The organism is Streptomyces sp. NBC_00377 (genome assembly GCF_036075115.1).
GTDB lineage: Bacteria > Actinomycetota > Actinomycetes > Streptomycetales > Streptomycetaceae > Streptomyces.
Window position 1 is genome coordinate 457,316 of record NZ_CP107958.1, and the last position, 115,343, is coordinate 572,658.

General features: G+C 71.6%; 91 protein-coding genes and 3 pseudogenes (1 of these 94 cut by a window edge). 48 read left to right on the top strand and 46 right to left on the bottom strand.

From position 1 onward, the window contains the following. The 3 genes in view from OHS71_RS02285 to pdhA are tightly spaced (at most 5 nt apart) and all read right to left on the bottom strand, a layout consistent with a single transcriptional unit that may run on beyond the window. Positions 1–1,214, bottom strand: the 5' portion of a protein-coding gene (locus tag OHS71_RS02285; protein WP_328476218.1) for a dihydrolipoamide acetyltransferase family protein. 298 nt of this gene lie to the left of the window's left edge; the window shows 1,214 of its 1,512 coding nt (coding positions 1–1,214); its start codon is at positions 1,212–1,214; its stop codon lies beyond the left edge, outside the window. Further along, positions 1,211–2,230: an alpha-ketoacid dehydrogenase subunit beta gene (locus OHS71_RS02290; RefSeq protein WP_328476220.1), complete on the bottom strand. Its 1,020-nt coding sequence runs from the start codon at positions 2,228–2,230 to the stop codon at positions 1,211–1,213. The genes OHS71_RS02285 and OHS71_RS02290 overlap by 4 nt, the downstream gene beginning before the upstream one ends. A 5-nt stretch (positions 2,231–2,235) precedes the next feature. Beyond that, the gene (gene pdhA, locus OHS71_RS02295; RefSeq protein ID WP_328476222.1) at positions 2,236–3,405 is read right to left on the bottom strand and encodes a pyruvate dehydrogenase (acetyl-transferring) E1 component subunit alpha; all 1,170 of its coding nucleotides are present in this window, start codon (positions 3,403–3,405) and stop codon (positions 2,236–2,238) included. Between the two features lie 120 nt (positions 3,406–3,525). Between pdhA and OHS71_RS02300 the strand changes: the two genes are divergently transcribed. Continuing rightward, positions 3,526–4,026 (top strand): Lrp/AsnC family transcriptional regulator, encoded by a 501-nt coding sequence (locus tag OHS71_RS02300; RefSeq protein WP_328476224.1) that lies wholly within the window; start codon positions 3,526–3,528, stop codon positions 4,024–4,026. A 138-nt stretch (positions 4,027–4,164) separates the two neighbouring features. Here OHS71_RS02300 and OHS71_RS02305 read toward each other — a convergent pair whose 3' ends face one another. Next, positions 4,165–5,865, bottom strand: a complete 1,701-nt coding sequence (locus OHS71_RS02305; RefSeq protein ID WP_328476226.1) for an aldehyde dehydrogenase family protein — start codon at positions 5,863–5,865, stop codon at positions 4,165–4,167. A gap of 4 nt (positions 5,866–5,869) precedes the next feature. Then, entirely contained in the window at positions 5,870–6,916 is a 1,047-nt protein-coding gene (gene hisC / locus OHS71_RS02310; protein WP_328476228.1) for a histidinol-phosphate transaminase, read from the bottom strand. Positions 6,917–7,840: 924 nt separating this feature from the next. On the opposite strand from hisC, the gene paaN reads away from it, so the two are divergent. From paaN to OHS71_RS02365, 11 genes are all read left to right on the top strand, one after another. After that, a complete protein-coding gene (gene paaN, locus OHS71_RS02315) occupies positions 7,841–9,553 on the top strand; it encodes a phenylacetic acid degradation protein PaaN (protein ID WP_328476230.1) in 1,713 nt (570 codons plus the stop codon). After that, a complete protein-coding gene (locus tag OHS71_RS02320) occupies positions 9,546–10,769 on the top strand; it encodes a thiolase family protein (RefSeq protein WP_328476232.1) in 1,224 nt (407 codons plus the stop codon). The genes paaN and OHS71_RS02320 overlap by 8 nt, the downstream gene beginning before the upstream one ends. Further along, positions 10,766–11,521: an enoyl-CoA hydratase/isomerase family protein gene (locus OHS71_RS02325; RefSeq protein ID WP_328476234.1), complete on the top strand. Its 756-nt coding sequence runs from the start codon at positions 10,766–10,768 to the stop codon at positions 11,519–11,521. The genes OHS71_RS02320 and OHS71_RS02325 overlap by 4 nt, the downstream gene beginning before the upstream one ends. Further along, a complete protein-coding gene (locus OHS71_RS02330) occupies positions 11,518–12,372 on the top strand; it encodes a 3-hydroxyacyl-CoA dehydrogenase family protein (protein ID WP_328476236.1) in 855 nt (284 codons plus the stop codon). Before OHS71_RS02325 ends, OHS71_RS02330 begins: the two co-directional genes overlap by 4 nt. 226 nt (positions 12,373–12,598) lie before the next feature. Then, positions 12,599–13,597 (top strand): 1,2-phenylacetyl-CoA epoxidase subunit PaaA, encoded by a 999-nt coding sequence (gene paaA, locus OHS71_RS02335; protein WP_328476238.1) that lies wholly within the window; start codon positions 12,599–12,601, stop codon positions 13,595–13,597. After that, entirely contained in the window at positions 13,594–13,896 is a 303-nt protein-coding gene (gene paaB, locus OHS71_RS02340) for a 1,2-phenylacetyl-CoA epoxidase subunit PaaB (protein WP_328476240.1), read from the top strand. The genes paaA and paaB overlap by 4 nt, the downstream gene beginning before the upstream one ends. A gap of 10 nt (positions 13,897–13,906) precedes the next feature. Continuing rightward, positions 13,907–14,743, top strand: a complete 837-nt coding sequence (gene paaC / locus OHS71_RS02345; protein ID WP_328476242.1) for a 1,2-phenylacetyl-CoA epoxidase subunit PaaC — start codon at positions 13,907–13,909, stop codon at positions 14,741–14,743. Then, positions 14,737–15,252 carry a 1,2-phenylacetyl-CoA epoxidase subunit PaaD gene (gene paaD / locus OHS71_RS02350; RefSeq protein WP_328476243.1) on the top strand — a complete coding sequence of 172 codons (516 nt, stop codon included), beginning with the start codon at positions 14,737–14,739 and terminating at the stop codon, positions 15,250–15,252. The genes paaC and paaD overlap by 7 nt, the downstream gene beginning before the upstream one ends. An 11-nt stretch (positions 15,253–15,263) precedes the next feature. Continuing rightward, positions 15,264–16,370: a 1,2-phenylacetyl-CoA epoxidase subunit PaaE gene (gene paaE, locus OHS71_RS02355; protein WP_328484371.1), complete on the top strand. Its 1,107-nt coding sequence runs from the start codon at positions 15,264–15,266 to the stop codon at positions 16,368–16,370. Between the two features lie 276 nt (positions 16,371–16,646). Then, positions 16,647–17,741: a hypothetical protein gene (locus OHS71_RS02360; RefSeq protein ID WP_328476245.1), complete on the top strand. Its 1,095-nt coding sequence runs from the start codon at positions 16,647–16,649 to the stop codon at positions 17,739–17,741. A gap of 67 nt (positions 17,742–17,808) precedes the next feature. Beyond that, complete coding sequence (locus OHS71_RS02365; protein WP_328476247.1) at positions 17,809–18,516, top strand: hypothetical protein; 708 nt, start codon at positions 17,809–17,811, stop codon at positions 18,514–18,516. A 130-nt stretch (positions 18,517–18,646) separates the two neighbouring features. Here OHS71_RS02365 and OHS71_RS02370 read toward each other — a convergent pair whose 3' ends face one another. The 4 genes from OHS71_RS02370 to gdhA form a co-directional block, all read right to left on the bottom strand. Beyond that, the gene (locus OHS71_RS02370; RefSeq protein ID WP_328476249.1) at positions 18,647–18,841 is read right to left on the bottom strand and encodes a hypothetical protein; all 195 of its coding nucleotides are present in this window, start codon (positions 18,839–18,841) and stop codon (positions 18,647–18,649) included. Between the two features lie 215 nt (positions 18,842–19,056). Next, a complete protein-coding gene (locus OHS71_RS02375; protein ID WP_328476251.1) occupies positions 19,057–22,482 on the bottom strand; it encodes an RHS repeat-associated core domain-containing protein in 3,426 nt (1,141 codons plus the stop codon). 518 nt (positions 22,483–23,000) lie between these two features. Further along, positions 23,001–23,372: a hypothetical protein gene (locus OHS71_RS02380; protein ID WP_328476253.1), complete on the bottom strand. Its 372-nt coding sequence runs from the start codon at positions 23,370–23,372 to the stop codon at positions 23,001–23,003. Between the two features lie 353 nt (positions 23,373–23,725). Further along, positions 23,726–25,072: an NADP-specific glutamate dehydrogenase gene (gdhA, locus tag OHS71_RS02385; RefSeq protein WP_328476255.1), complete on the bottom strand. Its 1,347-nt coding sequence runs from the start codon at positions 25,070–25,072 to the stop codon at positions 23,726–23,728. Positions 25,073–25,851: 779 nt separating this feature from the next. On the opposite strand from gdhA, the gene OHS71_RS02390 reads away from it, so the two are divergent. Next, a complete protein-coding gene (locus tag OHS71_RS02390; RefSeq protein ID WP_328476257.1) occupies positions 25,852–26,241 on the top strand; it encodes a signal peptidase I in 390 nt (129 codons plus the stop codon). Between the two features lie 588 nt (positions 26,242–26,829). Here the strand turns inward: OHS71_RS02390 and OHS71_RS02395 are convergent. From OHS71_RS02395 to OHS71_RS02410, 4 genes are all read right to left on the bottom strand, one after another. Then, on the bottom strand, positions 26,830–27,030 hold the full coding sequence (locus OHS71_RS02395; protein ID WP_328476259.1) for a hypothetical protein: 201 nt from the start codon (positions 27,028–27,030) through the stop codon (positions 26,830–26,832). Positions 27,031–27,329: 299 nt separating this feature from the next. Further along, positions 27,330–29,129: a serine/threonine-protein kinase gene (locus tag OHS71_RS02400; RefSeq protein ID WP_328476261.1), complete on the bottom strand. Its 1,800-nt coding sequence runs from the start codon at positions 29,127–29,129 to the stop codon at positions 27,330–27,332. Positions 29,130–29,427: 298 nt separating this feature from the next. Beyond that, positions 29,428–30,249 (bottom strand): MHYT domain-containing protein, encoded by an 822-nt coding sequence (locus OHS71_RS02405; RefSeq protein ID WP_328476263.1) that lies wholly within the window; start codon positions 30,247–30,249, stop codon positions 29,428–29,430. 376 nt (positions 30,250–30,625) lie between these two features. Further along, entirely contained in the window at positions 30,626–31,288 is a 663-nt protein-coding gene (locus OHS71_RS02410; protein ID WP_328476265.1) for a hypothetical protein, read from the bottom strand. A gap of 330 nt (positions 31,289–31,618) precedes the next feature. Here OHS71_RS02410 and OHS71_RS02415 point away from each other — a divergent pair. The 3 genes and pseudogenes from OHS71_RS02415 to OHS71_RS02425 all read left to right on the top strand — a co-directional run. Continuing rightward, positions 31,619–31,795, top strand: a pseudogene (locus OHS71_RS02415) (peptidase S12); the annotation flags it as partial. A 1,211-nt stretch (positions 31,796–33,006) separates the two neighbouring features. After that, on the top strand, positions 33,007–34,647 hold the full coding sequence (locus OHS71_RS02420) for a hypothetical protein (RefSeq protein ID WP_328476267.1): 1,641 nt from the start codon (positions 33,007–33,009) through the stop codon (positions 34,645–34,647). Between the two features lie 246 nt (positions 34,648–34,893). Continuing rightward, positions 34,894–35,457: a dihydrofolate reductase family protein gene (locus OHS71_RS02425; protein ID WP_328476269.1), complete on the top strand. Its 564-nt coding sequence runs from the start codon at positions 34,894–34,896 to the stop codon at positions 35,455–35,457. Between the two features lie 160 nt (positions 35,458–35,617). On the opposite strand, the gene OHS71_RS02430 is transcribed toward OHS71_RS02425, so the two are convergent. Further along, entirely contained in the window at positions 35,618–36,397 is a 780-nt protein-coding gene (locus OHS71_RS02430; protein WP_328476271.1) for a DUF429 domain-containing protein, read from the bottom strand. Positions 36,398–36,757: 360 nt separating this feature from the next. Between OHS71_RS02430 and OHS71_RS02435 the strand changes: the two genes are divergently transcribed. Together OHS71_RS02435 and OHS71_RS02440 are read left to right on the top strand one after the other, a co-directional pair. After that, positions 36,758–38,176: a lamin tail domain-containing protein gene (locus OHS71_RS02435; RefSeq protein ID WP_328476273.1), complete on the top strand. Its 1,419-nt coding sequence runs from the start codon at positions 36,758–36,760 to the stop codon at positions 38,174–38,176. A 759-nt stretch (positions 38,177–38,935) separates the two neighbouring features. After that, on the top strand, positions 38,936–40,429 hold the full coding sequence (locus OHS71_RS02440; protein ID WP_328476275.1) for an arabinofuranosidase catalytic domain-containing protein: 1,494 nt from the start codon (positions 38,936–38,938) through the stop codon (positions 40,427–40,429). Positions 40,430–40,605: 176 nt separating this feature from the next. On the opposite strand, the gene OHS71_RS02445 is transcribed toward OHS71_RS02440, so the two are convergent. Continuing rightward, entirely contained in the window at positions 40,606–41,058 is a 453-nt protein-coding gene (locus tag OHS71_RS02445; RefSeq protein ID WP_328476277.1) for a substrate-binding domain-containing protein, read from the bottom strand. Here OHS71_RS02445 and OHS71_RS02450 point away from each other — a divergent pair. Both OHS71_RS02450 and OHS71_RS02455 read left to right on the top strand, forming a co-directional pair. Next, positions 40,973–41,185, top strand: a pseudogene (locus tag OHS71_RS02450) (ATP-binding cassette domain-containing protein); the annotation flags it as partial. The gene OHS71_RS02445 and the pseudogene OHS71_RS02450 sit on opposite strands and share 86 nt — an antisense overlap. A gap of 293 nt (positions 41,186–41,478) precedes the next feature. After that, positions 41,479–41,907 carry a VOC family protein gene (locus OHS71_RS02455; protein WP_328476279.1) on the top strand — a complete coding sequence of 143 codons (429 nt, stop codon included), beginning with the start codon at positions 41,479–41,481 and terminating at the stop codon, positions 41,905–41,907. Between the two features lie 200 nt (positions 41,908–42,107). Here the strand turns inward: OHS71_RS02455 and OHS71_RS02460 are convergent, their stop codons facing one another. After that, positions 42,108–42,443 carry a hypothetical protein gene (locus OHS71_RS02460; RefSeq protein WP_328476281.1) on the bottom strand — a complete coding sequence of 112 codons (336 nt, stop codon included), beginning with the start codon at positions 42,441–42,443 and terminating at the stop codon, positions 42,108–42,110. Positions 42,444–42,729: 286 nt separating this feature from the next. On the opposite strand from OHS71_RS02460, the gene OHS71_RS02465 reads away from it, so the two are divergent. The 5 genes from OHS71_RS02465 to OHS71_RS02485 all read left to right on the top strand — a co-directional run bounded on the left by OHS71_RS02465 (position 42,730) and on the right by OHS71_RS02485 (position 46,735). Next, on the top strand, positions 42,730–43,164 hold the full coding sequence (locus tag OHS71_RS02465) for a hypothetical protein (protein WP_328476283.1): 435 nt from the start codon (positions 42,730–42,732) through the stop codon (positions 43,162–43,164). Then, on the top strand, positions 43,161–43,313 hold the full coding sequence (locus OHS71_RS02470) for a hypothetical protein (protein WP_328476285.1): 153 nt from the start codon (positions 43,161–43,163) through the stop codon (positions 43,311–43,313). The genes OHS71_RS02465 and OHS71_RS02470 overlap by 4 nt, the downstream gene beginning before the upstream one ends. Positions 43,314–43,501: 188 nt before the next feature. Further along, positions 43,502–44,626, top strand: coding sequence for a PP2C family protein-serine/threonine phosphatase (locus tag OHS71_RS02475; protein ID WP_328476287.1), 1,125 nt, complete (start codon positions 43,502–43,504; stop codon positions 44,624–44,626). Between the two features lie 294 nt (positions 44,627–44,920). Then, positions 44,921–45,064 carry a hypothetical protein gene (locus OHS71_RS02480; protein ID WP_328476289.1) on the top strand — a complete coding sequence of 48 codons (144 nt, stop codon included), beginning with the start codon at positions 44,921–44,923 and terminating at the stop codon, positions 45,062–45,064. A gap of 300 nt (positions 45,065–45,364) precedes the next feature. Further along, positions 45,365–46,735 carry a M1 family metallopeptidase gene (locus OHS71_RS02485; RefSeq protein ID WP_443046837.1) on the top strand — a complete coding sequence of 457 codons (1,371 nt, stop codon included), beginning with the start codon at positions 45,365–45,367 and terminating at the stop codon, positions 46,733–46,735. Between the two features lie 86 nt (positions 46,736–46,821). Here OHS71_RS02485 and OHS71_RS02490 read toward each other — a convergent pair whose 3' ends face one another. Continuing rightward, the gene (locus OHS71_RS02490; RefSeq protein WP_328476293.1) at positions 46,822–47,265 is read right to left on the bottom strand and encodes a ribosomal maturation YjgA family protein; all 444 of its coding nucleotides are present in this window, start codon (positions 47,263–47,265) and stop codon (positions 46,822–46,824) included. Between the two features lie 598 nt (positions 47,266–47,863). Between OHS71_RS02490 and OHS71_RS02495 the strand changes: the two genes are divergently transcribed. Together OHS71_RS02495 and OHS71_RS02500 are read left to right on the top strand one after the other, a co-directional pair. Then, positions 47,864–48,718: a metalloregulator ArsR/SmtB family transcription factor gene (locus tag OHS71_RS02495; protein WP_328476295.1), complete on the top strand. Its 855-nt coding sequence runs from the start codon at positions 47,864–47,866 to the stop codon at positions 48,716–48,718. Next, a complete protein-coding gene (locus OHS71_RS02500) occupies positions 48,715–49,314 on the top strand; it encodes a dihydrofolate reductase family protein (RefSeq protein WP_328476297.1) in 600 nt (199 codons plus the stop codon). Before OHS71_RS02495 ends, OHS71_RS02500 begins: the two co-directional genes overlap by 4 nt. 55 nt (positions 49,315–49,369) lie before the next feature. On the opposite strand, the gene OHS71_RS02505 is transcribed toward OHS71_RS02500, so the two are convergent. Then, entirely contained in the window at positions 49,370–49,612 is a 243-nt protein-coding gene (locus tag OHS71_RS02505) for a hypothetical protein (RefSeq protein ID WP_328476299.1), read from the bottom strand. A gap of 171 nt (positions 49,613–49,783) precedes the next feature. Continuing rightward, positions 49,784–50,152, bottom strand: coding sequence for a PPOX class F420-dependent oxidoreductase (locus OHS71_RS02510; protein ID WP_328476301.1), 369 nt, complete (start codon positions 50,150–50,152; stop codon positions 49,784–49,786). A gap of 204 nt (positions 50,153–50,356) precedes the next feature. On the opposite strand from OHS71_RS02510, the gene OHS71_RS02515 reads away from it, so the two are divergent. Then, positions 50,357–51,004: a tetratricopeptide repeat protein gene (locus tag OHS71_RS02515; RefSeq protein WP_328476303.1), complete on the top strand. Its 648-nt coding sequence runs from the start codon at positions 50,357–50,359 to the stop codon at positions 51,002–51,004. 240 nt (positions 51,005–51,244) lie between these two features. Further along, a complete protein-coding gene (locus OHS71_RS02520) occupies positions 51,245–52,150 on the top strand; it encodes an NAD-dependent protein deacetylase (RefSeq protein ID WP_328476305.1) in 906 nt (301 codons plus the stop codon). 104 nt (positions 52,151–52,254) lie between these two features. On the opposite strand, the gene OHS71_RS02525 is transcribed toward OHS71_RS02520, so the two are convergent. Continuing rightward, positions 52,255–53,241 carry a hypothetical protein gene (locus tag OHS71_RS02525; RefSeq protein WP_328476307.1) on the bottom strand — a complete coding sequence of 329 codons (987 nt, stop codon included), beginning with the start codon at positions 53,239–53,241 and terminating at the stop codon, positions 52,255–52,257. 173 nt (positions 53,242–53,414) lie between these two features. Further along, positions 53,415–53,906, bottom strand: a complete 492-nt coding sequence (locus OHS71_RS02530; RefSeq protein WP_328476309.1) for a hemerythrin domain-containing protein — start codon at positions 53,904–53,906, stop codon at positions 53,415–53,417. A 208-nt stretch (positions 53,907–54,114) separates the two neighbouring features. Between OHS71_RS02530 and OHS71_RS02535 the strand changes: the two genes are divergently transcribed. Beyond that, on the top strand, positions 54,115–54,564 hold the full coding sequence (locus OHS71_RS02535; RefSeq protein ID WP_328476311.1) for an ATP-binding protein: 450 nt from the start codon (positions 54,115–54,117) through the stop codon (positions 54,562–54,564). 155 nt (positions 54,565–54,719) lie between these two features. Here the strand turns inward: OHS71_RS02535 and OHS71_RS02540 are convergent, their stop codons facing one another. From OHS71_RS02540 to OHS71_RS02555, 4 genes are all read right to left on the bottom strand, one after another. Continuing rightward, on the bottom strand, positions 54,720–55,565 hold the full coding sequence (locus OHS71_RS02540) for an RNA polymerase sigma factor SigF (protein WP_328476313.1): 846 nt from the start codon (positions 55,563–55,565) through the stop codon (positions 54,720–54,722). Positions 55,566–55,772: 207 nt separating this feature from the next. After that, positions 55,773–56,657 carry an alpha/beta fold hydrolase gene (locus OHS71_RS02545; RefSeq protein ID WP_328476315.1) on the bottom strand — a complete coding sequence of 295 codons (885 nt, stop codon included), beginning with the start codon at positions 56,655–56,657 and terminating at the stop codon, positions 55,773–55,775. Between the two features lie 190 nt (positions 56,658–56,847). Beyond that, complete coding sequence (locus tag OHS71_RS02550) at positions 56,848–58,041, bottom strand: PP2C family protein-serine/threonine phosphatase (protein ID WP_328476317.1); 1,194 nt, start codon at positions 58,039–58,041, stop codon at positions 56,848–56,850. A 151-nt stretch (positions 58,042–58,192) separates the two neighbouring features. Beyond that, positions 58,193–58,564, bottom strand: a complete 372-nt coding sequence (locus OHS71_RS02555; protein ID WP_328476319.1) for a hypothetical protein — start codon at positions 58,562–58,564, stop codon at positions 58,193–58,195. Positions 58,565–58,783: 219 nt separating this feature from the next. Here OHS71_RS02555 and OHS71_RS02560 point away from each other — a divergent pair, with 219 nt between their 5' ends. Further along, positions 58,784–60,301 carry a hypothetical protein gene (locus OHS71_RS02560; RefSeq protein WP_328476321.1) on the top strand — a complete coding sequence of 506 codons (1,518 nt, stop codon included), beginning with the start codon at positions 58,784–58,786 and terminating at the stop codon, positions 60,299–60,301. A gap of 37 nt (positions 60,302–60,338) precedes the next feature. On the opposite strand, the gene OHS71_RS02565 is transcribed toward OHS71_RS02560, so the two are convergent. Next, positions 60,339–60,479 (bottom strand): hypothetical protein, encoded by a 141-nt coding sequence (locus tag OHS71_RS02565; protein WP_328476323.1) that lies wholly within the window; start codon positions 60,477–60,479, stop codon positions 60,339–60,341. A 33-nt stretch (positions 60,480–60,512) separates the two neighbouring features. Continuing rightward, a complete protein-coding gene (gene metF / locus OHS71_RS02570) occupies positions 60,513–61,421 on the bottom strand; it encodes a methylenetetrahydrofolate reductase [NAD(P)H] (RefSeq protein ID WP_328476325.1) in 909 nt (302 codons plus the stop codon). Positions 61,422–62,034: 613 nt separating this feature from the next. Between metF and OHS71_RS02575 the strand changes: the two genes are divergently transcribed. Continuing rightward, on the top strand, positions 62,035–63,273 hold the full coding sequence (locus OHS71_RS02575; RefSeq protein ID WP_328476327.1) for a GNAT family N-acetyltransferase: 1,239 nt from the start codon (positions 62,035–62,037) through the stop codon (positions 63,271–63,273). 167 nt (positions 63,274–63,440) lie between these two features. Beyond that, positions 63,441–64,424, top strand: coding sequence for a ScbA/BarX family gamma-butyrolactone biosynthesis protein (locus OHS71_RS02580; RefSeq protein WP_328476329.1), 984 nt, complete (start codon positions 63,441–63,443; stop codon positions 64,422–64,424). Positions 64,425–64,477: 53 nt separating this feature from the next. Here the strand turns inward: OHS71_RS02580 and OHS71_RS02585 are convergent, their stop codons facing one another. Further along, complete coding sequence (locus tag OHS71_RS02585; protein ID WP_328484372.1) at positions 64,478–65,419, bottom strand: NAD(P)H-binding protein; 942 nt, start codon at positions 65,417–65,419, stop codon at positions 64,478–64,480. 241 nt (positions 65,420–65,660) lie between these two features. Here OHS71_RS02585 and OHS71_RS02590 point away from each other — a divergent pair, with 241 nt between their 5' ends. Beyond that, complete coding sequence (locus OHS71_RS02590) at positions 65,661–66,314, top strand: ScbR family autoregulator-binding transcription factor (RefSeq protein WP_328476331.1); 654 nt, start codon at positions 65,661–65,663, stop codon at positions 66,312–66,314. A 254-nt stretch (positions 66,315–66,568) separates the two neighbouring features. On the opposite strand, the gene OHS71_RS02595 is transcribed toward OHS71_RS02590, so the two are convergent. The 3 genes from OHS71_RS02595 to OHS71_RS02605 form a co-directional block, all read right to left on the bottom strand. Then, the gene (locus OHS71_RS02595) at positions 66,569–68,281 is read right to left on the bottom strand and encodes an FAD-dependent monooxygenase (protein ID WP_328476333.1); all 1,713 of its coding nucleotides are present in this window, start codon (positions 68,279–68,281) and stop codon (positions 66,569–66,571) included. A 221-nt stretch (positions 68,282–68,502) separates the two neighbouring features. Continuing rightward, positions 68,503–69,333: an ammonia-dependent NAD(+) synthetase gene (gene nadE / locus OHS71_RS02600; protein ID WP_328476335.1), complete on the bottom strand. Its 831-nt coding sequence runs from the start codon at positions 69,331–69,333 to the stop codon at positions 68,503–68,505. A 252-nt stretch (positions 69,334–69,585) separates the two neighbouring features. Continuing rightward, the gene (locus OHS71_RS02605) at positions 69,586–69,858 is read right to left on the bottom strand and encodes a DUF3253 domain-containing protein (RefSeq protein WP_328476337.1); all 273 of its coding nucleotides are present in this window, start codon (positions 69,856–69,858) and stop codon (positions 69,586–69,588) included. 397 nt (positions 69,859–70,255) lie between these two features. Here OHS71_RS02605 and OHS71_RS02610 point away from each other — a divergent pair, with 397 nt between their 5' ends. The 3 genes from OHS71_RS02610 (at position 70,256) to OHS71_RS02620 (ending at position 71,818) form a co-directional block, all read left to right on the top strand. Further along, positions 70,256–70,705 (top strand): spore-associated protein, encoded by a 450-nt coding sequence (locus OHS71_RS02610; protein ID WP_328476339.1) that lies wholly within the window; start codon positions 70,256–70,258, stop codon positions 70,703–70,705. Positions 70,706–71,006: 301 nt separating this feature from the next. Then, the gene (locus tag OHS71_RS02615) at positions 71,007–71,453 is read left to right on the top strand and encodes an SRPBCC domain-containing protein (protein ID WP_328476341.1); all 447 of its coding nucleotides are present in this window, start codon (positions 71,007–71,009) and stop codon (positions 71,451–71,453) included. Next, positions 71,450–71,818 (top strand): ArsR/SmtB family transcription factor, encoded by a 369-nt coding sequence (locus OHS71_RS02620; protein ID WP_328476343.1) that lies wholly within the window; start codon positions 71,450–71,452, stop codon positions 71,816–71,818. Before OHS71_RS02615 ends, OHS71_RS02620 begins: the two co-directional genes overlap by 4 nt. 82 nt (positions 71,819–71,900) lie before the next feature. Here the strand turns inward: OHS71_RS02620 and OHS71_RS02625 are convergent, their stop codons facing one another. From OHS71_RS02625 to OHS71_RS02640, 4 genes are all read right to left on the bottom strand, one after another. Further along, positions 71,901–75,836: an nSTAND1 domain-containing NTPase gene (locus tag OHS71_RS02625; protein ID WP_328476345.1), complete on the bottom strand. Its 3,936-nt coding sequence runs from the start codon at positions 75,834–75,836 to the stop codon at positions 71,901–71,903. Between the two features lie 165 nt (positions 75,837–76,001). Further along, positions 76,002–76,367, bottom strand: coding sequence for a hypothetical protein (locus tag OHS71_RS02630; protein WP_328476347.1), 366 nt, complete (start codon positions 76,365–76,367; stop codon positions 76,002–76,004). 762 nt (positions 76,368–77,129) lie between these two features. Beyond that, positions 77,130–77,774 (bottom strand): dihydrofolate reductase family protein, encoded by a 645-nt coding sequence (locus tag OHS71_RS02635; RefSeq protein WP_328476349.1) that lies wholly within the window; start codon positions 77,772–77,774, stop codon positions 77,130–77,132. Between the two features lie 207 nt (positions 77,775–77,981). Beyond that, positions 77,982–78,677 (bottom strand): hypothetical protein, encoded by a 696-nt coding sequence (locus OHS71_RS02640; protein WP_328476351.1) that lies wholly within the window; start codon positions 78,675–78,677, stop codon positions 77,982–77,984. A gap of 453 nt (positions 78,678–79,130) precedes the next feature. Between OHS71_RS02640 and OHS71_RS02645 the strand changes: the two genes are divergently transcribed. Next, entirely contained in the window at positions 79,131–92,291 is a 13,161-nt protein-coding gene (locus OHS71_RS02645) for a non-ribosomal peptide synthetase/type I polyketide synthase (RefSeq protein WP_328476353.1), read from the top strand. A gap of 1,020 nt (positions 92,292–93,311) precedes the next feature. Here the strand turns inward: OHS71_RS02645 and OHS71_RS02655 are convergent. Further along, positions 93,312–93,755, bottom strand: coding sequence for a DUF3592 domain-containing protein (locus tag OHS71_RS02655; protein WP_328476355.1), 444 nt, complete (start codon positions 93,753–93,755; stop codon positions 93,312–93,314). 225 nt (positions 93,756–93,980) lie between these two features. Here OHS71_RS02655 and OHS71_RS02660 point away from each other — a divergent pair, with 225 nt between their 5' ends. Then, complete coding sequence (locus OHS71_RS02660; protein WP_328476357.1) at positions 93,981–94,538, top strand: hypothetical protein; 558 nt, start codon at positions 93,981–93,983, stop codon at positions 94,536–94,538. A 74-nt stretch (positions 94,539–94,612) separates the two neighbouring features. Here the strand turns inward: OHS71_RS02660 and OHS71_RS02665 are convergent, their stop codons facing one another. Further along, positions 94,613–95,992 (bottom strand): hypothetical protein, encoded by a 1,380-nt coding sequence (locus OHS71_RS02665; RefSeq protein ID WP_328476359.1) that lies wholly within the window; start codon positions 95,990–95,992, stop codon positions 94,613–94,615. Positions 95,993–96,146: 154 nt separating this feature from the next. On the opposite strand from OHS71_RS02665, the pseudogene OHS71_RS02670 reads away from it, so the two are divergent. Next, positions 96,147–96,659 (top strand): annotated as a pseudogene (locus tag OHS71_RS02670) (ATP-binding protein); the annotation flags it as partial. A 145-nt stretch (positions 96,660–96,804) separates the two neighbouring features. Here the strand turns inward: OHS71_RS02670 and OHS71_RS02675 are convergent. Then, complete coding sequence (locus OHS71_RS02675; protein WP_328476361.1) at positions 96,805–97,542, bottom strand: SDR family oxidoreductase; 738 nt, start codon at positions 97,540–97,542, stop codon at positions 96,805–96,807. Positions 97,543–97,636: 94 nt separating this feature from the next. Between OHS71_RS02675 and OHS71_RS02680 the strand changes: the two genes are divergently transcribed. Together OHS71_RS02680 and OHS71_RS02685 are read left to right on the top strand one after the other, a co-directional pair. Then, positions 97,637–98,500, top strand: coding sequence for a LysR family transcriptional regulator (locus tag OHS71_RS02680; RefSeq protein WP_328476363.1), 864 nt, complete (start codon positions 97,637–97,639; stop codon positions 98,498–98,500). A gap of 50 nt (positions 98,501–98,550) precedes the next feature. Then, a complete protein-coding gene (locus OHS71_RS02685; protein ID WP_328476365.1) occupies positions 98,551–99,633 on the top strand; it encodes a protein kinase family protein in 1,083 nt (360 codons plus the stop codon). 365 nt (positions 99,634–99,998) lie between these two features. Here OHS71_RS02685 and OHS71_RS02690 read toward each other — a convergent pair whose 3' ends face one another. Together OHS71_RS02690 and OHS71_RS02695 are read right to left on the bottom strand one after the other, a co-directional pair. Beyond that, positions 99,999–100,730: an SOS response-associated peptidase gene (locus OHS71_RS02690; RefSeq protein WP_328476367.1), complete on the bottom strand. Its 732-nt coding sequence runs from the start codon at positions 100,728–100,730 to the stop codon at positions 99,999–100,001. Between the two features lie 71 nt (positions 100,731–100,801). Continuing rightward, positions 100,802–101,092 carry a hypothetical protein gene (locus OHS71_RS02695; RefSeq protein WP_328476369.1) on the bottom strand — a complete coding sequence of 97 codons (291 nt, stop codon included), beginning with the start codon at positions 101,090–101,092 and terminating at the stop codon, positions 100,802–100,804. 338 nt (positions 101,093–101,430) lie between these two features. On the opposite strand from OHS71_RS02695, the gene OHS71_RS02700 reads away from it, so the two are divergent. Then, the gene (locus tag OHS71_RS02700; RefSeq protein ID WP_328476371.1) at positions 101,431–101,748 is read left to right on the top strand and encodes a hypothetical protein; all 318 of its coding nucleotides are present in this window, start codon (positions 101,431–101,433) and stop codon (positions 101,746–101,748) included. Positions 101,749–101,904: 156 nt separating this feature from the next. Here the strand turns inward: OHS71_RS02700 and OHS71_RS02705 are convergent, their stop codons facing one another. From OHS71_RS02705 to OHS71_RS02715, 3 genes are read right to left on the bottom strand one after another with little or no spacing between them, the layout of a single operon-like run. Beyond that, positions 101,905–102,579, bottom strand: a complete 675-nt coding sequence (locus OHS71_RS02705; protein WP_328476373.1) for a CoA-transferase — start codon at positions 102,577–102,579, stop codon at positions 101,905–101,907. After that, positions 102,576–103,271 carry a 3-oxoacid CoA-transferase subunit A gene (locus tag OHS71_RS02710; RefSeq protein WP_328476375.1) on the bottom strand — a complete coding sequence of 232 codons (696 nt, stop codon included), beginning with the start codon at positions 103,269–103,271 and terminating at the stop codon, positions 102,576–102,578. The genes OHS71_RS02705 and OHS71_RS02710 overlap by 4 nt, the downstream gene beginning before the upstream one ends. Beyond that, entirely contained in the window at positions 103,268–104,473 is a 1,206-nt protein-coding gene (locus OHS71_RS02715; RefSeq protein WP_328476377.1) for a thiolase family protein, read from the bottom strand. The genes OHS71_RS02710 and OHS71_RS02715 overlap by 4 nt, the downstream gene beginning before the upstream one ends. A 71-nt stretch (positions 104,474–104,544) precedes the next feature. Here OHS71_RS02715 and OHS71_RS02720 point away from each other — a divergent pair, with 71 nt between their 5' ends. From OHS71_RS02720 to OHS71_RS02735, 4 genes are all read left to right on the top strand, one after another. Beyond that, positions 104,545–105,426 carry a LysR substrate-binding domain-containing protein gene (locus OHS71_RS02720; protein WP_328476379.1) on the top strand — a complete coding sequence of 294 codons (882 nt, stop codon included), beginning with the start codon at positions 104,545–104,547 and terminating at the stop codon, positions 105,424–105,426. Between the two features lie 584 nt (positions 105,427–106,010). Next, on the top strand, positions 106,011–106,958 hold the full coding sequence (locus OHS71_RS02725) for an ABC transporter ATP-binding protein (protein ID WP_328476381.1): 948 nt from the start codon (positions 106,011–106,013) through the stop codon (positions 106,956–106,958). Further along, the gene (locus OHS71_RS02730; RefSeq protein WP_328476383.1) at positions 106,955–108,313 is read left to right on the top strand and encodes an ABC transporter permease; all 1,359 of its coding nucleotides are present in this window, start codon (positions 106,955–106,957) and stop codon (positions 108,311–108,313) included. Before OHS71_RS02725 ends, OHS71_RS02730 begins: the two co-directional genes overlap by 4 nt. A 4-nt stretch (positions 108,314–108,317) precedes the next feature. Continuing rightward, on the top strand, positions 108,318–111,071 hold the full coding sequence (locus tag OHS71_RS02735; protein WP_328476385.1) for an alkaline phosphatase family protein: 2,754 nt from the start codon (positions 108,318–108,320) through the stop codon (positions 111,069–111,071). A gap of 655 nt (positions 111,072–111,726) precedes the next feature. Here OHS71_RS02735 and OHS71_RS02740 read toward each other — a convergent pair. After that, a complete protein-coding gene (locus OHS71_RS02740) occupies positions 111,727–112,563 on the bottom strand; it encodes a helix-turn-helix domain-containing protein (protein ID WP_328476387.1) in 837 nt (278 codons plus the stop codon). Between the two features lie 112 nt (positions 112,564–112,675). Between OHS71_RS02740 and OHS71_RS02745 the strand changes: the two genes are divergently transcribed. After that, the gene (locus OHS71_RS02745) at positions 112,676–113,272 is read left to right on the top strand and encodes an NADPH-dependent FMN reductase (RefSeq protein WP_328476389.1); all 597 of its coding nucleotides are present in this window, start codon (positions 112,676–112,678) and stop codon (positions 113,270–113,272) included. Positions 113,273–113,489: 217 nt separating this feature from the next. On the opposite strand, the gene OHS71_RS02750 is transcribed toward OHS71_RS02745, so the two are convergent. After that, the gene (locus OHS71_RS02750; RefSeq protein WP_328484373.1) at positions 113,490–114,095 is read right to left on the bottom strand and encodes a sigma-70 family RNA polymerase sigma factor; all 606 of its coding nucleotides are present in this window, start codon (positions 114,093–114,095) and stop codon (positions 113,490–113,492) included. 266 nt (positions 114,096–114,361) lie between these two features. Next, positions 114,362–115,069 (bottom strand): hypothetical protein, encoded by a 708-nt coding sequence (locus OHS71_RS02755; protein ID WP_328476391.1) that lies wholly within the window; start codon positions 115,067–115,069, stop codon positions 114,362–114,364. Positions 115,070–115,343: the final 274 nt, after the last annotated feature.

The window sequence follows — 115,343 nt, forward strand, 5'->3', positions numbered from 1 at the left end:
CGGGCGAGTTCGGTCAGCCGAGCCAGTTCTGCGCCCAGTTGCGCGGTCGTCATACGGTGGGCGTCGCGGACGACGGGGACGACCAGTCCGCGCTCGGTCTGCGCGGCGAACCCCAGATGGATCTCACCGAAGCGGACGATCTCCCGCCGCTCGCTGTCGACCGTGGAGTTCAGCTCCGGGTAGCGGGTCAGGCCGGCCACACAGATCCGTGCCAGCAGCGCCAACACTCCGATCCGGCGTCCCGGTCGGGCGGCCTCCAACGCCTTCATGGTCTGGAGCAGCCCGGTGGCGTCCACATCGACCCACGTGGTGGCGTCGGGTATCTCGGTACGGCTGCGCGAGAGCTTGTCCGCGACCGCGCGGCGGACTCCGCGCAGAGCGATGCGCTGGACGCCGTCCAGCGCGGGCCGCCCGCTCGCGGCGGAAGCCAGGTCTGCCGACGGCTGCTCCACCGACGGCTGTCGGGCCCGCTCGACGGCCCGCTCCACGTCCCCCCGCAGTACGACTCCGGCCGGACCGGACGGCGACAGGCCGGCCAAGTCGATCCCGTGGTCCCGCGCCATCCTGCGGACGAGGGGCGAGATCACCCGGGGGGCGTGCGGGAAGGCGGTCGGCGGTGCCCCCTCGTCGTAGGCCGGCGGTCCCTCGTCGGCGGCCGGTGGTGCTGCCATGGCGGGGCCACCGCCCCCGGGGGCCGCCGGGATCTCACGGGCGGGCGTCGCCGGGGAGCGCCGCCGCCGGCGACGGCTCGGGGCCGGGCCGTGGCCCGTCCCGTACCCGATCAGCACGTTGCCCGAACCGGCCTGTTCCTCCTCCCGGTGACGCTCCGCTGCCGGGTCGGCCGTCGCCGCTCCGGCCGTGGCACTGCCGGTCGGCGCGGTCCCGAGGTCTGCGGCGTCGTGGCCTCGGCCGGCGTCGTGCCCCGTGTCGCCGGCCTCGCCGGCCGTCTCGCCGGAGACCGCCGTGCCCACCGTGATCAGCGGCTCCCCCACGCCCAGCGCCGTACCCGCCTCCGCGTGCAGTCGCAGCACCGTGCCGGCGTACGGGACCGGTACCTCGACCGCGGCCTTGGCGGTCTCGACCTCGATGACGATCTGGTCGATCGCCACCGTGTCGCCGACCGTGACCTTCCACTCGACGATCTCGGCTTCGGTGAGCCCTTCTCCGAGGTCGGGCAGCCGGAACAGCTGCTCCTGAAGCGTCGCGGTGGTCATGCGACCATCCCCTTCAGCAGGTGCCGGGTGTCGGGCGTGTCGTCGAGCTGGAGGCGGTCGACGGCGTCGAGGATCCGGTCGACCCCGGGCAGATGGACGTGTTCGAGCTTGGGCGGCGGATACGGGATGTCGAACCCCGAAACCCTGAGCACGGGTGCGGCCAGCGAGTGGAAGCAGCGTTCCTGCACGCGTGCGGCGATCTCCGCGCCGACCCCGGCGAAGCCCTGGGCCTCCTGAACGACCAGGCAGCGCCCCGTCCGGCGAACCGACGCGCTCACCGTCTCGTCGTCGAAGGGCACCACGGTCCGCAGGTCGACCACCTCGAGTTCGACACCCTCGGCCGCCGCGGCTTCGGCGGCCGCCATGGCCACCGGCAGCGACGGTCCGTAGGCGACGACCGTGGCGTCGCGGCCCTGCCGCCGGATGACCGCCCGGCCGAAAGGCGCCGCACCGCGCCGCTCCAGGTCGGCGTCCTCCTTCGACCAGTACAGCTTCTTCGGTTCCAGGAATACCACCGGGTCGGGGTCGGCCACGGCGTCCCGCAGCAGCCAGTACGCGTCCTCGGCGGTCGCCGGGGTGACGACCTTCAGTCCCGGCGTGTGCGCGTAGTACGCCTCGCTGGAGTCGCAGTGGTGCTCGACTCCGCCGATCCCGCCCGCGTACGGGATGCGGATCACCATGGGCAGCGTGAGCCGCCCCCGCGTCCGGTTGCGCAGCTTGGCGACGTGCGAGGCGATCTGCTCGAACGCCGGGTAGGCGAAGGCGTCGAACTGCATCTCCACCACGGGCCGGAAACCGCCCATCGCCATGCCGACGGCCAGACCCACGATGCCGGCCTCCGCCAGCGGGGTGTCGAAGCACCGCTCCTCACCGAAGTCGCGGGTCAGCCCGTCGGTGATCCGGAAGACGCCGCCCAGCGGACCGACGTCCTCACCGAAGACGAGCACGCGCTCGTCCTCGCGCAACGCGTCACGCAGTGCGGTGTTCAGCGCCTGCGCCATCGTGACCTTCGCCATGGCCGTCAGTTCTCCTGATTCTGAAGCTGGGTCTGATTGCGGGGCTGCGACTGTGGCTGTGATGCGGGGGACGCGTCGGTCTCCGCCAGCTCGGCCGCCAACATCGCGCGCTGTTCCCGCAGTTGCGGGGTCGGCTCGGCGTAGACGTGGTCGAAGAGCTCCAGCGGATCGGGCACGGACTCCGCGTTCATGCCCGCGCGCAGCTCCGCGGCCAGCGTCTCCGCCTGTTCGCGCACGGCCGTGACGTCCTCGTCGGTGAGCGCGCCGCGGGCGCGCAGGTACCGCTCCAGGCGGCTGAGCGGATCGGCGGCGCTCCATCGCTGGACTTCCTCGGCGTCGCGGTAGCGGGTCGCGTCGTCGGCGTTGGTGTGCGCGTCCATGCGGTAGGTGTGCGCCTCCACCAGGAAGGGACCATGCCCGGCGCGGGCGTGTTCGACCGCGGCGGTCAGCACGGCCAGTACGGCGACCAGGTCGTTGCCGTCGACCTGTTCGCACCGCATCCCGTGGCCGATGCCCTTGTAGGCGAGGGCGGGTGCCGCGCTCTGCCGGGCCAGCGGGACGGAGATCGCGTACTTGTTGTTCTGGACGAAGAAGACGACCGGCGCACGGAGGACGGCCGCGAAGTTCAGCGCCTCGTGGAAGTCGCCCTCGCTGGTGGCGCCGTCACCGACCAGGGCCATCGCCACGCCGTCCTCGCCCTTGCGGCGTATCGACTCCGCCATGCCGGTGGCGTGCAGCACCTGGGTGGCCAGCGGGGTGCACTGGGGTGCGGTGCGGGTGGCGGCCGGATCGTATCCGCAGTGCCAGTCGCCGCGCAGCAGCGTCAGCACCTCGAGGGGGTCGATACCGCGGGTGACCAGGGCGACGGAGTCGCGGTAGGTCGGGAAGAGCCAGTCGTCCGGGCGCAGCGCGAGCACCGCGCCGACCTGGCACGCCTCCTGTCCCCGGCTGGACGGATAGACGGCGAGCCGCCCCTGCTTCGTCAGCGCGGTCGCCTGCGTGTCGAACCGGCGCCCCACAACCATCCGCCGGTACGCCTCGCGCAGCACCTCGGCCGGGGGCTCGGTGTATCCGGCCGGCGGCTTGGCCGCAGCGCCGTCCTCGGCCACGAACCGCACCGGCGTCAGTGACGGCAGGAGACTCTGCACCGTCTGCCGCAGGCTCTTCACAGACATGGAGGGCACTCGCTTTCTCTGGACACTTGACAGAAGAATGGTCTCTACTACGAAATATGTGTTCAATACTTCGGCCGAACCGGCGATGAACTGCCGAACCGGATGACCTGGGAGCGCCATATGTCTGAGAAGGACTCGCGGTCCGGGACCGCGTCCGGACGAACTGCCGCCCAGCTGGACGACATCGACCGGCAGATCCTGGGCCGGCTCCTCGAAGACGGCCGGGTGTCGGTGCGGGCGCTGGCCGAGCAGGTGCACATCTCCCGCGCCAACGCCTACACGCGGATCGGCAGGCTGGTCGCCGAGGACATCATCAGCGGCTTCACCGCGCGCCTCAATCCGAAACGGGCGGGGCTGGGCACGAGCGCATACCTGACGGTCAGCATCGAGCAGAACGCCTGGCGCGACATCTCCCGCGAGCTGCGCGAGATCCCGTACGTCGAGCATGTCGCCCTCGTCGGGGGCGACTTCGACGTCCTGGTGCTGGTGCGGACACCGGACAACGAGAGACTGCGCCACGTCGTGCTGGAGCGGGTCCAGGCGGTCTCCGGGGTGCGCGCGACCCGTACCTGGCTGGTGTTCGACGAGGTACGCGGCCCGGGCGCCCACTGGACGACATGACCGGTGCCCGGCACGGCGGGACCGACCCGCCCCGCGGCCTGGCCCGCGCTCTGCTCGGCGGAGCCCTCGGTACGGTCGCCGGCCCCGCCGCAGGTACCGACGCCCGGCCGGCCCGCGCCACCGCGCCCGGCACCGCGGTCATACGTCGAGCAGCGCGGCGGCGGGCCGCCGCAGCGTCGCATCGGCCCCGGCCCCCGTCGGCGTGGCCGCGTGCCGGGAGCGCAGCACCCGGAACCGCCCGGTGACGAAGTGGGCGCCCGTACCGGGGAGGTCTGCGATGAACGAGGAGGGGTCGGCGGACAGATCGTCGACGACGTTCTCCACCAGATGCACCCCGGCGTCGAGCGCCGCCGTCTCCGCGGCCGCCAGCACGAGGGGATCGGTCGAGTGCACCGCGGCGAACAGCGCTCCGTGCCGGCCGACGGTGCCACGGAACAGGGCCAGGCTGTGCGCGGTCGACTCGGTGCCCACCAGGAACGCGACGGGTCCCGGCCACTCGCGGGTGTAGACGCGTTCGCTCCGCACCCCGAGCCGGACGATGAGCGGGCTGCGCACGTCGACCACGGGGTGGCCCGGAAGGCTCAGTGGCTGCGAGGCGTGCACCACCGTGCCGTACCTGGCGGCTTCCTCGATCGCCGCCGGCACCTCGTCGCCCGCGAGCGCGCCCAGCAGCCGTGACACCCGCGCCGGACGGGCGAGCAGGCGGTCCACGGCTTCGCCGAGGTCGGCGCCGAACTGCCGCAGGCTCTTGGGGCCTTCGTCCGTGTCGAAGCCCGATGCCGGTACCAGGATGTTCTGCGGCGTCGTCCGGGCCGTGCCGCTGCACCGGCACAGGGCGAGGGCGAGGCCGCCCAGCAGTCCCTGGTAGTCGTCGGTGGAATCCACGATCAAGGTGTTCAGTCCGGTGCGGGTCGCGAACACGGCTGCCTGGCCGGCATGTTGCCGCAGCCAGGAGGCGAAGCGCCCCGAGCCGGTGAAGTCGACGATACGCACCGCCGGTTCCACGGCCAGCCGCTGGTGCAGACGCTGGTCGGGTTCCGCCACCGCCAGACTGACGACGTCCGGGTCCTGGCCGGCCTCCGCAAACACCTCGCGGGCGATGCGCACGGTGATCGCCAGGGGCAGCACCGAGCGTGGATGCGGCGCCACGATGACGGGGTTGCCGGTCACCAGGCTGGTGAAGAGGCCCGGATACCCGTTCCAGAGGGGGTAGTCGGGACAGCCGATGAGGAGCGACACCCCTCGTGGGACCAGGGTGCTGGTGCCGCACACCGTCAGCGGCTGCCCCCGGCGCCGGGTCTCCTCCCGGCGCAGCTCCAGGGGGACGCGCTCGGACTCGGCGAAGGCGTGCGCGACCGCCTCCAGGGCGCGGTCCTGGGCGCACGGCCCGGCGGCCCGGTACGCCGCGGGAAGGGGCTGACCGGTGGTGTGGTGCACGGCCAGGGCCAGCTCATGGCTGCGCGTGTTCAGCCGCCTGAGCATCTCCACCACCAGTCCCGCCCGGTGGTGGAGCCCGGCGACCCGCCATCCGGCCGTCGCCCGCCCCGCCGCCGCCACCAGGGCCGCCGGGTCGCAGCGCGGGTACGCGATGCCCATGGCCAGGCCGTAAGGGGAGGACTCGGTGGCCACCCGGCCGAGCTCACCGGGCTGACCGAGGTCGAAGGGACGGCCGAGCAGGGAGGCGAAGACCTTCGCCGCCGTCCGGGACGAGCGCATGCCCGCGTCGGCGGCTCCGCGCCATGTCGTCTGTGTGAAGGGCGCGCAGCGTTCACCGGTCGCGACGGCACGTACCGCCTGGTGAAGCAGTTCGCGGTGGCGCTCATAAGGGCCGGGGTGCACGGCCTCAGCCTCTCCAGTCCGCGGCGAGTGCGAGGAGGGTGTCGTTCTCCTGAGGCAGGCCGATCGTCACCCGGACGCCTTCGCCGAGGAAGGGGCGGACGACCACTTTCCCGCTGAGGCAGTACAGGGCGAAGTCCGCGCTGTCGCCGGCCAGTGGCAGCCAGACGAAGTTCGCCTGGGAGGCCGGCACTTCGTAGCCGAGCGTACGCAGCCGCTTTCTCACCCGCTCCCGCTCGGCGACCGTGAGCGCCGCGCGGCGGGCGACCTCCGCGTGCTCGCCGAGGGCGATGACGGCGGCCTCCTGGGCGAGCGCGCTGACGCTGAACGGCACCTGTGTCTTGCGCACCGTGGCGGCGATCTCCGCCGGCGCCACGCAGTACCCGACCCGCAGGCCCGCCAGCCCGTACGCCTTGGAGAAGGTCCGCAGCACGACCACGTTCGGCCGGTCGCCGAGCAGGCCGAGCGCGTCGGGGACCAGCGCCGGATCGGCGTACTCCCGGTAGGCCTCGTCCACGACGATCAGTACGTCTTCGGGCACCCGGTCGGCGAAGTCGCGCAGCGCCTGCTCGCCGACCGCGGTGGAGGTGGGGTTGTTGGGGTTGCAGACGAAGACCAGCCGGGTCCGGCCGGTGATCGCCTCGGCCATGGCGTCGAGGTCCAGTCCGTGCTCACGCAGCGGGACCCGCACCGCCCTGCCCCCCGCCACCGCGGTGAGGATCGGATAGGCCTCGAAGGACCGCCAGCCGAAGACGACCTCGTCGCCGGGGCGGACGACCGAGTGCAGCAGCTGTGCGCAGACCTCGGAGGAACCGGCGCCCACCGCGATCCGCTCCGGAGCGACGCCGTGATGCGCTGCCAGGGCGTTCACGAGAGCGGCGGCGCTCATGTCGGGATACCGCGACACACCACCGGCCAGCTCCCCGAGCCTGGCCACCACGCCGGGCAGCATCCCGTGCGGGGACTCGTTGCTGGCCAGAGGGGCCGCACCGGGCAGCTTGCGGCCCGGCACATAGGCGGGCAACTGCGCCAGGGACGAACGGACACGCACCATGCTCGACTCGCTTCTCCAGCGGAACCCGAAGCCGTGCCTCCGGGCACTCGACAGGAGAAGAGTGGACAACGGACCACAAACGTTCAACCAAACGGGGAATCGGGCGACAGACAGCCGATACACCCCCCTTGTACCGGCAAGTAGTCCGACCAGGGCCGTGTCAGGACACCTCACCCGAGACGGACGGCAGCGCCTCATCGGCGGGAGAGGTGCGGGCCAAGGGCACGGTCGCGGGGCGCGGCGGCCATGAGGTCGCAGCCGGGGCGGTGAGAAGGAAGATCCGGTCGCCGTGGGCGGCCTCGTGCCGTGCGGTCACCGCGGGGGCCGGGGTCCCGGTGCTCGGCGGGCCCCTCGCGGCGTGCCGGCGCCTCGGGACCGGGACGGCGTATCGCGCCCGGTCCGCGGCGGGCATCGCCTCCGCGAGCGGTCGTCCGGTGCTCGGCGGGCCCCTCGCGGCGTGCCGGCGCCTCGGGACCGGGACGGCGTATCGCGCCCGGTCCGCGGCGGGCATCGCCTCCGCGAGCGGTCGTCCGGTGCTCGGCGGGCCCCTCGCGGCGTGCCGGCGCCTCGGGACCGGGACGGCGTATCGCGCCCGGTCCGCGGCGGGCATCACCTCCGCGAGCGGCCGTCCGGTGCTCGGCGGGCCCCTCGCGGCGTGCCGGCGCCTCGGGACCGGGACGGCGTATCGCGCCCGGTCCGCGGCGGGCATCGCCTCCGCGAGCGGCGGCCCAGGGCCGCCGCGGCCTGCCGGTCGGGTACCCCGTCCGAGTCGGGCGGCGGCCCGCTGGAAGGGGGCGGCCGGGCCTGAGCGCCAGTGGTCCGGGTCACTCGCCCCGTCACCTTGTGTCCCGACCGAACATTCGGTTAGCGTGCCCGGCGGCCGAGTCATCCAGCATCACCACTGCCTGTCAAGAGGTGGACCACATGCCCGACCAGACCCCTGAGCCCCCTGACTTCTTCGCGTGGCATCGCCCGCTGCTGGACCGGGCGGTGGCGGCGACCGCGGACCGGGGCCACTGGACGCCGTATCCGGAGTCGCCCAGCACGAAGGTCTACGGCGAGGACTCCCCCAAGCGCGGGGAGGCCGCCTTCCGCGACCAGCTCGGCGCACCGTTCGATCTGCCGGGACACCCGGGCGAGGGGGCTGTGGAGCCCCGGGAGACGTCCCCCTACGGCTTCGCGCTCGGCGTCACCTACCCCCGCGTCGCGCCGGACGAGGCGGTGGCCGCCGCGAAGGCCGCCACCGGTCGCTGGCGCGAAGCGGGCCCCGACGTCCGCGCGGGGGTCGCCGCCGAGATGCTGGCCCGGCTGAACGCGGCGAGTTTCGAGATCGCGCACGCCGTGCAGCACACCACCGGCCAGGCTTTCGTCATGGCGTTCCAGGCCGGCGGGCCGCACGCACAGGACCGCGGCCTGGAGGCGGTCGCGTATGCCTGGGCGGAGCAGAAGCGGCACCCGGGCGAGGCCCGTTGGAGCAAGCCGCAGCGCAGGGGCGACCCGCTGGTCATGGACAAGAAGTTCACACCGGTCGGACGCGGTGTGTCCTTGCTGATCGCCTGCAACACCTTTCCCACCTGGAACGGCTACCCGGGCCTGTTCGCCAGTCTGGTCACCGGCAACCCGGTCGTCGTCAAGCCGCACCCGGGCGCCGTCCTGCCCCTGGCGATCACCGTGCGCATCGCCCGCGAGGTCCTGGCCGAGGCGGGCTTCGACCCGAACGTGGTGGTACTCGCCGCCGAGGAGGCCGACGAGCGCACAGCGGGCGTCCTCGCCCGGCACCCGGACGTGCGGATCATCGACTTCACCGGCTCGACCGAGTTCGGCGACTGGCTGGAGGCCACGGCGCGTCAGGCCGTCGTCCACACCGAGAAGGCCGGACTGAACACCGTCGTCCTGGACTCCACCGACGACTACCGGGGGCTGCTCGGCAACCTGGCCTTCTCGCTCTCCCTCTACAGCGGGCAGATGTGCACCACCCCGCAGAACCTGCTGATCCCGCGCGAGGGCTTCACCACGGACCAGGGCGTACGCAGCGCCGCCGAGTTCGCCGCCGACCTCGGCGCCGCACTCGACAGGCTGCTCGACGAGCCCGGCCGCGCGGCCGGCACCCTCGGGGCGATCGTCAACAGCCAAGTGCTCGAACGTCTCGACCGGGCCTGCGAACTGGGCCGTACGGTGCGTGCGTCGGCATCCGTCGAGGACCCCGAGCACCCCGAGGCGGTCATCCGGACGCCGCTGCTGGCCCTCCTGGACGCGCAGGCCGACCGGGAGACGTACAGCCGGGAGTGGTTCGGGCCCGTCTCCTTCGTCATCGCCACCGACTCCACCGCGCACAGCCTGCGCGTCTTCCTGGAGACGGTGCGCCGGCACGGCGCGCTGACCGCCGCCGTCCACTCGACGAGCGAGGCGGTGCTCGCGGCGGCCGAGGCAGCGGCCCTGGACGCCGGAGTGCATCTGTCGGAGAACCTCACCGGCGGCGTGTTCGTCAACCAGTCCGCCGCGTTCAGCGACTTCCACGGCAGCGCCGCCAACCCGGCCGCGAGCGCCACCCTGTCCGACCCCGCCTTCGTCACCGGTCGCTTCGCCACGCTTCAGTCACGCCGCCCGGTCGTCTCAGAGGAGCCCGCACATGCCTGACGAGATCTACCTGATCGACGGGGCCCGTACCCCGCAGGGCCGCTACGGGGGCGCACTGGCCTCCGTGCGCCCCGACGACCTGGCCGCTCTGGTGGTCGGCGAGGCCGTCCGCCGCTCGGGCATACCGGGCGAAGCCGTGGACGAGGTCATCCTCGGCGCCGCCAACCAGGCCGGTGAGGACAACCGGGACGTCGCTCGGATGGCCGTGCTGCTGGCGGGGCTCCCACACTCCGTGCCCGGCTACACCGTCAACCGGCTGTGCGCCTCGGGCCTGACCGCCGTCGCCTCGGCCGCCCAGGCGATCCGGGCCGGCGAGGCCGACCTGGTCGTCGCCGGCGGGGTGGAGTCCATGACACGTGCCCCCTGGGTGACGGAGAAGCCCGGCACCCCCTGGGCCAAGCCGGGCCAGACGTACGACACCTCGTTGGGCTGGCGCTTCACCAACCCTCGCTTCGCCGCCGCCGACCGGGCCGTTCCCGCCGGGGCCGGACCGGAGAGCGTCAAGGTGACTCTGTCGATGGGCGAGACCGCCGAGGAGGTCGCCGCCCTGGACGGCATCACCCGCGCCGAGTCCGACGCGTTCGCGCTGCGCAGTCATCGACGGGCGGTCGCGGCCCAGGAGGCGGGCCGTTTCGACCGCGAGATCGTGCCCGTCCCGGTCAAGGACGGGCAGGTGACGCGCGACGAGGGCCCTCGGCCCGCCACCACGCTGGAGAAACTGGGATCACTTCGCACGATCTTCCGCGCGGACGGGATCGTCACCGCGGGCTCCGCCTCACCGCTCTCCGACGGCGCCGCCGCCCTGGTCGTGGCGAGCGCGGCGGCCGTGGAGCGGCACGGGCTGACGCCGCGCGCCCGGATCGTCACGTCGGCGTCGGCGGGGGTCCAGCCGCACCTGATGGGCCTCGGCCCGGTCCCCGCCACGGAGAAGGCCCTCGCCCGCGCAGGCTGGTCGACCGCGGACCTGGACGCCGTCGAGCTGAACGAGGCTTTCGCCGCGCAGAGCCTCGCCGTCATCCGCCGCCTCGGACTCGACGAGGACAGCGTCAACGCCGACGGCGGCGCCATCGCCCTCGGACACCCGCTGGGCTGTTCCGGCGCCCGCATCCTGCTGACCCTGCTGGGGCGGCTGGAGCGCGCGGACACGCGGCGCGGCCTGGCCACGCTGTGCGTGGGAGTCGGGCAGGGCGTCGCGATGCTGCTGGAGCGGGTGTGAACCGCGGCTGCGGTCCGTACGAGACGCTGCTCGTCGAGGAGCACGCGGACCGGGTCGTCGTCACACTGCACCGGCCCGAGGCACGCAACGCCATCGACGGCCGCATGGTGGCCGAACTGCACGAGGTGTGCGCACTGCTGGAACGCGAACCGAAGCTCCTGCTCCTCACCGGTCACGGCGGTGTCTTCGCGGGCGGCGCCGACATCGCCGAGTTGCTGCGCCGAGGCCGGGACGAGGCGCTCCAGGGCATCAACAGCCGGCTGTTCGAGCGGGTGCGGCGGCTGCCGATGCCGACCCTGGCCGCGGTCGACGGCTGGGCGCTCGGCGGCGGCGCGGAACTGGCCTACGCCTGCGACCTGCGGATCTGCGGACCGGACGCCGTGTTCGGCAACCCGGAGCCAGGGCTCGGCATCCTGGCCGCGGCCGGTGCCTGCCGGCGGCTGCCCGAGCTGGTCGGCGAGTCGGTCGCCAAGCAGGTGCTGCTCGCCGGCCGGAACCTCGACGCACGGGCGGCGCTGGCGGCGGGGCTGGTCATCGACGTCGTACCGGCGGAGAAGCTGTCGGCCGAGGCGCATGCCCTGCTCGACCGCATGGCGCGTTCCTCCGCCCTGGCTCTGCGCCTGACCAAACTCGTCGTCGACTCGCCGGGTGCGAGCCCGGTCGCCGACGACCTTGCGCAGGCGGTGCTGTTCGAGGGCCAGGACAAGAAGGACCGCATGAGCCGTTTCCTGGAGAAGAGGAGTCAGGCATGACCTCGACGCCCGCAGTGGTCGCGGTGATCGGCGGTGGCCGCATGGGCGCGGGCATCGCACAGGTCTTCGCGGCAGCCGGTTCGCGCGTGACGCTCGTGGAGAGCGGCGAGCGGGCCGCGGCGGCGGCACTGGACCGCGTCGCCACCGGCCTGGAGCGGGCCGCCGGGAGGGGCCGTGCCGACGAGCCCGCCGACCGGGTGCTCTCCCGCGTCCGGACGGTGCACACGGTGGACGACCTGCCCGCGGACGCCGGTCTCGTCGTGGAGGCCGTTCCCGAGGACGCGCGGCTCAAGGCCGGCGTGCTCGCCGCGGCCGAGCGGGCCGTGGGGGCGGGGACCGTGCTCGCCACGAACACCAGCTCCCTGTCGGTGACCGAGCTCGCCGCTGCCCTGAGCCGGCCCGACCGTTTCCTGGGGATGCACTTCTTCAACCCGGTGCCCGCCTCCGCGCTGATCGAGCTCGTGGTCGCGCCGGACACCCGAGGCGATGTCGTGCAGGCCGCACTGGCCTGGACGCGTGCCCTCGGCAAGAAGGACGTCGTCGTCAAGGACTCCCCCGGTTTCGCCAGCAGCCGCCTCGGCCTGGCCCTGGGCCTGGAGGCGATCCGCATGGTGGAGGAGGGTGTCGCCCTGCCCGAGGCCATCGACGACGCCATGAACCTCGGTTACAGGCACCCGATGGGGCCGCTGCGTCTGACGGATCTGGTGGGACTCGACGTGCGTCTGGCCATCGCCGAACACCTGCACGCCACCCTCGGCGAGCGCTTCGCACCGCCCGCGCTGCTGCGCGCCAAGGTCGCCCGCGGCGAGCTGGGCCGCAAGACGGGGCAGGGGTTCTACGCATGGCCGTGAACGCCGGCGCGCGGGCCGGTGGGGCCGCGGCCGGGGAGTCGCGGCACGGCGCCGCCTCACCGGGAACGTCCGGGCCCGGCAGGAGGCCACCGGACAGCGGCCCCGGCCTCCTCGACGGACGAAAGCCGACCTCCTGGGGCACTGCTCAGGCGCCGGCACTTGCCAGAACAGCCAGGACTCGTCATATCATGGACCGAACGAATGGTCGGTTGGGAAGTTGGTTTCGATGACCTCACCACAGTCCGGTACGCCCTCCACCTCGTCGTCCGCCGGCTGCGCCGAGCCGGAGCTCCAGCGGCAGTTCGACGAGACGATCGCGCACAACCAGCGGATCGAACCGCGCGACTGGATGCCCGAGGGCTACCGCAGGACGCTGATCCGCCAGATCGCGCAGCACGCCCACTCGGAGATCATCGGCATGCAGCCCGAAGGCGAGTGGATCACCCGCGCGCCGTCACTGCGCCGCAAGGCGATCCTGTTCGCGAAGGTCCAGGACGAGGCGGGGCACGGGCTGTACCTGTACTCGGCGGCCGAGACCCTGGGCGCCGACCGCGCCGACCTCACCGAGCGGCTGATCGAGGGCCGGCAGAAGTACTCGTCGATCTTCAACTACCCGACGCCGACCTTCGCCGACGTCGGCGTGATCGGCTGGTTCGTGGACGGCGCGGCGATCTGCAACCAGGTGCCGCTGTGCAGGAGTTCCTACGGGCCCTACGCGCGCGCGATGGTGCGGGTCTGCAAGGAGGAGTCGTTCCACCAGCGGCAGGGCTACGAGCTGCTGATGACGATGATGCGCGGCACCGAGGCCCAGCGCGACATGGTCCAGGAGTCGGTGAACCGCTGGTGGTGGCCGTCCCTGATGATGTTCGGCCCGCCCGACGACGACTCGCCCAACTCCGCGCAGTCGATGGCCTGGAAGATCAAGCGGCACACCAACGACGAACTGCGCCAGCGCTTCGTCGACATGACCGTCCCCCAGGCCGCGAAACTCGGCGTGACACTGCCCGACCCCGAACTGCGCTGGAACGAGCAGCGCGGACACCACGACTTCGGCGCCCCCGACTGGTCCGAACTCAAGCGGGTGATCACCGGCGACGGGCCCTGCAACGCACAGCGGATGGAACGGCGCAGGACCGCCCACGAGGAGGGCGCCTGGGTGCGCGAGGCGGCGACCGCGCACGCGGCCAAGCACAACAAGCGACGCGAGGAAGGTACGGCGGCATGAGCGACGCCGAAGGCACGAAGAGGGACTGGCCGTTGTACGAGGTGTTCGTGCGCGGCAAGCGGGGGCTGAACCACGTACACGTCGGCTCGCTGCACGCCGCCGACGACCGCATGGCGCTCACCCACGCCCGCGACCTGTACACGCGGCGCAACGAGGGCGTGAGCATCTGGGTGGTGCGCTCGGAGCACATCGCGGCTTCCACGCGCGACGAGAAGGACCCCTTCTTCGCGCCCAGCGCCGACAAGGTCTACCGGCACCCGACGTTCTACGACATCCCCGACGACGTCCCCCACATCTGAGGAGCAGGGCATGAGTGACGATCACGTCTATCTGTCCCTGGCGGAGGGACACGACGCCGACGGCGGCGACGCACGCTGGGCGTTCGGCACGGGATTCGAGGACCCGCTGCACGGCGTGGACACCGCCGTACCCGCGGGCGTCGACGCCGGACGGCTGGCCCTGACCTGTCTGGAGCTCGCGGACGACGCGCTGGTCTCGGCCCAGCGCCTCGCCGAGTGGACCACCCGCGCCCCGGAGCTGGAGGAGGAGGTGGCGCTCGCCAACATCGGCCTCGACCTGCTCGGTCAGGCCCGCCTCCTGTACGCGCGCTGCGGCCAGATCGACGCGACCGGGCGCGGCGAGGACGCGTACGCCTACTTCCGCGACGCGGACGACTTCCGCAATGTCCGGCTGGCCGAACTCCCCAACGGCGACTTCGCGTTCTCGATCGTGCGGCTGCTGGTGCTGTCCAGTTGGCGGCTCGCCCACTTCGAGGAGCTTTCGGCGTCCCCCGATCCGGTGCTCCGCGCCATCGCGGCCAAGGGCGTGAAGGAATTGACCTACCACCGGCAGTACGCCGCCGAGTGGGCCGTACGGCTCGGGGACGGCACGCAGGAGTCCCACCGGCGCATGCGGGCGGCGCTGCACCAGGTCGGACCGTACCTGGCAGAGCTGTTCACCGCGTACGACGGACGGGACGAGGTCGTCGCCGTCCTGACGCAGGTCACCCATGCGGCGGGCCTGCCGATGCCCGCCTGGCAGCCGATGCCGGGGGCGGGACGCGAAGGCGAGCACACCGAGCATCTCGTCCCGTTGCTGGCCGAGTTGCAGGGCGTCGCCCGCGCACACCCGGAGGCGACATGGTGAGCACCCTGACGGACGCCCGGCGTGCCCGGCGCATCGCCGAGCAGGTCCCCGACCCCGAGATGCCCATGCTGACCCTGGCCGACCTCGGAGTCCTGCGCGGCGTGGACGTCGCGGCGGACGGGCGGGTCGTCGCGAGCCTCACCCCGACCTACTCGGGCTGTCCGGCGATGGCGGAGATGCGCGCCGACGTCGCCGGGCGGCTGCGGGCCGCCGGATTCGAGCGGGTGGAGATCCGCACGGTCCTGGATCCGCCGTGGACCACGGACTGGATCACGGCCGAGGGCCGCCGCAAACTCGCCGAGCACGGCATCGCGGCCCCGGGCCCGGCGCCGCGGCCCGCGCCCGGCCCCGTGCCACTGGTGCTGTCACCCGTCCGGCGCGCCGTGGCCTGTCCGCTCTGCGGCTCGGCGGACACCGAGGAGACCTCCCGCTTCGCCGCCACGTCCTGCAAGGCGCTGTGGCGCTGCCGCGCCTGCCGGGAGCCGTTCGAGTACGTCAAGGAGATCTGATGGAAGACCTGATGGCCCCGACCGCCGGCGGCCCTGCCGGGGCGCCGCGCGCACGTCGGCGCCCCGCCTTCCACGCCCTGCGCGTCGCCGCCGTGACGCGGCTGTGCGAGGACGCCGCCGCCGTCGGCTTCGTGATCCCCGACGCGCTGGCCGAGGAGTTCGCCTTCGCCCCCGGGCAGTCGCTCACCCTGCGCCGAGAAGTCGACGGCCGGGACGAGCGGCGCTCGTACTCCATCTGCTCCCCCGCCGGATCCGGCCCCCGCATCGGCGTGCGCGAGGTACCCGGCGGCCTGTTCTCCTCCTGGCTCGTCCACGACGTCCGGCCCGGAGACACCATCGAGGTGATGGCCCCCACCGGCGCCTTCACACCCGACCTGACCGCGCCCGGCCACCACGTGCTCATCGCCGCCGGGTCGGGCATCACACCGATGCTGTCCATCGCCGAGTCGGTCCTCGCGGCAGACGACCGCTCCCGGGTCACCCTCTTCTACGGCAACCGGCGCACCGACTCGGTGATGTTCGCCGACGACCTGGCCGATCTGAAGGACCTGTACCCTGCGCGCTTCCAGGTCGCGCACATCCTCTCCCGCGAACCGCGCGAGGCCGACCTGCTCTCCGGCCGGCTCGACGGAGACCGCCTCGGCGCACTCATCGACGGTCTGGTCGACGTGGACGGCGCCGACCACTGGTGGTTGTGCGGCCCGCACGGCATGGTCCGCGACGCCCAGCGGGTACTGGGCGGGCTCGGCGTGCCGGTCGACCGCGTCCACCGGGAACTGTTCTTCGCCGACGACGAGCCGGTACGGCAGGTGCGCCATGAGGAGCCCGGTATTGAGGGACCGGTCAGTCAGGTCACCGTCGTCCTGGACGGCCGGTCCACCACCTCCGCGCTCCCCCGCGACACCACCCTCCTCGACGCGGCCGCACGCGTCCGCCCGGACCTGCCGTTCGCCTGCAAGGGCGGCGTGTGCGGCACCTGTCGCGCCCTGGTCTGCGACGGCGAGGCCGACATGCGCCGCAACTACGCGCTGGAACCCGCCGAGGTCGACGCCGGCTATGTGCTGACCTGCCAGACCTTCCCCGTCTCCGAGAGCCTCACCGTCGACTACGACAGCTGAGGGCCGTCGTGATGCCGGCGCACTCCGCAATCAGCGCAGACGTCGGCACCGGCCGCTCCGACCGTCCCTCCCGGGTTCCCGGTCGGGCCGACTCGCAAGGGCGTCCGTGCTGTGGGCCGCGTCCCTCACGACGAGCGAAAAGCGGTGGGACGACGGAGAATGAAGGAGGGGAAGAGGCGATTTCTGAGGACCGCATTTCCTGAGGACCGGATTCCCCAGGCGACCGGTGTCGCCCTCCGCTCCTTCTCCCTTCCCGGCTCCAGCTTGCTTCGGCTCATGAAATCCGCTGCGCGCTTCTTCTGGCCATGCCTGACCGCCGTGCTGGTGAGCATCGCGATCGGTTGGGCTCCGACGGCAACGTGGGCACAGGGCGCCGCGGTGGCAGAGCAGGCGACGATCACCCTCAGCCCGCCCGAGGGACCGCCGGGAGCTTCCGTCCACATCGATTTCGAGAGCTGTACGAAGCCCGGTCCCCAACCCGACGGCCCGCCCGACGACCTCTCCCCCTCCCCCTCGGACGACGACGGCGGGTTCGAACCGCCGGCGGTTCGGGCGGCGGCCGGAGTGCAGGCCGGCGTCATCACCGGCGTCTACTGGGACAGCAGGCTCCTCGGCCCCGGCAGCACGTTCGACGTTCCGGACGACGCCGACGCCGGCTCCCACACCATCGGGGCGTACTGCAGCGACGGCGCCTACGGCAGCGCGACCTTCACGGTCACACCGGCCCATGACCGGGATCCCGGCATCGTGTTGGATCCCACCAGCGGGTCTTCGGGGACGTCCGTCACGGTCACGGGTTCGCTGTTCAGCTGCTCCGAGGTGAGTGTGTCGTGGGACGGCGGCGACGCGCTGATCACCGGGGCCCGCGTCTCGGCCGAGGGAGATTTCGAAGAGGACTTCGACGTGCCCGAAGGATCGTCCGTGACCACGCACACCGTACGGGCCGCCTGCACGCAGTACGCCGACACGTACTACGCCGACGCCGATTTCAGGGTGACGGACACGGAATCGGGTGACGGAACGAGCAACGGCGGCACCGACGGAGAGTCGAACGGAACCGGCCACGGCACGACCGGCGCGACCGACCCGGGGGCCGTCGGCGGGACCGGCGGGGGCGGAGGCGGCACGGGGATCCCCGCCGGTTGGGTGATCGGGCCTTCCGTGTTCGGGGCCGTACTGCTCCTGGCCCTCCTGTTCTCCCCCGTGAACCCCCTACGACGCGGACCGCACTGGGTCCGTGACCACATCGGCACGGCACTGCGCTTCGGGTCCACAACGGTCGCGCTGCGCGAACGGCGTGACGGCGGTTCGGCGAACCGCACCGTACGGCTCGAACCACACCCGGACCAGGGCGACCAGCGCTTCCACTGAAAACCCGCCGAACACTTACTGAAGACCTGCTTCAAGACCTGCCCGAGACCTCTGCCGAGGTGAAGCCATGACGACGACCGCTCCCGCGCAACCGTTCACGGTCCGTACCTTCCTGCTCGGCCCCGACTGCCCCGACACGGCCGACGCCCTCGCCGGCCCGCTCCACGACGGCGGCACGGCCGACGGACTCCTCCGCGGCACGCGCCCCCTGCCCCCCGCGGCCGACCGGGCCGTCGAACACGAACTGGCGGGCGCCGTCGACTCCTTCCTCTCCCTGGACGTCTTCGACGTGGCGGCCGGCGGGTGGCGCAGACACGCCGCTCTCACCGAGGCCGCGCACCGCACCCGGGCCACCCCGGGCAGCCAGGAGGTGGTCGCGCTGGCGAGCCACGAGATCACGTCCGACCACCACCCCTACATCGACGTCTTCCTGGACGGCGCCAAAGTCGGCACCCTCGACGTCCGGCTCGGCCTTCTCTTCCGGATCAGCGGGCTCGTCACCGTCGTACGCGACGCCCACGTGGTCGCCATACGCAGCGGGCAGTGTGTGCTGGAGGCCCGTCTCACCGTCCAGCAGATTCTGCTGGCGGAGCGTCAGGGCCGACTGGACCTCCCCGGCATCTGGCACCTGCACACCCCGCTCCCCCTGCTGCGGAACGAGCCCCCGCCGCCACCGCCACCACCACCTCCGCCGTCGGTCCCGCCGTCGTCCGTACAGCCGACCCAGGTCCTCCACCGGCCCCGGCACATCCACGGCCCCTCTCCGGGGACCTGAGTCGACAGCCGCCGCCTGGGAGATCTGCTCCGCCTGCGCACCGGCCTCGGAGGCTGAATCGGGTCCTGCTCCTGCCCACCGCTCTCACCGTGGCGGTCCCGGCGGCCTCTGGTCCGCCTTCGGCTGCGGATTATCCGACCACCCCGACGGCGTACAGAACACCCAGCACGGCCAGAACCGCGCCGATGAGGCGAAACGCCACGGTGTTGCTGCCTTCGAACCGTTGCCCGGCCCGGCTGCCGACCTTGGCCGCGAAGGTGGGACCGAAGACGGCCACGGCCGCACCGCACACAGCCAGGAGCAGACCCACGATGGTGTGCACCATGCCTCCTCTGGGTTGGGTGGGGAGGTGCGCCTTTCGCGCACCTCCCCGTATCGCGTCGCCCTACCTGCCCCGACGGCGCCGTCGGGCGAGCAGCGCGCCGATAATGATCACGGCCACCAGGAACATGCCTATGGCCAGGTACGGCGACCAGGAGGGCCCAGCGGGCCGCTCATTCGCCAGTCGGACCCATTCGTGCACAGTGGTTCACTCCCGGATTAGAAGGTGTATTTGGCGGTTCCGGAGCACTTGCCGGTGCTGCCTCCCGTACCGACGCCTTCCGAGCCGTCCGTCGCGACCGACAGGTCCACCGGGCCGATGCCGCATGCCACTTCGCCGGTCCACCCCGGGCCCGCCGACCCCGATGCCAAGCCTGCGTCAGCGCTGGCGCCAGGGGTGCCGACCCCTGCGGAGAGGTAGGGATGGACGCTGCCGTCGTCGTTGATGCTCGCCCCGATTCCGCCGCATACCCACAGGCAGCCCTCCACTCCGATGTCGAGCGACAACAGCCCGTCGGGGTCGATGCGGTTGACGGGATCGCCTTCGGCGTACAGGTAGGGGTTCTGTTCCCGGCCGGCAGGGTCGGGCTGGGTGAAGCGGCCGATGTTGGCGTCGTAGTAGCGGGCCTTGAGGTGGTAGAGGCCGGTGGGGTCCTGGTAGTTGCCGGCGAAGCGGTAGGGCTGGACGACCGGTTCCGAGGACTGGGCCAGGATGCGTACGCCGCGGGGGCTGTAGGTGTACGTGTCGACCTTGTTGCCGTCCACGTCCACCAGACCGATCACACTGCCGATGGCGTCGGTGAGGTAGTAGTAGCTCTTGCCCCCGGTCGTCATGGAGTTCAGGGTGCCCCCGGGTTCCCGGTTGAAGCCCATGTCCATGCCGCCCGTCGAAGTGGCGGACAGCCCCAGAGGACCGTTGTGGTAGTAGGTGTCGCCGAGCTTGATGCGTTCGCTCTGGTCGGTGGAACCGTACTGGCCGGCGTAGGACTTGCCGTTGACGGTGATCGACGTCATCTGCGAGTGGTCCGACCACGTTTCGCCGGTGCGGAGGTAGTCGTCGGTGGACGCTGCGGCGGTCTCGTTGCCGATCGGGTCGTAGGACCATGGCCCGGTGGTGCTGGACTTGGAAGTGAGCTGCTGGGCGTCGTTGTAGGTGTACGTGGTGCCGCGCGGACAGCCCTTTTCCGTTCCCTGGGAGGTGAGGTTGCCGGCCAGGTCGTAGCAGTACTGCCAGGAGGCGGCGATCGTGCCGGCTTTCTCCTCCTTGGCGTAGGAGAAGCGGCCCGCCCCGTCGTACGTGTACGTCCGCTTGAGCCCGCTCACGTGCTCCGTCGACGTGCGGATCTTGCTGCCGTCGGTCTTGCCGTCCGTGCCGTAGCCGTACGTGTAGGCGAGGTCGGCCAGAGTGCCCTGGGCAGAGGTCACCTTGATGGACTCCGGGCGGCCGGACTTGTCCACGTCGACCGTCTGGACCGTGCCGCCGGGGTACGTGGTCGTCCTGCGGACGTCGTTGTTGTTGTACGTGTACGTCGTCACCCGGCTCTGCGGATCCTTGAGTTCCTTGAGCTTGTTGACCTCGTTCCAGGTGTAGTCGACCTTTCCGGCCGGGTCCTGGTAGTAGTCGACGTTGCCCGCCGCGGTGTAGACGAGCAGGGTCTGCGAGCCGTCCTGGAGATGGCGGACCGTCTCACGCTGGAGCGGGTCGAACTCGTACGTGACCGTCCCGGTGCCGTCCGAGCGCTGGGTCGGATTTCCGTCGCCGTCGTACCAGTACTCGACCTTCACCGTGTGGGGCGAGGTGACGGTGCGGATACGGTCGCGGTTGTCGTAGGTGTAGGTGACGGTGACGCCGCGGGCGTCGGTGACGGTCCTGGTGCGGCCGAGGTCGTCGTAGGTGTACGTCGTCTTCCCCAGTGGCGCCGGGGCCTTGGCCCACTCGAGGTTGCCCTTGGCGTCGTAGTGGAAGTCCGTCTCCACCGTCTTGGCCGACGTCATCTTCGTCTTCTGTGCGCAGCGCTGGCCCTCGAAGCCGCCGCAGGTGACGGTGGCGGGGTTGTAGTCGTAGGAGACGCTGCCGCCGCCGGTGCCGGTCTGCGCGACCGTCTTGGTGTTGCCGGCCGTGTCGTAGGTGAACTCCGTCTTCTCGCCGTCGGGGTTGGTGGAGTCGCTCGGCACGTCTCCGCCCGCGATGGTCTGCCAGTTGTTGACCGTCGCGCCGCCCGTCGGCATGGCGGCAGTCTTGAGGTTGTTGCGGGAGTCGAAGCCGTAGTCGGTGACGTTGCCGGGGGTGGTGCCCGAGCCCATCGCGTCGGTGGCGGTGTCGATGTTGTGGTTGGCGTCGAACTTGGTGGACCGCTTGTGTTTCAGCGCGTCCTCCACCTCGGTCACCTGGCCGTCGCCGTCGTGCGTGTACTTCGTGGCGTGCAGTTCCGGGTCGGTCGCGGTGGTGGTGCCCGCCGCCGTCGGGGAGCCGGCGCTGTAGGCGTAGGTCCAGGTCGGGCCGGTGTGGCCGTCGCTGTTGAAGCCGGTGCCGCGCAGCATCGAGGTGACGCGGTTGGCGTCGTCGTAGGTGAAGACCGTCACCCGCCCCTCGGCGGTGGTGATCTTGTCGACACGACGCGAGGTGTCGTAGCGGAAGGTGACCGGCTTGCCCTCGGTGTCCGTGGTGGTGGCCAGGTTGCCCGCGCCGTCGAGATCGAACACGGCGGTGCGGCCGGTGTTGTCCTTGGCCTGCCACTGCGAGGCGTCCGTCTTCAGCAGGTCGATCCAGCGCCCGGAGCGCGTCTCGGTCAGCTTGAAACCCTTGTGCTCACCGCCCTCGTCGTGCTGGGTGACGCTGATCGTGCCCTTGTTGCGTTCGGTGACCTTCGTCAGGGTGCCGTTCGTGTCGTAGGTGTCCTTCGCGCCCGACTTCCACTTCGTCAGCGTGTAGGTACCGTCCGAGTTCTTCTTCAGGTCCTCGGAGTACCCCTTCGGGGTGGTGAAGGAGCCGTCGCTGTTCTTGGTGAAGCGGACCGTGGCGCCCGAGGCGTCGTAGAAGACCACTTCGGTGGAGGAGACCGACAGGTAGCGCTCGTACTGCTGCCACCAGCGCTGCGAGACCTTCCCCCACGGCGCGTCCACCGAGTTGTACGTCCGCGCCAGCGTCAGACGCTGCCCCACTCCGGCGATGTCGAAGTCGGTCGCCGTCAGCATCAGGTTGCCGGTCGAGTAGTCGATCTTCGCCGTCAGAGCGTCGGTGATGGCGAAACTGGTGTACCGGTGCCAGGGCACGTTTCCCTGCCCCTCGGGCACCAGGGTCAGTACGGAGGCGTCCGCCGCACTGGAGGACTTCGCCTTCCTCGCCGGTGGGCCCTGGGCATGTGCGCGCTGCTCCTTCGCCCAGGGCAGCAGCGCGTCTTCCGTCGGGTTCTTCGCGGCCCGAGACGCCACGGGCTTGTTCGGGCCGACCTTCACCGCCGGCACAGCGAAGTCGGGACTGCCCGAGCCCCACGCCGAGGTGGGTGCGGTCTCGTCGGCGACCGCACTCGCGGCCGGCAGCACCGAGAGGGCAAGTGCCGCCGAAGCGACCACCGCCGACGCGGTAAGGGCGGTCGATCTGTCACGGGCACGCCGGAACGGCATGCCGAGGGCACGCTGGTGCATGGCTTCCCCCCGCAGGAAGACGGACCCCGGCAACCCCAGTGGTCACCGGGCGCACACAAGCTGCCACAGGAATCGCACAAGAATCCGCACGGTTCCCCTCGATTCCCTCACCATGTGGGCAGGAATCGGCCCCTCCCTTTCACGTTCGTGAAAGGGACAGAAGATTGCATAGGACACGCGTCGCAGCTGAATCTGCGGGAACATCGCACGCCTCATACGTCCGACACGGCCGAAACCTCTCGGCGCGATGAAAGAATCCCGAAACCGCGCCGCGGCCAGGGGCCGCCCCAGGCCGCCCCTCCTGTGACACGAGGACGGTGCTCAGAGCCCCGATCCCCTGGCTCGACGATGTCGGGACGGTCATCGCCCGGCCTGGTCGGCCCACTGCGTACCGCTTTCCCTGGCGTGGTGCCGCAGCGGGCCGCAGAGCGGGAGAAGGAATGCCGTGACATGAAGGCACGACGAGAACCTCACCGCCCGCTTCGCCCAGGACCGGCACTGCGGAAACGCTCCCGAGGTCAGTGGGCGGCGATCCAGCGCCTGACGGCCTCGTTGACGGTGTCGTCGAGGGCACTCAACGCGTCCACTGCGTGCAGGTCTCCTGGCGCCGGCGCGACTCCCGCCCGGATGAGCGCCGCGTGCAGATCCATACGGCGCCGGTCGGCCCGGGCCACCGTCAGGGGCAGCCGCCGGCCCGGGTCGGGCGCAGGCCGCACCGTCTCCTCCTCGGCCGCCCGCGCCTGGGGCGGCACACGCCAGTCCTCGTCCCCCCACTGCTCTGCGGCCTCCGCCCCGCCCAGGGTCGTGTGCGCGTCGAAGCCGCAGCGGTAGGGGTCCAGGACCAACTGGGGCACCGTCACGGCGGTCGGAGAGTACTGCCACTCCTGCATACAACCTCCAGCGTTCGGCGTTCACTTGGTGTTCAGGAGGCGGGCTGCACGATCGGCAGTTGCAGGCTCGGCAACGAACCACCCGAACGCACCCAAACCCATCTCTTCACACCACTACGCCACCCGGTACAACCCGCAGGTCCCGGGTCTCACGCCGTCACACACGAGGACACCGGCCGCGACGGCCCACGGGGCGCGGTCCACGTGCGCCAGCCGCTCGCCCTTCCCCGCCTGACCGTGCTCACCGGCGCGCGGACAGCCGGCGGGATCGACAGGCCCGCACACCGGCCACTCGGAATCCCGCCTCTGCTTCCACCACGCGACGCGCCGGGAGCAGCTGTTCGGCGGGGGCGCTACACGACGCCCTGGGCCGTCATCGCTTCCGCCACCCGCAGGAAGCCCGCGATGTTGGCACCCAGGACGTAGTCGTCGGGCGTGCCTCCGTAGCTCTCGGCGGTGGCACGGCACTGAGCGTGGACGCCCCGCATGACAGCTGCCAGACGGGTCTCGGTCTGCTCGAAGGTCCACACGTCGCGGGAGGCGTTCTGCTGCATCTCCAGCGCGGAGGTGGCCACGCCACCCGCGTTCGCGGCCTTGCCGGGGCCGAAGAGGACACCCGCCTCACGGAAGATCTCGATGGCCTCCGGGGTGCACGGCATGTTGGCGCCCTCGGCGACGGCCAGGACACCGTTCTTCACCAGGGCCCCTGCCTCCTGCCCGCCCAGTTCGTTCTGCGTGGCACACGGCAGCGCGATGTCGCAGGGCACCTCGAAGACCGAGCCCCGGTCGGAGAACCGTGCCCCGGGCTTGGCCTCCGCATAGGCCGACAGACGGGCCCGTCGCACTTCCTTGACCGTCTTCAGCAACTCCAGGTCGATGCCGTCCTCATCGACCAGATAGCCGGAGGAGTCCGAACAGGCCACCACGGACCCGCCCAGGGCGTGCACCTTCTCGATCGCGTAGACCGCCACGTTCCCCGAGCCGGAGACCACGGCCTTGCGACCGTCGAAACCGTGTCCGCGCGTGGCCAGCATCTCCTGTGCGAAGTACACCGCGCCGTAGCCGGTGGCCTCCGTCCGGGCCTGCGAGCCGCCCCAGGAGACGCCCTTGCCTGTCAGGACTCCTGCCTCGAAGCGGTTGGTGATCCGCTTGTACTGGCCGAAGAGGTAGCCGATCTCGCGCCCGCCCACCCCGATGTCACCGGCGGGGACATCGGTGTGTTCGCCGAGGTGCCGGTAGAGCTCCGTCATGAATGCCTGGCAGAAGCGCATGACCTCGTGGTCGCTGCGGCCCTTGGGGTCGAAGTCCGAGCCGCCCTTGCCGCCGCCGATCGCCAGTCCGGTCAGCGCGTTCTTGAAGATCTGCTCGAAGCCCAGGAACTTCACGATGCCGAGGTTCACGCTCGGGTGGAAGCGCAGGCCGCCCTTGTAGGGGCCGAGCGCGCTGCTGAACTCCACCCGGAAGCCACGGTTGACCTGCACCCGCCCCGCGTCGTCCACCCACGGCACCCGGAAGATCAGCTGGCGCTCGGGCTCGCACAGCCGCTCGGTGATCAACGCGTCGACGTACTCGGGATGCGCCTGTAGTGCCGGCGCCAGCGTGTGCAGCACCTCTCCCACCGCCTGGTGGAACTCGGTCTCACCGGCGTTGCGTCGGCAGACCTGTGCGTAGACGGCCTCGATGTGTGCACTGGGGTTCATGCGCGCTCTCTCCTGTGGTCCGCCAGGCACTCGTCTCGTCAAGCGTGCCCGGCCGCTGTTCTGACAACGAATACGGACGACAGGAGTCGCTGTGTCAGCGAAGACGTCACCGAAATCAGACCCGGGCGTGCCGTCGACCGGCAGCAGCACGGCCGGGCGTTCCCGTCCGGCCGTCCGCCGGTCAGAGCATGTCGGCGGCCGGGTTGCCCGAGCCCCGCCGAGCGAGGTCCCGCTGCGGCAGCGTGGCCGCCCGCCACTGCCGGGCCGTGGACTCGGCCGATCCGGAGAGGAACGCCGGGCCCCCACGCGGACGTGATCCGGGTGGCACACCTGCCCTTGCCGAGCGCGGCGCACCAGGAGTCGGTGAAGCCGGGCTCGGTGCCGATGGCGCCCTCGTCCGCGAGGCCGCCCCGCAACTCGCCGAGCGTCCGGGACACCGGGCGTCGTCGACGCCGATGGTGACGTCGCTCCTGTCCTGCTGGGCGACGTCGCTCCTGCTCGACGTCTCACAGGGCCTGGCGCCCGGCTGCCGGAGCAGACCGCGCCAGGGGCGGCCTCGTTCGCCGCGAGGCTGGTCCGGTGGACCGTAGCGGCTCGAGCTAGTGCCGCGACAGGCAACGTTCGCCCCGTCGCGACGCCCGGCACGCACTCTCGCCGCACCGGCCGAAAGCCCAGGTACGTCCAGTACGAGGACTTCCGGCCGGCACGCCGAGAGCACGCACCGGACGCCGCTCCTTGACGGGCAAACGTTGCCCGCCGCGGCACTAGCATCGGGCAGCGTGAACGACAGCGTGTATGTGGGAAACGCGGGCAAGGATGCGCCACTGGACCGGGGATGGCTCCTCGGTCACTTCAAGGACGCCGGCGATCCACGCCACAGCGAGGCAGTGGAGATCAAATGGGGTGTCCACCCCCGTGGTGACCAACGGCTCGAGTGGGTCAGGGGCGAGGAGCGTACCGCCCTCCTGGTTCTGGTCAGCGGCCGCTTCCGTGTGGAACTGCCGGGCCGCAGCGTTGTGTTGGCGGAGCAGGGTGACTACGTCGTATGGGGGCACGGCGTGGACCACTCGTGGTTCGCGGAGGAGGAGTCGGTGGTCCTGACCGTCCGGTGGCCGTCCGTGCCCGGCTACGCCGTGGAACCGGACGGCCGGCCGCGACCGCGGAGCTGAGCCCGACGGTCAGGCACCGGGTCGGCCCGGTGCTGCGAACTCCGGTCAGGAGGACACCCCGGTGCTCAGCCTGTTCGGCATCGGCGGCACCACCGCCAAGGGTTCTTCACTCAGGACGCGATCGTCCCGGAGGGCACACTGCGGAAGTCGGCCGCCGCATCGGAGGCCGAAGTCAGCGGCGATCGAACGGCGTTCGGGACGTCATCGCAAAGCGATCCGCTCCGATCCCGTCCGAACAGTAAGCGGACCGTTGCTCAGAGCCCCACCGCCACCCGCCGCCGCGAGAGGCCCGGAAGCCGGTCGATCGCAGGTCCGAGGCTGTCGAGGCGGTCGAGGCCGCCTTCTCCGCAGCATGCAACTCGCCTGCCCGTGGCGGTGGATGTGCAACTCATCGGCATCGGGAAACGTCGGCCGGCCGTGTCCCGAAGGCCGAGGTGCGGTGGTCGGTGCGGTCGTCGACTCACAGGCGGGGGTGGGCGGCGACCACGGTCCCGGCCTCCTCACACGGCTGCGGTGCGGCCAGGAAAGCGCCAGGTTCCGAGCGCCGCACGGCGGTCGATCGCGGTCACCTGGGCGAGGCAGCAATACTCAGTTCTGCCTGTTGCGCCGCCACCTCGCGCCGGCGTCCCGGGCGCGGTCGTTCCAGTGGTCCCGGACCCACCCCCACAACATCGCCACCGGCGCTGCGACCAGGGCGACCAGGAGCGCGTGGTCCCACGGCATGCCGCCACGCCCATACCGGAACAGCAGCACGAACAGCACGTAGACGGCGACGCCGAGTAAGAGCACTTTCAACGGTTTCGAGAGATACATGCCATGCATGTACCCGGCGTTCACCGATCCACGACCGGTGCACATGGCGGCTCCCGGCGCCTCCTCGGAGGGTTCTGCGCGCCGTGGACGCCGACGCGTTCACGGCGACGGCCGGATCCCGGGCGCGGCCCGGCTCGGCCGAGGTCCGGGGACCCTTCTCGTCGGCGTCGAGCCCGCGCACCTCATGGCGTACGCGCGAACCCCGTTCGGCGAGCAGTGCCGTAGCCTCCGGTGCGGCCACGTACCGGTCGTGGGCATCCTGAGATGCCCACTGCTCAGGAACGGTCCGCCGAGAAGGTCGTGCAGCCGGACCCGTAGATCCTTCCGTCGAGGTGGTCGGGGGTCGAGGAGTCGGGGGCGGCCTGGAGGTCGACCGTGAGGTAGTCCGGCGGCTGGTCGATCCAGTGGGTGGCCCGTAGCGTCAGCACCCCGTTCTCGACCGTGCCCGCCATCGCGAAGGAACCGCGTGGCACCTGCGGGTTGGAGGGGTCGGGGTAGAACGCGAACACCGCCTCCGCGGTGCCGTCGCTGGACTGCTCGATGGTGAGGACGAGGCCGGTGATGCCCTGGTTGCAGACGTAGCTGCCGTTCCACTGACCCGACAGATCCGTCCCGGCCTCAGGGTCCGAGGCAGGGGTCTGCGACGGGGATTCGATGTCCGTGGGGGGCGCGTACGGGGTGTCCGAGGGGGGCGGGGTGTACGACAGCGAGGTGCTGTCGTCCGCGTACGGCGAGGCCGCGTAGGACGAGCCGGGGGAACCGGAGGGGTCCGACCCGGAGTCCCCGCCGAACATGGCGTCCGCCTGCCAGCCCACGAGCCCGACGGCCAGCACGGCGGCGAGGAGGGAGACGATCACGTATCCGGGCCGTTTTCCGGTGGAACCCTGCCGGAAGGTACCGGGAACGCCCGGCACCGGGGTGGGCGGTGGCCCCATCGGAACGGTCCCGAACGGCGGGGCGCCAGGCGGGGGTGTCGTCCAACCGGTTGGCTGTCCGGTGGGAATCGGCGGTCCGAACTGCCCTCTCGGCGTGGGCCCGCCGCCCACCGCGTCCGCCTCGAACGCCGTGGGCGTGTAGGCGGGGGGCGGGGTCGCCGGACGCGGCCCGGTCATGGTGGGCGCCTGGTGGTCCGGCCCCCGCGACGGGTCCGGACCACCGGCGTCCGCGTCGGCGCCGGTCGCGTCCGCCGCCTTGCGTACGGTGGCGGCGACAGCCGGTGGAAGCCAGCTCGCGCTGGTGAACAGCAGCGTCGTACGGGGTGCCCCGGCCGCGTCGGTCAGCCCTCCCAGCAACTCGTCGACGTCCGGGCGGTCCGCCGGGCGCTTCGCCAGACACCGCCCGATCAGCTCACGCAGCGCTTCCGGCACGGCGTCCAGGTCGGGTCGCTCGTGCACGATCCGGTACATCAGCCCCTGGGCCGAGCCGGCGCCGAAGGGGCCTGTGCCGGAGGCCGTGAACGCAAGGACGGCGCCCAGCGCGAACACATCACTTGGCGGACCGACCGCGCTGCCCGTCAGCTGTTCCGGGGACATGAATCCGGGCGTCCCGATCACCACCCCCGTCCGCGTGATCGCACTCGCCTCGGTCGCCGTGGAGATACCGAAGTCGATGACACGGGGCCCGTCGGCGGCCAGCAGTACGTTGGACGGCTTCAGATCGCGGTGCACGAGCCCCGCCGAGTGGATCACCTCCAGTGCCTCGGCGAGGCCGGCGGCCAGCGTCGTCACCGGGCCGACCGCCCATGGCCCGTGGCGGGCGACGGCGCTGTCCAGCGAGATGCCCGGCACGTAGGCCGTGGCCAGCCAGGGCGGGTCGGCCTCCGTATCGGCGTCCACCACACCCGCGGTGAACACGCCGTTCACCCGGCGGGCGGCGGCGACCTCGCGCGCGAACCGCTGCCGGAACTCGCGGTCCTCGGCCAGCTCGGGCCGCACGACCTTCACCGCGACCGCCCGGCCGCCCTTCGAACGTGCCAGGTACACCCGGCCCATGCCGCCGGCCCCCAGCCGGCCGACCACCCGGTACGGCCCGACCCGTTGCGGATCCCCCACCCCCAGCGCCCCCACTGCTTCCATCTGCCCCCCAAAGGCTCGCGTAGGGCAGACAGCATGACGCCAGCAAGCGCTTGTTGTGTTCCGTTTCAGGTGGACTCGGGATAACTCGCGGACCTTCGGGGCGAGTTGAGAAGAACATTCGATTCCGAGGAGCTTGACCTGCCCGGACACGGCGCGCCCCGGGCCCGCAGTTCGAGGTGTTCCGTTCGGCGGTGGCCCAGTGCCGCCCGATGTTCGTCCGTCATCCGGCCGCGCGCGGCCGGCATCGTACGGACCAGTTGCCCGCGGTGACGTGTGGGCTTGTGACGCGGAAGGGCGGTCACCAGGAGGTGTAGGGCTGAGAGGATTCCGTGGGCCGCTGCGCGGGGAAGTCGGCACCGGGACCGTACGGCACGGGCGCCGGCTGGTCGTCGCCGAGCATCAGGTCGGGGTCGAACATGACGATCACGGCCGCGACCAGGAGTACGGCGAGCGGGCCGGCGAGCATGAACAGGAGGAACGACAACAGGTCGGTGGACGACTGCTCGACCACGGAATGGCCGGTGAGGTGGACGGAGACGGCGGCCATGCCGGTGTAGTGCATACCGGTCACGGCCACTCCCATGACCAGACTCGCCGCCAGGCTGGACCACAGGCCATGGATGGAGACCGCCGCCCACAGCGCCGCCGTGGCGGCCGCGACGGCGATCGCGACGGACAGGGCCACGGTCCACACGTCGTAGTGCAGGCCACCGTCGGTGTGGATCGCCGCCATGCCGAGATAGTGCATGGCAGCGACCCCGAGCCCGGTGACTGTGCCTGCCAGGCCCAGGTTCACCGGCGAGCCGCCCCGGTAGCCGACGAGGAACACGCCGATGGCGACGACGATGACGGCGACTGCGAGGCTGAACAGGGTTTTCGTCGAGTCATAGCTGACCAGGGCGCCCTGGACGCTGAAGCCGATCATCGCGATGAAGTGCATGGTCCAGATGCCGCAGCCGATCGACACGGCGCCCAGCGCCAGCCATCTGGCTCTGCGGTGCGGGCGCCGGAGGGAGCGCGTGGTGCACCGCAGCCCGAGTGCCGCGCCGAGACAGGCCATCAGATAGGCGGCGACGGGGGTCGCGGCACCGTAGTAGAAGTTGGAGACGGTGGCGGTCATCGACGTTCCCTTCATGCGCGTGACGGCGGCCGACACCGCCCACGCGGGGTGGCGCACCCATCCGCCCGACGCCAGGCGGACATGACCACAGCACACGGCAGTCCTGCGGGAGAAGCCGGGCAGGCAGGACCATGCGGTCAGATCAGGCCAACTGGCCGAGTTGTGCAGGATTCAATCACACCATGCACACCACTTCTCCACATTCCGGGTTGACGTTCGCCGAATCGATACATCGCCACTCTCACGGCAAAAGGCCTGCCCCCAACAGCAGGACGCCCGGCAGGAGGATGCTCGCGTCCTCGCTCCCCCGGACGGCGTGCCCTCTCCCTGCCCGGACGCTGCCCCGCCTCGGCACCACGCGCCCCATGAGCCCACTTCAGCCGAGGTGGAGGGTGCTCAGGGCCGTGGTCCAGTCGGCCACAATGGCCTTCTGCGCGGCGGCGAGAGTGACCTGCCCCTTGCAGACCGCGGTGTGCAGCTTCGTCTCCACCGGGTCCTTCCGGTTGTTCACACCGGTCCCCTTGCGGTGATCGGGATCGGCGGGCTCCACCCACAGGTTCCGGTAGTCATTGGGGTCCCCGCCCAACTGGAGGCTGATCAGGTGGTCGTACTCGGCATCTCCCATCCCCCCGGTGAAACCGTAGGAGGCGGCGTTGAGCCGCTTCTCCTTGCCCGTCACGTACGCGGACGGACGCACCCCGGAGGTATAGCCGCCCTTGCGGCAGATCGTCGACGCCAGATCGGTCTGCGTGACGGCCGGGGAGATCGCTCCGGGGGTGCACCTGGGGTCCTGAAGCGGCTCCCCGTGCTCGTAGCGGTAGTGACAGGATCCTGCGGTCGGCTGCCGCTGCACCGTGTAGTGCTTCTGCGGTCCCGCCCCCACCGCTATCGCCGGCCCCGCACCGGCGGACCCCGAGGCCCCTGTCACCGGATTCTGGGCTCCCGGCGAAGCGGGCGTGCCGAGCGGCACCGATGAACAGCCCGCCAGCAGCAGGCAGGAGAGCAGCACGGGAGGCACGGTACGGCGGACAGGAAGCATGACGGTTCCTCACAGGCAAGCGGCCGGCGGAGCAGATGCTGCCCTACCTCCGCAGGGGCCTGCCGCGCGGGGTGGACACGAGGATGCACGGTCCTCGTTCGGCGGCACAGGGTCAACCCCGGGCGGAGGACTGTCAAGCCACGGCGTGCACCCTCTCGCCCATCGGGTACGGACCGCCGCGCGCACACCGGTTCGGTGGCATCCGCGGCGGCGCGGAGGCGGCGGCCCACCGCCCATGGCCGACCGCGCTGTTTGCAGCAACCGGAAAAGGCGTCGGCGTCCGCGGCCGGTGAGGCTTGGCATGCACTGCCGTCGCCCACCCTTCAGAACGGCCACACCGGCAACTTCCCTGGCTATACGCAACTGATGGCCGCCGACGCCGACGGCAGACGCTCACTGACGTTCTCGATCACGAGCCAGGTCAACGGCGTCGACGATCCCGCGCGGCTCAAGCGGCTGCGCGCCGTCCAGGAGAACTTCGTCTGCGCGCTGCTGCGCGAAAAGTGAGGTGCCCGCCCGCCGGCGCAGGGAAGCGCCGGCGGGCGGGAGTTCTCAGAGCGACTCGGCCCTCAGCGCGCATTCCGCCAAAAGCTATGCGGGGACAAAGCCCGGCCACCACGGAGGAATATTGCCCGGACAGACCGGCGCGGGGCACGAATCGAGGACGCCGATCCAGGCGATAAGTCCCCAGCAGATTCCGGCCGCTGCACAGAATGCAACTGCACAGGCCCCTGCGATGCTTTTCCCACCGAGCATTTTGAGAGTGACGCCCCACTGCGAAGAGAGGGCGCTCCGTGTCAACAGGAAGCAGAAGAACAGAACCGCTCCGTCGGCGGACCCGTTACCGACGTCGCATGAATGCCATATACCCTTGTCGCGTACGTGCTGTCTCCCGCGCGGTCGGCCCATGGTGTTGTGCGCGGACCGGTGTCGCGCAGGCCGCCGGGCTCGCAGGCTCCGGCTGGTCCAGTACATGGCCGGGCCGGACCGAACCGGGCCGGGCCGCCAAGGACGCTCGGACGAGCGGGCAGCGGCGCGGTCCGGAGTGCGGGCTCCAGATCGGCCAGCCTGCGGTAGCCGTCGCAGGCGAAGGACCCGGGGGCCCTGGCCGCCCGCCTTGTCGGTAGACGACTGGGCGTTGCCAGCGGCGTCGCATTGGCGAACATTCGGGACGAATCGGTGCTCGTCTATGGTCACGGCATCCACGACCACCGCTCACCGATCCTCGCCGCGGGAGCACTCTCAAGATCATGTACTGAGCGAACCCCATGGTCAATAGTGACGGGCATCACATTACCGCCCCGCAATCCGCTGCCCCAGCGCACTCGTTGACCCCGCAGCCGTGGGTACAGAACCCCTGCGCGCACCCAAGGTCGCGCGGTCACCACGCGGGTCGTCGCCCCGCCGGGGGCACCTCGAGCCCACGTACCGCAGGTCTCCGAGGGTTCTGCCGCCCCAGCCCGCGCGGCCCCTTCCCCGCGCACGGTTCAGCCGCCTCCTCTTCCTTCAGCATCAGGCTGATGACCCCTCAGGAACCGGGACATCATCGACGTCCAGGGGCCGGGCCGCGGAGGCACGCGGGAGGCCGGGCCACCAGCCGAGGTACAGTACGGCGCGCGCGACGAGAGTGGACAAGTGGCTGGTACCAGCCCCAGCCATGACGCGCCTGCTCAGGTCATAGGGCACGGACACCCGTACCTCTTCCCAGAAACAGCGCCATGTCGATGCCGTCCGCAGTACGAAGCCCCGCCGCGCTCCCGGCGACGCTCCACCATCCCCATCCGGGCGGATCCCGGCTGGAGGGGCGTCGTGTCCCGCTGCTCGCCGTCCTCGCCGTGGTGCCTCTGTACGCGCTGTGGGCGGCGTTCTACGCCACGGGCGGCGGGGACCTGGCCGCGCAGGACGCGTGGGCGGGCTTCTTCGCCAGGAACCCGGGCACCCCGTACGGGTTGTTCTGGTTCGGCGGGGTCCACGTCGCCAACTACAGCGTGCTGTCGCCCCCCTTGATGGCGGTTCTGGGCGGGCGCACGGTCGCCGTGCTGGCCGGGGTCAGCGCCACCTGGCTACTGGGCAAGATCCTTCAGCGCACGCTGACGCGAGCCCCTCTGTGGCCCGCCCTGCTCGGCTCGCTGGGACTCTGGGTGAACGTCGCTCTGGGCCGTACGACATTCGCCCTCGGCTTGGCCTTCGGGCTCGCGGGCCTGCTCGCGCTGGCCGGGCGCCGCCCCCGGCCCGCCCGGCTCGCCGCCGGAGCCCTCGGCACGCTGCTCGCCACCCTGAGCAGCCCGGTGGCCGGCCTGTTCGCGCTGGTCGCGGGCGCCGGCTATCTGCTGGACCGGCAGTACGGCAAGTGCCTCGCTCTCGCCCTCCCGCCGGTCGCCGCCGTCGCCACGACCACGCTGCTCTTTCCCTTCCACGGCGAGCAGCCCATGTCGGCAGCCCGCATGTCCCTGCCCGTGCTCATCTCCACCGCAGTGGTGTGGGTGTGCCCTCGCGCATGGCGGGCGGTACGGGCCGGCGCGGTCCTCTACGGGGCGGGAGTCGTCCTGTGCTGGCTGATACCCAGCCCCATCGGCTCGAACGTCGAACGGCTGGGCGTCCACCTGGCTCCCGCGGTCCTGCTCGCGGGCCTGCTCCACACCCGCGCCGCGCCCCGCCTTCGCACGCAGGTCACGGCGCTGATCCTCACCGTGTCCGTGGTCCATCTCGCCAGGACCCCTGCCGACTGCCTGCGCGGTCCCGATCCCGTCCCTGCGTGGGCCATGCACACCTCCGGACTGCTCCAGGAACTCGACCGGCTCGGCGCGGACCGCGGTCGCCTGGAGGTGCCTGCCGCCGACGATCATCGCGAGGCCGCCCTCTTCGCCCCGGACGTGCAGCTGATGCGCGGCTTCAACCAGCAGCTGGACAAGGTGCGGGGACGGATGTTTTACGAGGGCCGCCCCGACGCGCGGCGCTACCACGCCTGGCTGCGCCACTGGGCCGTCGGCTACGTCGCAGTGCACGACGGCCCACCCGATCGGACCGCCGTACGCGAGGCCGAACTGATCAAGCAGGGACAGGACTGGCTGGAGCCGGTCTGGCACGACCGCTACTGGACGCTCTACCGTGTCCGCGACACCCTCCCGCTCGCCTCCGCCCCGGCCGAGGTGCTGGCCGCCGGCGAGGCGGACGTGACCGTGCGCATGCCGCATGCCGGGACGGCCGTCGTGCGGGTCGTCCACTCGCCCTGGCTACAGGCCGAGGGCGCCTGTGTCAGCGCGGACGGACCCTGGACCCGGCTCACCGTGCCCAAGGCCGGCGTCTACCGGCTGACGTCGAGCTATCTGCGCTCGCCACCCGCGCCGCCCGACTGCTGAACCACCTGGCCTGGAGCGGCCGCTGTCGGGGTGCCGTGCGCCCCCGGCGGCCTCGGCATGCCCGTCAGCTTCTTGACGTAGCGTCATGACGTCCTGACGTGGAAAGCATCAACTGGGTGCGGTGTAGGAGAATGATCGCCCCGGGGAGCTGAATCATCCGCCTTACGAGGGATTCCCGCGAGCCGCGATGAATTGTGTGGCGCCGGACGGTCGTACTGTCGAATCCGTCACCGAGGAGGACTTCCGATGCGCAGCGTGACCTATTCGATGGGCGTCTCGCTTGACGGCTACATCGTCGGGCCGGACGGCGGCTTCGACTGGACGGCGCCCGACAAAGAGGTCTTCCGCTTCTGGATCGACGAGATTCGAGAGGTCGGCGTCCACCTGTTGGGGCGGCGGCTGTACGAGACGATGCTGTACTGGGAGTCCGCCGACCAGGATCCGTCGCTCGACGACGCCATGCTCGAGTGGGCCGCGCTGTGGAAGCCGCTCCCGAAGGTGGTGTTCTCGACGACGCTCTCGGAGGTACAGGGCAGCGCCCGCCTGGCTTCCGGCAGCCCGGCGGAGGAGATCGAACGGTTGCGGGCCGAGCCGGGGGAAGGTGACATTGCGATCGGCGGCGCGACACTCGCCGCCGAGGCGGCCGCGTCGGGTCTGATCGACGAGTACCGGGCCGTTGTCTACCCGGTGCTGGTCGGCGGGGGCGTTCCGTTCTTTCCCCGGCACGAGCGCCGGGTGGACCTCGCGCTCGTCGAGACCCGCACCTTCCGCTCGGGAGTCGTCTACCTCCGCCACCGTGTGACGCGGTAGCCGGGTCGGCCACCTGGGACTGAAGGCCGCTGCGTCCTTAGGGCGGCACCGCTGCGGACGCCCCTCCAGCGGTACCGCCGTGCACGGTCCCCCGCCCGACGACAGGGGCCGCGTTCGGGTCCTGGCGGGTGGGCGTGAGTGCAGACCACCCGCCCTCGTCTCATCCTGCGTGCGTCGAACGCCGCAGGGGAGGCAGGTCCTCGTGGTGCGGCAACAGCGTCAGGGACCCCGGCGCCGGCAGGTGGATCCAGCCCTCGATTCGGGCGTCGTCCACCTCAGTGGCCGCCGGGCGCGCGGTCAGGCCGCGTGCCACCGCGCGCGCCGTCAACGCGCACACCAGCGCGTCGAAGGCGTGCTCGCTCGCGTCGTACGCGCGGGCAGTCGGCGCATCGCATCGCAGCCAGGGCGCGGCGGCGAGAAGGGCGTCCATCTGCCGGGGTCCTTGAAGAAGCTCCCAGCGGTGCCGGGACGCTTTCGGGTAGACCTCGGCGATCGGGCCATGTCCCGCCCGGTCGACGCGAACGCCGCGACGGTGGAGCTCGTCCTCCAGATGAGCCCACCGCGCGACCATGGCGCCGATCCGGTCGAAAGGAGCCGGAAGCGGGGCAGAGACGGGGTGGATCTGTTCGCGCACGATCCGGTCCGTCAACCGGTACCGCAGGTGGTCCTTACGGTAGCGCTCGCTGTCCTGGCCGCGGCCCGGCCACGGGGCCTCGGCGAGATGCGCCCCCACCGCGCGCACGAACTCGGCCGGCCATCCGAACGGCGTGTCGACGCCGGCCTGGTCACCGGGGCGCAGCCCTGTGAGCTCGCTGATCAGCTCGTCATCAGTACACTTGAGCGTGGGAGGCTCGACTGTCGCCAGTCCGTCCGCCCACTCCACCACCGACAGAGCCGTCTTCGAACGGTCAGCCGACAGATCGATCCCCACCGTGCGCATGGCGCCCATGGTGGCAGGTCGCTGAGGTCTCGCGCTGGTGCGGAGTGACGCCCGTTCACGGCCTCGGCTCGGACACCGCAGACCCTGAACGGGCGACTCGTTCACGGCGCCCGCGACAGGGGACCGCTGCTGCCGACCCACGTCGGCCTCGCCGTCTTCGCCGATGACCGGCCCGACCCGACTGCCGACGGCGAACGTCACGGACCCCTCGGCACCACCGCCCCCCAGACGCGCGGTCGGCCCGCGGACACTGAGCTTCCGCCGCCGTTCACAAAGGGTCCGCCTCGCGGAAAGAGCTCCATTCAGGTTGCGAGGGAACGGTCATACCGCCCTGATCATGACAACTCCAGGATGGACCCAGTGACTGCTTCGACCACCCGCCGCCGGCGCAGGGGCCTTGTCCGATTCCTCGTCGCCGGACCGCTGCTGACCGCAGGCGCCCTGACCGCCGTCCCGGCCCATGCGGGGCCCGCCGACGACCTCCGCATCAACGAGGTGGTCACCACCGGCGACGTCAACGACTCGATCGAGCTGTACAACAAGGGAACTGCCACGATCGACGTCTCGGGCTGGATCCTGAAGGACGACGACAACGCACACAGCTACAAGATCGCCTCCGGGACCACCCTCGGCCCTGGGGCCTACCGGGCCTTCGACGTCCACGGCAAGTTCGGCCTGGGGCCCGACGACGACGCCCGTCTCTACACGGCGGACGGCAAGACCCTCGTCGACCACTTCTCCTGGAGCGACCACTCAGCCCCCTCCTGGTCGCGCTGCCCCGACGGCACCGGAACCTTCAGGCAGGCGGCCGTGACCCTCGGAGCCCCCAACAACTGCGGCGCCGGAGGTGGCGGCACGACCCCCGTGGCGTGGCCCGGCAGCAGCACGGCGACGACAGCCGACGCGTCCAACGCTTTCGGTGAGGACCTCAGCGGCCTCTTCCAGGAAGGCGGCGTGATGTGGGGCGCCCAGAACAGCGGCGAGTTGTGGCGGCTGGTCCGCGACGGCTCCGGCGGGTGGAAGCCCGACACCACGAACGGCTGGGGTGCCGGAAAGAAGGTGCACTACCCCAACGGCTCGGGCACCCCTGACGACGAGGGCGTCACCCTCACCGGTTCCGGTTCGACGGCCGGCGTGTACCTGGCCGCCGAACGCGACGGTGACAGCTCGGCCACCAGCCGACTGTCCGTACTGCGCTACGACATCTCAGGCAGCGGCACCGCCCTGACCGCGGCACAGGAGTGGAACCTCACCTCGGACCTGCCCCCGACAGGCTCCAACCTCGGGCTCGAAGGCATCGCCTGGGTACCCGACAACTACCTGACCACCGCCGGGTTCAAGGACGCCTCGACCGGCGCCGCCTACACCCCAGGCGCCTACGGCTCGCACACCGGCGGTGTGTTCTTCCTCGGCGTCGAAGGCACCGGCATGATCTACGGCTACGTTCTTCAGGACTCCGGCGCCTTCACCCGTGTCGCCTCCATGAGCAGCGACATGGGCGGCGTCATGGAACTGCAATGGGAACCGCAGACCTCACACCTGTGGGTCGTCTGCGACGACACGTGCAGCGGTCAACACCGCACCATGCAGGTCAACGCCTCGGGGGCCTTCGCCACCACCGCGGTCTACAACCGCCCCACCGTCATGCCCAACTACAACAACGAGGGCTTCTCCCTGGCCGGCGTCGATGAATGCACCGCCGGCTCCAAGCCGGTGTACTGGGCCGACGACTCCAACGACGGTGGCCATGCCCTCCGCAAGGGCGCCATCACCTGCTGAGCGATGACGCGGGGCCCCGACCCGCACCGGGTCGGAGCCCCGCGTCATGAACCCCGGCACAGTCGTGCTCGGGCCGGATCGTGCCTGCCGGCCACGATCCGCAACCGCGATGCCGCCGGAAAGGCTGTTCGGCGTACGGCGCTTGTCTGCGACCGCACTTGACGCTCAGCAGCGCTGTCCGGCCGCCTGATCGCAGAGGGGCCGAACCAGCTCCCTGCCCGCCCCCTCACACGCCGTCACGTTTCGGACGGAGTTGCCCTGTCCGAGTGGATCCGTCGAGCATTGTTAGCGCACACATCCCCGAAGGGTCAAGGCTCTCCCGACCGACCGGCTCCGGATTCCCCGGCCGCGCGTCAGGTTCACCAAAGGCTGTGATCTGCCGGTTCGTTGGCGGGGCAGCGTCACTCCCGCCCTCACGGACAGGACGGTCAAGGATGGGCATGGTCTTTGTTTCCGCACTCTTGACCGTTCGACCGTGTTGACCCGCTGTTCACGCCAGCGTAAAAAAGGCGGAGTCGCTCGGCCGGTAGATCACCACCGATCGCACGGAAACGGCGCAGACGACAACCTGACAAAGCTCCGACAGAGCCGCCGTCCACCCGACCACCCCCTCGTCGCCGTCACAGCTCGGACGAGTGGCGTCCGATCACCTCGATTGTTAGCGCTCACAATTCGCCTGCTCGGGCAGGCGGACGTCCCCCCTGCTCCCTGCGCGTCCGGCGCCGGGCAGAGAAGAACGCAAGACGGAAGGGGTTCACAGTGACAGTCAGACACCTGAGAGGGATCCGGCTGAGGGTGGTGGGCGCGGTGCTCGCACTGCTCGCCGGTCTCCTGGCCGGCGTCCTCGGTACCGCGGGCACGGCCCAGGCCGCCTCGTCCCTGCCGTGCGACATCTACGCCTCGGCGGGCACGCCCTGTGCCGCCGCCCACAGCACCACGCGAGCGCTCTACGCCGCCTACAACGGCCCGCTCTACCAGGTGAAGCGCGCATCGGACTCCGCCACCGCCGACATCGGCGTACTCAGCGCCGGCGGCTACGCCAACGCGGCGGCGCAGGACTCCTTCTGCTCGGGCACGACCTGTGTCATCACCAAGATCTACGACCAGAGCTCGAACCACAACGACCTGACCATCGAGGGGCCGGGCGGCAACGGCGGCCAGGACGTCGGCGCGATCGCCAACGCGTTGCCGGTCACGGTCGGCGGCCACGCCGCGTACGGCGTCTTCGTCTCCGCGGGCGTCGGCTACCGCGACAACAGCACCACGGGCATCGCCACCGGCAGCTCCCCCGAAGGTGCGTACATGGTGACCAGCGGCCACCACGTGAACAACCGCTGCTGCTTCGACTACGGCAACGCCGAGACGTCCGGCAACGACACCGGCAACGGCCACATGGACGCGATCAACTTCGGTACGGAGTGCTGGTTCTCCTGTTCCGGATCCGGCCCCTGGGTCGAGGCGGACCTGGAGAACGGGCTGTTCTTCGGAGCGAACGGCCCCTACGCGGGAAACACCGGCATCTCCAGCGAGTACGTCACCGCCATGGAGAAGAACAACGGCAAGACGACCTACGCGATCAAGGGCGGCAACTCCCGGTCGGGCGCTCTGAGCACCTTCTACAACGGAGCCCTTCCCAACCTCGGCGGATACACCCCGATGCACCTCGAAGGCGCCATCGTCCTCGGCACCGGCGGTGACAACAGCAACGGCTCGGACGGCTCCTTCTTCGAAGGCGTCATGACCTCCGGCTACCCGACCGACGCCGCCGACAACGCCGTACAGGCGAACATCACCTCCGTCGCGTACACCACCCCGGCCGCGGCCTTCCCCGTCGCCGGCACCGCCTATCGCCTGACCAACCCCAACTCCGGCAAGGTCCTGGATGCAGTCAACTGCGGGACCGCCAACGGGACTTCGGTCGACCTCTGGTCGTCGCTCGGCAACACCTGCCAGCAGTGGAAGTTCGCCGGCGCGGGCAACGGGCACTACACCATCACCAACGTCAACAGCGGCACGGTCCTGGACGACAAGAACTGCGCGCAGTCCAACGGAACGGCCGTCCAGCTGTGGGCCTCTCTCGGCAACAACTGCCAGCAGTGGGACGTCACCAGGGCCGGCACCCACTACACCCTCAGCAACGTCAACACCGGCATGACTCTGGACGTCACGAACTGCGCAACGGCCAACGGCACCGTCGTCCGCCAGTGGCAGCAGCTCGACAACACCTGTCAGCAGTGGGACATCGCCCCCTGACCGCACGACCGCGTCACCGACGGCCCGCCGGACTCTCCACCGGCGGGCCGCCGACCCTCGGCATCGCGCCCCCGGACGAAGACGCCGGATCCCGCCGCGCTGCGGAACCACGGGCGAGGGCAGCGGACCGCCTACGCCCGCTGACCCGCCCTCGACGCGAGCGAGAAGCCCACTGTTCAGCGGATGCGCACGACCGTCACCGCGCCACCGCCCTGATCCGGCCGGGAACCCGCCGCCCCGTCCCCGCGCACAGCACCAGCCGCCGGCCGGTCAAGGGGCCCCGGCCGGTCAGGCCGAGCGCCGGACACGGACCTGGAGCGGCTCCGCGATGCGGACATCGGTCGCTTCCTTTCCGTCCAGCGCGTCGACGATGCGGCGATCACGTCGATGTCGCGGACGACCGTGGTCAGCGGCGGCTGGGCCGTCGCCGCGCCGGGGATGTCGTCGACGCCGATCACGGCGAGATCATCGGGGGCGCGCAGTCCGAGGGACCGCGGGGCGACCAGCACGGCCAGGGCGATGTCGTCGTTGAAGTTCCATGACCTGCTGCCTCGCGTGGGCGTGCCCGAGGACGCGGCCGACCGGTATCCGGCCCAGTTCGGCGGAGGCCAACGCCAGCGCATCGTCATCGCCCGAGCGGTCGCCGGCCAACCGAAACTCATCGTCTGCGACGAACCGACCAGCGCCCTGGACGTCACCACCCAGGCCGGCGCGCTGGAACTCCTCGCCGAACTCCAGCAGTCGCTCGGGTGCGCAGGTTGGGTCAGCCGCGGCCCCTCAACCCGACACCGGCCCCACGGCAACGGCTACGCCGCCGGAAGCCTCCGACACCGGGGAGCGGCGTTGCCCGGCCCATGACGGGCGACTAAGGTCGGTCGGGTGACTGCCGGGTCGGCCATGGGCCATTCACGAGTGGGGTTCCCGGCCTCGGCGTGAGCGCGAGGCGGGCCAGAAGCCCGCCCCTTTCTCCTTGTCTTTGCTGCGGCGCCCGCGTGTGGCGCCCCCATCCACGTGACCACGTGATCCAAAGACCGGGAGACACACCACCAATGTCATACGCCCATCATCACCCGCAGGAACCCGGGCTGTCGGCGACCGCCGTGCAGTTGAACCACACCGCTGTCTACGCCGCCGACCGGCACCTGTCGGCCGAGTTCATCGCCGCGATTCTGGGGCTGGAGGTCGGTGCGCCGTTCGGGCCGTTCCTGCCTGTCGACCTCGGCAACGGCGTGACCCTCGACTACTACGAGAAGCGGCACGAGCCGATCCAGTCGCAGCACTACGCGTTCCTCGTACCCGACGCGCAGTTCGACGCCATGATCGCCCGTCTCGAGGCGGTCGGTGTCACGTACTACGCCGACCCCGGCCATACCGAACCCGCCCGGATCAACCGCTTGTTCGGCGGACGCGGCGCGTACTTCGAGGACCCGGACGGCCACAACATGGAGATCATGACCCGGCCCTACCTCCGCCCCTAGCCCTCCGCCCGGCGACGGTGGACGCTGCCGCAGACGGGCAGCGACCACCTGCCGACCGGCGGCGTCCGGCCCGGCCGGCCCTCCTCGCCGGACGGTTCGCTCCGCCCGTCCGAGGCGAGGGAGCGGGCCGCCCGGCGGCGAGGGGATCTGTCCCGATTGCTACTTCGCCACCCGCCGCACCGCCGGAGCGGCGGGCCGAGTCACTCCGGGTGGTTCGTCGCCTCCCGCTGGAGCTGCACCGCGGCCAGCAGGCTCAGCTTCGGCTCCGCCTCACGCAGTGCCTTCACCGCCGCGACCGAGGTGATGTCCCCCCGGAAGCCGACCGCGGCGAGACGCGAGCGGACCCAGCGGGCGCGCACCTGTGTCTCTGCTGCCGCGGCGGTGGATTCCACGAGCGTGACGGCGCGTTCCAGTCCCGTCCGCTCCTCGGGCTCCGCCTCGGCGAGCGCCTGGCGCAGTGCCGCGGCGACCACGTCCGCGTCCCGGATCGTCACCACGAAGTTGTGCTTCTTGTTCAGCCCCGCGAATACCGTCATTGCATCATCCTGACCATCAGCTTTCCTCCGTGCCAAGGAACTTGAGGAGCCTCAGAGGATCGGGCCGGGCCGGGGCGCACCGTTCGGGTCGGCGGCCGCGCACGACCCACCTGGCCGTCGTTGCATCAGGATGGCGGCTGCTGAGAAGTCGGAGCAGACTGGCCTCGTCCCCGGACACAACCGCGTGGCGTCGACGGGCGCGCCCGAGGGACGGGAATCGGACCGGTTCGCGTTCACCGTGGACGTGCTCGGTCGCGGGGGATGCCTCGGCGGGGAGGGAGGACCGATGACGGAATCCGGCCTGTTCGAGCTCGAAACCGTTGTGGTGGGGCAGCCGAAGCGTTCACGGTGGCGCAGTTACAAGGGCCCCTGGCTGACCGTGTCCACCGTGGAGGGGGCCCTGCTCGCCCAGGTCACGCACACGGACGACACGCGGTTTCTCCTCACGAGAACGTCCGGTGAGTTGATCACCGAGATCGCGAGGCATGCCGGATTCGCACAGTTCGGATCAGTGCGGTTCCGCTTCACCGACCCCGCGGACCGGGAGGTGGGGAGCGCCGTCGCCCGTGGACTCGTCAAGACCCGACAGCTGAGCATCCAGACGGAGCGGGGACGCCGGCTCTTTCTCACTCGGCTGGGTCACCTGTCCGACGAGTGGTGCCTGACGGAGACCGATCCGGAACAGAGTCCGGCGCCGGAAGTTCTCGGCCGGTCACGGTGAGCAGCGTCGACGCCTGGCTCGGGCTCCAGCGGTACGTTCTCGAAATGGCCCCCGGCCTGGATGCCGGCGAACGGCGGACCGTCGTCGTCTCTACCGTCTGTCTGCATCTGCTCCGCCGGCCTCCCGGCGACAGCGCCTCGCCCGCATGAGAGGGCCCCGGTGCAGCGCCCGGGTTTCGGCCCGGCTCGTGCTGATCTCCGTGGTTCCCGAAGGGAGGCGACAGGAGCTTCTCCGCGCCCACGGCAGACGACAGCACGTCCGCTCTGTGCCCGGAGGCCGCTGATGGGCGAGTGGCGGACCCATTCGCCACCCGCTTCATCCCGATAGGATCCCTATTGTGAAGAAGTCAGTACGGCTCCGGCACCGCCACCGTCCCGATGAGGGTCAGCGGCAGGCCGTACGGCTGTCACCGGTGCTGGTCGCCGTCCTCATCGCAGGCCTCGCGTTCGCCACCCCGAGAGAGATCGCCTTCAGCCGCCTGCTGCCCGCGGCCCCCGCTCTGGCGGCCGCGGTATGGCCCGTGCTCCCGACGATCCTGCTGGGGGCGTTCTGCTTTCTGGCCATGATCGGCATCAGCTTCGTCCACTCGGATCTGGGAACGCCGTACACGGCCGCCGCGATCGCTGCGGTCACCTTCGCGGCCGCGTATGCGAGCCATCTCCGGCTCCAGCGTGAGGAGACGCTCTTCCAGGTGAGGCTCGTCGCCGACGCGGCACAGACGGTACTGCTCCGTCCTCTGCCGCAACGAATGCAAAGCGTCGAGATCGAGTCGCTGTACCGGGCGGCCCAGGAGCAGGCCCGCATCGGAGGCGACTTCTACGAGGCCGCCGACACGCCGTACGGCGTCCGGCTGCTCATCGGCGACGTACGCGGCAAAGGTCTGTCGGCGGTGGGGGCGGCCGCGGCGGTGATCAACTGTTTCAGGGAGAACGCATACGACCAGCCCGACCTGACGGGCCTGATCCACCGCATGCAGATCACCATGACCCGCTACAGCGCGGCGATCCCCGCCGAAGACCAGCAGGAGCACTTCGCCACCGCTGTGATCACCGAGATCCCCTACGGCACCGGGCACGTCAAGGTCCTGAACTGCGGGCACCCACCCCCGGTGTTCGTACGGAGCGGCGAGATCCACGTCCTCGAGCCCACCCGCCCCTCCACACCGCTCAATCTCGCTGCGCTCCTCGGGGACGACTACCACGTCGACACCGTCGCCTTCGTCCCCGGAGATCAGATGCTGCTCTACACCGACGGTGTGACGGAGACCCGCGACCGTAGCGGCACGTTCTTCCCGCTGCCCGACTGGATGCGCGGGCACCGCACGGCTTCGCCCCGTGAGCTGCTGACCCAGCTTCACAGGGACCTGCTCCGCTACGCCGGCGGAAGACTCGATGACGACATCGCGGCCCTCGCCGTGCGCCGCCGCCACATGTCGGCTCAGAAGCACCAGGGTCCTCCCTGACCAGATCCTGTCATTGCCACGGCTCGGATCCGGTCGTAGCCGGTTACGCACGGCTCCCCGCACGGGATCCGCCCGTGCCGGACGGGGCGGTGGAGGCCGGGTACGACGACGCGCCGGCCCTGCTGTGGCGGCGGCCGGCTCAGCCGCCGCCGCGAGAGGCCGCTGCGCGCCGGCCGAGCGGCTGGTGGTGGTGCGACAGCGCTCGGAGCGGGGCGACGTCACGGCTTCACCGACTTCCTGGAGGTGGACGCCGACGAGGCCGCATGGGAGCCCCCTCTGCGACAACTCCCCAGCGTGGGACGTGAGATGCGCTGGTTCTCGGGCGAGGACGTCCTTGTCCGTGAATTCGACGGCTTCTGCCTGAACGTCCGGGCCCGCACGGAGGAGGCACTGGAACGACTGAGGGATGCGGTGCCGGGAGACTGGCTGGTGGGCTGAGCACCCGGGGGCGTGGCCGGCGGGGCACGGTCCCGGCCCGGACGCTGCGTGGCCGATCGCCGCCAGAGCATCAGCGAGCGCTGCCCGTCGGGTGCGGCTCCTCCTCGCGCAGTCGACGCCCGCGTCCTGGGTGACCGCCCGATTTGGCTTCCGCCTTCTCGTCGCGGCCGTGCGGTGCCGTCTCGGGGGCCGCGCTGTTCGCCACGACGTTCTCCGAGCCGGGTGGCTACAAGTCGGCTCCACAGCCGACGTGTTGTGACAGTATCGGCTGGCATGTCGCCGTCAACCTCATGGGCGCCCGTGTCCGGTCGTCGTCTGTTCGTGGTGCTCCTCGTGCTGTTCCTGCTGGCGTTCGGCGCCGCCGTGAGCGATGCCGACGCTGTGACCGGGCAGGGGGTGACCGAGGCTGCGGCGACGCCTGATCGCGCACGCTACGACGTCTCCTTGCGCTCCGACGCCGACGGCGGCCGCTGGAGCGGCCGACAGCGAATCACCTTCCGCAATGCCTCGCATCGGCCTCTGCGTGAGGTGTTCCTGCGGCTGTGGGGCAACGGCGAGGACGAGTGCGGCACGCCCGGCGCCCCCTCCCCCGTCCTCGTGTCGAACATCGGCGGTGGCACACGAGGGCCTCTCCTCGTGCGGTGCACGGCCCTGCGTATCGACCTGCCGAAGCCGCTGGCGCACGGCGAGCGGACATCCATCGCCTTCGACGTCTCCATCACCGTGCCCGACCGCAATGCCCGCTTCGGCCGCGAGGGCGCCTACCGCTTCCTCGGCAACGCGCTGCCGGTGCTCGCCGTGCACGACGCGAAGGGCCCGCACCTGGACCCCTACGTGGCGCTCGGCGAGAGCTTCTACGCCCTGACCAGCGACTTCCGGGTCCGACTCGACCATCCGTCAGCTCTGAAGGTGCCCGCCACCGGTCATACCCGCACCTTGCCCGGCCGTCCCGGCCGCTCCGTCACCGTCAGCGTCGCCGACCGGGTGCGGGACTTCGCGTGGGCCGCGGGTCCGTTCCGCACGGCGACGCAGACCACGCCCGACGGCGTGCGCGTGAAGTCGTACTGGGCGCCCGACGTCCCTGCCGTGGGCGTGAGCCTGACCCGCACGGACGCCGTCGCCGCGATCGACCGCTTCGGCCGGGAGTTCGGCCGCTATCCGTACGGCGAGATCGACCTCGTGATGACCAGCCAGTTCGGCGGCGGCATGGAGTACCCCGGTCTCGTCCTCCTCGGCACCACCGAGGAAGGCAGCGCCGTCGTCCACGAGGTGGCGCACCAGTGGTGGTACGGCATCGTCGGCAACGACGAGTACGCCTCTCCATGGCTGGACGAGAGCTTCGCGCAGTACGCCAACGCCCGCTTCTACGGCTGGGAGACCCGTGAGTGCTGGTCGGACGTCTACTGGCCCGACGACAGCACCGCGCTCACGTCCTCGATGGCCTACTGGTCGCAGCACCGCGGCGAGTACCACCTCGTCTACACGGCCGGACCCTGTGCTCTGGCGGACCTGGAGCGCACCCTCGGCGCCGACGCCATGGCACGACTGCTCAAGCGGTACGCCAGGGACCACTGGTACGGCGTCTCCACCACCGCCGACTTCAAGAAGGCCGCACAGGCCATGACGCGCGACGACCTCGGCCCCTTCTGGGAAGCCCATCGCATTCGCTGACGGTGCGCGCGGGGCGGGAGCGGAGCCCGATCGCGATGCCGGGCCGTGCCGCCCCGGCCCGGGCTCACGGCGGAAGCTGTTCCGCCTCAACCGTGCCCGGTTCCGGTCTCACGGCGTGCGGAGAAGGAACGCATCGCGGTGTGGATGACCCAGCCCGAGGCGGCGCCGACCACGTACCAGAACAGGTCGGGTGCGTTGAACGTGGAACCGAGCACGAACCGAGCAACGGTGCTGCGCTGCGCGAGTTCAGCGGGCACCTCGCTGAGCTGTAGAAACTCGACCGCCCAACTGGCGGTCAAGGTGCCGGCGGCCGCCGTCAGTGGCGTGACTCGTGGCGCCACCAGAACGACGAGGGTGAAGAGCAGGAGGGTGTACAGCGCGTCCCCGCCGTATTTGGCGGCCACGCTCCCTGCCGCCGCGGACCTGAGACCCAGCCCCGCACCGACGGTGAGGATCGCGGCACCGGCTGCCGCCAGACGCGTGCGTATCGGATCGGCGGCGCTGTCATGGGTTTCCGAGATGCGAGCCACGAGGTCATACTGCCGGACGGCGCATGCCTGAAGTGGGGTAGCCCGCAGGCCGCGTGCAGGGTTCAGGGTGCAGGAGCCGATCCGCAGGTTCCGGTGCCTGCCCTCCCAGCCGACTCCCGGGTACGCGACGGCGCGCGGGGCGCCTCGGGCGCCGACGGCTCGGACCGGCAGCAGGTCTTGCGCCATGCGCACGCCCGTCCGGGGCCGGCGGTCGGCGGCGTGATCGCGCGATTCCGGGCACCCGCGAACCGCTCGCCTCCCCCTTCCCGCCTCCCGCCTCCCGCCTCCCGAAAGGGGCATGCCCCAGCGGCCGCTTCGTGGCGCGGGTGGAGATCTTCTCGGGAAAATCCGGGTGACCCCGGCTTCGGCGAGTGCTCATGAAACATGATCGCCGCAGGTGGACCGCCGGGCGGCCGCCTGTTTCACGAGCGACCGCCTGTGAATCGCCGTTCGTTACTCAACTCGGGGTCGGGGCCTGCTGGTCACCGCGGCCCGGGGTGCCGTTCCGTGACGGCCGGGAAACCTTCCGGTTGGGCCCGCTCCGACCGTGCGACATATTCTTTGACACGAATATTCCTGATGGTGAATACTCGTCCTCATGGACGCACTCCTTACCGCACTGGCCGACCCGGCCCGCTGGCGGCTCGTGAGCCTGCTCGCCGAGCGGCCCCGTCCGGTCGGTGTCCTCGCCGAGCTCGCCGGGGCTCGCCAGCCGCAGACGACCAAGCACCTGCAAACCCTTGAGCGCACCGGCGTCGTCACTTCCCAGCGCACCGGCCAGCGCCGCATCTACGCGCTGCGGCCCGGTCCCCTGCGGGAGCTTGCGGCTGTGCTCGGCCGGCTCGCCGACACCGCGGAGCAGGCCGGGGGCCCGGGCGAGACCTACGACCGCTACGGGGCCAGCCTCCACGCGGAGCGGCTCGCCGCGGAGGAGCCGGGGTGGGCCGACGGCCGTTCGTTCAGCTTCCGCCGGTCACTGACGGGGCACCCCGAGCTGGTGTGGCGCCACTTGACCGAACCTTCTCTGCTCGCCCGATGGTGGACGCCCCACGACCTCCGCGTATCTGAGCTCGTCTTCGAGGCGCGAGAAGGCGGGCGGATCGTCCAGGAGTACCGCGATGTCGAGGACGCCGACGCCTCCGGCCTGGTCGCTGGGCGCGCGGAGGGAGTCGTCGACGACGTCCGCCCTGGTGAGCGCCTCGCCTACCGGCTCTCCCCACTGCTTCCCGACGGCGGCCTCGCCTTCACCGCCCACGTCGCCCTCGACCTGCGGCCCACCGGGACCGGCACGGACCTCGACGTCCACTGGCGGATCACCGACAGCACCGTCGACTCCGCTGACTTCATCGCAGGCATCGAGATCGGCTTCGGCCAGAGCCTGGACAAGCTCGAAGCGACCCTCGCCGCGGACCCGCACGACACCGACAGCACCGACACAAGGAGCACGCAATGACTGTCTCGACCGGACGCAGGGTGACCGCGAACCTGTGCCTCTCCCTCGACGGGCGTTACCACGGCCCTGGGGGGCCCGGCGACTTCGGCATGTTCGTGCCGTATGTGACCTCCGAGGTCGCGCGGGGCCAACTCACCCGCATCTGGGAGGGCGCGACGACGGCGCTGCTCGGCCGGATCAACGCCGAGGGATTCCTGGGCTACTGGCCGATGGTCGCCGAGGACGAGAACGCCGATCCGCGCGACCGCGGATACGCAAAGTGGCTGGTGGACACGGAAAAGGTGGTCCTCTCGACCACCCTGACCGAAGCTCCGTGGGAACACACCCGCGTGGTAAACGCCCCAGCCGCCGACGTCGTTGCCGAACTCAAGGCCACCGGCGAGGGCGACATCCTCGTCAACAGCTGCCCGAGTGTCATCAAGCCGCTCCTTGCGGCAGATCTGCTCGACCGGCTGTACCTCATGATCCTTCCCGAGATTGCCGGAGACGGGCAGCGACTGTTCGACGACGGCCTGCCGGCGTCGAAGTGGAAGCTCACCCACCAGGAGACCGGCGAGCTGGGCGAGGTCGCCGTGGTCTACGACCGAGTCCGCTGAGCCGGCCGATCAGCGCACTCGGCCGGCGAGGCGCTCCCGGCACGCAGGCCGGTGATCACGCCGCCTGGCCGTAGCCGCTCGGGCCGGGCGGGCCATCGCCGCGCAGCGGACTGAAGTCGACGTTCAGGTGCGGGTCGTACGCCTCGGGCTGAAGATCGAGTTCATGGGTGGAGTACTCGCCGAAGCGGCGGATGTGCTCGGTCAGGTATGGGGAGATGTGGGCCAGGTCCTCGGAATCGACGATTCTGGCCCTCCTCCTGAAGCTGCCGGACGACCTCCGCGATATCCCCTGCGTCATGGAAGATGACCACGTTGGCCGACAAAGCGTCGAACTACTGCTTCAGCTTGTCGTGAAGTCGACGACGGTGTCCGGGGTCGCGTCCAGCTTCGGGAAGCACCCCATGCGCCGGTACGACTTCAGCGCAGGCAGCTGGGCCAGCACGTGCTCATCGCGGTCGGTACAAAGGGACTAACCCTCGAGCCCCCAGCTGTGGATCCGCCTCGGGTGTACGCGGATCACCTCCTCGCTGAAGTGAGGGCCCAACTCGTGCGGGCCGACGAGAAGTTCGGCCTCTCCCCGGATGTCCACACCGCGCACCGTCCAGGGCCGCAGACTCACGATGTCGTCCACGACGAGGGCGACCTTCGGGTTCTTGCGGAGGTTGCGCCACTTCTTCGTCCGGCCCATCGCGAACCCGCCGATCAGGATCGTGCCGTCCTCCTGGAGGAAGAAGCCCACGGGATTGGCCTGCGGCTGTGCCGACGGGTCGACCGTCGCCAGGCGCCCCAGCCGCTGTGTCACCAGGTACGCGCGTTCGGCCGCGCTGAATTCAGTCATACCAGCAGCGAACCATGTCCCCCGCCACGCGCACATGGGATCAGCGGCCCAGGTCCCAGGACCGAGCCCGAGTTCCTGGAAGCGTGCGCGGGCCGCGTCGGTGTGGGGGGGGAGCTCTTGGAGGCCACCCCGGAAATCTCCGGGTGCCGCCGGGTGCGCGGAGATAGCCTCAGCACGCCAATCGTCCAACGGGGAGGGCCGGGCATGCCGGAGCAGGACTGGATCGCACGTGCGGGAGAGTTGTTCGAGTCGGCGATGTTCGGTGGGGACGCGTCCGCACTGGAGCGGTCCGACGACGTGCTGGACGCGATCGAGGCACCGCTGTCCATGGCGCGGGGAAAGGTGATGCACGTCCGCTTCCTCAACGAGCGCGAAGCGGACAGCCAGGAACTGGTGCTGTTCGAGCGCGCAGCCGAGTTGTACCGGCGTACGGGGGACACGTCGGGCGAGGCGGACGCGTTGTTCTGGGTCGGGTGCTGGCATCAGGTGGTGCGGGGCGACGGCGCCGCCGGCATGCCCTACTTCGAGCGGTCGTACGCGCTGGCGAAGTCGGTCGACGACCGGATGACGATGTCCTACGCGGTGCGTCATCTCGGTTTTGCCAGGAGGGACGCAGGCCGGTTCGATGAGGCACGCGAGCACTTGACCGAGTCGGTGAGGCTGCGCCGGGAGATCGGCTTCAAGCCCGGCGAAGCGGCCGGTCTGGTGGCGCTGGCCTACCTCTCGGCGGAGACCGGCGACCGGTCGGCGGCGCTCGCCCACCTCGACGAGGCCGAGTCGGTCGCCGAGGAGTGCGGCGCCAAGGCCGTCTCGGAGTGGATCGCGCAAGCGCGAACGCAGATCCGCGCCTGAGGGCCGCGGGCGCGTACGGGTCGCTGCCGCTCGGTGCGGAGTCCGACCCGCACGGTCGCCTCGTAGGGGACGGCATGCGTGTCGTCTGCTTCGAGGCCACGGCCGGCCGGGTGCCGGCCGGGACGCCTGGTGGTCGAGGCGCCTGAGGCGGTCGGTGCGGCATGCGACCGGGTGGCCCTCGTGGTGGTCGGTCAGGCCGGACCGCGGCGGCCGGCCGGATCCGTTTCGTACCCTGGCGTCATGCGCATGCGCCCCACGTTGAGCTGGACCCCTACCGATGACGTGCTGCCGGGCACCACCGACCTGAAGCAGGTCACGGATGCACTGGGCGGCGGCCGCGTGCTGGTGCTCAGCGGGGCGGGGATCTCCACGGAGTCGGGCATCCCCGACTACCGGGGCGAGGGCGGGAGCCTGAGCCGGCACACCCCGATGACCTACCAGGACTTCACCGCCGGCACCCGGGCCCGGCGCCGGTACTGGGCGCGCAGCCATCTCGGCTGGCGCACCTTCGGCCGCGCCCGCCCCAACGCCGGGCATCAGGCCGTGGCCGCGTTCGGGCGGCACGGTCTGCTCTCGGGTGTCATCACGCAGAACGTGGACGGCCTGCACCAGGCCGCCGGCAGCGAGGATGTGGTGGACCTGCACGGGAGCCTGTCCCGGGTGGTCTGTCTGTCCTGCGGAGCGTTCAGCCCTCGCCGCGAGCTCGCCCAGCGGCTGGAAGAGGCCAACGCGGGTTTCGACCCGGTAGCCGCCGGCGTCAACCCCGACGGCGACGCCGACCTCACCGACGAGCAGGTCGGGGACTTCAAGGTGCTGCCTTGCACAGGCTGCGGCGGCGTCCTCAAGCCGGACGTGGTGTTCTTCGGCGAATCCGTACCGCCACCGCGGGTCGAGCTCTGCCACGACCTGGTCCGCGCATCGACGTCACTGCTGGTGCTGGGCTCCTCGCTGACGGTGATGTCGGGTCTCCGGTTCGTCCGTCAGGCGGCCCGGGCGGGGAAGCCCGTGCTGATCGTCAACCGCGACCCGACCCGGGGCGATCGACACGCCGTCACCCGGGTCGCGCTCCCGCTGGGAAGCGCCCTCACCGCCGTCGCCGACCGGCTGGGCGTCCCCCTCGACGGCCAGGCAGAACCGGCTCGGTGAAGACGGCAGGAGCAACGGCATAGGGATCGTCCCGGTGTGTCGGCCGGCCGGGCCAGGTGTGCCACCGGCGGGCGCGGTCACGAAGCGCAGTGGAGCGCCTCGGTCTAGGGCGGCGGGGCTGTGTAGTCGATCTGGTCGCTCGTTGCGGGGCCGGTGGCCTGCCACTGCGCGGGACTCAGCAGACGTGCCCGTGCGGCGAGACGGTGCAAGGCTGCGACCGCGCCTTCGTCGAGTTGTCCCCCGCTGTAGCCGATGTACGCCACCACACCGGGCGCCGGCTCCCAGGCCAGCGCGCCGTTGCCGCCGAACGCGCCCGTGACGACCGCGGGTTTCCCCTTCACGGTCCCTGCCGCCCGGACCCCGGTGGCGTACAACTGGTCCTCCAGGCCGCCGCAGCGGGCGACACCGGTGAAAGTGAGACCGCCTGAGAGCTCATCGGCCTCTCCGGTCTCGCTCGAGCTGTACCGGACCTCGTGAATGTAGGACGGCCGTAAGGTGCCCGTGGCCACTACGGAAAGCCCGGGCGGCGCCTGCACCTCGGGGCGGCCCGACACCACGCTGGTGGCAGCGGCGAGGGTGATCAGCTCGGACTGCGGCAGATCTCCTCGCACCCGTGCGTACGAGCCCCCGGCCGGCCAGACGATCTCCCGCTCGTGAGCCTTCGCCCAGACCCTGCCGACCCGGACCGGCTGTCCTCCTGATGGCGCCGGCACAGGGAACGTGACCACCACGCCCTGCCGTCCCAAAGACCCACCGGAGCGTCGTAGGACCACGGTCGACGGGCCTGCATAAGCTCTGCGGTCGCGCTTGATCAGCGTGGCGCCTCGAGGCAGCGGCAGCCCTGTGATCACCAGGCCGGGGGTCTGACCCGCCTTGACGACCGCGTCCGGGCCGGCAGCGGGGGCGCTGCCCGACGGCGAGGGCGGCGACGAGTTGTCGGGCGCCGCCGGAGCCGACTCGTCGGGCCCGCTCACTGTCATGATGCCCGCCACGAGTGCTGCGGACAGGGCCACGACCGCGGCTGCGGCAGTCAGCTTGCGCGGCGGTCTCCAGGGCGGTCGGTCCGGGCCGCTGCTGAGCACATCCCCCATGCCCGCAGTCTGCCCCATCGGCTGCGGACCGTACAGGTGTCCAGAAGCCCACCCGGTGCGTCCGTCCCTCGCGTCCGGGGACGAACGACCGCCGGGTGGGCAGCCGGTGCTTGCTTCGCTCTCCCCACGGCGCACCGCCGAGCCGGTGGCGGTCCGGCCGTGCGCAGCCGCCGTCAGGACTCGACGATGCGGCGCACGTTGTCCACCGAGCCGCAGCCTTCCTTCAGCTGACGCTCACGCTCTTCCAGGAACGCATCGCCCAGTTCCTCGCGGCGTTCCATGGCGACGTTCTCGCGTGCTCCGTTGAGGATGGTGCGCTCCTCCTCGTCGGCGTGGTGGGTGACTGCCTCCACGAGCTCTTCCAGTTTCTCGTCCCACTCCTCGGAGCCGACCTCGTCGACCTCCAGGAGTTCCAGGAGCGCCTTGTTGCCCTCCTCGTGCTCCTCCTCGCCGTGCTCCACCTCTTCGTCCTCGATCTTCTTGTAGCGCTTGAGTGCGGGATAGACCTTCGCCTCTTCCGCGAGGGCGTGGGCGATGAGCAGATCGGAGAATTCCCGCAGGGCGGCTGCCCGGTCGGCTTCGACGCTGCGCATCAGACGGAAGAGATCCTCCATCTTGCGGTGGTCCTGGAGAATGAGTTCGACGACGTCTCGTGTCTCGGCCATGGCAGCGTGCATCACTTTCGTGCGAGGGAATCTTGCCGCAGACCGGATACCCCGGTCCGCCGTGTTCAGTGGTGCCGGATCTGCGGCCGACCGCTGCGCGGCTGGAGCAGGGTGCATGCCTCATGAACGGGGCGGCAGTGGGTAGTCGCATTTACGCGATAACGACAACCTGGATGAAAAGTTAAGGACGACCCACGGGAAGAGTTCTATGGTCACCCCGCTTAAAAACCGGGCATCGGATGAACAGCGTCTCGCCGCGCACCTGCACTACAGCGCCGCCTGGGACACCACGGACACCTCGATCGCGGACGCCCGCGCGGCCGTTCGGGCGCTGCTGGCCGATGCCGGCCACCCCCCTGACCACCGGCCGAGCCAGGACGCTCAGCTCGTCGTCAGTGAGCTGGTCACCAATGCCCTGCGCCACGCACCCGGCCCGGGCGCCCTGGCACTGGAAGTGACACCCGACGCGGCATGGCTGCGCATCAGCGTGCGGGACAGCTCACCACGTCCGCCCGAACTGCGCGCACACGACGCGCGCCGAGTCGGCGGGCACGGCCTGCAACTGGTGACCCGCCTGTGCGACCAGCTGCACACCACCGCCCTGCACACGGGAAAGCAGATCGTCGCGCACCTGCGGCTGCACGGATCGGCTCGTTAGCCGCGGTGCCGGGCGGTGGTGCTGGTGGTGGCGCCTATTGGGGTGTGTGCCCGCCCGTCTGGGGTCTGTGCGTGGCTGGGGGTGGGGTGGGTGTCCCGGGCGGTGAGGCTGGGTGCTGGTGCCGCCCGGGGCCTTGGGGGGCGGGCTGGTGGGTGTCAGTGCTGGGTGAGCATGCCTTCGCGCAGCCGGGTCAGGGTGCGGGTGAGGAGCCGGGAGACGTGCATCTGGGAGACGCCGAGGCGTTCGCCGATCTGGGCCTGGGTGAGTTCTTCGACGAAGCGCATGTGGATGATCTGCCGGTCGCGTTCGCCGAGCTCGGCGATGAGGGGGGCCAGGGCGTGGAAGTCCTCCACGAGTTCCAGTGCCTGGTCCTCGGTGCCGATGAAGTCCTGCAGGGCGGTCTCGCCGTCCTCACCGCTGCTGAGGGTGGCGTCCAGGGAGGAGGAGTTGTAGCCGTTGGCGGCCAGGCGGGCCTCGCACACCTCTTCCTCGGGCAGGCTCATCAGTTCCGAGAGTTCCCTGACCGTCGGGGTGCGGCCCAGCCGGCTGCGCAGTTCCTCGGTGGCGCGGGCCAGCTGGACGCGGGCCTCTTGCAGCCGGCGCGGCACGTGCACCGCCCAGGTGGTGTCGCGGAAGAACCGCTTGATCTCACCGACGATGTAGGGGATGGCGAAGGAGGTGAACTCCGCCTCCCGGGACAGGTCGAACCGGTCGATCGCCTTGATCAGGCCGATCATGCCGACCTGGACGATGTCCTCCATCTCCTCCGGTCCCCGGCTGCGGAAACGGCCCGCCGCGAACCGCACCAGCGACATGTTCATCTCGATCAGCGTGTTGCGTGCGTACTGGTGCTGCGGCGTGCCCTCCTCCAGCACCGCGAGCTGGTCGAAGAACAGCCGGGACAGCTCACGGGCGTCCCGCGGCGCGACACGAGCGGGGTCGGCGACCTCCGGCAACCCGCGCACCTGCGTGTCCGTAGCCGTCACGCTCATGAGTGCCATGACATACCCCTCCCACCATCGAAACCGACCACCACGAGCCGACTGGAATCAACCGGCACCGCCGCGCGATTACCCCTTCATTGTGCATCCATGCGCCCACCCGCACGAAAAAACGAAACACCACCCCACACGCCGCACGCCCCGGCACCGAGTACGACCCAGGGCCGAAGCGAGGGTCACCGACAGGAGCCCGGACGTGGTCGCGGGTCAGCTCTGGGCGGGGCCACCCGGGTCCGGCTGAAGGAAGTCCGTGAGGGCCTGGGCCAGTGCCCGAGGCGCCAGTTCGGCGACATGGTGTCCGGAGTCGATGCCGTGACCGCGGACGTCGTCGGCCCAGCGGCTCCAGATCGTGCGGGGATCCCCGTGGAGGTCCTCCAGGTCGTCCTTGAGCGACCACAGGACCAGCGTCGGACAGGCGATGCGCGCGCCGGCGGCACGGTCGGCCTCCTCGTGCCCGCGGTCGACGGTGAGGCCGGCACGGTAGTCCTCGAGCATGGCCCGGACCACGTCGGGGTCGCGGGTGGCCTTCCGCCATTCCTCGTAGTTCTCCTGCCCCATCGTCTCGGGGTCGCCGCGGTACCAGCTGTCGGGGTCGGCGGTGATGACCCGCTCGGGGATGTCCGGCTGCGCGAAGAAGAACCAGTGCCACCACTGGGTGGCGAACGCGGTCGTGATCCGCGACAGGTGCTCCGTCAACGGCAGACAGTCCAGGAACGCCACCCTCGAGACGCTCTGCGGGTGGTCGAGGGTGAGGCGCAGCGCCACACTGCCCCCGCGGTCGTGTCCGGCGAGCGCGAAGCGGTGATGTCCGAGGCGGCCCATCACGGCCACCACGTCCGCCGCGACAGCCCGCTTCGAATAGCCCTCATGGTCCGCCGTGAACTCCGGCCCCCGGGAGCGCCCGTAACCACGCAGGTCCGGGCAGACGACGGTATGGCCGGCCCGCACGAGCAGCGGGGCGACCTCGTGCCAGGTCGCCGAGGTGCGGGGGTGGCCGTGCAGCAGCACGACCGGCGGTCCTTCGCCGCCGAAGCGCACGAAGACGGAGGCCTCACCGACATCGACTTGCGCCGTCTCGAATCCCTCGAACACCGCGGCCTCCCCGGGTCTCGGCTCACCCGTCACCCGCACCGCCGCCGCGGCACGAGCCCTCCTCCTGCCCCGGTCGGCCACGGCCATGCGCAGAAGCCGGCGATGCCCCGTCACCCGTGACTGTCGACCCCGCCTGGCTGCCTGCCGCCGCCCGTCGTCCCTCCAGGGCCTGTCGCCTGCCCCTACCGGCTCATCGCTGCGGGTCGGGTCTGGTGTCGTCGGGGTGGTCGGGGGTGCCGTGCCAGTCCAGTATCAGGACCGTGGCGTCGTCTCTGAGGCTGCCGTGGCAGGCGTGCAGGACGGCGGCGGTCAGGCTGCGGACGGCTTCGCGTGGGTGCAGCGTGCGGGTGTCGTGGATGACGGCGGCCAGGTCGACGGCGGCCGCACCGCGTTCCTGCATCCCGTCGGTGAGCAGCACCAGGCGGTCCCCGGGCAGCAGCTGGAGTTCCTGGAGGCGGTAGCCGGTGGGGGCGGACACGCCGAAGGGCAGGTTGGCGCTCAGGGGCACCTCCTCGACGGTGCCGGCGCGCAGCCGCAGCGGGCGGGGGTGGCCGGCGTTGACCAGTTCGCACCGGCCGCTGGCCAGGTCGACGCAGAGCAGCTGGCCGGTGGCCAGGCCGCGGCTGTGGCTGAGCAGGGCCTGGTGGGCGTGGTGGGCCTGTCTCAGGGCGTCGCAGCCGCTGCGGCGGGCCCGGCGCAGCGCTCCGAGAAGCAGTGTGGCCAGGAGGGCGGAGTTGGTGTCGTGGCCCATCGCGTCGGTGATGGACAGGTGCAGGGTGTCGCGGTCCAGGGTGTAGTCGTAGGTGTCGCCGCCGATGTCGTCGGCCGGGACCAGGCCGGCGGCCAGGGTGAACTGCCGTGCCTCGCAGCACGGCGCGGAGGGCAGCAGCTGGTGCTGGATCTCCGCGGCCAGGCTGGTCTCGGTGGTGCGCCGGGTCAGGTGGTAGAGGTCGGTGAAGCGGCGGTCGGTGACGATGATGTAGGCCAGCGCGTGGGCCGCCTCGCGGACCTGGCGCAGTACGGTGTCGTCGGCGCTCTGCAGGCTCACCTCGAGCACGCCGATGCAGTCGCCCCGGTTGGTGACCGGCGTGATGACCCGCCGCCCGCCCTGCCCGCCCGGCTCGACATGCTGACGCTGGCTCCGCAGCACCTCGTCATAGACACTGCCCAGCAGCTCCACCGGCCCCGCGTCGTCGCCGTCCGCACTGCCGGCGGCGGCCAGACGGACCAGCCGCTGGCCGATGAGGTCGACGAACAGGAAGGACACCCGCTCGGCACCGAACCGCTTCTGCAAATCGCGCGCCACCACGTCCACGGACTCACCGGGCGGGGCCGCTTCCGCAGCGGCCAGCAACTCGCCCAGTTCCAGATCTCCACCCTCCACAGCAACCTCCTGTCGGTTGCCGCACCTTCTTCCCCGACTCTGCGCAACATCACCTCATCCACCCATTTCACCTGGTCAAGAGCGGCTGTGCAGAGGAGTGGTCGGGCAGTCTTCGCCCTTGGCCGGTGCCGACGGGAACCTGTGCCGCAGCTCAGCGTCGGGCGAGCGCCAGCACACTCAGGCCGAACATCAGGACCCCCAGGGGGAGATGGACCGACGGGACGTGCGCGATGCCGAGGAAGACCTGGACCGAGGCGAGGGCGAGGAAGCCCGACGCGTGCCGGATCGGCCGGGGCGAGCCGCCGCCCGGTTTCCAAGCCAGCACCGCCGCGAGCACGTACAACATCGCCGCCCCGTACATCACGCGGGCTCCCACGCTGTGCAGCGTCTCTCCGAAGGACGAGGTCAGCAGTAGTCCGGCGGAGACCGCCTGGAGGAAAATGGTCAGGGTCTGGAGGAAGATCGCGTGACCCTCGTTGCGGAGGGGCCGGGTGGTGCCAGGTCGTGGTGCCAGATCCAGCATCGATCACAGCCATCACGGTCGGCAGCGCACATCCCGCGCCTGTGCCTTCGGCGGCGGACGGCCCCCGTCCAGGGCACATGACGATCTGAGGCTCAGGTCCCCGCCAGGGCCGGCGGCGACAGAACGAGTGAGGCCACCGGGACGGTGAAGCCGGCGCCGCCCCGCCCCGGGGAGAAAAATCCGGGGAACTGTCATGCGCGCCCAGGCAAGGATGCGTGGATGCATCCTCTCCTGTGTGGGCTGGCCGCCAATCCGGCGCTGCCGTCCGAGCTGGTCGACCGGCTGATATCCCTCGCGGACGAGGACATCGCCCTGGACCTCACCCGCCGCACCGACCTCAGCCGGGCACAGGCGGTCGCGCTGGCCGAGCGCGTCGGCGAGAGCGCGGTGCGCCTGGCGTACGAGGGAAAGCTGAGTGCCGCCGACATCGATCCCGCCGTCTGGCCGGATGCCGCCCTCGCCCTCCTCGACCGGGGCGCCGGCAGCCCGGACTGGGCGCGCCTCCTCGCGTCGGAGCCGGGCCCTGAGCGGCGGGAGAAGCTGGCGGCCTGCCCCGGTCTGCCCTCCGACGTGGTGGACACGCTCGCGGCGGACCCGGAGGTGGGTGTCGTCGCCGAGCTCGCGTTGTGGACCACCCCTGAGGTGGCCGCAAGGCTGGCCGCGCATCCGCACGCCGAGGTCCGCCGCGCGGTGGCGGGCAACGAGGCGACGCCCCCGGCCGTGTTGGCGGCGTTGGTGACCGGTGCGGGGCTGCCTGCGGCGCTGCGCTGTCTCGTCTGTGACCGCGAGGAGACCTCCTTCGTCCACGAGTCGCAGTGCGCGCGGATCGGCTGCGATCTGCCACCGGGCGCCTCCTGCGACGGCTCGCACGAGTCCACCGTCCATGACATGCGCCAGGCGGCCCTGCGTAACCCTGCCACCCCCGTCGAAGTCGTCGTGGGCTTCGCGGACCATCCGTCGATGCTGCTGCGCTGGGCGCTCGCCACCCGTCAGGACCTGCCCCCGCAGGTGTCCGCACGGCTCGCCTCGGATCCGGCTCCCGGCATCCGCGCGGAACTCGCCGAAAATCCCGCTCTCGACGACGCCCTCATCCGTGCGCTGGCCGATGACCACGACCCCGACGTGCGCCGCACGATTGCACACCATCCGCGCGTACCGCTCGACGTGCTCACCGCCCTCGCCCGGACTGCCGGGACCGGCGCCACGCTGGTGCCCCGGATCGCCGCGTGCTCCCCCGCCGAGGCCGAAGAACTGGCCATCTCACCGAACCCGGCCGCGCGGATGCTGGTGGCCCAGCGACGCGACCTGCCGCCCGCGCTGCGCAACCGGCTGGCCGGCGACCCCGACGCGAAGGTGGTCAAGGCCCTCGCCCCGCACCCCGGGCTCACCGAAGCGCAGTTGCGTGCCATGGTCGACCGGCACGGCGTCCATGTCCTGGCCAAGGTGGCGACCAACCCGGATGCTCCCCCAGCGCTGCTGGAGCACCTGGTCCGCCACGAGCCGGCGGTGCGGAAGGTGTTCCGTGAGGTTGCGCGCCATCGCCGGGCGACGGCCCCGGCCCTGCTCGTCTGTCTGACGGACGGACGGGCCAGACCCATCGCCGCCGGCCACCCGGCTCTGCCTCCGGCGGTCGTCGTGGAGCTGCTCGACGACCCGGACGAACAGGTGGCGGAAGCAGCCGCGGCCAACCCGTCCCTGCCGCCGGCCGTGATGACGGATCTCGCCTGCCGGCGGTGAGGGCGGCCGCCGCCGGCTCGCGGCGTGGGCCGCGACGTCAGTCGATGCCGCGTACCACGTGGGGCTCCGCCATGTCGTCCTCGTCGATGCCGGCGAGTCGCAGCGGTGGGACGGCACCCGAGGTGACATCCGTTGCTTCCCTGTCCGCCCTGCCGTCGTCCTGAGTGCTGTCGTACACCTGGTCCTCCCGCTCTCAGCGCGGTGGTTGACGTCAGTGGTGCGGTGCCAGGACGCGCCGGGCACCTGCCGGTTCTCTCACGGCTCGATGGATGTCCAGCGCCGCCGTCGACCGGTTGAGGGTGATGTAGTGCAGTCCGGGGGCGCCTTCGCGCAGGAGCCGCTGGGCCATGGCGGTGGCGTAGTCGACGCCGATGCGGTGGCCCTGCTGCGGGTCGTGGCGCGCGCCGTGGAGGCGGTGTGCCAGTTCCTCGGGGAAGGCGGCGCCGCTGAGTTCGGCGAAACGGCCGATCTGGCGTGCGTCGGTGGCCGGCATGATCTCCGGAATGATCGGGATGTCACAGCCGGCGGCGGCCACCCGGTCGCGCAGCCGCAGGTAGTCCTCGACGTGGAAGAACATCTGGGTGACGGCGTAGTCGGCGCCCGCCCGGCACTTGGCGACGAAGTGCCGGAGGTCGCTCTCCCAGTCGGGTGAGCGCGGATGACGCTCGGGGAACGCCGCGACTCCGATACTGAAGTCCCCCAACTCCCGCACCAGAGTCACGAGTTCGTGGGCATGGCTGAAGCCGTTCGGATGCGCGGTCCACGGCGCGTCGGGGTCGCCGCCGGGCGGATCGCCGCGCAGGACGAGGACATCGCGTACGCCGGCGTCGGCGTACTGGCCGATGATGCTGCGCAGCTGCGCCACCGAGTGGCCGATGGCCGTGAGATGGGCGACGGGGCGCAGCGTCGTCTCGGCCACGATCTGCCGGGTCACCTCGACGGTTCGGTCCCTCGAGGAGCCGCCCGCGCCGTAAGTGACCGAGACGAAGGCGGGTGCCAGCCGCTCGACCTGCCGGATCGTCCGCCACAGGGTGCGCATACCGGCGTCCGTCTTCGGAGGGAAGAACTCGAAGGAGAACGAGGGCGCCTGCTGGGCGAGCACGTCACGCAACGTCGTCATGGCCGGCCTCCGGTGACGGTGCCGATGTCGATGCCCGCCGGTCCTGCCACCGCGGCTCGCAGGCGGCGGGACCGGTTACGGCCGCTGCTTCACCCGGCGGGGACGCGGCGCCGCAGGGGCGGGAGGAGGTGTGCGCCGGGACACCTCCCCCGCGCACCCCGGGCAGGCCTCGCCGGAAGGAGAGCGGGACAGAGGCGAGCGGGTCAAGGGCGAGCGGGCCGGGCAGCAACTGCTCGCCCGACCGCCGGGGAACACCTGTCAGCTGGTCGATCGTGATGGGGCCGGTCACCGTTGTGCGCACGGGAACTCCTTCGGTCACTCGGGCGCTCCCACGATGCGGGACGCCGAACCAGCCGCACTCGAAACGCACTGGAACCGCCGTAGGGGGCGTGGCAGATCTCGTCGCCGTGCGTCCGCACCGGCCACCGGGCCAGGCGCTCCCCGTGTTCCCAGGGGCCACTCACCCCCGAGCACGGTGGCGAGTGTCCCCTGGGGACGCGGCCGAGATCCCGACCTGCTCGCAATAAACCGCTTGACCTGCTCACGGGTCGAGGCTGCACTGTGGCGGGGCACCACGAGCCGTGGTGCCGTGACCGGGGGAGGAAGCGGCAGCATGGAGATCCGTTCTACGACCGACGAGGACCGCGACGTTTTCGTCGACACCCTCCATGCCGCATTCGGACGGTTCCCGGAGACCCCGACCGAGGACGGCGGACTGTGGTGGTCGGCGCTCGAAATGGATCGCGGCCTGCTTGCCGTGACGGCGGACGGGCGGCCCGTCGGCACCGCCGGGGCGTACTCCTTCGAGCTCACCCTGCCCGGTGAGATCCTCGTCCCGACCGCCGGGGTGACCACCGTCGGCGTCCTGCCCTCGCATCGACGCCGGGGCGTGGCGGGGGCGATGATGCGCCATCAACTCGACGAGCTGCGGGCCCGGGGGGAGTTCCTCTCCGTGCTGCTGGCCAGCGAGGCCCTGATCTACGGCAGGTTCGGTTACGGACCGGCGACCTACACGCAGCGGCTGACGGTACAGCGCCACCGGGGCGCCCTCGCCCTGCCCCGGGCGCGCGCGACGGCGGGCTCCCCGGCGCCCGACACCGACCCGGACACCGGTTCGGTCGAGGTACTGCGGCGTGCCGAGTGCGGCACGGTCCTGGAAGAGGTCTACGACCGCTACCGCCACGCACAGCCGGGCGCGCTGTCGCGGCCGCACCACTGGTGGGCTCGGGGCGCGGGCCAGCCGCCCGTCTCCGCGACGCCGCGCTACGTCGCCGTCCACCGCGACGCCGACGGCGTACCGGACGGGTACGCCAGCTATGCGCTCGGCGAGAGCGGCACCTTGACCGTCGACGAGACCATCACCACCGACGACGCCGTCTTCACGGCCCTGGCCCGGTTCGTCCTTGGGCACGACCTGGTCACCGAGGTCGTCTTCAAGCACTTCCCGCCCGGGCACCCGCTGCGCTGGCGGTTCACGGACTTCCGCGCCGCCCAGCTGAGCGACGACACCGACTGGCTCTGGGTACGGCTGCTGGACATCCCGCGTGCGCTCACCGCCCGCGGCTGGTTCACCGACGGCGAGCTGGTTCTCGACGTCGACGACCCCTTCCTCGGCGAGCACGGCCGCTACCTGCTGACCGTCCGGGACAGCAAGGCCGAATGCGTCCCCACGGACCGCGAGCCCGACCTGTCCCTCGGCGTCGGTGACCTGGGCTCGGTCTACCTCGGCGGCACCGCCCCCAGCACGCTCGCACGCGCCGGACACATCCGGGCTCACCGTCCCGGCGCGGCGGCCCTCGCCGACGCTCTCTTCCGCGCCGAGCGCGCCCCGCACTGCCTGCACTGGTTCTGACCCGCGGCCGCCGGGCGAACGATCACGAGAAGGTCCGGGAATAAACCACTCCATTTACCGGACGCGGAGCAGCGCCTTGCCGGTGGAAAGTAAACCGGCTGGTATGTATCTTCGACCTTCCGAGGGGCTGTCCCTCATGAGGCATCCGAGGCGGCTCAGGGGGAGTTATGTCGGCGAGCGCGTTCCGCATACATCGTGCACAATCCGGTGCCGCACGCACACGGACCGGCCCCCCGGAATCCCTGCCGTCCCTGACCACCACCGTTCCCCGGGAATTCGTCCATCGCGCCAGCGTCGCCGAGGTCCTGCTCACCGACTGGGCTCGGCGGGAGGACTTACGGTTCGCCCTGGCTGCCCAGTGGCCCCGCGGCCACGGCTTCTTCACGGCCGTGGACGGCTGCCACGACCCGCTGATCGCCGCCGAGACGATTCGGCAGAGCGGAATCCTGCTGGCCCACGCCGAGTTCGGGGTCCCGCTGGACCATCACCTCCTGGTCGCCGACCTGGACGTCGAGGTGCGCCCCCCGCACATACGGGTCGGGCTGACACCTGCCTCCCTCGACGTCGACGTCACCTGTACCGAGGTCAAACACCGGCGCGGCACCCTGAGCAGCTGCCGCATCCACGTGAGGATCTACCGCGAGGGGCACCTCGCCGCCACCGGAGGCGGCTTCCTCACCTGCATCGCCCCGGCGGTCTACGAGCGCCTGCGCGCCGGCCGGCTGCCCGACCGTGAAGTCCCCCGCCCGCTTGCGCTGACCGCTCCCGAACCCCCGCAGAGTGTCGGCCGGATGTCGCCCATGGACGTCGTCCTGTCTCCGACCGGGCAGACCGGCCGCTGGCAACTGCGCGTCGACACCCGCCACCCCACCCTCTTCGACCACCCCGTCGACCACGTACCCGGCATGGTCCTCCTCGAAGCCGCCCGCCAGGCCGCCATCGCCGCCCTCGGACGCACCGGCCTGCCCCTCGCCCTCACCAGCCAGTTCCTGCGCTACGTCGAACTCGACGCCCCCTGCACCATCGAAGCCCACCCCCTCCCCCCGACCCCCTCCGCACCCGAAAAGGAAGAAAGCGTCCGGATAACCGCCCACCAGGACGGCCACCCCGTCTTCCGCTCCACCGTCACCATGGCACCACCCACTCCCTGACCCCCACAGCCACACCTCCAAGGGGCAGGGGTGACGGCGTGCGCCGGCCCGGCCTACGTGGACGCCGGCCGCCCGGCAGAGGCAACATGCCCGGCCGGCCCCACAGGCCCGGCGGGGTCGGCAAGGCCTGCGGGGCCGGGGAGGGCGATCGGGCCGGCGAAAGCCTCGAGGTGATCGCGGGCCCACTGTCCGAAGGAGCGTGCCGGGCTGCCCGTCACCGCGCGGACCGTGTCCTGCACCCCCGCCTTGGCACCCGCACGTTGCCGCAACGCGCTCTCCAGCAGCGCCTCGACGATCGGCTGCGGGTATCGCCGGGCCCACGTGGCCCGCGCCCGTGCCGGGCTCAGTTCCACGAACCGCAGGGGCACACCCAGGAGCCGGCTCAGCTCCTCGGTCTGCTCCGCCGCGGTCAGCGCCCGAGGCCCGGTCAGGGTGTACGTACGACCGTCGTGTCCCTGCTCCGTCAGCACCCGCACCGCGACCTCCGCGATGTCACGGGGGTCCACGCAGGCGTTGGGCGAGGTCCCGTACAGTGCACGCACCGTGCGTTCGTCACGCACCGACTCCGCCCAGGCCAGAGAGTTGGACATGAACGCACGCGGACGCAGCAGGGTCCACCGCAGACCGCAGCCGCGCACGCACTCCTCGGCCGCCCGCTGCCAGCGAGTGATCACGTCTCCGGCCCCGGGATCCGACACCGCCGCCGCGGACAGTTTCACCAGACGCCGCACACCCGCCCGCCGCGCGGCCGCCACGAACGCCGCATCATCGCCCCCACCCGGCCGCGCCGTGACCAAGAACGCCGTCTCCACCCCCGCCAACGCCCGGTCCAGCGACAGCGGATCCTCGTAGTCCCCCGCCACCGTCTCAGCGCCCGACGGTGCTTGCGACACCCTCGATGGATCCCTCGACATGATCCGCAACGGCCGCCCCGCAGGAAACGTCCGCAGCACTTCCCGCCCCACCGTCCCCGTCGCGCCCGTCACCAGGACCAAGCCGCCACCCGAGCCGTCCGGCACACCGTCGTCCCCACCGCGCACCTCGCGGCCCTCGTCGCCCACACCGTCTCCCACGTCCCGCACACCCTGCTCCCTTCCCCGCCGGACCGCGGCCGTTCCCGCGGTTCACGGCACCCGCCACATCCAGGGGTGCCGCACACAACACCCCCCTGTAATGTACGAACTGGACGGTTTTTTATTGGGTCCTTGGGCTCAACGAACGCAAGGAGACCCAGCATTGGTGAAGCAGGACCGGGCGATCCGCACCCGGCAGACGATTCTGACGGCCGCGGCCAAGGTCTTCGAGGAGCGCGGCTACCAGGCTGCCACCATCAGCGAGATCCTCACCACTGCCGGAGTGACCAAAGGCGCCCTGTACTTCCACTTCCCCTCCAAGGAAGACCTCGCGGACGGTGTGATCCACGAGCAGGACCAGGACCTGCCCGTCCCTTCGCGCGCCTGCAAGGTCCAGCAACTCGTCGACACCGTCGTCCTGCACGCCTACCGTCTGCGCACGGATCCCCTGGTGCGCGCGGGCGTCCGCCTCGCGCTCGACCAGCAGGCTCAGGGCCTGGACCGCAGCGGCCCCTTCCTGCGCTGGAGCGACGTCGGCACCACCCTGCTCCGGCAGGCACAGGCGCAGGGCGAACTCATGCCCCACATCGAGCCGGGCGAGACCGCCGACGTCCTCGTCGGAGCGTTCGCCGGCGTCCAGGCGATGTCGCAGGCCGTATCCAACTACCAGGACCTTCCGCGCCGCGTCAGCGCTCTCCTGCGTCACATCCTGCCCAGTGTCGTCGTCCCCTCCGTCCTCGCCGCGGTCGACATCACCGAATCCAGGGGAGCCCACGTGCACAGCGAACTCCGCGGCGCCCTCACGCCCCACGCCTGAGCCGTGTCCGGGGGATCCTTCCCGGCTCCTGACAGGTCAGTGATTGGCGCGCCTCGGGGGTCGCGGCGGGGTAGCGGTCGCGTCGCCTGACGGGGCGGCCGTGATGGTGCCGCGTGACAGCAACTCCGACGAAGGCGGCATGACATGCCCTATGGCTACATCGGCTCGATGAAGACCCAGCCCGGCAAGCGCGACGACGTGGTGGCGATCCTGCTCTCCGGAGCCGACAGTCTCCGCGAGCTTGGCTGAAGAAGCTACGCGGTGGGCCTGGCCGCCGACGACCCGGCGGCGACCACCGCACCCCGCGTGGTCTCCGTCTCCCGCGTGGTCTCCGTCTCCCGCGTGGTCTCCGTCTCCTGCGTGCTCTCAGGGTTCTGCGTGCCCTCACCGAAACAGTCACGCAGGGCGTCGGCCAGCCGGCCGCCTCCCGCCGCCCAGCCGGCGTAGCCGTCCGGGCGTACCAGCAGGGCCTCGCTGTCCAGCTTCGGCACCGGCTCGGCCCGTATCACCCGCACAAGGTCCGACCACGGCTGCGCCCGCACCGCATAGCGGGTGCCCCGCTCCCCGAACAGCAGCAGCAGTGGCCAGCCCTGCCCCAGCAGAGTGATCACATCGGTACGGCCCTCCGCAGTCTCCAGCACCGTGTTGGGCACGAAGCGCCCCTCCCAAGGGGAGGATTCCGGCCCCCGCGCGGGAAGCACCGTGTCCTGGCCACTGATCATCGACGCCAGCACCGAACGCTCCGCACCGCCCTGCGCCAAGAGCTCACCGAAGACCGCACGAAGCGGATCGAGTCCCTGCTCCGGCCGCATGAGGGCCAGTTGCGCCCGGGTGTGGTCGATGACCCTGTGCCCGGCAGGACGCCGCTCCCGCCCATAGCCGTCCAGCAGCCCCTCCCCCGCCCTGTCCCGCAGCGTCAACGCCAGCCTCCACCCCAACGACAGCGCGTCCAGCAATCCCGTACTCAGGCCCTGACCGCCGATCGGGAAGTGCACATGCGCCGCGTCGCCCGCCAGCAACACCCGGCCGTTGCGATACGAATCGGCCAGCCGCGAGAAATCACTGAACCTGCTCAGCCACCGCCCCCCGCCCAGCACGATCTCCCGCCCCAGGATCCGCGACACCTCTTCGGTCAACTCCCCCACGGTCACCGGAACATCACGCGCTTCATGGGCGCCCGAACAGTCCAACGTCCGCAACCGCGTGACACCGTCCCCCACGTCCCGGGCCAAGATCCATCCCCGCTCCGTACGATGCCAGCCCGGCGGAACCGCCTCCCCGCCCTCGACGCGCACATCGCCCGCCAGGGCCGACACCGTCGCCGGCCACACCCGCGAACCGAAACCCGCCAGCTCGCGCACCGCGCTGCGCGCACCGTCCGCCCCCACCACGAAGCCCGCTTCCCACCTCACGACACCCTGCGGGCCCTCCGCCTCCACCCGCACCCCGCGCTGCCCCTCGAGCACCCCCACCACGCGGTGCCCGCGCACCACACGCACCCCCACACCGCGGGCCCGCTTCTCCAGACACCGTTCGACATCAGCCTGCACGCACTTCACCACGGCCGCCGGCTCCCCCTCGGGCGCCGGGACCACCAGTCCCGGCAACCCCCCGAAATGGAACGGAGCTCCTTCCTCCGTCCGCTCCACCCCCCACACCGCGCCCTCACCGGCCAGCGCATCCAGATACCCCCGGCGCGCCAGGCACTGCACCGTCCGCGCATGCAAGGTCGTCGCCCTCGGCCGCCCCGAGACCCCGCCCCTCATCTCCACGACCACCACGTCGACGCCGAACCCCGCCAGCTCGCACGCCAGCAGCAACCCCACCGCACCCGCGCCCACCACCACGACGCCGACCCGCTCGCCGGCCACCTCGCTCGCGTTCCTGGCAGTCCCGCCCCCGGCCACCCCCTCCTGGCCCCCGGTCCCCACCGCGCCCCGGGTTTCCCCGTCCTCGACCCGCACCATCCCCCGAACCCCCCTCAGCACAGGCCCGGAACCGGGCCGCACCACCTGCCGAAACAACCCGAAAATATACCGGGCGGACGGTTCCTCACAACGGGTCAGGCACCCGACCCACAGCCCCCGGCCGGGCGAAGGCAGGGCCGTGAACTCCTCCTCCGGCCCGCCGTCGAAGCCGCGTGCCGTCGTGGCGGCGTCCGGGTGAGTACAAGATCACCGGGCGGCCCTCAGGGGGCGATGGGCAGCCGGCGCTTGTGGTCGGTGAGCCGGTAGCGGTGGACGATCGTCTCGAAGACGTCTTCGTCCACGGGCTTGCCTTCCAGGAAGTCGTCGATGTCGTCGTAGGTGACCCCGAGCGCGTCCTCGTCGGTCCTGCCCGGAGAGAGGGTCTCCAGGTCGGCCGTCGGGACCTTGCGCACCAGGCCGGCCGGTGCCCCGAGCACGTCCGCGACAGCTCGTACCCGGCGTTTGGTCAGGCCGGACAGCGGGACGACGTCCGCCGCGCCGTCGCCGAACTTGGTGAAGAAGCCGGAGAGCGCTTCGGCTGCGTGATCGGTGCCGACGACCAGTCCGTTGTGCCCGCCGGCAACGGCGTACTGGGCGATCATGCGCTGCCTTGCCTTGATGTTGCCGAGCACGAAGTCCTGGTGCTGGGCGTCGCGGAAGCTCACGTCGGCTTGCAGCACGGCCTCGAGCGCGGCGTCGCTCGCGGGCTTGATGTCGACGGTCAGCACGTGATCGGGCTGGATGAAGGAGAGCGCGAGCTGGGCGTCGTGCTCGTCGGCCTGGACGCCGTAGGGCAGCCGCATCGCGTAGAACCGTGCCTCGTGTCCGGCGTCGCGGGCTCGCTCGACCGCCAGCTGGCACAGGCGGCCGGCGGTGGTGGAGTCGACGCCGCCGCTGATGCCGAGCACGAGGCAGGCCAGACCTGCGGAGGTCAGCCGCTCCGCGAGGAAGGTCACCCGGCGCTCGATCTCCGTCGCGGCCCCGAAGGTCTCGGCGACGCCGAGCTCCCGGGCGATCTCCTGCTGAAGGGTGAGGGAGTCCGGCTGGTTCACATCTGCTCCTTGTTCCGGTTCGCGTGGTGCCGGCGCCCCACTCCGAGTGCGGTCCGGTGGATCAGTGTCGGACAGGCTCGGTTCTCCTGCGTCGGGGCGCGCAGGAGGGGGTTCCCCGGACCGCGGTCGGCATGCGCTTCGGACGCGGGGGCTCCCGTCAGGGCGAGGCACACCCGGCTCGTCGCCGGACAGGCGAGAGCCCGGGGCCGAGCAGGTCGGCGGCCCTGCGGGGCCGCGCGGGGAGCCTCGGTGTCAGCGGGTGCGGCGAATGCGGATCGGGCCGCGGGCCTCTGTCGGCTCGACCGGGCGCCCACCCTGTGTGATCTCCACCTGGCGGGCCGCGACCAGCCGCCGGGCCGCGCGGCGGGCCGGTTCCATGAGCGCGCGCCAGCCGTCGTCGTCTCCTTCGTACACCGCCCGCGCCGCGTCGGAGGGGCAGATCGTGGCCGTCGGGCCGCGTCGCTCCAGCAGATCGAGGATGGCCCGCTCCAACCGCCGGTCCGTCCGCCGTTCGTCGTCCGTCACTCCACCAGTGTCCCGCCGGGGACACGGAACCGGACAGTGGCCGCCCCGCCGTCCCCGTGGGAGCGTCCGCACGTCCGATGACCTTGCAGCCCTCCCGTAGCCCTCCCTCCGCTCTCCCTCAGCCCTCTCGCGGACGGGTGGAGCCACGGCTCTGCGGTTGCGTACCGGCGACTCGCCCCTCCGAGTCCGCTGAACGCAGGGGGCTCGCAGGAGGCGACCGCCCGGGAGAGCGCGGGGAGAGGCTCAGACATGCAGGGCGGGCGTGCTGCGTCGCAACTCGGCCTGTCAAGCCGCCAGTTGTGGCTGAAAACCGATGTAAATCCGGCACAACCATCGGGATGCTCCGCTGGTCACATAAGACGGGAGTAACCAGCTCCTAAGATCACAAGGGGGAAATATGCGCTTCATTCACTCCATGCTGGGCGTCACCGCCCTGGCAGCCCTGTCGCTGGGAGCCGCCACCGCTCTGGCGGCACCCGCCTCCGCCGCACCCAACACCACACCGCAGAAGGTCTGCGGTAGCAGCTACAAGACGGTGAACTCGGCACCCGTCGGCTCGCTGGGCACCATCTACCTGACGTACAACTCCGCCAACGGCAAGAACTGCGTCACGACCATCCGCAGCACCCCCGGCGCCGCGAAGGAAATGTCCGCCTGGATCTACATCCCGGCCACCGACGCGAACGACTCGGACTACGGGCAGTACACGTCGTACGCGGGCCCGACGTACGTCAACGGCAAGAACCAGTGCGTCGACTGGGGCGGCCAGATCGGCAACGTCTACGTGCAGGTGTCCGGCTCCAACTGCGGCTCCCTGAGGGAGCACCGGGTCACCTACACCCGCTGACCCGTCCCTCCTGCCCGGCCGCCACGTACAGCGTGACGCCGGCTCCCGTCTCGCGACAGCCGGGTACACCCGCTGACGGTCGACGGACCGGCGCCGCACCGAAGGCCGGACGGGCGGCAATGGCGCTCGGCTCGCCCTGGTGGAACTTTCACGGTTCCACCGGGGCGACACGCATGTCACGCGCACGGTGACGCCGCGGGACCGGTCACATGATTCCCCAGGAGCAACCCTTGAGTTGCGTCTCGGTTCCCTATGTGCAACTCTGGAGTTGCATCCGCTGGTGACGACGAAGGAGTTCCTGATGAGCGACGACCGAATCGAACGCGAAACCCTGATCGCGGCACCCCTGGAGCGGGTCTGGTCGCTGGTGGCGCAGCCCGGATTCTGGGTGGCCGACAAAGCGAGCCTGCCCGGCACCGTGGCCAAGGAGGGCGAGTCGATGGTGGCGAGGAACGCCGAGCACGGCGACTTCCCGGTACGCGTGGAGAAGGTCGAGCCTCCGACGTACCTGTCGTACCGCTGGACCAGCGCGTTCCCCGGCGAGGAACTGAGCGAGAGCAACAGCACGCTCGTGGAGTTCACGCTGACCCAGGAGGGCGACCGGACGCGGCTCCGCGTCGTCGAGAGCGGGTTCGCGGCGCTGGCCGGGTCCGAGGAGCTGCGCAGTCAGAACCTCAAGGATCACAGCGAAGGCTGGCCCCTGGAGCTCGGCGCGCTCAAGACCCGCGCCGAGCAGCCCGTCGCGTGACGGAGGAGCGTCCCGGCGGCGCCGAGACCGTCGACGGTGTCCTCGGTGCGCTGGCCGACCCGACGCGACGCCGGCTGCTCGATCTGCTCGCCGAACAGGGTGAGGCCACCGCCACGACGCTGGCCGAGGGCCTTCCCGTCTCGCGGCAGGCGGTGGTCAAGCACCTCGCCGTCCTGGACGCCGCGGGGCTGGTTTCCGGCGGCCGGGTCGGGCGCGAGGTTCGCTACGCGGTGCGGCCCGCGGCACTGGACAGGACCGCGCGGTGGATGGCCTCGCTCGCGGCCGACTGGGACCACCGGCTGGCGAACATCAAACGCGTCGCCGAGGCGGCGGAGCGGGACGCGCATCCGCCGCAGCCCGACTGAAGCGAAGTGCGCCATGGCCACGGGCGGGACTCCAACCGGTTTTCGGACAGGTGAGGGGACCCGGCGTGACCCGGCGTCGCCGTCATCCGGGCGGGCACGCGGACGGACCCGCCGCGGACAGGTGCAGCCGGCAGATCGCGGCGAAGCGGGCGGACACGTCGAGGTTCCACAGCCGTACGGTCCCGTCGTTGCTGCTGCTGGCGACCGTCCGCCCGTCCGGGGCGAACACCGTGCCCCACACCGCGTTCGTGTGCCCGGTCAGTGTCGCCCACGGCCGCCGCTCGGCGACGTCCCACAGGCGCACGGTACGGTCGCTGCCGCTGCTGGCCAGCAGACGGCCGTCGGGGGAGAACGCGATGCCCCGCACCGAGCCGGTGTGGCCTCGCAACACCGCCGACGGACGTCTGCGGCGGACATCCCACAGACGCACGGTCCCGTCGTTGCCGCTGCTCACCAGCGCCCGGCCGTCCGGGCCGAACGCCACTGCCCGTACCGCGCCCCTGTGCCCGGTGAGCGTGGCCAGCGGCCGTCGGCTCGCGACGTCCCACAGCCGTACGGTCAGATCGTCACCCGCGCTCGCCAGCGTGCGCCCGTCGGGGCTGAAGCTGACGTCGTTGACGAAGTCCGTGTGGCCGGTGAGCGTGTCCAGGGGACGGCGGGTAGGCACGTCCCACAGCCGCACCGTGCGGTCGGCGCCCGCCGAGGCCAGCAGCGCACCGTCCGGGGCGAACGCCACGGAGAAGACGTCGCCGTGATGTCCGGCGAGCGTGGCCAGGGGACGGTGGGTGAGAACGTCCCACAGCCGGACCGTGCCGTCGGAACCGGCCGAGGCCAGCGTCCGTCCGTCGGGCGCGAACGCCACCGAGAACACGGCCGAGCGATGCCCGCGCAGTGTCGCGACGGGCCGGTGTCGCACCACGTCCCACAGCCGCACCGTGTGATCGGTGCCCGCGCTCGCCAGCAGTCTCCCGTCGGGGCTGTAGGCGGACTGCCAGACCTCGGTGTACGGGCGGGCCGTCAGCACCGGCCCGCGCAGGTCCCACAGCACCACCGACTGGTCGAACCCGGCCGTGGCGAGCCTGGTCCCGTCGGCGCTCACCGCCACGCCCATCGTGTAGTCGGTGTGACCGGTGAGCGTCAGCGTCTGCATTCCGCTGTGCACGTCCCACGAACGGGTGGTGCCGTCGCCTCCCGCGCTGACGACCGTGGCGCCGTCCGGGGTGTAGGCGACCGCGTTGACGTCGTCACTGTGCCCGGTCAGGACCGAGGTCGTCCGGTGTCGTGCCAGGTCCCAGAGGCGTACGGTCCGGTCGGCTCCCCCGCTGGCCAGGCTCCGGCCGTCCGGTGCGAACGCCACGCCGTACACCTCGTCGTTGTGCCCTCGCAGCACGCCCGACGGCCGGTCGCGCACCGTGTCCCACAGGCGGACGGTCCGGTCGGCGCCGGCGGACGCGAGCGTCCGGCCGTCCGGCGCGTACGCCAGCGCGTCGACCTGCCCGACGTGACCGGTGAAGGAGACGATGCGGCGTCCGCGGTCCGTGTCCCACACCTGGACCGTGCCGTCGCCCGCCGCGACGGCCAGCGTGCGGCCACGGGGGTCGAAGGCCACGGCCCGGGCGCCTCCGGTACTCGCCGGCAACACCGCCTTCGTACGGTGGCGGGCCGTGTCCCACAGCCGCACCGGCGCGTTCGTGGCACCCGCGGCGAGCGTACGGCCGTCGGGGCTGAAGGCGACCGACCGCACCTGTCCGGACATCGTGAACGTGGCGGTCGTACGACGGTCCGCGAGACGGCGCAGCATCACGGTGCCGTCCGAACTGGCCGTCGCCAGCGTTTTCCCGTCAGGGGCGAAAGCCACCGAGTTGACCGGCCCCCGGTACCCGCCGAGCCGGGCCGAGAAGGGCTGTGTCTGGGTGCTCAGCAGGGCGCCGCGCGCCTCGGGCGTCACCTGGGAACGGTAGGCGTCCTCGGCGAGCCGCATCGAAGCCTCGGGCTGGCCGGCGGCCAGGGAGGCGGACTGCGCGGCGAGTGCCCTGGAGCGGGCGACCCGCTCCTGATGCAGCGCGTCCGAGCGCTGCCGATACGCCAGTGCTCCGGCGAGGACGGCGAGGGTCAGCAGCACGACCAGAGTGGCCAGCGTCCCCTGCCGGCGCCGGATCTGCCGCCGGGCCTGCCGCTGCCGATCGGCCTCCTCGGCCAGGCTCGCGCTCAGGAACGCCTCCTCCTGCGCGCTGAGCCGGCTGCGGCCGTCGAGTTCCCCGGCCCACATCCGGACCGTGTCCAGCCGCGTCCCGCGGTAGAGAGCGGACGGATCGCCGTCCTCGCGCTCCCACTCGTCGGCGGCGTGGGCGAGTTGCTGATGGATCAGCAGTCCGTCCCGGTCGGCGTCGATCCAGCCGCGCAGCCGGGGCCAGGCGTGCAGCAGGGCCTCGTGCGCGATCTCGACCGTGTCGCGGTCGGCGGTGATCAGACGGGCCCGCACGAAGGCGTCCAGGGCGGCCGTGGCGCCGTCCGTGCCGGCCGACCGCTCCATCAGCGCGGCCCGGCTCGTCCGGCACCGCGCAGGCCCGGTGCCGTCGGCCACGTGGACCAGGCGCACCAGAATCCTGCGGATCGTCTGCTGCTCGCTCGGGTACAGGCCGGCGAACACGTCCTCGGCGGTCCGTGCGACCGCTCCCCGGATCCCGCCGGTGCGTTCGTACCCCGCGACGGTCAGGGTGGCACCCTCCCGCCGCTGCCAGGTGGTGAGCAGCGCGTGGGAGATCAGCGGCAGCGCACCTGAGGGGGTGACGTCCGGCAGGGCGCGCCCGGCGTCGGATCCGTCGCCGGGCAGTCCAGCCGGTTCGTCGCGCAGGCCGGCGTCGCGCAGCAGAAGGGGTACGAGACCGGACTCCAGGGTCAGTCCCGCGAGTTCGGCGGGACGGGTGATCGCCTCCCGCAGTCCGGCGACGGACATCGGGGGCAGTACGAACAACCCGTCGCTGAACACCGGTGCCAGTTCGGGGAGTTCGATACACCGGCCGGACAGGTCGGCGCGCAGGCCGAGGACCACCACGGCCGGATCACCGCCGGGACCGTCCGCGGGATCCGACGGACGGCGAGCCGTCGACAACGCGCACAGCACCCGGACGAAGGCACGCCGCTCGTCCTCGTCGGAGCAGAGCGTGAACAGTTCCTCGAACTGGTCGACGAGGAGCACCGGACGCACCGGCGGTGGCCGTCTGTCCCCGTCGGCGCGGGCGTTGTCGTCCGCCCTGCGCCGCACCGCTTCCAACAGGACCTCGGGCCGGTCCCGCAACTGCCGCACGCTGACGCCGAGATCACCGTCGAGTGCCTTCGCGACGCCGGTCAGCAGTTCCTCCAGCGGATGCGCGGTGGGCGTGAACACCACCACGGGCCACCGCTCGACGCCCGGCATGGGGAAGCCGCCCGGGTTCCGGAAGGCCGGGACGAGACCGGCGTTGAACAGGGACGACTTACCGGCGCCCGAAGGGGCGACGACCATCAGGGGCCCGCTGCCGACCCGCTCGAAGACCCTCTCGACCAGGGCGGCGGTGGCCCGCTCGCGGCCGAAGAACCACTGCGCGTCCTGCGCGGTGAACGCCGACAGCCCTCGGTAGGGGCAGACGGCGTCGAACTCCACCCGCCCGGGCACGGCAGCGCCGTCCCCCTCGGCCGGCGCGCCGTCCGTGGTCTCCGCTTTCGCCGTCTCCCCGGTCGTCTCCACGTCGTCGGCTTCCTCGGCGTGTTCCGGGGGCCTCGTCAGCAGCCGCAGCAAGCCGCCCTCAGCCTCCAGGATCTGGTCACAACGCCGCGCGACATCGACGGTGGCCCGCTTCGCACCCGTCTCGATCTTGCTGAGGTAGCCCTTGCTGTAGTGCGTCTGCCGGGCCATGTCGGCGAGCGACAGCCCGCGCTGTCGGCGGAGTCGTCTCAGCTGGGCGGGGAATTCCGGAACAGGTCCGTCGAGCGGTGGCGGTTCACGTCGATCGCCGGTGTGCTGCTGCTCCCCCACCACGTCCCCCGGGTGTCGCGCGCATGAGCCGTGAAACGGCCGACGCTCAGGGTACTGCGGGAATACGGGGCTGATCGGCCTTTCACCGGCGTGGCGCGAAGGAATGGCGGAAACACGGATGCCCGGAACCGCGAAAGCGATTCCGGACGTTCCCCCGTGAGAATGGACTTACGGCCGGTTCAGCTTGATCGAGTTGACCGGCGTGAGGTCGGCCCACACCCCGTTCTGGGCCGCGATGGTGTAGTTGCAGTTCGTGCCGCCGTAGTTCAGGCACAGCTGTGCCGAGGCGCCACCGGTCTGGTTGTTGAGGACCCAGTGCCAGCCCACCTGGTTGTTCAGGTCGTGGGGGCCGTAGGTGTAGTAGACGTTGCTCGGGCTCTGGGCGGGGCTCTGGTTCTGCGGGTAGATACAGACGGCGCCGGACGGGCACCCTGCCCAGTCGGCGGCCGGTTTGGCTTCGGCCGTGCCGGTCAGCGCCACCATCGCCGTGGCGGCGGTGGCCAGTGCGACGGCCCCACTGAACAACTTGCGCATGTTTCCCCCTTGCGGTCGTCCTGCCTGGTCGCAGGTCGTGCTCGGTCTCTCGGCATCAGACTGACCGCCGGGGCCCGGGAGGTCGACGGGTTTCCTGTTTCCCGTCACCACGACCGGCCGGGAAACCGTCCGTGATCAGCACGGACACCGGAAAGAGGGCAACCCCTGGGTGCAGGACCCGACCGAGTCCCGACGGCCGGCCCGCCGTACGGCGGCGGTACGGCCGACCGTCGGGTGCGGCGGCACGACGGCGGTGCGGCCGACCGGGCCGTCGACCTGGTCTGCGCCCCGGACTGCACCACGTCGCCCGGGGCGGTGCCGGACGCCGCCAGCGGCGCAGCGCCACGCGGCCGCCGTTGACCGCCACAGCTCCCGTCGCGGCCGGAATTGAATCCGATTCGAAAACGACCGGCAGCTCGGGCCCGTCGCGCTCCGCGCTTCGGAAAAGACCGGTCGACGGTCGGAGCATAAAAAAACACGGACGCCGAAACGGAGCACCGGCCGACTTTCGACTTCGACTTCGACTTCGCGGCAGGGTCCGGAGGACATCAAATGGAGAAGTCCCGTAATGCGGATCATGTGGACAGATCGTGGATGACGACCGGAAACGTCGACGAGTACCGGAACGACAGCCGTGGACCCGTGGTCTGCCGGGGGCGCGGGGCCCGGTGCCGGGAGCGCCGTGCTCCCGCCGGTGCCGTCGGCCTGGCCGGTAGCGGCCGGACCTGCCGACGGCACGCACCGACCCGACGCCGGACGGCTTCAGTCCGCGCGTCCGACACCGCGATCGGGTGCACTCATGTCCCCCGTCCCGGGCGTGCCGTCGGCGAGCCCGTAGCGCAGGTACACGGTGCCCTTCGGGCTGACGGCCGGCGGTTCGAGGAGGTTCATGTTCGTGGGCACCGCGCCACCGTCGAAGACCTTCTTCCCGACGCCGAGCACGATCGGGTGCACCCAGAGGTCGAGACGGTCGAAGAGCTTCTCACGCAGGAGGGTCTGGACCAGGTCCAGGCTTCCGACGACCTTCACGTGCTCGTGCTTCTCACGGATCTCGCGCACCGCGCCGGCCAGATCCGGACCAAGATGTGTCGACCCGGCCCACGAGAGGTCGGGCCTGCCGCGGGACGCCACGTACTTCGGGACGCTGTTGAAAAGCGTGGCGATCCCGTTGTCCTGGCCGCCCTTCTGATGCGGCCAGTAGGCGGCGAAGATGTCGTACGTCCGCCGGCCGAGCAGGAGGGCGTCCGTGCCCTCGTACGCGGCACTCACCTGCGCCCCGGCGGCCTCGTCCATCAGGGGCGCCTGCCAGCCGCCGAACGGGAACCCCTCCGGGTCCTCGTCGGGGCCCCCGGGCGACTGCCCGACGAGGTCGAGGGTCGCGAACAGCTCGATGTGGATGAGGCCCATGTCTTGCTCCCGATGAGTTGATCGTGCCTGTCGACAGGTAGACCTGTGGGCTCCGGCAAACTCATCGCTGCGACGGCACCCGCTTCGTACCCGTCGACCGCCCGGCCGCGCCGGCCCTGCGCGCCGTTTCCGACCGACGCCGCAAACGCCTGTGAGCGGCGCCGGTCGCACCGTTGCGCGCGGTCGCTCAGCCGGTACGGCCGTCGGTCACCAGTCCTTCACGGCGGTGGTCTTCGCCGGACCCAGGACCTCCACGTGGCCGTGATCGCCGTACACGGAACTCCGCCATCGGGCGAAGACACTCGCGGTGCGGTCCGCCCGTTCCTGTTCCGACACGCCGTAGTCGACCCGGACCACGGCCACGCTGCGGGCACTGCCCGCAGGCACGCGGATGTGGACGCTTGTCACGTGCGCGGCGATGGCTGCGTCCGCCCTGGGGACGCTCGCTGCGAGGTAGGCGCGGAATTCACGGAGCATCGGGAACCAGCGGTGCGGGCCGTCCACCGGCACGTCGTCCCCTGTGTCGTCCGTGGTGGTGTCGGGGAGGCTGCCCTGATCATCGGTGGTGGTGTCGGGGAGGGTGCCCTGGTCGTCGCTCGTGGTGTCAGGAAGGGTGCCCTGGTCGTCGCTCGTGGTGTCAGGAAGGCTGCCCTGGTCGTCGCTCGTGGTGTCGGGGAGAGTGCCCTGATCATCGCTCGTCGTGTCAGGAAGAGTGCCCTGATCATCGCTCGTGGTGTCGGGAAGGTCTGCCTGGCCGTCGTCGCTCGTCTCGTCCGCCGCGGACGATTCCGGTCCGGGCGCGGCCGCGTGCGTCCCCGGGCGTTCCGTGCCGCAGGCGGTCAGCGGTAAACAGCAGCATGCGAGCAGCACCGCGACGGGCGCGTGGCGGGTCATGAACTTCATTCGGCGTCCCCCTCTCTCGGACGGTGAGAGCGGTACGCGCGGTCCGGGGTTCCCTCGATCGCGGGGGAGATGTGCGGGGCCGGCGTCGGTTGGGCAGGTCGACGTCCATGTGCGGTTGCCCGCCGCTCGGCGGTGGTCTGCGCGGACACCTCCGGGTTCTGGAGGGCGAACGTCGACTCCCGGCAGGTGTTCCTCGCGTAGCGACGGCGTACCGGTCGCCCGGCGGCCCGGCAGCTCACCGGCACATGGTCCGCACGCCGCCAGACGGCCGACGACCGGCGCTTCGAGAGCACGGGTGCACACGACGGGGCACAGTGAGCAGCCGTTGAGGGCAACCGCGCTGGCCGTCCGTGTCGGCGGTCGCGGCGCGGCAGGGGTGCGGCCCGTGTGCGCCTCGGTGCGGGCGCTCGGCGGTGGGACCCACGTGTGACGGCCGGCTTATAGGGTCCGCAGGTGGAGAGATCGCATGAGGGTGTGAACGGCGCAGCGGCGTCGACGCTGCTGGACGTGCTGCTCGGGGCGGCGCGGGAGACCCCCGGGCAGACCGTCGTGCATGTCCGGGGAGACGGCGGCGAGCACACGGTCACGTTCGCCGAACTCCGGGACGACGCACTGCGGGTGGCGGGCGGGCTCATAGCGGCGGGCTTGGCGCCCGGCGCCCCGCTGCCGCTGGTCGCCGACCGCGGTGACGCCTTCCAGCCGATGTTCTGGGGCGCGCTGGCCGCGGGCGCCGTACCGGTCCCCCTCGCCCCGGAGCCGCGCCGGATCGGCCCGGTCCGGGAACTCCTCGGCAGGCCGCCCGTGGTGACGGACGAGTCGACGACCGCCCTCGTCACCGGGACGATCGAGGAATCGGACCCCCGACTCGGCCCCGGAGCAGGAGTGTTGCGGCTGGACGAACTCCGTCGCGGCCGCCCGCCGCGGCAACTCCCCCGGCCCGCCCCCGACGACGTCGCGTTCCTCCAGTTCTCCTCCGGCAGCACGGGCGCCCCCAAGGGCGTGGAACTGACCCACGCCGGGGTACTCGCCAATCTCCACCAGATCCGCGCCGCCATGGCGATCACCTCGGACGATGTCCTCGCGACCTGGATGCCGTACTTCCACGACATGGGACTCATCGGCACGCATCTCGTCCCCATGGCCGCACGCCTGAAGCAGATACGGATCGAGCCGCTGTCCTTCGCCAAACGGCCCGCCCTGTGGTTCGAGACCGCCGCCCGCCACCGCGCGACGCTCCTGTCGGCTGCGAACTTCGCCCTCGACCTCGCGGTACGCCGCGTCCCCGCCGCCGAGCTCGCCGGCCTCGACCTCGGCTGTGTGCGCCTGCTGCTCGTCGGCGCCGAGCCCATCGCACCGCGCGTGTGGCGGGAGTTCACGGCCCGAACGGCGGCGGCGGGACTGGACCCGCGTGCTCCGCTCCCGGTGTACGGCCTGGCCGAGGCCACCCTCGCCGTCACCGTACCGCCGCTCGGCGAGACCGCGACCCCGCTCGCAGTGGACCGGGCGGCGCTCAGCCGGGGACGGGTGGTGGACACCGAACCGGGAGCGCACGCAGTGGAGTTGATGGATCTCGGGCGGCCGGTGGAGGGCTGCGAGGTCCGGATCACCGGCGCGTCCGGACGCGTCCGGGGGGACCGACGGGTCGGACATGTGGAGGTGCGGGGGCCGCAGTCGGGGCGCGGGTACCACCGGGCGCCCGAGGCGAGCGCGGAGGCGTTCGGCGGTGACGGCTGGCTGCGCACCGGCGACCTGGGCTTCCTGCGGGACGGACGGCTGTGCGTCACCGGGCGTCACAAGGACGTGGTGTTCGTCAACGGCCGTACGTTCCACGCCTCGGACCTGGAACAGACGGTCACCGCGACGCCGGGGCTGCCGGCGGGGGCCGTTGCGGTCGTGGGGTCGACCGACCCGGACGGCGGGGGCGAGCGGGTCGTCGCGTTCGTTCAGTGGGCACGGCCCGAGCCCTCCGCCGCCGCACCGGTGCTCCGCGCCGCCGCCGGGCGACTGCGGGAAACCCTCGGCCACGACGACGTACGGGTACTGCCGTTGCCACCGGGCGCTTTCCCGCGTACCACCAGCGGAAAACTGCGCCGTGGGGTGCTGCGCGCGCGCTTCGAGGACGGCCGGTACGCGGCGGCGGAACGCCGCTGGGTCGAGACAGCGGCCACGGTGGCGGGAGGGACCGACGGGGTGCGAGCGATCGCGCCCAGGTCCCTGAGCGAGGTTCGGGAGTCGGTGCGGGGGCTCTGGGCGCGGGTACTGGAGCTGCCGGTGTCCGAGGTCGGCCTCCAGGATCGGTTCTTCGACCTCGGCGGGTCCTCGCTCAAGGCGATGGCCGTGCTGGCCGGGCTGGAGGACACGTTCTCCGTAACGGTGGAGCCGGGCGCCCTGCGGGAGCACGACACGGTGGAAGGCCTGGCCGGGCATGTGCTCGCGCTGGCGGCGGCTGTGGACGCGGGCGGGGACGCGCAGTCGGGACCGGGTGCCGGCAGGCACCCCGGGGCCGGGGCGGGACCGGCCGGTGGCGGCCACGGGCACGACGCGGCTCATCGCGCGGCTCTCCCCGCCCCGACCGGGCTCGCGGCTTCCACAGGGTCCGGCGCCGGTGGCCAAGCGCTGGCCGTTCTCTCCGTGGCCTGCCGGTTTCCCGGCGGAGAGACACCCGAGGACTTCTGGGAGCTGCTCGCCGCCGGTGGCGAGACGGTCGGCGAGCCGCCCGAGGGCCGGCGCGGGAACGACGAGCCCGGCCGAGCGCCCCGTTTCGGCTCCTTCCTCCCCGACCCGGCGGCCTTCGACGCCGGCTACTTCGGCATGGACGACGCGGAGGCGCGGGCGACCGATCCGCAGGCCCGCATCTTCCTGGAACTGGCCCACGAGGCGCTGGAGCGAGCCGGATACGCGGGTCCCGGACGGACGGGCCGCCGGGTCGGGATCTTCGCGGCGACCGGCGACAGCGGGTATCCCGAGATCCTGGCCGCGGCCGCCGACGGGGACCTGGCCCGCCATCCGGGCGCCCTCACCGGCAACCTCCCCAACCTGATCCCCGCCCGTGTCGCCCAGGCACTGGACCTCAACGGCCCCGCCCTGGCCGTCGACACGGCCTGCTCCTCCGCGCTGGTCGCCCTGCACCTGGCCCGGCGCAGCCTGCTGTCCGGCGAGTGCGACCTCGCGGTGGTCGGCGGCGTCAACCTCGGCCTGACCACGACCGGTCACCGCCTTCTCGAAGCGACGGGCGCACTGTCGCCGACCGGCCGGTGCCGCGCCTTCGCCGCCGACGCGGACGGCTTCGTACCCGGAGAGGGGGGCGCCGCGATCGTCCTCGCCCGCCTCGACGACGCCCGCACCGCCCACGATCCGGTCCTCGCACTCGTACGCGGTACGGCTGTGAACAACGACGGCCGCTCGCTCAGCCTGCTCGCCCCCACACCGCGCGGCCAGCGCGAGGTGATCACCCGGGCGTACGAGGAGTGCGGCGTCGACCCGGCCGACGTGTCGTATGTCGAGGCGCACGGCACGGGTACGCCGATCGGCGACCCCGTGGAGGCACAGTCGCTCGGCCAGGCGTTCCCGCCCCGTGGTGACGGCGTCCCGCGCCGGCTCGGCTCGGTCAAGGCGAACCTGGGGCACCTCCTCAACGCGGCCGGAATGCCCGCCCTCGTCAAGGTCGTCCTCGCTCTCTCCCACCGCCGGCTCCCGCCCTCCCCCCACGCCACCGCGCCCGCCCCCTTCCTCGAACACGCCGCCCCCGGCTTCCGTCTTGTCACCGAGCACCAGGATTGGGTGGGCGTGGCGGGTGGACCACTGATCGCCGGCGTCAACTCCTTCGGTTTCGGCGGCACCAATGCCCACGCGGTCCTCGAGGAGGCGCCGAGGGATCCGGCCGAGGCGACGGCTGCCACGGCGCCCGCGCCGTCCCGGGCCACCGAAGGGCCGCACCTCCTGACGCTGTCCGCCCGCACCGGGAGTGCGCTGCGCGTGGCCGCCGCCGAGCTGGCCGCGTATGTGCGGGCGCATCCCGAACTGGACGAGGGGGACGTGTGCGCCACCGTCAACACCGCCCGCGACGAGGGTCCCTACCGGCTGGCCGTGGTGGCGCAAGGGGATCTCGCGGAGCGGCTCCAAGCAGTCGGCGCGACCGCTGCCCTCGAATCCCTCGGGCGGACGGCTTCCGTGAGCGTGGCGACGAAGCCCGTGCGGACACGGCCCCGCACGGTTTTCGTCTTTCCCGGCCAGGGGGCCCAACAGCCCGGTCTCGGACGTCGGTTGTACCGTTCGGCACCCGTCTTCCGTGACGTCCTGGAGGAGGCCTCGTCCCTCACCGGCCCCGTGCTCGGCCGCACTCTGGGCGCCTGGTGTCTGGACGAGGAAGCCGACCCCGCGTCGCTGGCGCGGACGGAGGTGACGCAGCCACTGCTGGTCACGTTCGGGGTGGCGCTGGCCACCCAGCTGGCCGCGTGGGGCGTGGAACCCGACGCGGTCGTGGGGCACAGTGTCGGCGAGATCGCCGCCGCGTGCGTCGCCGGCTCCCTGTCCCTGGCCGACGCGGTCGGTTTCGCCGCCGAACGCGGGCGCCTGATGGGCGGGCCGGCCGCGCGGGGCGCCATGGCGGCCGTACGGGGTGACGAGGACACCGTCGCCGACGTGGTCGCCGCATCCGACGGCACGCTCTGTGTGGCCGCCGTCAACTCACCCGCTCAGGTGGTGCTGGCGGGCGACGCGGAGAGCGTCGACCGGGCGGTCTCGGTCCTCACCGCCCGTGGTGTGGCCGCCCGCCATCTCCGCGTCTCGCACGCCTTCCACTCCCCGATGCTGAGCCCGGTGCTCGGCCCGCTCGACAGTGCGGCGAAGGCGCTGACGGTCCATCCGGCCACCGTCCCGATGCTGAGCACGGTCACCGGTCTGTGGGGCCCTGACCTGGCCCCCGGTTCCGGCTACTGGCGCGACCACGCGATCCGCCCCGTCCGTTTCGGTGCCGCCGTCGCCCGGCTCCTCGACGAGGGCTACGACACGTTCGTCGAACTCGGCGCCGGCGCCTCCCTTTCCGGGCCGATCCGCGCCGCGGCCACCGCGCATTCCGGCGCCGGGCCCTCGGACGTGGCGGTCCTTTCCGCACTGCCCGCCGCGCCAGACCGCCGGGGCCACGGGAGAGACCCGGTGGGCCCGGGGACGGAGACCGGAGCCGTACCGACAGCCGAGGCGCGACTGAGCCCCGTGGCCGTGGCGGAACGCGGAGCCCCGTCACGATCCCGGGCAGCGGCCGAAGCCGAAACGGCAGCGGCAACGGCAACGGCAACGGCAGCGGCAGCGGCAGCGGCAGCGGCAGCGGCAGCCGAGGCTGCGGCCGAAGGGGACGTTGCGGCCGAAGCCGATCGGGTATCGGGAGCCGGGGGTCTGCTGCACACCGTCGGCCTGCTCTGGACCCTTGGGACCCCGCTGTCCCCGTCGTCTCCGGCCCGGAGCACGGTGCGGCGACGGGTCCCCGTCCCGACGTACCCCTTCCAGCGTGGCCACCACTGGCCGGACAGGCTCGGCACGGCGCCCGAGCCCGGTACGGCGCCCGAGCCCGGCACGGCGCCCGAGCCCCCGACGGCACTCCTCTCCCCGGACGGCATACCCGCCCCGCAGCCCCTCCTCTGGCACGATGCCCCGCTGACCGTCGCCCCCGGCCCCCGCGCCGTACGGCTGACCGGCGCCGACACCCCGCTGCGGCGATCCCTCACCGACCGGCTCACCAGGCGCGGAGTGACAGTGCTGGGACCGGAACCGGCGTGGGAGTCTGCGCCGGACCGGTGCGAAGCCTCGGCGGAGGCCGAGGAAACAGCCGACCCGGTGGCCGTGCTGTGGTTCGCCGGTGAAACCGCAGGGCCGCAGCCGGACACCGGCGCCGCCCTCTCCGCCCTGCGCGAAGTCCTGTCGGCGCTCGGCACGGCCCCTGCCCGCCTGCTGCTCGTCACGGAGAACGCCTACACCACCGGCAGGGGCGACACCACCGCCCGCCCCCGCCCCGCCCAGGCCCTCCTGCACGGTTTCGCCCTGGCCCTCCCCGAGGAACTACCGGGGCTGTCCTCCCTGAGCGTCGACCTGTCGTCCCAGGACACCCTCGACGCTCAACTGAGCGCGCTGGAACAGGAGTTGCGCGCCGTCGCCACCCAGTCCGGAGCCGGTGGACGCGGGGGTGCGGGCGGCACCGTCGCCTGGCGGACCGGCCGCCGACTCGCCCGTACACGTACGGCCGCGAGCCTCACCCCGCCTGTCTCCGCGGCAGCCCTGCCCCCGAACGGCACCTACCTGATCACCGGCGGCGCAGGCGGCCTCGGTTCGGCGCTCGCCCGTGACCTCGCGGAACGCGGCACCCCGACCCTCGTCCTCACGGGCCGGACCTCGACCCCACCGCGCACCCTGCTCACCGAACTGCGCGCCCTCGGCGCCCACGCCCGCTACCAGGCGGCCGACGTCGGCGACGCGGACGACGTCGACGAACTCGTTGCCGGACTGCCGTCCCTGACCGCGGTGTTCCACGCCGCGGGCACGGCACGCCCCGGCAGTCTGCGCGGCAAACCGGACGACGAGATCGAGGCCGTACTCGCCGCGAAGGTGCGCGGCACCACACTGCTCGCCGAGGCCCTGCGCCGGCACGGCCACCACGACGCCGCCCGCGTCGTCTTCTCGTCCGTCGCCGCCGTGCTGCCCGGCCTGGCCGGCGCCCTGGGCGACTACGCCGCCGCCAACTCCTTCCTCGACGCCTTCGCCACCGCGGAACGCGCGGCCGGCCGGCCCTGGCAGACGATCGCCTTCGGCCCCGTCCTCGGCACGGGCCTCGCCGGCGGGACAAGTCCGCGGACCCGACCCCCGTCACACGGCCCCGCGCAGGCCCTGGCCCCCATGACCGCCCGGGCCGCACTGGCGGGCCTCCACGCGGCGGTCGGCCTGGACGCGGCACACGTACTGGTGACGGGCGTGGGCGGCACGAGCCCCGCACCCGTCCCCACGCAGACGGCCCCCGCCGGCGCCCACCCGCAGGACGCCGGCCGACGCGAAGACCCCGACGCACCGCCCGCGCGCACCGACCGCACTCCCCCCGCCGGCACGGCCACCCGACCCACCACCACCGCTTCGTCGCACGTCTCCGCCGTCATTCGCCGCCTCCTCGCCGACGCCCTGCATCGCTCACCGCAGGACATCGGTGACGACGAACAGTTCCTCGCCCTCGGCCTGGACTCGCTCGGCGCCGTCGACCTCGCCCGCCGCCTGGAACGCGAACTCGGCCGGCCCCTGCCGGCCACCCTCTTCTTCGAGCACCGCACCATCGGCGAACTGGCCGCCCATCTGGCGACCAGCACGGAGCCGGCACCGAGCCCCGCCCCGCCCCCGCCGGCACCGCCGACCACGGCCACGGCCGACGCCCGTGAGACTCTCCCCCTCACCCCGCTCCAACTCGCCTTCCACACCACCGAGACCCTCCACGAGGGCATCACGGCCTACGGCTACGTACGCCAGAGCGTCAGCGGGCCCCTCGACACCGCCGTCCTCGGCCGGGCACTCGCCCACCTCGCCACCCGCCACCCCATGCTGCGGATGCGGATCATCCGCGACGGCGACTTCCGCCCCCGCCAGTACGCCACCCCCGCCGGCCCGGTGGACACGGCACCACCCTGGTACGAGGTCCGGGAACCGCAGGATCCGACACCGCTGGAACTGGAGCTGTGCAACCGCCCGTTCGACCTGACGGCGGAGGACCCGGTACGAGCCGTCCTGGTCCCCGACGGTGACGATCCGCATCTCGCCCACCTGCTCCTGGTCGTCCACCATGCCGCCGCCGACGGCTACAGCCTCAAGCTTCTCGCCGAGGACCTCTGGTCGCTCTACACAGCCCTCGCCCGAGGCGAGGAGGTCGGGGTCGAGGACGGCGTCGGGGTCGAGGACGAGGACGAGAGCAACAGTGAACCGTTCCTTCCACGGGCCGAGTTCGCCGACTACTTGGCCGCCGTGAGCGCCGAGCGTCGGTCTCCGGCGTTCACCCGGGACCAGCGGTACTGGCGCGACCGCCTCGCCGAGCACACCCCTGCCACACCGACGACACCGGACTCCCTGCCGTACGACGGCGCCCCGGAAGCGTCTCTTGCCCCGCCTCTCACCCACCACCGCACCCGCGTCGACGAGGTACTGACCGCCGCGCTTCGCGAGACCGCGGCGCGGAACGGGGTCTCGTTGTTCCACCTGCTGCTGGCGGTGTACGGCCGTTGCCTTTCGCGGTGGAGCGGGCGGCGGGCCGTCGCGGTCAACGTGGCGCGGGCGCGGCGGGAGTTGCCGATCGTCGGCATCGACCGTCTGGTGGGGCCGCTTGCCGACATCCTGCCAGTCTTCGTGGACGTCGACCCCGTCGAACCGGTCGCCACGCTCGCCGACCGGCTACGGCGGATCTGGCGGGAGGCGGAGTCCCACGCGACCCTGAGCAGCCCGGACTTCGCGCGGCTGCTGTCCCAACTGCACCCCGCCACGGGCCCGGCGCCGCGCACGGTGGCCGAAGCCGGATTCAGCTTCGCCCGCTTCCCCGTGGCCCACGGTCCCGACTGGCCGGTCACCGTCACCCCCACGGCCGCGGCCACCGCCTCCGCCGCCACCCGGCTCGGTCTCCTGTGCTGGGAGGCCGACGCCGCCCTGCGCCTGTCGTGGAACTACCCGGCCCGTCTGTTCCGCCCCGAGACCGTGCGCCGCCTCGCCGACGAGTACGTCAGCGAGCTGCGCGCCGCCGTCACCCACCCGTCAGCCCACCCGATCCCGGCCCCGCACCCTTCCACCGGCCCGGTCTCCACCGCGAACGCCACGGAACCCGCGGAACCCGCGGAACTCATGGAATCCACAGACACCACGGGCACCGCGGAGAACGCAGGCGGTGCCGGGAGGGCAGGGGCCGCAGGCAGCGCTGTCGGTGCAGGGATCGCCGACGGTTCGGGGGGAGGGGACGGCGGCGGGATCGTCGCCCGTCTGTGTGCCCGGTTCCGCGCCACTCCCCAGTCCGTCGCAGTCGCCACCGGCGGCCCGGCCACGCTCACCTACGCCGCCCTCGACACCGCGTCCGCCACCCTCGCCGCCCGGCTGCGCGCCCACGGCGTACGCCCCGGTGACCTGGTCGGACTGCTCACCGAACCCGGCGGCACGGACACCGTCACCGCGGTCGTGGGCATCCTGCGGGCGGGCGCCGGCTGGGTACCGCTGGACACCACCCACCCCACCGCCCGGCACCGGGAGCAGTTGGCTCGCACCGGAGTTCGCGTCCTGGTCTGCCACGCGGCGACCCACGAGGCGGCCACCGGCCTGGCCGGCATCACCCGGGTCACCGTGGCCGGACCCGCCGACACCGCGGCGGTCACCGGCCCGGCGACCCCCACCTTCGATCCCGACCCCGCCCCCGACCCCGAGGCCATCGCCTACGTCATCTTCACTTCCGGTTCGACGGGCCGTCCCAAAGCCGTCCCCATCACCCACCGGTCGATGGCGAACTACCTCGACTGGTCGCTGGCCACCTTCGGTTACGGCCCGGGGGACCGGCTCGCACAGACCGCGTCGGTCTGTTTCGACGCCTCCGTACGGCAGTTGCTGGCCCCGCTGCTGAGCGGCGCCACGGTGCACACCCTCTCGCGCGACCTGCTGCGCGACCCCGAAGCCCTGCTCGACCGCGTCGTCGCGGACCGGATCACGGTGTGGAGCTCGGTCCCGACCCTGTGGGAACGCCTGCTGACCGCCGCCGAAGAACGCTCCCGCCGGAACGGCACGGCCCCCGACCTCTCCGCCCTGCGCTGGGTCCATGTGGGCGGCGAAGCCCTGCCCGCCGCCCACGTACGCCGCTGGTTCGACCTCCTGGGCGCCCAGACCGACCACAGCCACCACCCGCTCCCCCACCGGGTCGCCAACCTCTACGGCCCCACTGAAACCACCATCAACGCCACCTGCCACATCATCGACACCCGGCCCGCCGACGACGTACGCCATCTCCCCATCGGCCGCCCGATCACCGGCGCCGAGGTGACCGTGATCGGCGAGGACGGAAGTGAACGCGCCCCCGGCGAGTCCGGCGAACTCCTCATCGCCGGAACCGGGCTCACCCCCGGCTACCTGGGCGACCCCCACCTCACGAACGCCGCCTTCACCGAACGGGGCGGACGCCGCTGGTACCGCAGCGGCGACCGCGTCCGCCGTACGGTCGACGGGACACTGGAGTTCGTGGGCCGGCTCGACGACCAGGTCAAGGTCCGCGGCCACCGCGTGGAACTCGGCGAGGTCGAGGCCGCCCTGCTCGCCCACCCCGCGGTGGCCCGCGCGGCCGTACTGCTGGTCGACGGACGGCTCGTGGCCCACGTCGAGCCCAGGACCGGCACGCACACCCCCGACCCCCGCGGGATACGTGCTTTCCTCGCCCGCATCCTGCCCCCGTACATGCTCCCCGCCCGCATCCGCTCCTTCCCGGCCCTGCCGCTCACCGGCACGGGCAAGATCGATCGCAACCGGCTCGCGACCCGAGGGGAAGCCATCCGCCCCGTGCCCGCGTCCACGCCTCCCGCGACCCCCACCGAGCACCTGCTGGCGCATGCCTGGTCCGAGCTGCTGGACGTACCGGAGTCCGGCATCAGCCGCCAGGACGACTTCTTCGCCCTCGGCGGCGACTCCATCACCGTGCTGGAACTGTTCGCCCGACTGCGCCGGGAACGCCCCGCGCTGCCCCGCCCGACCGCGGTCTACACGCACCGCACGCTGAGCGCCCTGGCGACCGCCATCGACGCCACCGCCACCGCCACCGTCCCCGTCACGGCCACCGGCATGGACGCAGCGGCCGGGAGTCGGAGTTCAGGGCCGGCGGCCGCCCTCGACCCCTACCCCCTCACCCCCTCCCAGCAGGGCTTTCTCCTGGCCGACGCCATCGCCTCGAGCAGGGCGGACACCAACGGTGAGTCCGGTGCTCCGGGCAGCAACCCCGCATGGCTCGCCCGTTTCCGTATCCGCGGTCCCCTGGACCCGGACGTGTTCCAACGCTCCGTCGACGTCCTCATCGTCCGGCATCCCATGCTCCGCACGGTCTTCCCCTCCGGCGTCCGCCCACCCGTGCAGCAGGAACTCCCGGTCTCGCTGCGGCTCCCCGTCGAGACGGAGACCCTGACCCACCCCGGCCTGCTGGAGGAACGGGCCGCCGCCGAGGCTCGTCGCCGCTTCGAACCCTGGGCGTGGCCCCTGCTGCGCCTGCGCCTCTTCACCGTCGCGCCGGACGAACACGTGCTGCTCGTCCACGCCCACCACCTCATCGGCGACGGCTACAGCGCGGCCCTCCTCACCCGTGAACTCCTCACCGTGTACGGCCGTTTCGAACGCGGACTCCCCCACGGTCTGGAGCCCCTGCACTCCACCTTCCGCGACCATGTCCTCAGCCGGACCGCTCACCACCGGTCCACGAAGCCTCTGGCACCGGGCCCGCAGGCCCCGGGCTCGTACACTCCGGACCCGCAGGCCCCGGGTCTCCAAGTCCCGGACCCGCAAGGCCCGGGTCTGCAAGCCCCGGACCCGCAAGCTCCGGAGCCGCAGCCCTCGGACCGGCGGCCCTCGGACCCTGCGCTTCCTTCGGGCCCGCAGACGCAGGACTACCGCGCCCGCCATCACACCCCCTACCTCCCTCCCCTCCTACGCACATCCGATCCCGGTCGCGTCCCCCACGGCTTCCACACCGTCGCCTTCACCTTCGACGCCCACCGCACCCACGCGCTGCGTGGCCTCGCCCGCACCAACGGCACCACGCTGCACGCGCCGGTCCTCACCGCGTACTACCGGGCCCTCGCCGACCTCACCGGCCACCGCGATCTGGTCCTCGGCATGGCGGTCACCGGCCGGGAGGAGGGCACGCGGGACGCCCACCGCGTCTTCGGCCCGTTCAGCGAGGCGGTGGCCTTGCGCCCGGGGCTCGTCCGAGTCTCAGTCCCCGACCCCGTCCCCGGTCCCGGCCCGGTCCCGGGCTTCGCGGCGGACCTTCGCCGTATCGCCACCGAGTCGGTCGCGGCCCGCGCCACCGGCCCTCTGGACCTGCCTACGTCCCAAGGTCTGCCCCGTGGCGCTCAGTTCTTCTTCACCTTCCTCGACTTCAGCGCTCTCGGCACGCCCCCCGACACCACCCTGACCCTCCAGGCCGACGACGCCGACACCGAACTCGCCCCGCCGCCGGTGGGTACCGACGTCTTCCTGGCCGTGCGGCCCTCCCCGGAGGGCGAGGGCCTGCGCGTCACGGTCCGCGCGTCGGCGACCGCCCTCACGACCGCCGAACTCGCCGCATTCGCAGATACGTTGAGAAGTCAGCTGGAAGGAGCTTCCCGCCACAGCGACACCCCCAGCCCTTCACCCGTCGCCCTCGACGCCGCCCTCATCGGCTACCTTCCCGCCCCGCACCACCTGGCTGCCCTGGCCGGACTTCCCCCGCACACGGTCCCCGACCGCGACCACCTGCGCGCTCTCCTGTTCCCGGACGGCAGGGCCAGGCTGCTGGAGACCACGACCACTCCGCTGGGCGTATCCGGTTTCGTATCGCTCCCGCTGTTCGCCGACGAACTGGCCGACCCGCTCTCCGCCGGCAACCCGGCCGCCCTGGCCACCCTCACCGCGCGCGCCGTCGACCACGCCTCATCCCTGGGTGCCCGTTGCGTCTCGCTGGCCGGCATGATCCCGTCGCTCACCGGCTACGGCTACCACGTGCTGCGCGAGCCCTCGGCGACCGACGCCACCGGCGGGACGACCAGCACCACAACCCTGACCACCGGACACGCGGCCACGACCGTCGCCGTGGTCAAGACCGTCCACACCGCCCTCGTCGCGACGAGCCGTGACCTCGCCCACCTCACGCTGGCCGTCGTCGGCTGCGGTTCCATCGGCACGTCATCACTACGCCTGCTCCTCGCCCGCAGCCCCCGCCCACCGGCGCGTCTACTGATCTGCGACCTGCCCGGCAGCGCCCCCCGCCTTCGCGACCTGGCTGCGGAACTGTCGGCCGAGCAGCCCACGATGCCCGTGAGGGTCATCGAGTCTGCCGACGCCGGGACCCTTCCCGCCGAGGTCTACGACACGGCCGACGTCATCGTCACGGCGGTCAGCTCCGGCACGACGGCCCTGTTGGATGTCGACCGGCTGCGGCCCGGCACGATCGTCGTCGACGACTCCTTCCCGCACTGTTTCGACACCGCGCGAGCCCTGGACCGTATGCGTCAGGCGCAGGACGTGCTGATCGTCGGCGGTGGTCTGCTGGCCCTGGACCCCACCGAGACGCAGGTGTCACCGGACCTCCCGGCTGCCGCCCTGACCGGCCACGCCACCGCCCGGACGCAGCACCACCTGGCGCTCCACCTCCCCGGCACCCTCGCCTCCTGCCGCCTGGAGTCCCTCCTGCACGCGCACACCGGCGGCCCGGAGTCCGGTACGGGACTCCCCCTCGTCCACGGCCTCGTCGACCTCCCCCGGGCCCTCGCCCACTGGGACGCCGCCGAAGCCGCCGGAGTCCGTCCGGCCCCTCTCCACCTCCTCGACCACGTCGTCCCACCGGAGGCGCTGAGCGCCCTGCCCCCACCGCGACGGTCACGGTCGCGCTGAGCACCGTCGTGCGGGTGTCCGGAGCGGGACGGCCCCGACCGGACGTCCCGCCGAGCTGCCTCGCGCGCCGGCCTCGTACCCCCAGCGGCCGGCGTCCGCCGCGGGCGACCCACTACCGGTGGACACGCGCGCTCCCCGCGCAGGCCCGGGCGGATCGCCGCTTCGATCCGGGCGAGCCGGGCAGCGAGGACCCGTGCCGCCGGGAGGCGGCAGATGGCGGTCGCGGTACCCACGCATCGGTGGAACGAGCTCGCCTCGTCCGGCACACCGCGGCCCCACCCCGTCGACGACGCGCCGGCGGCGCTGTACCGGGTGGCGATCTACGGCTGACCGGACCGACGAGGACCGCTGCCACCGGGCAGACAAGCACCGGGACAGGGAGAGGGGCAAGGGCGACAGCCCGCGTACCGTCGCCCCACACCGTCCTTGCCTTCGCCTTCCGGGGCTGTGCGCCGCTGTCCGCCTGTGCGCTCTGCCACTGCGTGAGGAGTCGCCGGGTGGCGGCCGCGGTCGGATGGGTGGGGCCGAGCGTTCGTTCCATGGCGGCGACGACGGCGGTCATGTCGTCGACGGCCGCGCTGTCGCCTTCGCCGTTGCGGTCGTGACGCAGGATGGTGAGTGAACTGCGGGCGATCAGGACGATGTTGTGGTCGGCGCCCAGATGCTCGGTACCGGTGGTGACGACGTCCTGGTACGCGGCTTCAGAACGAGCTGAACGGCTACCGGCTCCGTACGCCACGCCGCATCGACTGGCGACGCCAGGCCGAGGCCGCCGAGCGCGTCTTTCTGGCCAACGGGTTCTTCGTGCTGGCGGGTGACCGCCAGGTCGAGGACCTCGACGAAGTCGTGGATCTCACCGCCGGTCCCGCTCTCGTGTTCATCAAACTCGTCGCCCTCTCGGGCGGTTGAGCGGCCCGCGACGGCGTGGCCTCTTCGGTGGGCAGCGGTCGCGTGGGGCGACGGAGGCTGGGGCCGCCTCCTCGCCTCACCCCACCGGCGGCCCCCGTTGTCCGCCGCTCCCTACCCTGGCAGCAGCCCCATGAGGGCGACCAGCCCGAGGAACAGGCCGGACACCAGGGCAACGCCCAGACACGTCTGCCAGATGCCAGGGTCCGCTTCCTGCTCGTAGTCGGCCAGGGTACCGAGACGGCACCAGGAGTCGGGGCGGTCCCGCCGGTAGAGCACGGACACCTCCGTCCCCTGCTCCACGGGTTCGCTCAGCGGTTTGCCCTTCGCCTTCGCACGCACCAACCGGCCGGTCGCGATGGTGAATTCGAGCGTCGGCACGTAACCCCCCTCGTTGTGCTCGTCCCCGTAGACGAAGGTGTGCTCGGTCACCACACCCGTGGTGACCTCGAGGTAGGGCCGCGTGTACCCGGCGTGCAGCCGCACGATGACGGCCACCCCTGTGCTCAGGGCTACCAGCAGGGCCCACAACTCCATCAGCGGCACGTACCTGCTCAACTCGGGCCTCCTTCCTGCCGGCACCCCGCTGACATGTGCTCGTCCGCAGGGGGGCCGCGCGACGAGTCTGGCAGCGCCGTGCCCCCGCTTCATCAGGGGAATCACGTAAATCGCACACCGAGACGCCACCGGCTTCCCCGGCCTCGATGGGCTCGCCGCAGCACGGTCGTCGATACTCCGCTGGCACCGAGGAGCACTGTCAGTCCTCGTTCCTAGGATGACCGCATGTCTGATGCCTTCACCGTCCTGTGGACCCATGACACGTGCCGTGCCCTGCGCAGGGAGGGCCGCGTGGGAGAGCAGCCGCCGGTCGCTTTCAGCGGGGTCCATTCCTCGCTGCCCGCCTGGTCGGGTGCCCGTGCCGGGGACGATGTGTACGCCTTGCACGTCAACCGGCGTGAGGTGTTCGTGGTGAGCCGGATGCGGGTGATCGACCTGGAGCGACGGGACTGCTGTGGCGCCGCTCCGGCGACGTGGCGGGACGCGTCGTTCCCCGGGCACGGCGACTGGTCGATGCTCGGTGCAGGCGGGTGCGGGGCCGCCGCGGTGCATGTGGACGCGACGCCCGTGCGCTTCGACGTGCCGGTCCCCGGCGACCTCCTGCCGAGGCTGGCCTGGCGTAACCGCAGAGGTCGGACGCGCAACCTGAAGTACGTGGTGGAGGGCCGTCTCGAGCGGTCGGTCAGCCTCCAGGGCTTCTACCGTCTGACCTCCGAGTCGGCCGACGAGTTGGCGGAGGTCGTCAGCGGCGCCGCTGTGGAGCCGCAGGGCGTACGTCCTTGAGCGTCGGCGACTGCTCGCCTGACGGGCCGTCGGTGGCCCGCGGACAAGTGCGGGCCACGGACGGTCCGTCTTCGTCAGCGGACCCCGCGCGACACCAGCAGGCCGCACGCGCCCGTGACGCTGTCACACCCGGCGTTGCCCGCGGCCAGTACGGCGCGGGTGCCGGGGATGCCCTCGATGTCGAAGACGGTGCTGCCCTCGCTCGTCGAGGTGAGTTCCGCCGGCAGTTCCTCTTCGGTCCAGGCGGTGCCGTCCCAGCGGGAGAGCAGTGAATGGCTGCTGCCGTGGGGCCGCCATCCGGCGACCCACACGTTCCCCGAGCCGTCCGTGCCCGTGGCGTTCACCTCGTCGACCCCGGGGGTGGGTATCTGCCGCCACGCGCGGCCGTCCCAGCGCGTGGCGAGCAGTCCGCTCGGCACCTGGGGATCGTTGGTCTTGCCGAACACGTGAACCGTTCCGCGTCTGGTCGACACGAGGTGGTTGGCCACCCAGCCGGGGCCGTACGCGTAGGGGGCGGGGACCGTTTTCACGGTCCAGCGCCGGCCGTCGAAGTGATGGAGCAGCGGCGTGGAGACGCCGTCGACATCCGTCTGCGCGCTGACCCATACGTCGTCGGGGGCGGTGCCGGCGATGGCGAAGGGTTCCACCGGCCTGCCGTCCGGCGCCTGGGGCAGTGCCGTACGGCTCCATGTGCGGCCGTCCCAGTGCTCCAGCTGCCCGGAGTACGCCGCGGCCGGATCGGCGGGGTCCGCTGTCGGATTCCAGTCGAGGGTGGTCAGCCATACGGAGTCCGTCCCGACGGACTTCATCTCCAGGACGAAACGGATGGAGCCCTCGGCGGGTGCCGGACGCGTCACCGGCTTCCAGCGGGTGCCGTCCCAGTGCTGGAGCATGATCGAGCCGGTGGGTTCGGGGAGCGCGGAGCCCTCGCGAAGCCGGTCCGCCAGGGTGTCGGGCAGCCGGTCCAGGAGCGTGTCCGGCAGCCGTCCGGCTCGGCGGCCCCCCGGCTTCCGGGTGGCGGCCGAGGAGACGGCGCCGACTTCGATGTCGGTGTACGTTCCGGCCGCCCAGACGTCGTTCGGGCCGGACGCGGCGACTGCCTCCAGCTGCGCGGCTCTGCCGCCGGTGGCCGCGAGAGGGACACCGCTCCACCGTGTGCCGTCCCAGTGCTCGGCGACGAGGGTCGTGGCCCAGGACGCGTCCATCTTCCTGCCGACCGCCCACGCGTCGGTCCTGCTCGTCGCGGTGACGTCGTAGAAGTCGGTCGACTCGTCTCCCGACAGCGGTAACGCCATCTTCCAGGGTGTCGTGCCGAGGGGGGCCTGCTGCCTGGCCAACGGCTGAACCTGCGTCTGCGCCTGCGCGGCGGACGGGGTGAGCGCCATGGCGCAGACGGCGAGTGCGGCGGCCACGCGGGTGGCCGGCGCACTCGACCGTCGTACGGATGCTGTCATCTTCTTCTGTGCTCCTACCGGGTGCTGTGCTCGTGTTGCGAGGTCTCACCAAGCAATGCGCGCAGCAGCCCGGTTCTTACACGGGGAGCCGAAGTCGTACCGGATTTCCGCTGTGGCGGTTCCCGCGACCGGTACAGCGCTAGCGTCGGGTGCCATGATCGTATGGCTCAACGGCACCCACGGGGCGGGCAAGACGACGGCCGGTCCACTCGTGCAGCAACTGATCCCGGATTCACGGGTGTTCGACGCGGAGAAGGTCGGCGAGACCCTCATGGACATCGCGCCGGGACTGCCCGCGACGGACAACTTCCAGCACTGGCCGCCGTGGCGGCAGCTCGTGGTCGACACGGCCCGTCGCGTACTCGACTACACCGGCGGCACTCTGGTGATGCCCATGACCGTCCTGGTCGAGCGGTACTGGCGCGAGATCAGCGCCGGTCTCGCGCAACACGCCATCCCGGTCCGGCACTTCGTCCTCCACGCCGACCAGGACACCCTGCGCCGGCGTATCGAGTCGGACTCCGTCCTCGGCCCCTCCCGGTTCCGTCTCGCCTACCTCGAGCCCTACGCCGAGGCGGCCCGCACATGGCTGCACGGCGAGGCCGAGGTCGTCGACACCACCCACCTCACACCCGCCCAGGTCGCCGCGCGGGTCGCGGAGGCCGTCAACCGGCCTGATCGCCAGGGCGCGGGACGCGGGCCCCGGATCGGTGGGGCGACGCACCTCACCGCAAGCGATGCCGGCCCTCATGTGTGCGCCCCCTGACGGCGGCCGCCGCCGAACGCCGAAGGTCCGGGGAACCCGTTCCGGGTCACCAGGGGATGACGCCGTCGTCCTCGAAGAACGAACCGGTCGGGCCGCCGTCCGGCAGGGTGGCGAGCCGGATGGCTGTGGCCGCTCCCTGCTCCGGGGTGCGGGTCCCGTAGAAGCCGTTGAAGTCGGTCGCGACCAGGCCCGGGCAGACGGCGTTGATCAGGATGTCCGTACCGGCGAACTGCCGGGCGTACTGCACGGTGACGGCGTTGAGGAACGACTTCGACGGCGAGTACGCCGCCATCACGGGGCCGAGGTAGGTGTTCGGGTCCGCCTGACGGGTCAGGGAGGCGACGCTGCTGGAGACGTTGACGATGCGCGGCGACGCCGAGCGCCGCAGCAGCGGCAGCATCGCGTTGGTCACCCGGATGACGCCGATGACGTTGGTCTCGACGACCGTGCGTACCAGGTCGAGGTCGAGCGTGGTCGGGTCCTGTACCCACCCCGGACCCGACTCGCCGGAGATCCCGGCGTTGTTGACCAGGACATCAAGCCGCCCGGCCTGCCGTTCGACCAGTTCCACGGCTTCGGTGACGCTCCTGTCGCCGGTCACGTCCAGCGGCACCCCGAACGCGTCCACCCCGGCAGCGCGCAGCTTCCCGACCGCGTCCTCGCGCCGGGTCTCGTCGCGCGCCCCCACGCCCACGCGGTACCCGAGGGCACCGAGCCCGGCCGCGACTTCGTATCCGATTCCCTTGTTCGCGCCGGTCACCAGCGCGATCTTCGTTTCGCTCATGCCGTCGATGGTGGCTCGTGGACGGGCGGCGCATCCAACACCGATGCGGTTTCCTGTCATACCCGCCAGGTATCACCGAGGTAGGGTTGTGGCCATGGACTCCTTGGAGACGCGCGAGTTGAGGTACTTCCTTGCCGTCGCGGAGGAACTGCACTTCGGTCGCGCCGCCGAGCGGCTGGGCATGGCCCAGCCACCGCTGTCCCGGGCGATCCAGCAGCTGGAGCGGCGCCTCGGTGTCTCCCTGCTGGACCGCAACCGCCGCGGTGTCGCCCTGACGGGCGCCGGAGAGGTACTGCTGGACGAGGGCCGCGCCGCCCTCGACGCGACCACCGCCGCCGCTCGCCGCACCCGCCGCGCCGGAGGCGCCGGGAGTCCGGACGGCCCCCGCAACCGTCTGGTGCTGGCGGTGAAGGCCGCCGCGTCCCACGAACTGCTGCGGAAGCTTCTCGACGCCTACGCGGCCGAGCCCGATGCCGCCGAGGTCGAGGTGCTGCCGTGCGGCCTGTGCGAGCAGGCGTTGCTGCTGCGCGACGGCCGCGCCGACGTGGCGCTCATGTACACGCCGTTCAACTCCCTCGCCGGGTTCGACAGCGAGGAGCTGATGACCGAGGGGCAGATCGCGGTCCTGCCCGCCGGGCATCCCCTCGCCGCGCGCAGCACGCTGTCCCTGGCCGACATCAGCGACCTCCCCGGTCTTCCGCCCGCCCGCTGGCCCGGCGACGGCACGTACCCGCCCGGCCCGGGCCCCGAGATCCACGACCAGACGCAGCTGGCCCAGCTGATCGCCCTCGGACGGACCGTGGCCGTCCTCCCCGAGTCCTCCCGCGCCTGGCTGTGGTCCGGGCACGCCGCCGTCCCGGTGACCGACGCGCCCCCCGTCGTCACCCACATCGCCTGGCCCGCGCACAGCCGCTCCCTCGCCCTCGCCGGACTGGTCCGCACGGCGGCACGGCTGTGAGACTGTCGTGATCAACAGGGATCGGTCCTGTTGAACGACGGGAGCGGCGGATGGATACGAGCCAGCCAGCGCGTACCGCCCGGGTGTCCGCCCATGTGGCCGTGGGAACACGGCTGTCCCTGTTCAGCGATCGCCGGCTCGAGGACGCGGTGGCCGCCGCGCCGAGTCTGGGCTCGGGCATGGGCGGCAGAGCGGCGCAGATGGAAGTCGACGGCATACGTGTCTTCGTCAAGCGGGTCCCGCTGACGGACCTCGAGTTGCAGCCGGAGCACGTGCGGTCGACGGGCAACGTGTTCGGCCTGCCCCTCTTCTATCAGTACGGGGTGGGATCGGCCGGGTTCGGTGCCTGGCGTGAACTGGCCGCGCACATCATGACGACGGGCTGGGTGCTGAACGACGAGTACGCGGGTTTCCCGCTGCTGTATCACTGGCGGGTGCTGCCCGACAGCCCCCCGGTCGGCTTCGTCGACGGGCTCGGGGGCGTGGAGGGGGCCGTCGCGCACTGGGAGGGCTCGCCGGCCGTGCGCCGCCGGCTCGAGGCCATCGGGAAGTCGTCGTTCAGCTTGGTGCTCTTCCTGGAGCATGTGCCACGGACGCTCGCGGAGTGGCTCGGTGACGCCTGTGACACGGCCCCGCCGGAGTCCGGACACGAGTCGCCTTATCGACGCGTCGAGAAAGCGCTGCTACGGGGAACGGAGTTCATGAGCGCGCGCGGCCTGGTCCACTTCGACGCGCACTTCGCCAACGTCCTCACCGACGGCCGGCAGGTGTACTTCGCCGACTTCGGCCTCGCGTCGAGCCGCGACTTCGAACTCTCGGCGAAGGAGCGCGCCTTCCTCGTGGATCACCTCGTGTACGACCGCTCCTACGCACCGACCCATCTGCTCCACCACCACCTGCCCGAGGGCGTTCGTGGCGGCACCGAACACGGCGCCTTCCTGCGGCAATGGGTCGACGGGCACCGGCCCGCCGACGTACCGCCCGATATCGCCGCGCTCATCGACCGCCACGCTCCCCACGCGATCGTCCTCAGCGACTTCCATCATCGGCTCCTCGAGCACAGCAAACGCACTCCTTTCCCCGCGGCCGAGGTCCGGCGAGCCCTCGACGGCGCGGCAGGGTCACCGGAGTGAGAGCCCGTTGCCCGTTCCGGCCGGCCGATCGCACCGCTGTCGGCCCGCGCCCTGCCGGTCGGCGCGACTGATACCGACCCGAGCCGACCGGACATCTGGTTTCGGCCGTGATCTATGCCACTGGCTGGTTTTGGTGCATGGTGTGGGTGCGGGTTCAACCTTCCCCCGGAGGAGGATCCCGCTGCTGGTCCCTGCCGTCCGCTCTGCGGAAGGCAGGCACCGCCGCGCCTCCCGGCTCCCCACGGGAGGCATGCGGCTGCCCGGCGGCATCCCGCTCCGGAGACCGGCCGGGAGGGGCGCGGGTCGTACCGCTCGACGACCGGCCCTACGGCGCCTCCGGGGCCGTTTCTTCCCGGGCCGGGGCGTCAGTCGAGGAGCTGAGGGCCGTTGTTGTGGACGTTGTTGACCGCGGTGGAGACGGCTCGGGTGTTCAGGTGGCCGCCCGCGGGCCGGCCGAGCATGGCCCGTAGATCGTCGGGGTCCTGGTGGGCCGGGTCGAGCCAGTCGGCGTAGTGGTCGGGGGTGAGGGCCAGCGGCATGCGTGGGTGGACGCGGCCGGCCGCGTCGGTGGCTTCGGTGGTGATGATCGTGCACGTGATCAGCCAGGCGGCCGGGTCGTCGTCCCGGGCGACGGCCGGGTCACGCCAGTACTCGTACAGTCCGGCCAGCGCCATCAACCGGCCGTCCTCCGGGTGGATGAAGTACGGCTGCTTGCGCGACTTCCCGGTGCCGGGGTCCTCGACCTGCTGCCACTCGTAGAAGCCGTCGGCGGGCAGCAGACAGCGGCGCCGGGTGAAAGCGCGGCGGAAGGCCGGTTTCTCGTGCACCGTCTCCACACGCGCGTTGATCATGCGTGCGCCGACCTTCACGTCCTTCGCCCAGGACGGCACGAGGCCCCAGCGCAGCGGCCGCAGCTCCCGCGTCACCGCCGTACCCTCCGCCTCGCCCCGCGGGGCGCGCTCGAGGACGGCCCACACGTCGTCGGTCGGGGCGACGTTCCAGTTCGGCGCGAGGGTCTCTTCCGCAGGCCAGTCGGCCACCTGGAAGAGCGGCGCCAACTCCTGCGGACTGCGAGTGGATACGTATCGACCGCACATACCGTCACTCTTACACCGCCGGCGTGCCTCCTGTCGTCGCCGTGCGGTACGGCTCACCGCACACGCCGGGTTCAGGATCCTTCCCCGGCCCCGCTCACCTGGTCGGCACCGGCTGCTTCGTCCCGTGCCATGCCGAGGAAGCGCCGGATCGCTTCGACCGGCATGTCGAGTCCCTCGGACGCGGACTGCTCGTCACCGAACACCTGCACCGCCTCGGTGACGGCCACGGCCAGTTCGACCTCCGCCTTGCGGACCTTGGCCTCGGCCTTGTCCACGGTGTCCACCACCGCCAACTGGCGGCGCTGCTTCTCCTGGAGTCTCTGTTTACGGGAAAGGGCTTTTTCAGCGCTCTGCACAGACATGAACAAGATCATAATCAGTCGGGGGCACCCGCTGAAATCGCCAACTCACCTTCGGCCACCCAGGGGTTCACGACGCGAAAGAGCTCCGTCCAGGCCCTTCGGCAGGACGCCCGCAGTCCCTCTCCCCTCCCCCGTGGATCCGCGCCGATCGCCGGGCCCGGCCCGGGCCCGGCCCGGGCCCGGCGAGCCAGGCGTCAGGCTTGGGCTCGTACCGGTCGGACCAGACGATGAGCCTCCGATGACGCCGTCAGCGTGATGTACGGCCCCGACCGCAACCGGCGCGGGCTCTCCGCGCCTCCTCACCCGCAGAACCGCAACACGCCGGTGAGGAGACCAACGTGACCACCACCGCCCCCGAACACAGCGCCGCCCTTGGCTACGTCGACCCCTACGCCGTCGACGCGGCCGGAACTTTCTGGCCCGACCCGGCCGGCTCGGGCCGGGGTACGGACCACCTGCTGCCGCCTCCCGACCCCACCCAGCGCCTCGACCTCGCCCTCAGCCCGCGGGACCACCGGCGCCTCGACCTGCACGCGGCGCTCACCATGGCCGGGATCCCGCCGCGCCCCGAGGACCGGGACGCCATCGACCAGCTCAGCGCCCTGTCCGGCAGCGTCAACGCCGCCCTCCAGCGCTGGCTGCACCACCCGCGGTGACTCCGGGCACGGCAGTCGCACCGGACGTCGTGAAAGTCCCGCAACGGACGGGAGAGTCAGGCGGCTGGAGCCACCACCCCTCGGGCGGGGCACCGGCCGACCGGGCCGACCAGTGCGGCCGGTTCGGCCGGTACCGGCGCCGCGCCCCCGGCGGGATCATTCGATGCCGAGTCGTTCCACGAGCTCCTGGGCGTCGACGCCGTACGTCTCACGGATCCGTATGCCACCGGGGCCCACGTCGAAGACGCCGCAGTCCGTGTAGACACGGCTGACGCAGCCGACTCCGGTGAGCGGGTAGGCGCAGCGCGGCACGAGCTTCGGCTCACCGGAGCGGGTGAAGAGGGTCATCATCACGTAGACGTCCTTGGCGCCGATGGCGAGGTCCATGGCGCCGCCGACGGCGGGGATGTCCTCGGGTCTGCCGGTGTGCCAGTTGGCGAGGTCGCCGTTGAAGGCGACCTGATAGGCACCGAGGACGCACACATCGAGGTGACCGCCGCGCATCATCGCGAAGGAGTCGGCGTGGTGGAAGTAGGCCGCTCCCGGCAGCTCCGTCACCGGGACCTTGCCGGCGTTGGTCAGGTCGGGGTCGACGGCGTCGCCCTCCGCCCTCGGTCCCATGTTGAGCATGCCGTTCTCGGTGTGCAGCACGACCCCCGATTCGGCGGGCAGGTGGTCGGCGATCTTGGTGGGCTGTCCGATACCGAGGTTGACGAAGGAACCGGCCGGGATGTCGCGCGCGATGACGGCGGCCAGCTCTCCCATCGAGAGCTGGTGACCGGCGCTCCTCGGCGCCCCGGCGTGGGCCCGTCCGCGGGATGTGGTGGTCATCGTGCCCCCTGCACGGTGTAGTGACGGGCCTCGACCTGGACGATCCGGTCGACGTAGATGGACGGGGTGACGACGGCCTCGGGGTCGAGGGTCCCGGGCTCGACGACCTCGCCGACCTGGACGATGGTCGTCGTCGCGGCGGTGGCCATGACCGGTCCGAAGTTGCGGGCGGTCTTGCGGTAGACGAGATTGCCCATCGTGTCCGCGACGTGCGCGCCGATCAGCGCGTAGTCACCCCTGATGGGGTACTCCAGCAGGTACTTCCGACCGTCGATCTCACGCTCCTCCTTGCCCTCGGCCAGCGGCGTGCCGACCGCGGTCGGGCAGTAGAACGCGCCGATTCCGGCGCCGGCCGCCCGCATCCGCTCGGCGAGGTTGCCCTGGGGCACCACCTCGAGTTCGATCTTCCCCTCGCGGTACAGGCCGTCGAAGATCCAGGAGTCGGCCTGGCGCGGAAAGGAGCAGAGCACCTTGCGCACCCGGCCGGTGGCCAGCAGCGCGGCCAGTCCGACCTCGCCGTTGCCTGCGTTGTTGGACACGATCGTGAGGTCCTTCGCACCCTGCCGGATCAGCGCGTCGATCAGATCGAACGGCATCCCGGCCAGCCCGAAGCCGCCGACGAGAACGGTGGAGCCGTCCTCGATCCCCGCGACCGCCGCGTCCGCGCTCTCGACGACCATCGCCCGGCTCACTTGGCCGTCTCCGTGACGCCGCAGTTCTCCAGGACGACGGCCAGCCCCTGACCGACCCCGATACAGATCGCGGCGACGCCGTACCGCTGCTTCGTCTCGCGCAGCACCTTGGCCAGCGTGGCGAGGATACGACCGCCCGAGGCGCCCAGCGGGTGGCCGATCGCGATGGCACCGCCCTTCTGGTTGACGAGGGCGGGGTCGATCTTCCACGCGTCGAGGCAGGCGAGCGACTGCACGGCGAAGGCCTCGTTGAGCTCGACCGCGCCCACCTGGTCCCAGCCGATCCCGGCCCGGGCCAGCGCACGGTTCGCGGCCTCGACCGGGGCGTAGCCGAAGGCCTGCGGCTCCAGCGCCAGCACACCGCGGCCGGCGATACGGGCGATCGGGTCGGTTCCGATGGTGGCCGCGGCCTTCTCGCTGCCCAGCAGCACGGCGGAGGCGCCGTCGTTGAGCGGGCTGGCGTTGCCCGCGGTGATGGTGCCGCCCTGCTCCGGTGTACGGAAGACCGGCCGCAGCCCGGCCAGCGCCTCCGGCGTCGATCCGGCGCGGATGCCCTCGTCACGGGTCAGGCCGACTCCTTCGACGGGCACCACCAGGTCGTCGTAGAAACCCGACTCCCAGGCCTGATGGGCAAGCTGATGGGAGCGGGCGGCGAACTCGTCCTGCCGCTCGCGGGAGATCCCGAAGCGCTCGTGGAGCTGCTCGTTGGCCTCGCCGAGGCTGACGGTCCACTCCTTCGGCATCCGCGGGTTCACGAGCCGCCAGCCGAGCGTGGTCGAGACGGCGGTGACGTCACCGGCCGGGAACGGCTTCGCCGACTTGGGCAGCACCCAGGGCGCACGCGTCATCGACTCCACTCCGCCGGTCAGCACCACCTCGGCATCGCCGGACTCGATCGTGCGGCTGGCCGTCATCGCCGCGTCGAGGCTCGAGCCGCACAGCCGGTTCACCGTGGTGCCGGGCACGCTCACCGGGAGCCCGGCGAGCAGCGCCGCCATGCGGCCGACGTTGCGGTTGTCCTCCCCGGCGCCGTTGGCGTTGCCCCACACCACGTCGGCGATGGCAGCACGATCGAGGTCCGGCACCTTCGCGAGGGTCGAGGTGATCGCGGCGGCGGCGAGGTCGTCGGGGCGGACGCCGGCCAGCGCGCCGTTGAAGCGCCCGAACGGGGTCCGCGTCGCGGCGTACAGGAAAGCACTCATGGCAACGACGCTAACCCCGGGCCGCGATATTCTGAAGTACACATATTCACGTTGATTGATATGGACAGCATATGGATCTGCGCCATCTTCGCTACTTCGTGGCGGTGGCCGAGGAGCTCCACTTCGGTCGCGCCGCGGAGCGGCTCCACATGGCCCAGCCGCCGCTCTCCCAGCAGATCCGCCGGCTCGAGGCCGAGCTCGGCGCCGAGCTGCTCCACCGCACCACCCGCCGCGTCGACCTCACCGAGGCCGGCCGGGCCTACCTCGAGCGGGCGCGCGCGATCCTCGCCGACGTCGATGAGGCCGCCCAGCACGCACGGCTCGTCGCGGCCGGCTCGGTGGGCCACCTCGCGATCGGGTGCGTGGGCTCGGCGACGTACAGCCTCCTGCCCGCTCTTTCGCGGCGGCTCTCGGAGGAGCTTCCCGGCGTCGACTTCTCCTTCCGCGGCGAGATGCTCGCGCCCGACCAGGTCGCGGCCCTGCGCACCGGCGCGATCGACGTCGCGCTGCTGCGCCCGCCGGCGGCCGATCGCTCTCTCACCCTGCGCACCCTGCGCCGGGACCGGCTCGTCGTCGCCGTACCGGTCGACCACCCCCTCGCGCGCCGGAAACGGCTGCGCGCCGCGGACCTCGCCGGTGCGGACCTGATCGTGCACTCCGCCGACCGCCGGTCGGTGATGTACGACGTCGTACTGGCCCTTCTTCGCGATGCCGGTGTCGAGCCGCACATCCGCCACGAGGTCGGCGAGACCTCGACGCTGGTGACGCTCGTGGCCGGCGGCCTGGGCGTCGCGGTCGTGCCCGAGCCCGTGACCGCGCTGGCGCTCGACGGCGTCGCCTACCTGCCGCTGGCCGGGTCCGACGCACGCGTGGAGCTGGCCGTCGCCCACCGCGCCGACCGCTCCGAACCGCACCTGGCACGTACCGTCGGGATCATCCGGGCGATGTTCTGAAACCAGCCACCCCACCCCGGACAAGGCCACTCCCTGGATGGTCACACCCCGGACAGGGCCGCGGGGGCGCAACCGTCGCGCGGTGGCGGCCGATCCACGACGAAGACGCTCTCGGCCCCGCAGCCTCGCTCCCCCGACCTCGCGGGCACCGGCTGCCGGACCCATTGCCCGCCCCGACCGGTTGTCGGCGCTTGGCCCGCCTACCGACCGAAGGGGGCCGGACGGTGAGGATGGGCTCCCCGGCCTCGCCGGTACAGCAGTCGAGCGGCTCCGTTCCGAGGGGACGAGAAACAGGCGCGTCCGCGCTTTGCCTTGTCCTGGCTTTGCACTGGGTGATCCATGTACGCGAATTTGCTTGACCCTTACCCGGGAAGTGGGCAATCGGCGTATCCGTCGCGGTGATTGAAATCCCACGACCTCAATGTGCGTCAATCCTCCCCGTCGGCAAGGCGTGAGGCATTCCAGCAGGTCGAAGCGGTGATGACTGTCGGGTCTTTTCCCGTTCTCTCAACGTTCAATCCGCCGTTCCCGCCCGCGAGTTATGAAGTCCCTAAGGTCTCTGGAGGCTTCGAAAGGAGGGATGCATGGACACACGCCTTTCAGTCCGGGCTCGCGGGATCAGTAAATGCTTCGGCGACGTCGTCGCGCTCGACGGAATCGATTTGGACGTGACGCAGGGTCAGATTCACGGTCTGGTCGGACCGAACGGCGCCGGCAAGACCACGTTGCTCGGCCTCCTGCTGGGCCTGGCGGTCGCCGACAGCGGCCGTCTGGAGATCCTGGGCACGCCGGTGGGGCGGACGCTCGCCGCTCCCGACGGTGTCGCGGGGTTCGTGGACGGGCCCGGGCTCTACCCCGCGCTCACGGCCAGGCAGAACCTCGCCGCGCTGGCCGCCCTCCGCGGTGGGAAGACGCCGACGTCGGGAGTCGACGAGGTGCTCGACCGGGTCGGGCTGACCGATGTCGCCGACGACCGCACCCGCGGCTTCTCCCTGGGCATGCGTCAGCGGCTCGGGCTGGCCGCCGCCCTGCTCACCAAGCCCCGGCTGCTCGTGCTCGACGAACCGTCCAACGGGCTCGACCCGGCCGGCACGAGGCACGTACACGGCGTCCTCGACCAGCTCGCGGCCGACGGAACCAGTGTCGTCCTCTCCAGCCATCGTATGGACGACCTGGAGGCGCTCTGCTCCGAGGTCACGATCCTGGCGACCGGACGGGTGGTGTTCTCGGGGCCGTTGGGCAAGCTGGCCGCCGAGAACCGCGAGCTGGGCTACCGGTTGCTCACCTCCGACGCCCGGGCAGCCCGCCTGATGGCTGCCGACACGGCCGGCATCCACCTCGTCGACGACGCCGCGGCACGGCACGGCGCCGCCGAAGGACGGTTCGTCGTCAGCGCGTTGCTGCCCGCCCTCGACGAACTGGTGGCGCGACTGGTCCACGCGGGCATCGCGGTGCGCGAGCTCACGCCCGTGGTGTCACCTTTGGAGGCCGCCTTCCTCGCCCTCACCGAGCAGCGGGAGGCCGACGGATGACCGCGCCCGCCTTCACCGCACCCGCCGCTTCCGCCCGCCGGACCCCGGTGACCAGCAGCTACCGCTTCGAACTGGTCAAGCTGGTCTCCCAATGGCGCATCCGGCTCCTGGTCCTCGTCTGCTGGATCGCGCCGGGACTCTTCGTGGCCGGCGTGAGCACGCAGAGCACGCTGCCCACCGACACCCTCTTCGGCCGCTGGATGCACGCCACGGCGTGGGCCGGACCGCTGGTCATGCTCGGTTTCGCGGGTACCTGGGCGCTGCCGCTGCTCGCCTCGGTCGTGGCCGGCGATGTGTTCGCCTCCGAGGACCGGCTCGGCACCTGGCGCCATCTGCTGGTCGCGGTCCGCTCACTCCGCCGGATCTTCGTGGCGAAGTGCCTGGCAAGTCTCACCATCATCCTGCTGCTCGTGGCCGGACTGGTCTGCTCCAGCACGATCGGCGGGCTGCTGACGGTCGGTGACCATCCGCTGGTCGGCCTCGACGGCCGTCCGCTGACACCGGGGGACGCCGCCGGCCGGGTGCTGCTCGCCTGGGCCTGCGCCCTCGCCCCGACCCTGGCCCTCGCCGCGATCGGGCTGCTCGGGTCGGTCGCGCTGGGGCGGTCCCCGACGGGCCTGCTGCTGCCCCCACTCCTCGCCCTCGCGACCTCGGTCGCCCAGATGCTGCCGCTGCCCGTCGCAGTGCGTCTGGCCCTGCCCGGCTACGCCTTCATCGCGTGGAACGGCCTGTTCACCAGTCCGCCGCAGCTCGGCCCGCTCCTGATCGCCGTCGCGGTCAGCCTGGTGTGGGCGCTGCTCGCGACCGCGCTGGCGTATCTGCTGTTCCTGCGGCGCGACTTCACCAACCCTGCCTACGACGGTTCCGGGCGCCGCGCGCTCACCCTCGGGCTGCTCCCTCTTACCGGACTCACCGTCCTGACCGTCGCGGCGGTCGCCGTCGCGACCCCGTCCACGGGCTCCGGCATCGAGCAGGACAAGGTCCAGCGGTCCCTCGCCACGGCGTTCGCCCACCTCTACCGGCTACAGACCGCGCAGCTGCACCGTCCCGCCGTCACCGAGGACCGGCTGCGGGCCACGGCCGCGTGCACCAAGAGCGACGGGCAGGGCGCCCAGGAGGGCGCCGGCAACGACTGGCGGTGCGTCGTGAGCTGGCATCTGCCCGGCGTCCCGGTCACGGGGACCGCCGTCTACCAGCTCGACATCGGATCGGACGGGAGGTTCGTGGCGGACGGCGACGGGCCGAAGGAAGTGAACGGCTATTTCCTGGTGCGTACTTCGACCGGAGACGCCCCGAACCCCCTGTGGCAGTTCGACGGCAACGTCGAGCTGCTGGACACCACCTCGAAGGGATAGTCCCATGCAGGTAACACGGCAGCGCCGGGTTGACGACAAGGAGCGGGTCACCCTCTTCGGCAGACGCCTCGGCCGCCGGACCACGCTGGTCACGGCGGGCATCGCCGTCGCCCTGGGGGTCACCGGCACCGCGGTCGCGTCGACGTACCAGTTCGGCAGCCAGCAGGTCGGTCAGGTCACCGCCCGCGGTCAGGTCGTCTCCGCCGATCAGTACATCAAGCCCTACGGCAGCCGTACCGTCATCAACGACGGCAAGATCATGTCGTCGACGGTCAGCCCGGACGGCACCCACCTCGCGGCCTCGATCGCCGACGGCGACGCCTCCCTCGTCATCATGGACCTGGCGACCGGTCAGGTGAAGCAGAAGGTCGGCACCAACGCGGCCGACGACCTGCGCCTCGGCAGCGGCTCCGTCGGCCAGGAGGGCCCGACGTACTCGCCCGACGGCAAGCAGCTGTGGCTGGGCCAGGCAGGCGGCTACACCAGGTTCACCGTGAACGCGGACGGCACCCTCGCCGACCCGACCACCGTCCCGATCGCGGCCGTCGGCTCCCGGCAGGCACTCGTGGGCGCGGCGGTGTTCTCGGCGGACGGCTCCACCGTGTACGCGGCGGTCAACGGCCAGAACCGGGTCGTCGCCCTCGACGCGGCGACCGGAACGATCGAGCAGAGCTGGACCGTGGGCACCGCCCCGCGCGGTATCGCCCTGGCCGGCGGCAAGCTGTACGTCAGCAACGAGGGCGGCCGTGCCGCCAAGGCCGGCGACACCACCATCAACTCGTACGGCACCGACGTACCGGCGAACCCCGCCACCGGGGCCAGCACCACGGGCACGGTCAGCGTCATCGACCCGGCGAACCCGTCCGCCGCCGTCGGCACCATCGCCGTAGGACTGCACCCGACCGCGGTGTATGCGACGAAGGGCGCCGTGTTCGTCACCGACACGGCCGACAACAGCGTGTCCGTCATCGACCTCCGCAAGGGCAAGGTCGTCCAGACCATCGCCACCCAGCCCTGGCCGGAGGCCTCCGTCGGCTACGAGCCGAACGCCGTGACCCTCACCGAGGACGGCCGGCTGCTGGTGACGCTCGGCCGCGCCAACGCCGTCGCCGTCTACCACTACACCTCCCCGCAGCAGCCGGCCCGCTACGTCGGCCTGCTCCCCACGGACTACTTCCCCTCCGAGATCACCACTGTCGGCAAGAAGGTGGTCGTCTCCCACACCCGTGGCGTCGACGCCCTGCGTCCCGACAGCGCCGGTCACAACACCCACGACACGACGTCGAGCCTCACACAGTTCACCCTGCCCAACGACAGTGTGATCAGGTCCCAGACGGTCAAGGTCTTCCAGCAGAACGGCTGGACCCGCGGCTCCGTCAAGACGGCCCAGGGCCGGAGCCACGCCACGCCGGTACCGGTCCCGGCACGGCTCGGCGACCCCTCGACGATCAAACACGTCTTCCTGCTCGTCAAGGAGAACCGGACCTACGACCAGGTCTTCGGCGACCTCCCGCAGGGCGACGGGAACCCGTCTCTGACCCAGTTCGGCGACAATGTGACACCCAACCAGCACGCGCTGGCCCAGCGGTTCGGGCTGTACGACAACTTCTACGACATCGGCACGAACTCCGCCGAGGGCCACAACTGGCTGATGCAGTCGGACAACCCGGAGTACACCGAGTCCTCCGCCGGTGAGTACACGCGCAGCTACGACACCGAGAACGACGTCCTCGGCCACCAGAAGAGCGGGTTCATCTGGACCGGCGCGCAGGCCGCGGGCAAGACCGTCAAGGACTTCGGCGAGTTCCAGTCGCTGGAGACCAAGCCGGCCGACGCCACCTGGCAGAACCTGTACTGCGACACCAAGAACATGGCCGCGACCGGCGCGCAGACCGCCTACCCCATCAAGACGGGCTCGGCGATCCCCTCGCTGAACAAGGTGTCGGTGCAGGGCTTCCCGCTGTTCGACCTCGGCGTCCCGGACGTCTACAAGGAACAGATCTGGAAGCAGGACTTCGAGAAGAGCGGCCCGGCGAACCTGAACATGTTCTGGTTCTCCAACGACCACACCGGCGGTCCGGCGAACCCGGCCGCCGAGGTCGCCGACAACGACCTCGCGGTCGGCAGGATGGTCGACGAGATCTCGCACAGCACGTACTGGAAGGACTCCGCGATCTTCGTGGTCGAGGACGACTCCCAGGCCGGCCTCGACCACGTCGACGGCCACCGTGCCCCGGTCCAGGTCATCAGCCCGTACGCCCAGCACGGCACCGTCGACAGCCACTACTACTCCCAGATCACGATGGTCCGCACCATCGAGCAGATCCTCGGGATCCACCCGATGAACCAGTTGGACAGCGCGGCCACCCCGATGTACGGGGCGTTCACGTCGAAGGCGGACGACACGCCCTTCACCGCGGTGCCCAACCGGACCTCGCTGACCCTCGGCGTGAGCCCCCAGCCCTCCTGCGGCTCGGACACCCCGGCGGCCCAGAACGCCGAGGCGGCGCCCGCGCCCACGTCCGTCACCGTGCCGGCGGCGAAGCTGAAGCTCGCGGCCCAGTGGAGAACCTGGGCGTCGCACCAGAGGCTGACCGGCCCGCACGCGGTGCCCGACTACGCGAACCCGACGCAGATGAACCGCTACACCTGGTACCAGACGCACAACTGGACCAAGCCGTACCCCGGCGACAGCAAGGTCTACGCACCGAACGACGTACCGGGCGCCTACCTCCCGTCCCCGGAGTCCGACGGCTGACACATGCCGACCGCGCAGCAACCCCTGGCCGGCCTCACCGCCGACCGGGGGTTCCGCCGATCGCCGCGGGGGGACCGGCGTGCGAAGGGCTCGGTTTCACCGACCCTCGCTTGTTCGCCTCCACGGCCGGTAGCAGCGGGCCGGGGAAACGGCGAGCCCACCGCCAAGACCCGGTTCCGACAGCGCGTCCTCGTGCGATTCCGGGCCGACGGTCCGCGTCCTGTCAGTCGGCGGCCTCGCGCAGCGCCTTGTCGATGTCGCTCAGTGCGCCGGTCAAGCGCGCGTAGTCGTCGGCGGCCAAGGGCCTGACGAAGAACTTCTCCAAGCAGCTCGCCCGGCCCCGCTGACCGCAGCACCACCGCGGCGCGAGTTCCGGCCGGCGCGGCGAAGGACGTGCCCACCACGCCGGCCGCGCCCGGTCCGGGTCCGATCCCCGCCCCGCCTGCCTCCGCCCGCCCGCCTGCCTCCGCCGGCCTGCCTCCGCCCGACCGGTCGTCAGTTCGCCGTCCCTGAAGGTGATGCCGTCCGCGGACAGGGCCACAGAGTCCGGGACCGTGGCCCGGGACCGTGGCAGTGTCCGGGTGCCGGAGCAGAGGGACCGTTTTTCGCGGTGGCTGTCTTTGGTGGCGGTCTTTCCGGCGACGGCCGGGGCGGGTCAGGAGATGGCTCGCAGGCCGCCGTGGGGCCGAGAGCCGAGGCGGGCGACGGCCTGGGCCGTTGCTGCGTCCGCGGGCAGGAAGACGACCAGCTGCTGGGCGTCCGAGGAGAGGTCGAGCGTCTCGCGAAGCAGCCGGAGTCCGTGTCCGGACGGGTGGTTGAGGCGGAGTTCTCCGCGCTGCGGAACCACGTGCCGGTTCAGACGGCGTGTGAAGTCAGGGCCCGCGCTGGGGGCCAGCTCCGCGGTGAACCACTCGGAGTTCTCGACGGACGGAGCGAGCCACAGGTCGAAGACCTGTTCGTCCGCGACGGCGTCCCAGTCCGCGAAGTACGTGCGGGACCGGGGGTCGGTGAACACGTAGCGCGTGAGGTTCGGAGTGTCGGCGTCGAGCAGTCCCGTTCCGCTCGTCACCGCCTCGTAGCCGAGGGTGTGGGCGAGAACGTCACCGAGCCGGTTGGTCACCATGGCTATCCCCGGTTCGAGCAGACGCAGCGTCTCCAGGACCGACGAACGCACGGTGCGGCGCGGCGGTGCGGGCCGGGTGTGAGCGGAACAGGCGCCGCCAGTGATCTTCGCGAGGTACCGCAGGTGGTTGCGTTCCGGGGTGTCGAGGCTGAGCGCATCCGCCAGCGCGTTCACCACTGCCACGGACGGATTGCGGTCCCGGCCCTGTTCCATGCGGGTCAGGTATTCGACGCTGATACCGGCCCGGGCAGCGAGATCCGAGCGCCGCAGACCCGGGGACCGGCGGCGGCCGTGATCCGGCAGTCCGAGTGACGCCGGCTGGATGCTGTCGCGCTTGGCCCGGACGAAGTCCCCCAACGGTGTACCCATGTCCGGAGCATACGGCGCTGCCCGCCGGCCGCGGAGTGCTCAGACTGGCCCTGCGGGGGCCAGCCTGAGCACGGTCTGGCTGGAGCCGCGGTGCGGCCTGATCGTGGTGGGCATGGAGAACGACAAGCACAAACTGGTGATCATCGTCGGAAGCGTCAGGGAAGGACGGTTCGGCCCGGTCGTGGCCTCGTGGGTCGCCGAACAGGCCGCCGTGCACGGCGGGTTCGCTGTGGAAGTCGTCGATCTGGCCGACTTCGACATTCCGTTGGCGCTTCCCGCGGCGTCGCCGAAGTTCGCCGGCGAGGACTACCCCCGTCCGGCCGGAATGGCTCCGCTGACCTCGGCGCTGGAGGGCGCTGACGCGTTCGTCGTCGTCACGCCCGAGTACAACCACAGCTATCCCGCGTCGTTGAAGGCGGCTGTCGACTGGCACTTCACCCAGTGGACGGCCAAGCCCGTCGCCTTCGTCAGCTACGGCGGTGCGGCGGGCGGGCGGCACGCGGTACTGCACCTGGAGAACGTGCTGACCGAGTTGCACGCCGTGACGATTCGCGATGGTCTCGCCTTTCCGAACTACTTCACCGCGTGGGAGGACGGCCGTCCGCTCGCCCCGGAGAGCTCCGCCTACGCCAAGACACTGCTCGAACAGTTGGACTGGTGGGCGGGTGCGCTCAGGACGGCACGCGACACCGCTCCCTACCCGGCCTGAGAGCGCCGCCCGGTGAGCCCCGTCGCATTCGTCCGGGAGGCGGGAAGCCGGAAGGGCGGGTGCGGGAAGGGCGGGTGCGGGAAGGGCGGGTGCGGGAAGGGCGGGTGCGGGAAGGGCGGGTGCGGGAAGGGCGGGTGCGGGAAGGGCGGGTGCGGGAAGGGCGGGTGCGGGAAGGGCGCCGGTGTGCCTCGGTCTCCTCGCACCGGCGCCCGCCTCGTCACGCGGCGACGGCTGCCGGGCCTGCCCCGGTCCCCTCCGCCTCGTCGAGGAGCCCGACGAGGGTCGCTCGGGCCCGTGCCACCCGGGAGCGGATCGTCCCGACCGGGCAGCCCCCGGCTTCGGCGGCCTCCTCGTAGGGCAGCCCGGTCAGCTGGGTGAGGACGAACGCCTCGCGGCGCTCGGCGGGCAGCGCGTCCAGCAGATCGAGCAGGGCAACGCCGTCGTCGAATCCCGGCAGGTCACGCGGCTGGGCACGCTCGGCCCAGGCTGTCCAGTCGTCGACGTCGGCCGATCGCGGCCGGGCCGCCGCGTAGCGCAGGCTGTCGACGACGGTGCGGCGCGCGATGGACAGCAGCCAGGTACGCGCCGACGAGCGTCCCTCGAACCGGTGCAGGCTGCCCAGCGCCCTGAGGAACGTGTCCTGGGCGAGGTCGTCGGCCAGTTGGCGGTCGGCGGAGAGGTACGTGATGTAGCGGACGACGTCCGGGCGCAGGGCACGCACGAAGCGGTCGACGGCGTCGGGATCGCCGGCTCGGGCGGCGAGTGCCCAGACCGTGGCCGGGTCGTGGGGGGCCGCCGTCACGGCGGGCTGAGCGGACGTCATGCGCCCCGCGTCGCACGTGCCGGACGGCAGGGGGAGGACAGGAGTGATCACCTGTTGTCCTTCTCGGGTGGTCCGGGACCGAAGCCGCGGCGACCCGCCCGCGAGCGCGTGCTGCGCACGGCGGGCGTGAGGTCCGACGCTGGGGAAGGCCCCGGGACGGGAGTGGGAGGGGGAGCGCGACCTGCACGCCCCGTGCCCGAAGCCGCGCCACCGTGGAGCCGACGGACGCGGCACACGGTCGGGACGGCCTCGGGGAGCCGGCTGTCTCAGATGACAGCGGTCCCGGCCGGAGGCCCCCGAGAGATGATCGTGTGAGTGAGCGTCAGGCGTGGGATCCGCTCGGCGCGCTCGCGCGTCGGCCGCAGGCCGGCCCGGCACGGCGGCACGGGTGCGACGGCCAGGGGCAGCCGCAGCGGAGCGGCCAGCCACCCGGCGACGGCCCGCAGGAGCCGGAACGCGGCCCGCTCGCCGTAGGCCAGCCACAGACCCGCCAGCAGAGCTGCCAGGGTGTGGGCGGCGAGCATACCCAGCGACGACATTCCGCCGGTGCCGTGAGCCATGTGGTGGCCGAGGTGCTCGGCCTGCGCCACGTGGCCCACACCCACGGACCCCGCGGATCCCATGTCCATCGCGTCCATGTTCATCGGACCCGTGGCCACCGAGCCCCTGGGCATGCCGCCCATGTCCCGCGTGACGGAGCCGGTGCCGAATCCCGGCGCCGCCGACTGTCCCCAGGAGAAGGCCGAGTGGAGCGCACCCTGTGCGACGACCACGACGGAGACCACCAGGGGGAGGCTCCGTTCGCGCCCCGCCAGCGTCCAGCCGAGGCCGGTCGTGGCGGCGAAGCCGGCGGCCGTCGTCCACCACGGCACGGTGGTGGACGACATGAGGACGTGTCCGAGGGCGGCGAGCAGCACGCAGACAGCCGCGAACACCGCGGCTCGTATCGTGCGTGCACCCCACCCGGCAGTCATGACGGCCTCATCCTCGCATCCGGGCTCCGCTCGTCAAGAGTGGATACGCACCGGACCCGGCCCCTCCCCTCACCCCGACGGCAGTGATTCCGGACACAGCGGCACTCGGCAGCACGCGACCGCCGACCCGCCCGACCCCACGCCGGTGTCCGGCACGCTGACCGGTCCGCGTGCCGCCCGGCCCGACCGGCGCCCGACTCGCCGCCTGGACGGCGACCCGTGCGCGGTGCGGCAGAGGACGGCGCGGACCTCACCCCCCGACTCCAGCCGGCCG

Bases quoted from the DNA above. Each gene is read 5' to 3' on its own strand.
- OHS71_RS02505 (WP_328476299.1), bottom strand. From the start codon at position 49,612: ATGACGCAGGGGATATCGCGGAGGTCGTCCGGCAGCTTCAGGAGGAGG.
- OHS71_RS02640 (WP_328476351.1), bottom strand. From the start codon at position 78,677: ATGAAGTTCATGACCCGCCACGCGCCCGTCGCGGTGCTGCTCGCATGC.
- metF (WP_328476325.1), bottom strand. From the start codon at position 61,421: ATGACGACGTTGCGTGACGTGCTCGCCCAGCAGGCGCCCTCGTTCTCC.
- OHS71_RS02575 (WP_328476327.1), top strand. From the start codon at position 62,035: ATGGAGATCCGTTCTACGACCGACGAGGACCGCGACGTTTTCGTCGAC.
- OHS71_RS02755 (WP_328476391.1), bottom strand. From the start codon at position 115,069: ATGACTGCCGGGTGGGGTGCACGCACGATACGAGCCGCGGTGTTCGCG.
- OHS71_RS02425 (WP_328476269.1), top strand. From the start codon at position 34,894: ATGCGCAGCGTGACCTATTCGATGGGCGTCTCGCTTGACGGCTACATC.
- OHS71_RS02680 (WP_328476363.1), top strand. From the start codon at position 97,637: ATGGACTCCTTGGAGACGCGCGAGTTGAGGTACTTCCTTGCCGTCGCG.
- OHS71_RS02430 (WP_328476271.1), bottom strand. From the start codon at position 36,397: ATGCGCACGGTGGGGATCGATCTGTCGGCTGACCGTTCGAAGACGGCT.
- OHS71_RS02520 (WP_328476305.1), top strand. From the start codon at position 51,245: ATGCGCATGCGCCCCACGTTGAGCTGGACCCCTACCGATGACGTGCTG.
- OHS71_RS02460 (WP_328476281.1), bottom strand. From the start codon at position 42,443: ATGACGGTATTCGCGGGGCTGAACAAGAAGCACAACTTCGTGGTGACG.
- OHS71_RS02410 (WP_328476265.1), bottom strand. From the start codon at position 31,288: ATGCTTCCTGTCCGCCGTACCGTGCCTCCCGTGCTGCTCTCCTGCCTG.
- OHS71_RS02535 (WP_328476311.1), top strand. From the start codon at position 54,115: ATGGTCACCCCGCTTAAAAACCGGGCATCGGATGAACAGCGTCTCGCC.
- OHS71_RS02300 (WP_328476224.1), top strand. From the start codon at position 3,526: ATGTCTGAGAAGGACTCGCGGTCCGGGACCGCGTCCGGACGAACTGCC.
- OHS71_RS02510 (WP_328476301.1), bottom strand. From the start codon at position 50,152: ATGACTGAATTCAGCGCGGCCGAACGCGCGTACCTGGTGACACAGCGG.
- OHS71_RS02725 (WP_328476381.1), top strand. From the start codon at position 106,011: ATGGACACACGCCTTTCAGTCCGGGCTCGCGGGATCAGTAAATGCTTC.
- OHS71_RS02365 (WP_328476247.1), top strand. From the start codon at position 17,809: ATGACGACGACCGCTCCCGCGCAACCGTTCACGGTCCGTACCTTCCTG.
- gdhA (WP_328476255.1), bottom strand. From the start codon at position 25,072: ATGAACCCCAGTGCACACATCGAGGCCGTCTACGCACAGGTCTGCCGA.
- OHS71_RS02595 (WP_328476333.1), bottom strand. From the start codon at position 68,281: ATGGTGCGGGTCGAGGACGGGGAAACCCGGGGCGCGGTGGGGACCGGG.
- OHS71_RS02555 (WP_328476319.1), bottom strand. From the start codon at position 58,564: ATGCTGGATCTGGCACCACGACCTGGCACCACCCGGCCCCTCCGCAAC.
- hisC (WP_328476228.1), bottom strand. From the start codon at position 6,916: ATGGTGCGTGTCCGTTCGTCCCTGGCGCAGTTGCCCGCCTATGTGCCG.
- OHS71_RS02720 (WP_328476379.1), top strand. From the start codon at position 104,545: ATGGATCTGCGCCATCTTCGCTACTTCGTGGCGGTGGCCGAGGAGCTC.
- OHS71_RS02705 (WP_328476373.1), bottom strand. From the start codon at position 102,579: ATGACCACCACATCCCGCGGACGGGCCCACGCCGGGGCGCCGAGGAGC.
- pdhA (WP_328476222.1), bottom strand. From the start codon at position 3,405: ATGTCTGTGAAGAGCCTGCGGCAGACGGTGCAGAGTCTCCTGCCGTCA.
- OHS71_RS02615 (WP_328476341.1), top strand. From the start codon at position 71,007: ATGAGCGACGACCGAATCGAACGCGAAACCCTGATCGCGGCACCCCTG.
- OHS71_RS02740 (WP_328476387.1), bottom strand. From the start codon at position 112,563: ATGGGTACACCGTTGGGGGACTTCGTCCGGGCCAAGCGCGACAGCATC.
- OHS71_RS02665 (WP_328476359.1), bottom strand. From the start codon at position 95,992: ATGACAGCATCCGTACGACGGTCGAGTGCGCCGGCCACCCGCGTGGCC.
- OHS71_RS02455 (WP_328476279.1), top strand. From the start codon at position 41,479: ATGTCATACGCCCATCATCACCCGCAGGAACCCGGGCTGTCGGCGACC.
- OHS71_RS02500 (WP_328476297.1), top strand. From the start codon at position 48,715: ATGACTGTCTCGACCGGACGCAGGGTGACCGCGAACCTGTGCCTCTCC.
- paaB (WP_328476240.1), top strand. From the start codon at position 13,594: ATGAGCGACGCCGAAGGCACGAAGAGGGACTGGCCGTTGTACGAGGTG.
- OHS71_RS02515 (WP_328476303.1), top strand. From the start codon at position 50,357: ATGCCGGAGCAGGACTGGATCGCACGTGCGGGAGAGTTGTTCGAGTCG.
- OHS71_RS02675 (WP_328476361.1), bottom strand. From the start codon at position 97,542: ATGAGCGAAACGAAGATCGCGCTGGTGACCGGCGCGAACAAGGGAATC.
- OHS71_RS02685 (WP_328476365.1), top strand. From the start codon at position 98,551: ATGGATACGAGCCAGCCAGCGCGTACCGCCCGGGTGTCCGCCCATGTG.
- OHS71_RS02495 (WP_328476295.1), top strand. From the start codon at position 47,864: ATGGACGCACTCCTTACCGCACTGGCCGACCCGGCCCGCTGGCGGCTC.
- OHS71_RS02610 (WP_328476339.1), top strand. From the start codon at position 70,256: ATGCGCTTCATTCACTCCATGCTGGGCGTCACCGCCCTGGCAGCCCTG.
- OHS71_RS02580 (WP_328476329.1), top strand. From the start codon at position 63,441: ATGTCGGCGAGCGCGTTCCGCATACATCGTGCACAATCCGGTGCCGCA.
- OHS71_RS02540 (WP_328476313.1), bottom strand. From the start codon at position 55,565: ATGGCACTCATGAGCGTGACGGCTACGGACACGCAGGTGCGCGGGTTG.
- OHS71_RS02745 (WP_328476389.1), top strand. From the start codon at position 112,676: ATGGAGAACGACAAGCACAAACTGGTGATCATCGTCGGAAGCGTCAGG.
- OHS71_RS02635 (WP_328476349.1), bottom strand. From the start codon at position 77,774: ATGGGCCTCATCCACATCGAGCTGTTCGCGACCCTCGACCTCGTCGGG.
- OHS71_RS02690 (WP_328476367.1), bottom strand. From the start codon at position 100,730: ATGTGCGGTCGATACGTATCCACTCGCAGTCCGCAGGAGTTGGCGCCG.
- OHS71_RS02465 (WP_328476283.1), top strand. From the start codon at position 42,730: ATGACGGAATCCGGCCTGTTCGAGCTCGAAACCGTTGTGGTGGGGCAG.
- OHS71_RS02330 (WP_328476236.1), top strand. From the start codon at position 11,518: ATGACCTCGACGCCCGCAGTGGTCGCGGTGATCGGCGGTGGCCGCATG.
- paaA (WP_328476238.1), top strand. From the start codon at position 12,599: ATGACCTCACCACAGTCCGGTACGCCCTCCACCTCGTCGTCCGCCGGC.
- OHS71_RS02360 (WP_328476245.1), top strand. From the start codon at position 16,647: ATGAAATCCGCTGCGCGCTTCTTCTGGCCATGCCTGACCGCCGTGCTG.
- OHS71_RS02695 (WP_328476369.1), bottom strand. From the start codon at position 101,092: ATGTCTGTGCAGAGCGCTGAAAAAGCCCTTTCCCGTAAACAGAGACTC.
- paaD (WP_328476243.1), top strand. From the start codon at position 14,737: ATGGTGAGCACCCTGACGGACGCCCGGCGTGCCCGGCGCATCGCCGAG.
- OHS71_RS02560 (WP_328476321.1), top strand. From the start codon at position 58,784: ATGCATCCTCTCCTGTGTGGGCTGGCCGCCAATCCGGCGCTGCCGTCC.
- OHS71_RS02290 (WP_328476220.1), bottom strand. From the start codon at position 2,230: ATGGCGAAGGTCACGATGGCGCAGGCGCTGAACACCGCACTGCGTGAC.
- OHS71_RS02405 (WP_328476263.1), bottom strand. From the start codon at position 30,249: ATGACCGCCACCGTCTCCAACTTCTACTACGGTGCCGCGACCCCCGTC.
- paaN (WP_328476230.1), top strand. From the start codon at position 7,841: ATGCCCGACCAGACCCCTGAGCCCCCTGACTTCTTCGCGTGGCATCGC.
- OHS71_RS02750 (WP_328484373.1), bottom strand. From the start codon at position 114,095: ATGACGTCCGCTCAGCCCGCCGTGACGGCGGCCCCCCACGACCCGGCC.
- OHS71_RS02320 (WP_328476232.1), top strand. From the start codon at position 9,546: ATGCCTGACGAGATCTACCTGATCGACGGGGCCCGTACCCCGCAGGGC.
- OHS71_RS02735 (WP_328476385.1), top strand. From the start codon at position 108,318: ATGCAGGTAACACGGCAGCGCCGGGTTGACGACAAGGAGCGGGTCACC.
- paaC (WP_328476242.1), top strand. From the start codon at position 13,907: ATGAGTGACGATCACGTCTATCTGTCCCTGGCGGAGGGACACGACGCC.
- paaE (WP_328484371.1), top strand. From the start codon at position 15,264: ATGGCCCCGACCGCCGGCGGCCCTGCCGGGGCGCCGCGCGCACGTCGG.
- OHS71_RS02730 (WP_328476383.1), top strand. From the start codon at position 106,955: ATGACCGCGCCCGCCTTCACCGCACCCGCCGCTTCCGCCCGCCGGACC.
- OHS71_RS02530 (WP_328476309.1), bottom strand. From the start codon at position 53,906: ATGGCCGAGACACGAGACGTCGTCGAACTCATTCTCCAGGACCACCGC.
- OHS71_RS02445 (WP_328476277.1), bottom strand. From the start codon at position 41,058: ATGACGATGCGCTGGCGTTGGCCTCCGCCGAACTGGGCCGGATACCGG.
- OHS71_RS02715 (WP_328476377.1), bottom strand. From the start codon at position 104,473: ATGAGTGCTTTCCTGTACGCCGCGACGCGGACCCCGTTCGGGCGCTTC.
- OHS71_RS02420 (WP_328476267.1), top strand. From the start codon at position 33,007: ATGTCGATGCCGTCCGCAGTACGAAGCCCCGCCGCGCTCCCGGCGACG.
- OHS71_RS02375 (WP_328476251.1), bottom strand. From the start codon at position 22,482: ATGCACCAGCGTGCCCTCGGCATGCCGTTCCGGCGTGCCCGTGACAGA.
- OHS71_RS02370 (WP_328476249.1), bottom strand. From the start codon at position 18,841: ATGGTGCACACCATCGTGGGTCTGCTCCTGGCTGTGTGCGGTGCGGCC.
- OHS71_RS02630 (WP_328476347.1), bottom strand. From the start codon at position 76,367: ATGCGCAAGTTGTTCAGTGGGGCCGTCGCACTGGCCACCGCCGCCACG.
- OHS71_RS02400 (WP_328476261.1), bottom strand. From the start codon at position 29,129: ATGGAAGCAGTGGGGGCGCTGGGGGTGGGGGATCCGCAACGGGTCGGG.
- OHS71_RS02380 (WP_328476253.1), bottom strand. From the start codon at position 23,372: ATGCAGGAGTGGCAGTACTCTCCGACCGCCGTGACGGTGCCCCAGTTG.
- OHS71_RS02660 (WP_328476357.1), top strand. From the start codon at position 93,981: ATGTCTGATGCCTTCACCGTCCTGTGGACCCATGACACGTGCCGTGCC.
- OHS71_RS02525 (WP_328476307.1), bottom strand. From the start codon at position 53,241: ATGGGGGATGTGCTCAGCAGCGGCCCGGACCGACCGCCCTGGAGACCG.